We start from the raw sequence: 114121 nt of genomic DNA on the forward strand, positions 1-114121 counted from the left end.
CAGCGCATCCGCGTCGGTCTCCCGAACGACCCCGCCACCGAGGTCGGCGCGCTCGTGCACCCCGAGCACTACGACAAGGTCATGAGCTACGTCGAGATCGGAAAGAGCGAAGGACGCCTCGTCGCCGGCGGCGGGCGCCCGGAGGGCTTCGACGAGGGCAACTTCGTCGCCCCGACCGTCTTCGCCGACGTCTCCCCCGACGCCCGCATCTTCCAGGAGGAGATCTTCGGCCCGGTCGTCGCGATCACGCCCTTCGACACCGAGGAGGAGGCGCTCGCGCTCGCGAACAACACCGCCTACGGTCTCGCCGCCTACGTGTGGACGAACGACCTGCGCCGCGGGCACAACTTCGCAGGTGCCATCGAGGCGGGCATGGTGTGGCTGAACAGCAACAACGTGCGCGACCTCCGCACCCCGTTCGGCGGCGTCAAGGCCTCGGGCCTCGGCCACGAGGGCGGCTACCGCTCGATCGACTTCTACACCGACCAGCAGAGCGTGCACATCACGCTCGGCGCACCCCACAACCCGACCTTCGGCAAGAACTGAGCAAGGACGCTGTCATGACGAACATGAAGGATCGCACCCTCACCTCCTCCGGCTTCTGGGTGAGCCAGGAGGCTCCGATCGAGTGTGAGAACCCAACCCCCACCCCGAAGGCTCCGGCACCGGACATCCTGCGCTGCGCGTACATGGAGCTGATCGTCACCGATCTCGCCGCATCCCGGCAGTTCTATGTCGACGTCCTCGGCCTGTACGTCACGGAGGAGGACGACGAGGCGATCTACCTCCGTTCGACCGAGGAGTTCATCCACCACAACCTCATCCTGCGCAAGGGTGAGCTCGCCGCCGTGCGTGCGTTCTCGTACCGCGTGCGCACGCCGGAGGACCTCGACAAGGCCGTGGCGTTCTTCACGGAGCTCGGCTGCGAGGTCCGTCGTGAGAAGGATGGCTTCGTCAAGGGCATCGGCGACTCGGTGCGTGTGATAGACCCACTCGGCTTCCCGTACGAGTTCTTCTACCAGTCCGAGCACGTCGAGCGGATGTCGTGGCGCTACGACCTGCACATCCCCGGTGAGCTCGTGCGTCTGGACCACTTCAACCAGATCACCCCCGATGTCCCGCGTGCCGTGAAGTACATGCAGGACCTGGGCTTCCGCGTCACGGAGGACATCCAGGACGAGGAGGGCACGGTCTACGCCGCGTGGATGCGCCGCAAGCCCACCGTGCACGATACCGCCATGACCGGCGGCGACGGCCCGCGCATGCACCACGTGTGCTTCGCGACGCACGAGAAGCACAACATCCTGGCGATCTGCGACAAGCTCGGCGCGCTCCGCCGCTCGGATGCGATCGAGCGCGGCCCCGGCCGCCACGGTGTCTCCAACGCGTTCTACCTGTACCTGCGCGACCCTGACGGCCACCGCGTCGAGATCTACACGCAGGACTACTACACCGGCGACCCCGACAACCCCGTGGTCACCTGGGACGTGCACGACAACCAGCGCCGCGACTGGTGGGGCAACCCGGTCGTTCCCTCCTGGTACACCGACGGCAGCCTGGTGCTCGACCTCGACGGCAACCCGCAGCCCGTCGTCGCGCGCACCGACTCCTCCGAGATGGCGGTGACGATCGGCGCCGACGGCTTCTCGTACACGCGCGCCGCCGACGACGAGGCCATGCCCGAATGGAAGCAGGGCGAGTACAAGCTGGGCCACCAGCTCTAACCCCCACCCCATCGAGTGGTCAGTTTCGGCACCATTTCGCTCGAGAACCTGCCGAAACTGACCACTCGATTCACAGAAGGAGGACGGATGCTGTCACCAGAAGACATCTCGCAGATCGCAGCCGAGCTCGCTGAGGCCGACCGCACGCACGGCGTGATTCCGCGCATCACCGCGCGCTATCCGGAGGCCACGGTCGAGGACTCGTACGCGATCCAGGGCGTCTGGCGCGACCAGCAGGTCGCGGCCGGCCGCACCCTCGTGGGCCGCAAGATCGGCCTCACCTCGAAGGCCATGCAGCAGGCGACGGGAATCTCCGAGCCCGACTACGGCGTCATGTTCGACGACACGGTCTACCGCTCGGGAGATGAGATCCCCGTCGATCATTTCTCGAACGTGCGGATCGAGGTCGAGCTGGCGTTCGTGCTCAAGACGCCTCTCGAGGGTCCGGACTGCACGCTCGAGGACGCACTGGCTGCGATCGACTACGCGGTCCCGGCGCTGGAGGTCCTGAACTCGCACATCGAACTCGAAGGGCGCACGATCGTCGACACGATCAGCGACAACGCCGCCTACGGGGCGATGGTGCTCGGTGATGTGCACAAGCGCCCGGATGAGATCGACCTGCGCTGGGTTCCGGGGCTCCTGTTCAAGAACGGCGAGATCGAGGAGACCGGAGTGGCCGCGGGCGTGCTCAACCACCCCGCAACCGGTGTCGCCTGGCTCGCCAACAAGTTCCATCAGCACGGCTCCCGTCTCGAAGCAGGAGAGATCATCCTGGCGGGGTCCTTCACACGGCCCATGTGGGTGTCTCGTGGCGACCAGGTGCTGTGCGACTACGGACCGATGGGAACGATCGAATGCCACTTCATCTGAGCCCGTCCTTTCGTGAGGCCCTCGCGGCGTCCGAACGTGCGCTCATCGGCATGTGGGGGTGTGCGGGCAGCTCTGTCATGACCGAGATCGCCGCAGGCTCGGGTCTGGACTGGCTGCTGATCGACATGGAGCACTCGGCGAACACGCTCGACAGCGTGCAGTCTCAGTTGCAGGTCACCGCGGCCTACCCGATCACGCCGCTCGTTCGTGTGCCGTGGAACGACCAGGTGCTCATCAAGCAGGTGCTCGATCTGGGCGCGCAGAACCTGATCGTGCCGATGGTCTCCTCCGCTGCGGAAGCCGAAGCCGCCGTCCGCGCCATGCACTACCCGCCGAAGGGCGTCCGCGGCGTCGGCAGCGCTCTGGCCCGGAGCGCACGCTGGAACCGCGTCGAGAACTATCTCGCCGAGGCATCCGCGCACATCTCGCTCACGGTGCAGATCGAGACGACCGCGGGGGTCGAGGCTGCGGCCGAGATCGCCGCCGTCGACGGCGTCGATGCGGTGTTCGTCGGTCCGTCCGACCTTGCCGCGTCCATGGGGTATCTCGGTCAGCAGACGCACCCCGAGGTGCTCGCCGCTGTGGCCCGCACCTTCGCCGCGGTCGCAGCCGCAGGCACGCCGGTCGGCGTCAACGCCTTCGATCCGATCGCCGCCGAGTCGTACATCGCCGAAGGTGCGGATTTCGTCGCCGTCGGGGCGGATGTCGCACTGCTGGCCCGCGCCTCGGAGGCGCTGGCCGCACGGTTCATCCCCTCGTCCGACGACGCCGGTCGCGCGAGCTACTGACGCGCAGAGACTCGGGGTGAGGTGTCCAATCGACGCCTCACCCCGAGTACGCGCTCATTCCCCCGGCGAGGTTGCGCAGGGATGTGCCGCTCGGTGCGGACGCGGCGAGAGCATCGATCGCCCGCGCAGAGCGGATGCCTCCCTGACACGTGATCACGATGTCGCCTCCGTCGTGTGCCTCTGCACCCAGCACCGCAACCAGCGCAGACCAGCCCTGCGCGAGCACCCGGTCAAGAGGCACATGATGCGATCCCTCGATCGAACCGGCCTCCCGCTCGTCCGCCGTGCGCACATCCACGACGACCAGCCCCGGCTCTGCGCTGCGCAGTCGCGCGGCGACCTCCCCCGCCGAGATGTCATCGGGTCGTCCTGTCGATGGCACCGCGCAGCGCAGCGTCACCTCCTGGAGGTCGGCGACGGCGGGACGATCAGGATCGATCCCGAATCGCAGTTCGCTCCAGCGTCCGGCCAGTGCGTCGTAGCGCGCCAGGCGTCCGACGAGCGGCTCGCCCACTCCGCAGATCAGCTTGAGTGCTTCGACGGCCATGGCAGAGCCGACGACACCGCAGAGTGCGCCGAACACCCCACCCGTCGCGCAGTCGGCGATGGAGTCCTCGTCCGGGATGTCGGGATGCAGGTCGCGCAGCATCGGCCCGCGGCCGGGCCAGAAGACGCTCAGCTGCCCGGCGAACCGGAGGATGCTCCCCCAGACGACCGGCGTCCCGGTGAGCTCGGCGGCATCGTTCACGAGATAGCGGGTGGCGAAGTTGTCGGCGCCGTCCAGCACGAGATCATGCGCACGGAAGAGGGCGAGAGCGTTGTCCGGGCGGAGCCGCTCGGCATGGGCGGTGACGTGAACCTGCGGATCCAACGCCGCGATCGCGCGTCGCGCGGATTCTGCTTTGGGGGTTCCGAGATCGGCCTCTCCGTGCAGCACCTGCCGCTGCAGGTTCGTCCGTTCGACCCGGTCGTCATCCATCACCGTGATGTGCCCGACGCCGGCGGCGGCCAGGTACTGAAGCACGGGTGCACCGAGGCCTCCGGCGCCGATCACGAGCACACGGGCGTGCGCGATGCGGCGCTGCCCCTCGGCCCCGATACCCGGTAGCGGCAGGTGCCGGGCGAACCGCGCAGCACGTTCGGGGGGCAGCGCCGGACCGGGAGCGACGAGCGGAGGGAGCGTCACAGATCGGCCTCCGAGGGACGGGCGGCGATGAGTCCATCGGCGGCCGAGGAGGCGAGCGCGAGCGGACGCTTCGGGATGCGGCCGGCAGCACGTGCCAGGCGTCCCGCCTCAACCCCGGCCTTCATCGCACGCGCCATCGCGATCGGGTCCTGCGCGCGAGTGACGGCGCTGGCAAGAAGCACGGCGTCGACGCCGAGCTCCATGGCGAGCGCCGCATCCGATGCTGTTCCGACGCCCGCATCGAGCACGACCGGCACCGACGCACGCGCCACGATCGTCTCGATGTTGTGCGGGTTCAGGATGCCGAGCCCGCTGCCGATCGGCGATCCGGCGGGCATCACGGCGCTCGCGCCGACATCCTCCAAGCGCTTCGCCAAGGCGGGGTCGTCGTTCGTGTAAGCGAAGACGCGGAAGCCGTCCGCGACGAGCTCCTCCGTCGCACGGAACAGCTCGACGGGGTCGGGCAGCAGCGTGTCCTCGTCGGCGATGACCTCGAGCTTCACCCAGTCGGTCTCCAGCGCATCGCGCGCCAGTTGGGCAGTGAGCACCGCGTCTCGGGCCGTGTAGCACCCGGCGGTGTTCGGCAGCGCGCGCACGCCCAGCCGCTCCAGCATCGCGAAGACCGAATCGCGACCTTCGGGTGAGAACCGACGGATCGCGACTGTAGTGATCTCGGTGGCGGACGCCACGAGGGCCGCCTCCAGCAGGGCGAGGCTCGACGCGCCGCCCGTGCCCATGATGAGCCGGGAGTCGAAGCTCTCCCCGGCGACGGTGAAGATGTCTGCGGGTGCCAGAGTGGTCGTCATCTCAGCCTCCCTGCACAGCCGTGACGATCTCGACCTCGTCGCCCGCGGCGAGCGCCTGCGCGCCCCAACGGCCGCGGGGCACGACGGTGCCGCCGACCGCGGCCGCGACGCCCAGTCGTCCGCCGTCTGCACGGGAACCGTCGGCACGCAGTTCGTGACCGGTCATGGTGCGCACGAGGTCGAGCAGGGAGGCATCTGCGGCCACCGCCTGCTCCTCGCCGTTCACGCGCACGGTCTGGGTTGTCGTCATCGTCAGCCTTTCATTCCGGCGCCGTCGAGCACGGCGACCGCGGGTGGAGTGAGATCCGGGAGCACCTGGCGGACGTCCGCAGGATGGAAACGCGAGGGGTGCACAGCCGCGGCGACGGCCGGATCGACGGCGCGCCCCTCGACGAGGTCCGCGACGAGCCGGGCGCCGAGCGGCGCGAGCAGCACACCGTGACGGTCGAATCCGTTCGCGACGATGAGGCCGCGCTCGACGACGCCGATCAGCGGCGTCGCATCCGGGCTCCCCGGCCGTGGCCGCGCCATCATCTCGATGACCTCGCACTCTTCGATGCCGGGCACCACGGTCTGGGCGTCGCGCAGCAGGGCCAGCACGCTTCCCGCCTGCACGCCCGCGACGCCGCCCTCGCGAACCGAGGCGCCGACGACGAGGGTTCCGTCTTCACGGGGAACGAGATAGACCGAGCGCCCGCGGACGAGCGCGCGCACCGTGTGCGTCAACAGGGGGCGCAGCGCCTCGGGCACACGCAACCGGAGAATGTCTCCCCACACCGGGCGCACCGGCAGCGCGGGGACTCCTTCCACCTGGCCCAGGCCCGTCGCTGCGATCACGACGTCGGCGGGGACAGCATCACCGGAGGCGAGATGCACCCAGCGGTGCGCCGGCTCCCGTCCGATCGGGGTGTCCGTCGAGACGCGCACAGCCTGCTCGCGGCGCACGCCCGCGCCCAGCGCCCGCAGAAGCGACGCCGCCATCTGCCGGGGATCGACCTGATGATCCGCGGCGATTCCCATCGCGGCGGACACCGCCGGGCCGAGGGAGGGTTCACGCTCTCGAGCCCGCGATCCCGTCATCCGATCCACGACCGCACCGCCCTGCTGCTGCAGAACCGCCAGCCCCGTCAGGGTCTCGCGGTCGGCTGCGTCCACCGCCACCGCCAGGGTCGCCGTCTCCCGGTATCCCACGGCGTCGCCACCCGCTGCCGTCAGCCGCGCGAGGAAATCGGGGTAGGCGTGTGCAGCGTCCCGCATCAGCGGATGCAGCGCGTCCTGTGCCCACTCGGTCTCTGTGACCGCCGCGAGCATCCCCGCGGCCGCCCGGCTCGCACCGCCCGCAGGGTTCGGATCGAGGACGATCGCGTCGTGCCCTCGCTCCCGCAGCTCGAAGGCCGTCGCCAAGCCGACGACTCCGGCGCCGATCACAACGATGCGCATTGCGTGCCCTTTCCTACGACGGCATGATCCGTTTCAGGTTCAGCGGTCGGCACGTGGCCCTCTCAGCCCTCTCCTGGGCTCCCGCGGACCCCTCTACTCTAGGGCGTATGCCTGCTTCCTCCTTCGCACCCACGGCGTCCGGCGTCCGCGCACACCGCCGTGCGCTCCTTGACGACGCACGCCTCTACGTCTGCACGACTGCTCGCACCGAGACGGGCGATCTCGAGTCCTTCCTCGACGCGGCGTATGCGGGCGGCGTCGACATCATCCAACTGCGCGACAAGGGTCTGGAGGCCCGCGCCGAGATTGAAGCACTGCAGGTGCTCGCTCGCGTGGCACGACGGCACGGCAAGCTCTTCGCCGTCAACGACCGCGCCGATGTCGCCGCCCTCGTCGGTGCCGACGTCTTCCACGTCGGCCAGGGCGATCTGACCACCACGCAGGCGCGCACCCTGCTGGGTCCCGACGTGATCATCGGCCGTTCGACGCATTCGGCCGCACAGGCCGCCGAGGCGGACGCCGACGCCGATCTCGACTACTTCTGCACGGGTCCGGTCTGGGAGACCCCGACGAAGCCGGGTCGGTCAGCCGTCGGGCTCGATCCGCTTCGGACTGTCTCGAACTTGAAGACCACGAAGCCGTGGTTCGCGATCGGCGGCATCGCCCCAGGCCCCCGGCTCCGCGAGGTCACCGACGCCGGCGCCTCCCGAGTCGTCGTCGTCCGCGCTGTCACGGAAGCAGACGACCCCGCAGCCGCCGCACAGGCGCTGCGCACACAGCTCGACTGAGCACCGCGCCCGCTCCCCTTTCGCACCGTCGGAGGACCCGTGAAAGGATGAGCGGATGCCGCACGCAAGGAGCCCCCACTGATGCGCGGCCTCGCTGCGATGCAGGATCGCGGGTTCCGCTGGTTCTTCCTCGCTCGCACGATCACGATGGTCACCGGCTCGATGTCGTCCATCGCGCTCGCCTTCGCGGTCTTGCAGATCGACAATGAGGCGACGTCGCTGGCAGGAGTGCTGGCGGCATTCACGATCAGCAACATCGTCTTTCTGCTCATCGGCGGCGTCGTCGCCGACCGCCTCCCTCGGGCGCTGATCATCCAGACCTGCTACGTCTTCGACATCCTGTCCATCGGCACGGTCGCCGTGCTGCTTTTCACCGGCACAGCGACCGTTCCCCTCATCGCGCTCTTGGCCGCCGTCAACGGTGCGTCCTCCGCCTTCGTGCTCCCCGCGATGCAGGGCATCATCCCCCAGCTGACGACGCCCGCACACCTGCAGCAGGCCAATGCGATGCTCTCGTTCGTACGCTCTGCCGTCACGATCGGCGGGCCCGCGATCGCCGGAGTGCTCGTCGCGACCGCGGGTCCGGCGTGGGCGATGGTGGTGCAGGCGGCGGGATGGCTCGCCGCGATCCCCATCCTCGCCATGGTGAAGCTCCCGCCTCCCGCTCAGGCCGAGAAGGCGACCATGCTCGCCGACCTGCGCACCGGCTGGCGGGAGTTCTGGATGCGCCCCTGGCTGTGGACGGTCGTGCTCGCGTTCATGATCATGAACGCGATCCATGCCGGCGCGTGGGGTGTCGCAGGGCCGTTCATCGCCAACAACGACCCGCTCTTGGGCATCGCCGGATGGGGATGGGTCGTGAGCGCCGAAGGCGCAGGCGTTCTCGTCATGACGCTCCTGCTGATGTGGCTTCCGCTGCGACGCCCGCTGCGGTGGGGAATGATCGGCATGGCCGCGTTCGCGCTGCCGCTCACCATGCTCGGAGTGCATCCCGCCGTCGTTCTCGTCGCGATCGCGGCGTTCGTCGCTGGCGCGGGCATGGAGGTCTTCGGCACCGGCTGGAGCGTCGCGATGATGGAGAACGTGCCCGTCGAGAAGCTGTCGCGGGTGTCGAGCTACGACATGCTCGGCAGCTTCGTCGCCATCCCGATCGGCACTCTCGCGTTCGGCTGGCTCATCACGCATGTCGATGCCGGAACACTTCTCGTCGCCTCCGCCATCGTGTACGCGGTCGTCGCCCTCTCCACGCTGCTGGTGCCGAGCGTCTGGCGGATGGGTCGCGCAGACGGCGCTCTCGCCGCGCGGTGACCGGCGATCATCCCTGGCGTTTCATAGCTTCGCCGACGACACTGAGGTCATGAGCTTCGCAGATCTCGCACCCCTCGCCGACCGTGCCGCGCTGTACTCCGCACTGCGTCAGGAGGCGCTTCTCGATGCGATCGGAGGCAACGCGCACCGCTGGGACGCCGACCTCACCGCAGGAACGATCACCTTCACCCCGCACGCCACGCCGGAGCATCCGGTCGTCGTCGGCGCGCACCTCATCGCGACCATCGCCCCGGAGCCGCGCACCCTGCGCTGGGCCTGGGCGCAGCCGAACGGCGCGGATGCCACGGTCGCCACGCAGCTGCGCGACGCGGGCGCTGCGGTGCAGAACGTCACGCTGACAACCGCCGAGGTCCCGTTCCCCGAGAGCATCGAGGGTGAGCTGGACGACTGGATCGCGCAGGCCGCGCACACCGTCGCCGGCGCCGCGGTCGAGCTCACCGGTCGGGCCCCCTACTTCTCGGCGCCTGTCGAGGGCGGCACCCGTGCGGTGTTCCTGCTCGATGCGCCTCTCCCGAACCTTACTGTCGCCGACGCCCTCACGGCGCTGCCTCGCGTCATCGCCTCCGTGCCCCTGAGCGACCCGCGCACGGCACTGTGGAATCTGGCCCGCCTCGCCGGCTGGAACCTGCAGTGGACGGATGAGGCGTTCACCGGTGCGATCATCTCCGATGCCACGGCATCCGCGACCGTGCGTTTCGATGAGAACGCGCGCATCACGGGTATCGAGGCCACTGTCTGAGCTGCGCACCTACCCCTGCCATTCCACGGCGCACGTCAGTAGCATGTGCGCATGAGCGCCCTCGACCTGATTCCGGCAGGACACACCTTCACCGCCGAGGAGATCACGGCCTACGCCGATCCTGAACGGCGCTCTCTCGAGCAGGCGCTCACCGAGGCCGACGTCCTGATCAGCGCCCCGCACGCCGGTGCGGCGATCCCCGAAGAGCTGGCCCCCTTCCTCTCCCCTGCGCTGACGCGTCGTCTGCAGTACGACTTCACCGACGTCGCCACCGCGGCGATCGTCCGGCGTTGGGCGGCGATCGATCCCCGCGTCGTGGCGGTCGTCAACCCGCACCCGCGTCTCGTCCGCGACCCCAACAGGGCACGGCCCGCCGACATCGCCGGCGATCTGGCGACGGCCATCGAACGCACGCGTGCCGCGGGGGCATGGCAGAAGGTGGATCTGAGCGGTGTGGATGCCATCCGCCCCGTGACGTTCTCGTTCTTCCCGATCCTCGAGGTGCCGGAAGACGACGATGCCCTCCACCGATTGGTCTCCACATTCGTCGAGGTCGGAGAACGCGGTCTCGGCGTGTACGAGCGGGTGCGCGACGCACTCAGCGAGCGGATGCTGGAGCGCGCGCTGCGCACGGGCTCATCCTTCACACGGCTCTCCTTCCACGACACGATGAACACGACGACGACGCGGGAAGGCGCGGTGTCAGTGCCTCGCGCGGAGAAGGACCGTCTCCCCCGTGTCGTCGCACTCTCCAACCGCGGCGGATCTCGCGGCGAGAGCCGCGACCCCGCGGATCCGCCGACCATGGATGCTGCACGCCTGCGAGCGCTCGCGGAGGCCCATCGTGCGGGCTTCCGGGTGTCTCAGGCCGACGATGTCGCCCTCAACAAGCCCTACCTCGGCAGCCAGGAGATCCTCGCCGCGGGGGCGCGGTTCCGCGAGGTCGCGAAGGACGCGGCGCGCACGGGCGCGCAGCTCGACGCCGTGCAGGCCGAGTTCCTCCGCGAGTTCCTTCTGGGCGATGCCGCCACAGCCGTCCTGCATGAGCCCGGCACCGACTGGATCACGGAAGACCCGACGCACGTCGACGAGATCGCTCAGGCCTGCAAGCGCAGCTGGGATCTGTACCGCGCGAGCTGATCAGACCTGGCGGATCATCCACCCCAGAGCAGTCCGAAGAGTGCACCAGCAGCGATGGTCGCGACCGCCAGCACAAGCGTGGGGATGAAGAACGAGTGGTCGACGAGCTTCGTGCCGAGCTTCGTCGTTCCCGAGGTGTCGAAGTTCGCCGCGGCGATCTGCGAGCCGTTGGTCGGCAGCAGGTAGATGCCGGCGAACGCCCCGGCCCACATCCCGGAGAGCACCCCCAGCGGGATCCCTGCGGCAAGACCGATCGGCACGATCGTACGAGTCGCTGTCGACTGGCTCGTCGTGAGCACACAGACCAGGAAGACGCCGAGCGCGAAGATCCACGGCGCCGCGCTGACCCAGCTTCCGACGCTCGACGCGATGAGCTCGGTGTGCGCGCCGAGGAAGGTGTCGGTCAGCCAGGCGAGACCGAACAGTGCGATGGCTGAGACCATACCGGCCTTGAACACCGACATCGTCGGAATCTCGCCGACCTTGGGCCGCGAGACGAGCAGGATGATCGTGCCGACGACGAACATCACGATCTCGATGATGGGGGTCATCGATACGGGGTTGCCGTCGCCATCGAGCGGTCGCAGCCCCTTGAAGAGGCCGAAGATGACGATCGCGGCAACGCCGAGCAGGAAGATGATGGCGGCGTTGCGTCCCGCCGTCGTCACCGTCACCTCGGCACGGACTGCCGCGGCGCTGCCACTCGGCGCAGGAATCTCACCGCGGGCGATCTTTGCCTGCACCTCGGGGTCGTCGGCGAGCTCTTTGCCGAGCTTGTTCACGACAAAGCTCGCGATCACGATGCCGACGACGGCGGCCGGGATCGTCACCTTGAGGATGTCGATCAGCTCGAAGTCCCACGGGGCGGTGTCGGTGAGCGTGACCATCGCCGCCATCGCCGCAGACACCGGGCTGCACGCGAGTGCGACACCCGTCGCGACGACGGAGAGGGAGAGCGGACGCGAAGGGCGGATGCCGTTGCGATAGGCGAGGTCCTGGATCACGGGCAGGAGCGGGTACAGGATGTTCGAGGTGCCCGCGCCTACGGAGAACAGGAACGACACGAGCGGGGCGACGAGAGTGATCTGCTTGGGGCTCCGGGCGATGAGCTTGGCCGCAACCGAGACCATCCAGTCGATGCCTCCTGCCGACTGCATCATCGATGCGGCGAGCACAACGGAGAGCACGATGAGCAGAGCATCCACCGGGGGCGAGCCCGGAGTCAGCCCGAAAACGAAGACAAGCAGGGCGACGCCCGTGCCTCCCCAGAGCCCGAGCCCCACACCGCTGGACCGGGTGCCCATGACGATGCAGCCCAGCACGACCAGCAGCTGTACGACGAACAGTGCGATCTCCACAGCTCCCCCTGACCTTGACTGCGGTCAGCATATTGGCTCCAGCGCGTGCGCAGAACCCCCTCATCGTTCAGAGCCCTCTGACGGCGCCGCCCAGAACGCGTCAGCGCCCGAGCCGCTGGCGTGCGGTGTTGTTCCCCGCAGAGATCGGGACGTGGCGGGTCGCACCGGCGAGGCCGAAGGCGGGCATGTCGGCATAGATGGCTTCCAAGTCCGCGACGGGCACCTGATAGGTCTCGTGCCACACCCCGACATCGCCCGATCCCTGCGCGGTGCGTGCGAAGTCGCGCCACGCCGCGAGGTGTGGCGCATCACGGTCCGCTGCGAAGCGCTGCAGATGCTCGGGGCTCTCCCAGTACGACAGCAACAGCGTGGTCCGGCCGAACCAGCTCCGCGCGCCCAGCATCCCTGCCTCCGGATGGGCGTCGAGGTGATGCAGCATCGGGGTCATGCGCCGCGCCGTGCGCCAGACCGCGCCCAGCTTCCACCAGCGATTCGCCCGCATGCCGATCAGAAACACGGTGATGTCGGACCGATCCGGTGACGCCGTGTAGCGCCCGGGAAAGACCTGTTCAGCCATGGGTTGTCTCCTTCGCTTGCGTCGCCACCAAGTGGATAACGTTGTTACAAAACACTGTTTTGAAACGACGTTACGATACTGTGGACCGCATGGCAAGACCCCCGCTGTACGACGACGCCCTTCGCCGCCGGCTGCTCGACGTGACAGTCGAGATCGTCGACCGCGACGGACCGGCGCGCGTCTCACTCCGCGACGTGGCGCAGCGTGCCGAGACGTCGACGTCAGCCGTGTACAGCCTGTTCGGAGGCAAGGGCGAGCTGCTCACCGCCGTGATCGAAGAGGGATTCGCCTCCTTCAGTCGGGCGCAGAGCGACGCGGAACCCGAGGGTCTGCGGGCTCTGGGCATCGCCTATCGACGCTGGGCGCTCGCCAATCCCGCGCTGTACCGCCTGATGTTCGGCGGAGCGCAGCTGGTCCACGACATGCACTCCTCCGGAACCGCCATGGCGCCGAGCGCCCTGCTCCCCCTCGCACGCACCCTGGCCGCGACAGCGTCCATCGACGATGAGGGTCTTCGCAACGCCATCACCGTCTGGGCACAGGTGCACGGCGCAGTCAGCCTCGAACTCGCAGGCGTCGTTCCCGTGCAGATCGACGCCGACGCCGTCTACGAGACGGTTCTCGACACCATCGAGCGCGCCTTTCCCCCTCGGTGAAGCTGTGCCACGCTGAGTGCATGAAGAACCGCATCGTTCGCGCCGTCTCGCTCTACGCGTTCACGGTGGTCGTGCTGCTGGCGATCGGCCTGCTCATGCCTCAGGTGTCCGTCGGCTGGCACGCATTGTGGGCCGGCGTGGTGCTCACCGCCGCGGCACTGCTGATCAAGCCGCTGCTCACCAAGATCTTCCGCAACGCCGCCGCCAAGTCCGCGAGTGACCGCACGCGGGTCGGCGAGAAGGTCGTGCAGTACGTCCTGGTCTTCCTGGTCGAGCTCATCATCTGGGTTCTGACCGTCATCTTCAGCGGCGTGCACGTTCGCGGCTTCTTCTGGGGATACGTCCTGCCGCCGCTGGCACTGCTGATCGCCTGGATCATCTACGACGCCATCGATGATCGGATCGAGGCGAAAGCCGGCCAGCTCTACGATCGGGTCGGCACCTCGGTGCGCGGAACGTCTCGACCCGACGCCTCCCCGTCCACTCCAGGGGCGCCAACGACGAAGGCCGCCCGCGAGGAACTCGCGGACGGCCTCACACCAGAGCAGCGACGCCTGTTCGACGAGCTCTGACAATCACTGCTGCGCGGCGCGCTCCGCAGCCTCGACGACGTTCGTCATGAGCAGCGCCACCGTCATGGGCCCCACGCCGCCGGGGTTCGGCGAGACGAAACCTGCGACCTCTGCGACATCCGGGTGCACATCTCCGAAGACGAGCGACTTTCCGGTCTCGGGATCGGTCTCCCGCGTCACGCCGACGTCGAGCACGGCCGCACCGTGCTTCACGTCCTCCGCGCGGATCAGGTGCTTGACGCCCGCTCCCGCGACGATCACGTCGGCCTGGCGCAAGTAGGGCGACATGTCAGGCGTTCCTGTGTGCACCTGCGTGACGGTCGCGTTGATGTCACGGCGCGTGAGCAGCAGCCCCATCGGGCGGCCGATCGTCACGCCACGACCGACGACGACGACGTGCTTGCCGTTGAGGTCATAGCCGTTGCGCTGCAGCAGTTCGATGACGCCGCGCGGCGTGCACGGCAGTGGCGTCTCGATCGGGGTGTTGACGTTCAGCACGAGTCGACCGAGATTGGTCGGGTGCAGTCCATCGGCATCCTTCGCCGGATCGATCCGCTCCAGAATCGCGTCGGTGTCGATGTGCTTAGGCAGGGGCAGCTGCACGATGTAGCCGTGGCACGTCGGGTCGGCGTTGAGCTCGTCGATGACGCGCTCCACGTCTTCCTGCGTTGCATCCGCGGGCAGCTCGCGCTGGATCGAGTTCATCCCGATCGCTTCAGACTGCTTGTGCTTCATGCCCACGTAGAGCTGCGATGCCGGGTCGGCTCCGACCAGCACCGTCGCGATGCCCGGGATGATCCCCTGGGCGCGGAGCGCCGCAACGCGCTCGGTGAGCTCTTCCTTGATTGCCGCCGAAGCGGCCTTGCCGTCGAGGACCTTCGCCGTCATCTCATGTTCCTATTCGTCAAAAACCACCCTCTGCGCGAGAAACCACATCTGCCACGATGTCTCGTGCAGAGAGTGGCTTCTCGCGCAGAACGGCCGAGTTACTGCTGCAGGTCGGGGTACAGCGGGAAGGCCGCGGCGAGAGCGTCCACGCGAGCGCGCAGCGCCTCGATGTCGGCACCGGGGAGCAGCGCGAGGGCGATCACGTCACCGACCTCGATGAACTCGGCGTCGCCGAAGCCACGCGTCGCGAGGGCCGGGGTGCCGATGCGCAGACCCGAGGTGACCATCGGCGGACGCGGATCGTTCGGAACCGCGTTGCGGTTGACGGTGATGTGGATCTCGTGCAGCAGGTCTTCCGCCTGCTTGCCGTCGATCGCGGCGTCGCGCAGGTCGACGAGCACGAGGTGCACGTCCGTGCCGCCGGAGCGCACGGCGATGCCGGCGTCCTTGACATCCTGCTGCGAGAGGCGCTCGGCGATAATCGCCGCGCCACGCAGGACGCGCTCCTGGCGCTCCTTGAACTCGGGGGTGCCGGCGATCTTGAACGCGGTCGCCTTGGCGGCGATCACGTGCATGAGCGGGCCGCCCTGCTGCCCCGGGAACACGGCGGTGTTGATCTTCTTCGCCAGGTCTTCGTCGTTGGTCAGGATGAAGCCCGAGCGCGGACCGCCGATCGTCTTGTGCACAGTCGATGAGACGACGTGCGCATGCGGCACGGGGTTCGGGTGCAGGCCTGCGGCGACGAGACCGGCGAAGTGCGCCATGTCGACCCAGAGGAGGGCGCCGACCTCATCAGCGATCGCGCGGAACGCGGCGAAGTCGAGGGTGCGCGGGTATGCCGACCAGCCAGCGACGATGACCTTCGGCTTGTGCTCGATCGCGAGGCGACGGACCTCTTCCATGTCGATCGTCGACGTCTCGGGATTCACGCCGTAGGCGACGATGTTGTAGAGACGGCCGGAGAAGTTGATCTTCATGCCGTGCGTCAGGTGACCGCCCTGGTCGAGCGACAGGCCGAGCAGGGTGTCGCCGGGGCGGGCGATCGCGTGCAGGACGGCCGCGTTGGCCGTGGCACCCGAGTGGGGCTGGACGTTGGCGAACTCGGCACCGAACAGTGCCTTTGCGCGGGAGATCGCGAGCTCTTCAGCGACGTCGACCTCTTCGCAGCCACCGTAATAGCGACGCCCCGGGTAGCCCTCGGCGTACTTGTTCGTGAGCACCGAGCCCTGCGACTGCAGCACCGAGACGGGCACGAAGTTCTCGGAGGCGATCATCTCGAGGAACGTCTGCTGACGGGCCAGCTCGCGGTCGAGGACCTGTGCGATCTCGGGATCGACTTCGGAAAGCGGGGCGTTGAAGAACTTGTCGGTCATGCGTCCTCCTCGGACGGTTACGGGATATGGGTCTCGGTGCGCGTCCGTAGGGCGGACGTGTCTACAACAACTCATCGGCCCAGGCGCGCGGTCGAATCCGTAACGGTCGCTCCCCGGTGGTAGCCCACCCAGACGCCAGTCGCGACGCCTGAAAGCTTAGCGGATGCCTGGGCGGTTGCCCTCGCCTGTTTCCGGCGCAGCCTCCGCCGCGAATGAGAATCGAAACGATTCGACAAAACGCGAAGATCCTGTTGTAGGTTTTGTTCATGGCCTTTCCGGAATCCCTCCCGCTGATCCCTTTTCCGACCTCCGTGCGTCGCGCTGAGGGCGCGCTCGCGCTGACCTCCGCACGCGTGAACGGGCCGGATGACGCCGTCGCCGCGCTGCGTGAAGGGTTCGCCGCACGCACCTCGCTCCCCTTCGACAGCGCAGCGAGCGCGGATGACGCGCAGATCGTTCTCCAGGTCGGGTCGACCTCGGCGGGCACTCCCGAAAGCTACGAGCTGCGTGTCGGCGACCGTGTCGAGATCACCGGCGCCGATGAGGCCGGTCTCTTCTACGGCGTACAGACTCTCCGCCAGCTCGCGCACGAGGTCGACGGCGCATGGTCGGTCCCGCACATCGAGATCGACGACGCCCCGCGCTTCGCATACCGCGGCATCATGCTCGACGTCGCACGTCACTTCTTCGGTGTCGACGACGTCAAGCGCTACATTGACAACGCGAGCGCGCTGAAGTACAACCACCTGCACCTGCACCTCACCGATGACCAGGGCTGGCGCCTGCAGATCGACGCGTGGCCGCTGCTCACCGAGAAGGCCGCATCCTCTTCGGCACTCGGCGACGAGGGCGGCTTCTACACGAAGGACGACTACCGCGAGATCGTCCGCTACGCGGCGTCCAAGCACATGGTGCTCGTGCCCGAGGTCGATCTTCCGGGTCACACGCACGCGATCGGCGTCGCCTACCCCGAACTCGTCGAGGCTCCGGTGATCAGCGATCTCCTCATCTCTGAGGGCGAGCGTCTGAACCAGCCGCTTCCCGTGGCCGGTCAGGTCTACACGGGCTGGGGTGTCGGTCACTCCTCCGTGCGCATCGGGGAAGAGCGCACGTACGACTTCGTCCGCGACGTGCTCACCGAGGTCGCCGAGATCACGCCCGGCCCGTACCTGCACATCGGTGGTGACGAATCCCTCGGCACCACGGCAGAGGACTTCGCAACCTTCGTCACGCGCGCCACGCGCATCGCCGCCGAGACCGGCAAGACTCCCGTGGCCTGGCACGAGGTCGGCGCTGTCTCCGACATCGCCGAGGGCACGATCGGCCAGTACTGGGGCAAGGTCACTCCCGAGGGATCGCACGCCGAGGAAGCGGCGCACTTCGTCGCTCGCGGCGGCTCGCTGATCATGTCGGCATCGGATGCGACCTATCTCGACATGAAGTACGGCGCCGATTTCCCGCTCGGCCTCGTCTGGGCCGCCATCATCAACGTGCAGAAGGCCTACGAGTGGGAGCCGACCGCGGTCGTCCCCGGAGTCCCGGCCGAGGCGATCCTCGGCATCGAGGCTCCGCTGTGGTCCGAGACGACGCGCACGATGGCCGATGTCGAGCAGCTCGTCTTCCCGCGCGCTGCCGCCCACGCCGAGACCGCCTGGTCGGCGGCGACCGCACCCGAACGCACCTGGGACTCGTTCCGTGCCCGCGTCGCGGGCCTCGCTCCGGCATGGAAGGCTGAGGGGGTCAACTTCTACGCATCAGAGGAGATCCCATGGCAGAACTGACCCACAGCTCCGTGAGCGGCTCGCTCGTCATCCATTCGGCACGCATCGTCTCGGCGGGCACGATCGTGGATGACGGCTGGGCGCGCATCGAGGACGGGCGGTTCGTCGAGACCGGCACCGGCAGCGACTGGGCTCCGGCGGACACGGTGATCGATGCCAGGGAAGTTGCCGGCACCGGCGCCATCCTCACTGCGGGATTCGTCGACATCCACGGCCACGGGGGCGGCGGCGCGGCCTTCGACGACGGCATCGACGCGATCCGTCATGCCCGCGCGATGCACCGAGCGCATGGGACGACACGCGCGGTCGTCTCGCTCGTCACGGCATCCCTCGACGCCCTGGAGGCGCGCGTCGCCGCCGTCGCGGATCTGGTCGGCTCAGACGCGGACATCATCGGATCCCACTTGGAGGGTCCGTTCCTGGATCCTGCGCACAAGGGTGCGCACGACGCGGCACTGCTGCGCGATCCGGCTCCCGAGGAAGTCGCTCGACTGCTCGCTGCAGGCCGTGGAACCGTTCGTCAGGTGACGATCGCTCCCGAGCTCCCGGGTGGACTCGACGCGATCCGCGCGATCGTCGCCGCGGGCGCTGCGGCCGCCATCGGCCACACCAGCGCCGACGATGCCATGGCCCGTGCGGCCTTCGAGGCCGGGGCCACGATCCTCACGCATGCGTTCAACGCCATGCCCAGCATCCACCACCGCGCCCCTGGACCTGTCCTTGCCGCTGCGGCCGACCACCGCGTCATCCTCGAGGCGATCGCGGACAACGTGCACCTGCACCCGCACATCATCAAGCTCGTCTTCGATTCGGCTCCCGGACGGGTCGCACTCGTGACGGATGCGATGGCCGCCGCGGGTTCCGCAGACGGTCAGTACATCCTCGGCGCCCTTGAGGTCACGGTCGATCAGGGCGTGGCCAGGATCGCGAGCGGTTCTATCGCCGGGTCGACCCTGACACAGGATGTCGCGCTGCGCCGTGCTGTCGAGGCGGGCGCCTCCCTGGAGGCTGCCGTGGATGCCGTGACCACGACTCCGGCAGCAGCCGTCGGCCTCGGGGACCAGCTCGGTCGGGTGAGCGCCGGCTACCTCGGCGATGCCGTCCTGCTCACCTCCGACTTCACGGTCGCAGGCGTGTGGACCGGAGCCGCGCTCGCGCGTTGAGCCTGAGACTGCGGCCGCGCCACGCGGCCGGGCCAGTCAGGGAGGCCGCCGTCTCGGGGCGGACGGCGGCCTCTTCCCCCTCCTGGCAGAGTTCCCCACCTCTGCCGAGAGCGAGCGGGGCGAAGCTCCTCCCCCAGGACTTCACACTCACCGATGCACAGACGCTCATCGGGTCGCATCCGGCATCCCCCTCGGAGCCGAACACGACACTCTCTACAAGATGAGAGTGCGATCCCCCGAGTTCATTACGCGGATCCACAGAAGTTCTTTGAAAGCGAAGAAAATCTCGCGTTCCACTGGCCGCATGCATCAGAACGAGTAAGAATAGTGAGTCCGTGCGGGAGCTTCCCCACGGATCCTCGGCGCCACCCTGCCCCTGCGCCGATACCTGGGGAATCATCCATGACTACGCCTGACAACGCACACCAGCCCGACGGTTTCTCACGACCCCTCGAGGGCACCGGCGATGCGGATCTTGTCCTGCGTTCCCGCTCCGGGGATGCTGAGGCGTTCGGGGAACTCTGGCAGCGCCACTACCGTTCGGGCATCGTCGTCGCCCGCGCGACGACGTCGGTGCTCGACGCTGATGATCTCGTGCAAGAGGCCTACACCCGCATCTATCAGGCGATCCAGGCAGGAGGCGGACCCACAGGATCGTTCCGCGCGTACCTGTTCACAAGCATCCGGAACACGGCCGCGTCCTGGGGCCGCGCGCGCCGCGAAGATCCGATCGACGAGTTCGACGCGATTCCCGATCCCCAGACCACCGAGGCCGGAGTCGGCGAGGCTCTCGACCACAGCCTGACCGCCACCGCGTTCCGCAGCCTGCCCACTCGCTGGCAGGAGGTGCTCTGGTACACCGAGATCGAGCGCATGAAGCCCGCCGCGGTGGGTGCACTGCTCGGGATGTCCGCCGGCGCGACCTCGCAGCTCGCCTTCCGCGCCCGCGAAGGACTCCGTGAGGCCTGGATCCAGGCCCACCTGCACGCGGCGGGATCAGAGCCCGACTGCGCGTGGACGATCGAGCGGCTCGGCGCGTACTCACGCGGCAATCTGAGCGGCAGGGATCGCACCAAGCTCGACGCGCATCTCAAGGACTGCCAGCGCTGTGTGATCGTCGCGGCCGAGGCGAAGGATGTCTCACACCGTCTGGCGCTCGTCCTGGTTCCGCTCGTCCTCGGCGTCTCCGGCGGCTCGGCGTACCTGGCTGCCCTGCAGCACGGCACCGCGACCTCGATTCCGCTCGCGGCGATGCCGTCGTCAGTCATGGATGGTGCGGCGTACCTCGGTGCCGCCCCCGGCATCGACGCCACTGCGCACGCGACGTCCGGCGCCGGCGGGCAGACCGTCGGTGCAGGAGGCGCAGCATCCGGGGCCGGCGGCGCGGCCAGCTCCGGAGGCATCATCTCGGGGATCGGCGCCCTCGTCGGCGTGGGCTCCGCGGCGCTCGTCGTCGCCGGCGCAGTCGTCGCCGCGGCCGTCGTGCCGGGGCTGCTTCTCGCCCCCAGCGCGACATCGCTTCCGGTCGCGGGCGAACTCGGCGGCCCGGGGATCGTCGCCGAGGTGGCCCCTGATGCAGATGCGGGTGAGCGCCCGCTGGTGATCGTCCCGAACGCTTCCACGCCCCGGACGCGCAGCGGCCAGGACCCGCGTGCCGAGGCCCCGCTCGCCGATGCCCCGACGTCGACGACGCCTCCGGTGACGCCGCCCGAACAGACCGCTCCTCCTGTCGACCCCGATCCCACGGACCCGACCGATCCGACCGACCCGGGTGTCACGGATCCGGGAGTCACGGATCCTGGGGAGACCGAGCCGGGCGAGACGGATCCGACCGATCCCACGGAGCCGACCGATCCCACAGATCCCACGGACCCTGGGACCACCGATCCCGGCACCACGGATCCGGGCACCACAGATCCCACGGACCCCGGTACAACGGATCCCACCGATCCGACGGACCTTGGCACGACAGACCCCGGCACCACCGATCCCGGCACCACGGACCCAACAGAGCCCGGAATCCCCGTGGGTGCGCTTCCGACCGTGGGCACGCCGACCATCACCTGCGATGCTTCTCCCCGTCTCTTCCGATGGGCAGAATACGCGTTCCCCGTGTCTGGCATCCCGAGCACCGAAGTGGAGCTGCTCGTCGACGGGTTCGTCGGCCCGCGTACGGCCCTCGATGAGACGGGTACCGGCACGGTCGTGCTGCGCACCACGGCTCTGGACTGGCTCTTGGATGCGTTCGTCCAGTTCCGGTACGTCACCGCGTCCGACGACGCAGCGAAGACCCCCACCGTGGCGCTGAGCTCCTTCGGCAGCACCACGCACTGTCTGATCGACGGTGAACCTGCCACAGAGACCGACGAGAACGCGCCCACCGAGGCCACCGACCCGCCGCCGAGCGCACCTGCCGCGCCGACGGATGAGGCCCCGCCCGTCCCGGCTGCGCGTGTGGAATCCACGACGGACAGCAGCCGCGCTGACGAGTCCGCCAGCGCGGACACCCCCACGGGCGACCCGAACGCCGGCGAGACCGCCGTCGAGGATCCCGTCGCCGAGAGTCCCCTCGCTGAGCAGTCGGTGATGAACGAGCCGGCCGCAGACGTGGCACCCGACAGCACCGCCGCCGTCGCGGACTGACGCCCGCACATCGCTCTCCGCGGGCGGCCTTCTCCGAGGCGCCGCCTAGACTGGAAGCATGTCCTCGTCTTCGCCGTCCCAGGAAACTCCGGGCGTCAACCCGCCCGCCGTTCTCGACATCGTGCGCGTGATCGTTCTGATCGGCGCTCTCGCCTCGCTGGCGCTCTGGGGCGCTTTCTCCTGGCCTTTCCCGTGGAACATCGCGGTCGCCATCGGCGCCCCGCTGCTCGTGCTGCTGGCGTGGGCGCTGTTCCTGTCGCCCCGGCCGGTGCTGCGCGTGCACCCCTTCGTGCGCGCACTCGTCGAGCTTGTGATCTACGCGAGCGTCACGGTGGCCTGGTGGTCGATGGGTCAGGTGTGGGTCGGCATCGGCTTCGCCATCGTCGCGATCGCGACCGGACTCGTCGCAGGCCGCCGCGCGCTGGCATGACAGCACACGACACCCCCGTCGTTGCGCAGCTGCGCGCTGCACTCGGTGAGCGTGTCGACACCTCCTCCACCGCACTCGAAGGCGCTCGCGCCGACAAGTCCGGCCAGATCTCTCCCGGCGCACCCCTCGCAGTCGTGCACGCCGAGAGCGTCGCCGACGTCCAGACGACCCTGCGCATCGCGACAACCACCTCGACGCCCGTCGTCACCCGCGGAGCCGGAACGGGACTCGCGGGCGGCGCGAACGCGGGCCCCGGAGAGATCGTCCTCTCCACCCTGCGGATGAACCGCATCCTCGAGATCCGCGCTGACGATCTGCTCGCGGTCGTCGAGCCCGGCATCATCAACGACGACCTCGCGACGGCCCTCGCCGCACAAGGGCTCTGGTGGGCCCCTGATCCCGCGAGTCGCCAGATTTCGACCGTCGGTGGCAACATCGCCACGGGCGCGGGCGGACTGCTCTGCGCGAAGTACGGCGTCGTCCGTGATGCCGTGCTGGGCGTCGATCTCGTCCTCGCTGACGGGCGCCTGGTCCATCTCGGTCACCGCAGCGTGAAAGGCGTCACCGGGCTCGACCTGACGTCGCTGGTGATCGGGTCCGAGGGCACCCTGGGCGTCATCGTCGGCGCGACGCTGAAACTGCGCCGTGCGATCCCCGGCACCGTCTGCACCCTCACAGCGACCTTCCCGACAGTGCGCGCCGCTGCCGTGGCATCCGCGGCCGTCACCTCCGCCGGCATCCAGCCGGCGATCATGGAGCTCATGGATGCGACGAGCCTCGCAGCCGTCCATCGCCTCCTTCGCCTCCCCGAGGCCACGCCCGGTGCGGCGCAGCTCACGATCCAGACCGACGACCCCGCAGCGTCAGGCGAGGCCGACCAGATCGCCGCGGTTCTGCGTGCGTCTGGCGGAAGCGTCACCCTCACTCACGACCGTGAAGAGGGCGAACGGCTGCTCGCCGTGCGTCGCTCCATGCACGCCGCGATGGCCTCACTCGGCAACACGCTCATCGAAGACGTCTCCGTTCCCCGCAGCGCTCTCCCCGCGATGTTCGACGAGATCGCCCGGATCGAGACACAGCACGGCCTCACGATCCCGACGATCGCGCACGCCGGAGATGGCAATCTGCACCCCAACTTCATCTTCGACGGCGACAGCGTCCCCGATGCCATCTGGCGGGCCGCAGACGACCTGTTCCGCGCCGCGATCCGCCTCGGCGGAACGCTGACCGGGGAACATGGGATCGGGATGCTGAAGAGCCGCTGGCTGGCCGAAGAACTCGGTCAGGACCAGTGGGAGCTGCAGCGCCAGATCGTCCGCGTCTTCGACCCCGCAGGAATCCTCAACCCCGGGAAGGTTTTCGTGGGAGCATCACATGCCTGACATCCACGTCTCCGCAGCCATCATCCGTGATGCGACGGGCCGTGTGCTCGTGGTGCGCAAGAACGGGACGACGCGCTTCATGCAGCCGGGCGGCAAGCCCGAGGCCGGCGAGACCGCCGCTGAGACCCTGGTGCGTGAACTCCACGAGGAGCTCGGCCTCGTCTGTGCCGTCGAAGACCTCACCCCGCTGGGCGTCTTCATCTCCGCCGCCGCCAACGAGCCCGGGCACCGGGTGGTCGCGACGGCCTTCTCGATGACCGCCGAGGAGGACGACGTCCAGGTCCAGGCTGAGATCGCGGAGTTGCGATGGATCACGCCGACCGACGCGCGCACGCTGCCGCTGGCCCCGCTCAGCGAAGAGCACCTGCTGCCGATCGCCTGGGGCTGACCCGATACCGGTGTCGAAACGACGCTGGCCCCTCCGTGAAGGAGAGGCCAGCGGAAAGTCAGTAGTGGCGGATCAGATGCCCTGCCACGCAGGCTTGTTGTCGTAGGAGTAGCGGTAGTAGTCGGCCAGCTTGAGCTGCGATGCCGCCGCCTCGTCGACGACGACCGTCACGTGTGGGTGCAGCTGCACGGCGGAAGCCGGCATGAAGGCAGACATCGGGCCTTCGACGGCCTCGGCGACCGCACGGGCCTTCCCCTCACCGAAGGCGAGCAGCACCAGGTGGCGCGCCTCGAGAATCGTGCCGAGACCCTGCGTGATGCAGTGACGGGGCACGTCGTCGATCGAGTCGAAGAAGCGGGCGTTGTCTTCGCGGGTGCGCTCGGTGAGCGTCTTGACGCGGGTCTGCGACGCGAACGACGAGCCAGGCTCGTTGAAGCCGATGTGACCGTCGGTGCCGATGCCGAGAATCTGCAGGTCGATGCCGCCGGCGGCCTTGATCTTGGCCTCGTAGTCATCGCCCGCGTGCTCGATGCCGTCGACGGCTCCGTTGGGCACGTGAACCAGCTCGGGGGTCAGGCCGAGAGGCTCGACGACCTCGCGGCTGATGACAGAGCGGTAGCTCTCGGGGTGCGCCGGGTCGATGCCGACGTACTCGTCCAGCGCGAATGCGCGCACCTTCGAGACGTCCTGATCCGCGAGACGCGTGCGCAGTGCCGCATAGACCGGGAGCGGCGTCGAGCCCGTGGCGAGACCGAGCACCGTGTCCGGACGTGAGGCGATCAATCGTGCGATCTCATCCGCGACCAGCGCGCCAGCCTTCTCCGCGTTCTCGACGATGACGATCTCAGCCATTGATCATTGCTCCCTGTTCTCGATGTGCTGCGCCCACAAGAGCCGCACCCAGCGCTGCCGCCGGTGATCCGGCCGGCAGAAGTTCAATCCTCTCATCAAGACGCAGCGACCGCATGAACGCGGAGGTCTCGGCTTCCTGACGCAGCTCGGCGACGATGTCGTCACGCAGTCGGTCTCCCAGTGAGGTGAGACCACCGCCGAAGACGACCGTCTCGACGTCCGCGCTGAGGACGAGGATGCGCACCGCTGCTGCCGCACCACGGGCGATCCCCTGACGCAGAGCGACGGCCTCCACATCGCCCTGCTCTGCCGCATCGAAGATGTCGAGGATCGGAAGAGCGCCGGGGCGACCCCACGCACGGGCGACAGCGCCGCCGCCGCAGAACGTCTCCACACAGCCGCGCTGGCCGCATCCGCAGACACGCCCGTTCGGGTCGACCGAGATGTGTCCGACCTCGCCGGCGATGCCGCGCGAACCGCGCCACAGCTTGCCGTCGACGACGATGCCTGCCGCCACTCCGGTGCCGAGGTTCAGATATGCCATCGAGCGTGCGTCACCACGCAGCGCTCCCGCGCCCAGGGCCGCGGCCTTCACATCGTTCTCGACCGCGAAGGGCACGTCGATGACACGGCGTGCGGCGTCGACGAGGTCCAGAGATTCCACCCCGAGGTTGACCGCGTGGAGCACGCGCCCGGCGTGGGCGTCGACCAGGCCGGGGATGCCCACACCAACAGATTCGATCGCGCTCTCTTCGAACGACGCCTCCTGGCGCAGCGCGGTGATCGCGTCCAGAATCGTCGTGATGACAGCATCCGCGCCCCACCCCGTGGGAATGCGGATACGACCGGCAATCGTGCCGTCAGCGTCTACAGCAACGGCATCAGTCTTCGTGCCGCCGACATCCAGTCCAAGCTTCATTGACCGGGTGTCCTCCTCGTCGCCGGCCCCGGAGGGACGGCCATCAGTTCGTGCCCACGCAGAAAGAGCGGGCAATGTCAGATCGCACCCGTGCGGGTGCGATCCAGAAAAATCATGTGGCGTCACGCGGACGCAGAGATGTGTCACGCCCCCGGGGCGTCACGAAACCCCCAGTTCACCTGAGAGCACCATCACGGCGGCACCACGCAGCACGATGTCGTCTTGCGTGGTCATGCGAACGATCAGGTCATCGAAGACGCGTTCCAGCGTGCGCGCGAGCACCGTGGTTCCCGCGGCATCCAGCAGAACACCGTCGTAGAGATCGGGGGCTCCGGAAAGCACGATCTCGGAAAGATCGAGTGCGGCGACGATCGGCGCGACGGCGATCGCCAGACGCGTTCCCGCGTCGCGCAGGACATTCTCGCGGCTCTCGTCGTCTTCGCAGGCAGCGAGGCGCTCGCGCAACCGGGTCTCCCCCAGCCACGCCTCCAAGCAGCCTTCCTTTCCGCAGACGCAGAGCGGGCCGCCGTCGGTGCCGACCACGACGTGTCCGATCTCACCCGCGGCAAAACGGCTGCCGACCATCGGCTGGCTGCCGGAGATGAGTCCGGCACCGACACCGCGTGCGATCTTGATGAGCAGAAGATCAGACTTCGCCGCGCCGAACGTGTACTCCGCCAGCACCGCCGCATTGGCGTCGTTGCGCACGAGCACAGGAAGGTCGAGCTCAGCGCCGAGCAGTCTCTGGAGCGGGAAGTCGCTCCACCCGAGGTTCGGGGAGCTGACGACCATGCCGTCAGGGCGCACGATACCCGGAGCGCCGACGCCGACGCCGAGGATCGGGCGCTCAGCGGCCGCGACGAGCTGTGCGGCCAGCTCCCGGATCGCGTTGTAGACGGCCGTGCCGTCGACCGCGGCGGGGCGCGGAACGGTTCGTCGCTCCAGTACCTCGCCATCGAGGCTCAACACGGCGCCCTCGAACGTCTGATGCCCAGACAGGTCGATCCCGAGGATCTGGTGTCCTTGACGATCGATGTCGATGAGGATCGGCGGCTTGCCGGGACCTGTGGTCTCGCGCACGCCCTTCTCGATGACGATGCCGTCGACGATGAACTCGGCGATCAGATCGGAGATCGTCACGCGAGTGAGACTGGTCTCACGAGACAGGTCAGCGCGGCTCATCGCACCGGAGTGGTAGAGCGTCTGCAGGACGAGCGCACGGTTGTGTCCGCGTGCGTGTTCGGGAAGAACCTTGCCTCGCGTGCGCAGGTGTCGCGCTGGTCCGAAGGCATGCCGATCACCGCCGGCATACTCGGCCGGCGCGGTGCGACGGTGCTCATCCGATACGGACATGTTTGTTAGTAGACCTTACGAACAAAATTTGCGCAAGCCTGAACGGCCCGTTGCCGACCAGGTTTATCAAAACGTTACTTGATTGCAACGCTCCTGGCGACTACCGCCGAATATTGGCGACCAGGCCTTCCACGATCGCTTCACGCTGCGCGACGGTCATGGGCTTTCCGGGTACCCCCGGACGACGCTGTTCGGGCAGCGGACCGTCCATACGACGATACGCCACCCCCGCCGCCGCAAGGCGACGCAGGTACACCGGAAGACGGCGCTCGAAGTCGTCGATCGCACCCGGCACACCACCGGCCCAGAGGCGTTCCGCCGTCGCCGCGAGGCGCGGGAAGATCGCATAGTCGACACGGTCGCGCGTGGGCAGATGCTCGGTCCAGACATTCGCCTGGCCACCGTCGACCTCCGCCGGAAGCGTCAGCGTGTAGGCGTGCGCGATCGTGAGCGGCGGGCCCACCTGAGACGGCTCGTCCTCGATGTCCTCCTGGCGATAGTCGAAGTAGACCTCCAGATCGGGGCAGGCGATCACGGGGATGCCTCGGGCAATGGCCTCGGCGAGCGCGACAGGTCCGCGCCATGCCATGATCCGGGTTCCCTCGGGCACCTCCCCCTCCAGGACCTCGTCCCAGGCCAGCGGGATGCGTCCGCGGGAGCGCACGTGGGCGACGAAATGCCGCGTGAACCACGGTTGGATCTCGTGCACGTCCTGCATGCCGAGCTCATCCATGCGCATGGCAGCCTGCGCGCTCTGCGCCCAGTCGTCTGTCGGCACCTCGTCGCCGCCGATCCCGATCCACGGCGAGTCGAAGGCCTCGCAGAGCGCATCGATCGCCGCATATCCGAAAGCGAGGGACTGCTCTGTGGGGGCGAGCGTGCGGATGTTGACGCCGAAGCGCTCCCAGGCCCCCGTCGGCGGCTCCTGCGCGTCCAGATTGCCGAGCTCCGGGTAGGCCGCGAGCGCGGCCTGCACGTGACCGGGAAGCTCGACCTCGGGGACGAGAGTGATGTAGCGGGCGGAAGCGTATGCGACGAGTTCGCGCAGCTCGTCCTTCGTGTAGTACCCCTCGTGAAGGCCGGGCTCGACCGTCGAATGCACCCCGTGGCCGCGCTGGGTCGCCTCCCGTCGCGCGCCGATCTCGGTCAGGCGCGGGAAGCCGGGCACCTCGAAACGCCACCCCTGGTCATCGCTCAGGTGCAGGTGCAGCACGGTGAGGTGATGATCAGCCAACAGGTCGATGAGCCGGCGCACGTCGGCTGCCGGACGGAAGTGTCGCGCCACGTCGAGCATCAGCCCGCGCCAGGCGTACGCGGGCGCCCCGCTCCATTCGCCCACCGGCAGCACGCCGCGCAGGCCCGTCTCGGGGGCGGCGAGCTGGCGCAGCACCGTGAACGCCCGGAACACGCCGATCGGGGCTGCGCCCTCGAGCACGATGCCGTCCGGTGCGATCCGCACACGGAACGCTTCCTCCGCCACACGCCCGCCGTCAGCCGCATCGACTCCCAGCGCGGGATCGATCCTCAGGGTGATCGAGACGCCCTCTTCTTCGTCACCGTCGACGGCGGCAACCTCGAGCGCCTCCGTGAGGAGTTCGCGGATGCCGCCGAGTTCGTCGGGTGCGTGGACGGTCGTGCCGATTCGGAGGACGGCACCATCGGGGTCCACGGACGCCTGCATGAGCGGCAGTGTCGCGCGGTGCGCCGGCGGAGGCATCCGCAATGCACGTCCCGGCAATGCACGTCCCGGCGTTGCGCCCGTCGCCGCCCCGTCCCGAACGACGACCTCGCCCGAGACGAGAACCTCGACGACGCCCTCGGGCGCGCTGCGAGGCGCATCGAATGTGGCTCCCGCAGCGATCGTCTCAGGATCGAACAGGACGAGATCCGCCGTGGCTCCCACCCGGATCACACCGCGCGGAGCGTCTCCCCTGTGCAACCCGAGCCGCTCGGCGGGCGTGCCGGAGAGGTGCCGGATCGCCTCCTCCAGGCTCAGCACGCCGAGGTCGCGCACATAGTGACCGAGGTAGCGCGGAAAGGTGCCGAAACCGCGCGGGTGCGGCTTGGATCCGATCAGGATGCCGTCGCTGCCGCCGCAGTGGCGCGGATGCCGCATGATGGCGCGCACGTTGTTCTCATCTCCGATGTGCATGAGGATCCCGGTCGCCCCGCCATCCGCGAGGATCGTGTCGAGGACGACATCGATCGGCCGCGCGCCCCGCCCCTCAGCGATCTCGGAGATCCGTCGCCCGACCAGCGGCTCCAGCTCTGGCACCGAGACGCCCGAGATCTCGATCGTCGACCAGTCCGCGGGCTCGCCGTGGAAGCCATCGCAGCCGAGCTCGTCCACCTCGACGCGCACGCGCTCGCGCCCGTCCGCATCGAGCGCGGCGATCGCCTGCAGCAGGTCTCCGCCCTCCGCAAGATGGCTCGGCAGCAGAGCGGTCAGTGTCGTCGCGCCGGGTAGGTAGGGGTAGGTGTCAAGCGTCACGTCGACACCGCCCGCGATCGCCGCATCCACCAGCGCGAGCAGCTCATCCGCCCGCCCACGATTGGGCAGGAAGTTCATGGTCGCGTGTGTCAGGTGGATCGGGCAACCGGTGCGGCGGCCGATCTCGATCGCCTCCGCGTACGCATCGAGCGCCGCGCCGCCGTAGCTGCGGGTATGCGGCGCCCAGTAGCCCCCGCGCTCCGCGACGATGCGGCACAGGTACTCGAGCTCGGCCGTCTCTGCGTACATGCCTGGCGTGTAGGTGAGCCCGCTCGACATGCCGAAAGCGCCCTCGTCCAGGGCCGCACCGAGCATCTCGCCCATGCGACGCAGCTCTTCAGCGGTCGCCGGGCGGTTCTCGTGGCCGACGACGCTCATGCGCAGGTTGCCCTGCGGCACGAGGGCCGCGACGTTGCCCGCCGTGCGCTCGTCGATCGCGTCGAGGAACTCTCCCATCGTGCGCCATGCGAACGGCTCAGCGCGGCCGTTCCACCCTGCGATCTGGCCGGCGATCTGCACGGCGGTGACGTCGTCGACCGGTGCGTAGCCGAGGCCGTCCTGACCGATGACCTCGGTCGTGACGCCCTGCAGCAGCTTCGCCGTGTGCGCGGCGCCATCCATCACCGCAAGGTCGCTGTGCGCGTGCATGTCGATGAAGCCTGGCGCGAGCACGAGCCCGGTCGCGTCGATCTCGACGGTGCCCTCGGGCAGACTCTCCAACAGCGGATGCGGCGAGGTGGCAGCATCCGTCTCGGATTCCTCCTCGGCGCGGGCGACGAGCGCGGGATGCACGAGCACGATGCGCGAGCCCTCCACCGCGACGTCCGCGATGATGCGCTCCGCCCCTGTGCCATCGACCACCGTCACCCCGCGGTACACGCGCACGCGCCCTGCGGCGGCGTGCATCGCACTCAGCGCCAGGGTCACCGGCGGCTCGCCGTTCGCCGCGCCGCTGTGATCAGTGATCGGGGTGGTTGCAGACATTGTGGTTCTCCTCGAACGCGACGACGCGCGGCGCAGCAGGGATGTTTCGGTGTTCAGAAGCAGGTCGCGACGGCGCCGATGACGCGCGGGTCCTCGGCATCCGGGTCGTCGATCACGGGAACGACGCGCCACTTGTCGAAGGCCGTGCACGGGTGCGAGAGCCCGAGGCGCACGACATCACCGACGGCGACGCGGCTGTCGTCGGGCAGACGGAGGAACGCGTGCTGGTCGTTGAGGGCCGTGACCTCACCCTCGACAGACTGTGGGATCGGCAGGTCGATATCGAACGGCACGTCACGCCGTCCGGCGTCGAGAAGCGCCAGCCCGGGTTCGGGGTGTGACACGACCCGCGACCAGGCATGCATCGCCGAACGCAGCGGCGCCGTGTCGACGTCGCGCCCGAAAGGACCCATGCGCGTGTAGAAGCCATCGTCGTGGATCTGGAAGGCCCCGGAGCGCAGCACGACGTCGGCAGAGTCGGCGCTCGGCGCGAGCACGGCCGCCGCACGGTCGGGCCATGAGCTTCCGCCCGCGCTGAGGACCGGACGCGCGGTGTCGTCATAGAGCGGCAGAATGCGCGCGTGCAGTTCAACGAGTGTCTGCAGGTACGCGTCGACGGACGCCACGGAGGCATGCGAGCGATCAGGCCCGAAGGGGCCTTCGTAGCCGGTGACTCCCGCGAGGCGCAGACCGGGAGCACGCGTGACCGCGGCGGCGATCTCCTCGCCTTCGGCGACGGTGCGTGCGCCGGTGCGGCCATGCGCACCACCCAGTTCGACGAGCACACCGAGCGGACGCGCGGCACCGTCGAGCGCCGCGGCGAGGATGTCGACCGTCGCCACGGAATCAGCCCAGCAGAGCAGGGTGAGCTCGGGATTCGCGTCCAGGAGTGTGCCGAGATGACGGGCCGCAGCGGCATCGGTGACCGCGTTCGCGATCATGACGCGCGGCACTCCTGCCTCGATCGCGATCGCCGCCTGCCACGGGGTCGCGACGGTGATGCCCCACGCACCGGCATCCAGCAGTCGCTGCCAGAGCGCGGGCGCCATCGTCGTCTTTCCGTGGGGAGCAAGCAGGAGGCCCTGGGCGCGCGCCCAGTCGAAGACGGTGTTCTCGTTGTGCGCGAGCGCAGCCTCGTGCACCGTCAGGATGGGGGTGCTGAACTCGGAGAGGCGCACGTCGGCAGCCGCGACGGCGGAGAGCGGAAGACCGAAGAGGCGCGCAGGGAAGGATTTCGCCCAGGTTCCAAGCGTCGGGTCGGGAATCTGAAGGGTCACACCACCACGCTAGCCGAGCACGGATGCGCGTTCACGCAACCGCTGTTGCAATTGATGCATCACAGTTTCTCGGTCGGGAATCCTGAGTTCTAGGCTGAACGTCATGACCGCAAAGACCCGCGTTTCCACTGACGCCGCCCCCGCCCCCGCCCACACCTTCTCGCAGGGCGTCCGCAAGGGACCCTTCGTTCAGGTTTCCGGCCAGGGCCCCGTCGACCCCGTCACGAACGAGTACCTCTTCCCGGGCGACGTCGCCGCCCAGACCACTCGCACACTCGAGAACGTGAAGGCGATCGTCGAAGCATCCGGCGCCAGCTTCGATGACGTCGTGATGCTGCGTGTGTACCTCACCAAGCGCGAGGACTTCCCCATCATGAACGATGCGTACGGCGCATTCGTCGAGGCGAACATCTCGGCCGGTGGCGTCCTGCCGTCGCGCACGACGGTCTTCACGGGCCTGCCCCGCGAGGAGATGCTCGTCGAGATCGACGGCATCGCCATCGTCGACCCCGCCTGATCGCGATCAAAGGGAGGGCGCGGCGTCGTGACGCCGCGCCCTCCCTTTGTGGTTGTCGGGGTCGCGTCACCCTGTGGACATCGATCAGGCGCGCCCAGAGTGCTGTGCTTTACTGGGCCATCCTCCCTCCCCGATCCCGAGAAGGAATCGCCATGAACCGCCGCATCGCCACCATCGCCCTCGCCTCTGTGGCCCTGCTCGGACTCAGCGGATGCGCGACCCTTGCCCCCAGCGCATCGGGTTCGAACGATGCGGGTGCGGCGAGCGGACCCGATACGCAGACCGTCGCCGAGGCCTGCGCAACCGTCGCCGACAAGGTGTCCGGAGTCGCGAGCTCGTTCCAGACCTTCGACATCAGCACCGCGGCCGATGACCCGCAGGCGACCATCGCCGTCTTCACGGAGGCCGTCGATGCCCTGAAGGCCGCACAGGATGCCGTGGGCAACTCCGAGGTGCGCGAAGCGACGTTGTCGATCCGCGACAGCTTCCAGGCCACCGGAGACACGCTCAAGAAGCTGCTCGTCGACGGTGACGTCACCGCGGTTGCGAACATCGGCACTGTCAGCGGCGAGGTGCGTGCGTCGCTCGAGACCTTCGCGACGCTCTGCAACTCCTGAGTCGCACCCTTATTCCCAGGGATCACCTGCATTTCCGTTGCCCTTCTGTTACCAGGGGTCACGTAGCATGGAATCTGACGTCATATTGGATCCATGGGGGGTGAATCGTGACGGAGAAGGCACCTGTGCCAGACGCACCATCCGAGTCTTCCGGAGCAGCCGCGTCCACGACCGCCGCTTCTCCCGCTGAGGGCGCTCCCTCCGCGGACGAGCGCCCCGTGCAGTGGGCCGAGCGCGAGCCCGTGACCAAGAAGCGTCACATCGGCCTCTGGATCGGACTCGGGATCGGTGCCGCCGCGCTGGCGGCGGGCGCCGCTTCCCTCATCCTGATCGCTCCCGGCACGTCGATCGCCGGCGTCCCTGTGGGCGGGCTCACTCCCGGCGCTGCCGCTGATGCGCTCAGCAACCGCGTCAGCACGGTCGAAGTGACCCTCAATGGCGCCCCGCAGAGTCCCGTTGTCACAGCATCCGAACTCGGTGCATCGATCGACGCCAAGGCACTCGCAGACCAGGCGTTCGCCGAACGCCCCGCGTGGAACCTCGGCGCCTGGTTCGGTGCACCCATCGAGGGGAAGATCTCGGTCGATCCCGAGAAGGCAGAGCCCTTGCTGCGCGATCTTGCGAGCGCGGCCTACGACGACCCGATCGATGCCGGCGTCGAATTCGACGCCACGACGTCGACCTTCATCACGACGCCGGCAGAATCCGGTACCGGCATCGACCTCGACGACCTCACCGCGGCCATCGCGAGTGCCGTCGCAGGCGATTCCTCCGCGGTCTCCTTCGACGCCGTGGCGTCGCGCGTCGAAGCTCCGGTCAGCGATGACGACGCCACCGCGATGGCGAAGAGCATCAACGAGATGCTGGCCGGTCTCGGGTTCTACGTGGGACTGGAGCGCACCGTGCCGGTCGACGCTGCGACCGCCGCCACCTGGATCACCGTCGTCGACAACGACGGAGAACTCGAGATCGAAGCAGACCGCAAGGCCATCAAGGCCGTCGTCGATGCCCTCCCGACAGCCGTCAACCGGGCGCCGGTGAACGCGCAGGTCGTGGTGAACAGCTCCGGCGAGGTGCTGCGCGATGTCACCGCAGGGGTCGCGGGCCGCACGCTCGGTGACATCTCGAAGCTCACCGAGAAGACCGCCGCACAGCTCGAAAAGGGCAACGGCGTCATCGAGCTCCCCGTCACCGAGACACCCTTCACCTCGACCAATCTCGCCCGCGTCATCGACGTCAACCTGAGTGAGCAGCTCGTCTCCGTGATCGAGAACGGCACCGTCATCGACTCCTGGTACGTCTCTTCAGGACGAGGCGAGTTCGCGACCCGCACCGGCTCGTTCGAGGTCGGCTGGAAGACGCCGAGCCAGAACATGGGCGACCAGGATCTCACCAAGTCACCGTTCTACTACCAGCCCGACGTGAAGTGGGTCATGTACTTCAACGGCGATGAGGCTTTCCATGGCGTGTACTGGCACTCCAACTGGGGAACCCCGATGAGCCACGGCTGCGTCGGCATGCCCGAGTGGCGCGCACAGTGGCTGTACGACTGGGCGCCCGAGGGCGTCGACGTCAACGTCCACTACTGAGCCTGAGGCGACGCGCCGTCGAGCCCACCTCCCCGCGCTGACGTGCGTGTGGCCGGGCCCTTCTCTGCGAGCGGTCGCAGAAACTCCGCGGCGGCGCGCCTCGGGGTCAGAGTTTTCGGGACCGCGCTGAGGGGCGCGGGACTGCTCGAAGGGCGAAGGCGAAGGTCATCGGCGCACATGGTGCCGAACACGAAAGAGGGGGCGGATGCCGCAGCATCCGCCCCCTTCTCTTGAAGCGATCAGATCGCGTCGATGACCGCGTTCAGCGTGGACGACGGACGCATCGCGGCTGCGACGAGCGCGGTGTCGGGGCGGTAGTAGCCGCCGATCTCCACCGGCGATCCCTGTACGGCGATGAGTTCCGCGACGATCTCCGACTCCTTGGCCGCGAGCGCTTCGGCGATCGGCGCGAAAGCGGCAGCGAGCTCTGCGTCGGCCGTCTGCGCGGCCAGCTCCTTCGCCCAGTAGAGGGCGAGGTAGAAGTGGCTGCCACGGTTGTCGATCGTGCCGAGCTTGCGTCCGGGCGAACGGTCTTCTTCCAGGAAGGTGCCGGTTGCGGCATCCAGCGTGTCTGCCAGCACCTTGGCCTTGGCGTTGCCGGTGCGGTCGGCGACGTGCTCGAACGAAGCTGCCAGTGCGAAGAACTCACCCAGGGAGTCCCAGCGCAGGTAGTTCTCTTCGACGAGCTGCTGCACGTGCTTCGGGGCCGACCCTCCGGCACCGGTCTCGAACAGTCCACCGCCGGCGAGCAGCGGGACGATCGAAAGCATCTTCGCGGACGTTCCGACCTCGAGGATCGGGAACAGGTCGGTCAGGTAGTCGCGCAGCACGTTTCCGGTGACGGAGATCGTGTCGAGGCCCTGACGGATGCGCTCGAGCGAGTAGCGCGTTGCCTGCTCAGGCGCGAGGATCTCGATGGTGAGGCCATCGGTGTCGTGCTCGCCCAGGTACGTCTTGACCTTGCCGATGAGCGAGGCGTCGTGCGCGCGGTTCTCGTCAAGCCAGAACACCGCGGGAGCACCGGTGGCGCGCGCACGCGACACAGCGAGCTTCACCCAGTCACGCACGGCGATGTCCTTCGTCTGCGTGGCACGCCAGATGTCACCCGTGGCGACCTCGTGCTCGAGCACGACCTCGCCTGCGGCGGTGACGACCTGGATGCGGCCAGGAGCGGCGACCTCGAACGTCTTGTCGTGGCTGCCGTACTCCTCCGCCGCCTGCGCCATGAGGCCCACGTTCGGCACGGAGCCGATGGTTGCGGGGTCGAGCGGGCCGTTCTCGATCGTGTCTTCGATCGTGGCCTGGTAGACGCTCGCGTACGAGGAGTCCGGGATGACGGCGAGCGTGTCGGCTTCTCCGCCGTCGGCGCCCCACAGCTTGCCGCCGTTGCGGACGAGCGCAGGCATCGACGCGTCGACGATCACGTCAGAGGGCACGTGCAGGTTCGTGATGCCCTTGTCGGAGTTGACGTACGACAGTCGGGGGCCGTTCTGCATGGCGCGGAAGAACGCTTCGGCGATCGCCTCGCCCCCCTCGACGTCGGCAAGGCCCGAGAGGATCGAGCCGAGACCGTCATTGGCGGTGAGACCTGCGGCCGCGATTGCGGCACCGTGCTCGGCGAACACGTCGGCGAAGTAGGCCTTGACGACGTGGCCGAAGATGATCGGGTCAGAGACCTTCATCATCGTGGCCTTCAGGTGCACCGAGTAGAGCACGTCCTCCGCCTTGGCGACCGCGAGGGTCTCGGCGAGGAAGGCATCGAGCGCGGCGGCCGAGAGGAACGTGGCATCCACGATCTCGCCCGGAAGAACCTTGAGGTTCTCCTTCAGCACCGAGACGGTGCCGTCCGTGGCGACGTGCTGGATCGTCAGGACGTTGTCGCCCTCGGAGATCCAGGACTTCTCATTGGACTTGAAGTCGTCGTGGCCCATCGTCGCGACACGGGTCTTCGACCCCTCGCCGAACGCTTTGTTGCGGTGCGGGTGCTTCTTGGCGTAGTTCTTCACAGCCAGCGGCGCGCGGCGGTCGCTGTTTCCCTCGCGCAGGACCGGGTTCACGGCCGAGCCCTTGATGCGGTCGTAGCGCGCGCGAACATCCTTCTCTTCGAGCGTGGTCGGCTCGTCCGGGAAGTCGGGGATGTCGTAGCCCTGCCCCTGCAGCTCGGCGATCGCGCCCTTCAGCTGCGGAATCGAAGCCGAGATGTTCGGAAGCTTGATGATGTTGGCCTCGGGCAGCGTGGCAAGGCCTCCGAGCTCGGCGAGCGCGTCGCCGACCTGCTGGTCTGCCGTGAGGCGCTGCGGGAAGGCGGCGAGGATGCGACCGGCCAGCGAGATGTCGCGGGTCTCGACCTCGATGCCGGCCTTGCCGGCGTATGCCTGGATGATCGGCAGCAGCGAGGCGGTGGCGAGCGCCGGTGCCTCGTCGGTGTAGGTGTAGATGATGGCGTCGTCGGTCACCGGGAGGTACTCCGTTCACGGGGAAATTTGTCTCGATACCAAGATACCCGAGCCGGAGATTCCGCGCCTGTGCGGGTCGTCAGCCGCGTTTTCCCGCCACTTTTCCGCATCGGGGTTTCCACACACATTCCGTAATGCTGGGTTCGGGTGCCCGGATGGGGTTAGCCTGGGGACATGACAGAACTGCGCCTCGTCGAACTGTCCGCGAAGACCATCGTTGCGGTCAACAACCTGTCCCTGAAGCCAGGGCAGGAGCAGTTCCTCGCGCCCGTGTCGTACGGCATCGCCGCGACCGTGGCCAATCCGCTCACCGTGTGGCAGCGCGTTGTGCTCGACGGCGACGAGGTCGTCGGCTTCGTCAGCGCCAACTTCGATCCGGATGCTCCGGAAGAGCACTTCCGTTCGATCCTGTGGCGGATCAACGTCGACGCCGATGACCAAGGACGCGGTGTCGGCCGGTTCGCGGTCGAGAGCCTCGTCGAGGAAGCCCGCGCACGCGGCTTCCACCACGTCAACGTCATGTACGAGGCCGGCGAAGACGGCCCCGAGATCTTCTTCCATCGGGTCGGCTTCACGCCGATCGGTGAGACGGCATACGCAGAGGTCATCGCTGAGATTCGCGTGACCGACTAAGGCCGGCGGCGGGGCTTCGGATCCCCCCTCCCCCACCGAAGCCTCGTCGCCTTCTCACAGCAGCGCCTCGCGCCGCGTGAGGGGGCACAACAACGGCACTTCCATCGGATGCAGACTCGCATCCCGCGGAAGTGCCGTTGTTCTTGTCTCGTCGCCGACTACGCGAGCGTCTCGCGCCAGGCGGCGTGCAGCTGGGCGAACTTGCCAGTGCCGTTGATCAGCACATCAGGGGCGTCGTCTTCGATGACCCGACCGTGCTCCATCACGAGCACGCGATCGGCGATGGCGACGGTCGACAGGCGGTGCGCGATGATGATCGCGGTCCTGTCGGCGAGCAGCGTCTGCAGCGCATCCTGGATCAACCGCTCCGACGGGATGTCCAGCGAGGCTGTGGCCTCGTCGAGGATCAGCACCGCGGGGTCGGCGAGGAAGGCGCGGGCGAACGAGATCAGCTGACGCTGCCCCGCCGACACCCGGCCACCGCGCTTGTTGACGTCGCTGTTGTAGCCGTCCGGAAGCGCCTCGATGAAAGCATCCGCCCCGACCGCGCGCGCCGCAGCGCGGATCTCCTCCAACGTCGCGTCGGGCTTGCCGAGCGCGATGTTGTCGGCCACCGTGCCGCTGAAGAGGTACGCCTCCTGCGTGACCATGACGATCGCGCGACGCAGATCCTTCGGGTGCAGATCACGCAGGTCGACGCCGTCCAGCGTGACCTTGCCCTTGGAGGGGTCATAGAAGCGCGAGATGAGCTTCGCGAGCGTCGACTTTCCTGCGCCCGTGGTTCCGACGAGCGCGATCGTCTGCCCCGCAGGGATGTCGAGCGAGAAGCTCGGCAGGATCGTGCGCTCATCGGAGTAGCCGAAGGTCACCTCGTCGAAACGCACGTGCCCGCGGGATTCCCAGAGGTCGACGGGCTTCTCCGGGTCCGGAACGGTCGGAACCTCTTCGAGCACACCCGACACCTTCTCCAGCGCGGCGGTTGCCGACTGGTAGGAGTTCAGGAACATCGCGATCTCCTGCATGGGAGCGAAGAAGTTGCGTACGTACAGGACAGCCGCAAGCAGGATGCCGACCTCCAGCCCGTTCGTCATGCGGATGCCACCCCAGAGGACGACGATCGCGAGGGTCAGCGCGGCCACCGCCATGAGACCCGGCTCGAAGGTTCCGAAGAGCAGCATCGAGCGTCGGTTCACATCACGGTAGTCGCCGGCGACCTTCTGGAAGGCCTCGTCGTTGCGCGGCTCCTTGCGGAACGCCTTGACCGCGCGGATGCCCGTCATCGTCTCCACGAACTGCACGATCACCTTCGCGCTGATGACGCGGGACTCGCGGAACACCCGCTGCGACCGCTGGTAGAACCAGCGCATGAGGTACACGAGCGGGATGCCCGCCAGCAGCAGGATCACGCCCGACTGCCAGTCCACGAGGAGCAGCGCGCCCAGCGTGAAGATGCCGAAGAGCACTCCGGAGACGAGCTGGTTGAGACCCCCGTCCAAGAGCTCCCGGATCGAGTCCAGGTCGCTCGTCTGACGAGAGATGATGCGGCCAGAGGTGTAGCTCTCGTGGAACTCGAGGCTGAGGCGCTGCGTGTGCAGGAAGACGCGCTTGCGCAGGTCGATCAGCACGGCCTGCGTGATGCGCGCCGTGAGCACGGCGTACCAGCCGATCAGAGCAGAGCCGAGGAACGCCGCGATCAGGAAGACGACGCCGACGCCGATCGTCTGCGTCCAGTCACCCTCGTCGAGCACCGCAGGCAACGCCTTGTTCAACCCGTAGGCGATGAGGGCGGGGCCTGCGACCTGCATGGCCGTCGCGATGACGAGCACGAGTGCGGTGAGCACGATCTCGGCGCGCAACGGCGTGATGAGCGATCCCAGCAGTCGCAGGGAGCGCTGGCGGATCGAGCGACTCTCCTCCTTGGTGTAGTTGGAGCGGTCCTCACCCTGAGTTCCCGTCACTGTCGCGGTCATGCCTGCACCTCCTCGTCGATGACATCTGCTCTGTCGGTCGTATCCCCATCCATGATCGTGACGATCGGGATGCTGCCGGTGCGCGTGGCCTCTTCTGCTTCCAGACTCGAGATCACGTGCCGGTAGTGCGCGCTCGTGCGCAGCAGCTCGGAGTGCGTGCCCACGGCGGTGATGCGTCCGCGTTCCAGCAGCGCGACGCGGTCAGCGAGCGCCACCGTCGAGGGGCGGTGCGCGACGATCAGCGCCGTGGTCTCGGCGAGCACGTGACGCAGCGCCTCTTCGACGAGTGCCTCGGTGTCGACATCGAGGGCCGAGAGCGGGTCATCGAGCACGAGGACCTTGGGCTTCGCCGCGACAGCGCGCGCGAGCGCGAGGCGCTGACGCTGACCGCCCGAGAGGCTGAGGCCTTCTTCGCCGATCATCGTCTCGACGCCGTCGGGCAGCGTGTCGACGAAGCTCGCCTGCGCGACGTCGAGCGCTTCGCGCAGCACGGCCTCGCCTTCAGCGCTGTGGATGTCGAGGTCAGCACGGCCGAGGAGCACGTTCTCTCGCACGGTGGCAGAGAACAGTGTGGCATCCTCGAAGGCCATCGCAATGTGCCGTCGCAGCTCGGCGAGCGGCAGATCACGCACGTCGATGCCGTCGAGCGTCACGCGACCGCCGGTGACGTCGTACAGACGCGTGGGCAGCGTGGTGAGCGTCGTCTTGCCGGATCCGGTGAGACCGACCAGCGCCATGGTCTCTCCCGGACGCAGGACGAGGTCGATGCCGTCGAGCAGATCGCGCTCGGCGGAGCCCGCATCCTGATAGCGGAAGTGGGCGCCCTCGAAGGCGAGCTCGCCCCGCGGCGCCACGATGTGCGTGGGATTCTGGGGGTCGGTGATCGTGTTGATCGAATCGTAGATCTCGAAGACGCGATCGGTCGCCGTGCGCGCGTCGAGCATGAAGGAGAACAGGAAGCCGATCGACTCGATCGGCCATCGCAGGACCATCGCCATCGCGAAGAACGCGAACAGCTCGGCCGCGTTGATGGCCCCCTGGGAGATCAGCCAGATGCCCGCGACCAGGTTGACCGCAAAGGCGATGTCAGGCATCAGGACAAGCCAGAACCAGATCCAGCCGACCGACCGCGCCTTGTGCATCTCGGTCTCCCGCAGCGTCTCGGCCTGGCGGCTGAAACGACTGAGCGCGTGCTTGCCGCGACCGAATGCCTTCAGCACACGAATGCCGTGCACGCTCTCCTCGACGCTGGTGGCAAGGTCGCCCGCCTGATCCTGGCTCTGCCGCGTGAGCGCGCCGTAGCGCTTCTCGAAGAGGTATCCGGAGATCCACAGCGGCACGGCCGCCACCAGGAAGACCGCACCGAGCAGCCAGTGCCAGCGGAACAGCAGCACGGCGCCGATGATGATCGTCAAGACGTTGACGACGAGCAGGACGAGACCAAAGGCCAGCCAGCGGCGGATGAGACCGATGTCCTGCATCATGCGGCTGAGCAGCTGTCCGGACTGCCAGCGGTCATGGAACGCGACCGGCAGGTTCTGCAGCTGCGAGTAGAGGTGCGTCCGCATCGTGTACTCGACCTGTGTCGCCGGCTTGAGCACGAACTGGCGGCGGAGGTACACCATGAGGGCTTCGCCGAGGCCGAGGCCGAGCACAGCGACGGCTCCCCAGACGATGGCCGTGACCTCGCCGGTGGCGATGGGTCCCTCCAGCACCTCCTGGAGCACGAGCGGGATGCACAGGGCGATCACCGCAGCGGCGAGAGCGCTGAGACCACCGCCGACGAGGCGCCAGGCCGCGGGCCTGACGAAAGGCCCCAGCCGAGAGAGGGCAGCGAAAGTGGACAGCGAAGGAGCAGAGTTCTGAGAAGGAGAATTCATGAGATTTCAGATGCGAAAGCGGTGCATGGAATCATGCGGAAGAGAGCGGCAGGGAAAAGATACACCTGCTCACGGCCACAGAGGCGGGCCGGGGCGTCGAGGTCGGAGCGACCTGCTGCTAGTGGCGCGGAAGCGCAGAAGCCGAGGCGGGGACAGCACGGGTGATCGACGCGATGGTGATCGTGGGCATGGTGTCCTCCTATGACTCGGCGAGATCGGCCAGATGGCGCGACAGCTCACCAGCATATTGCGGCTGCGACCGCGGGCGCAAGCCCGAGTTTCTAGGGCTCGCCATCCGCTCGCGAGGGACAGATGGCGGGAGATCCGCCGGATGGCGGGCGGATACGCCCGGAACGGCGGGAATCCGAAGCATCCGCCCGCCATTCGTCCCGGTATGAGGCGGATGCCGCGGCTCCGTTCATCCGCTCCCTTCTCAGAGCGTGAGAAGGACTCCCGCGTCGACGGCTTCCCGATCAAGGAGTCGCTGCTTCACGTCCACTCCCCAGGCGAACCCGCCGAGCGTGCCGTCGGCGCGGAGCACGCGGTGGCACGGCACGAACAGGGCGGGTGCGTTGCGCGCGCAGATGGATGCGGCGGCGCGCACGGCGCTCGGGCTGCCGAGTTCGACGGCGAACTCGGAGTAGGTGAGCGGGCGCCCCGGGTCGATGCGACGCAGCGCGTCCCACCCCGCCTGCTGCAGCGTCGTGCCGAACTGGTGCACCGCGACGGAGTCGATCGCAGCGAGGTCACCGTCGTAGTACGCGGTCACGGCAGCGGCAGCCTCCGCTTCCCCCTCGCGAACCTCAGCGGGACGATTTGCGGCGGACAGGCGTCCGATGATCGCGGCGTGGTCGGAGGTCCAGCCCGAGGCGAGCACACGCTGGCGGTCGTCGACGAGCAGCGTGAAGAGGCCGTCGGCGGTGGGGATGGTCTGGATGAGCGCGGTCATGACTGCTCCTTTGAGAGACGGGCGGATGCGGCGCGCGGCGCGCGCGGTGGCACGGAGTTCCAGAAGTGGGCGGTGAGATAGCTGCGCCATGGCGCGGCACGGGTGCTCCATGCGGTGAGTCCACGAGGATCGCCGGGCAGGCCGAGGGCAGCCGCGCCGGATCGCACCGCGACGTCTCCGGGCAGAAAGACGTCGGGGTCGCCGATCACGCGCATGCGCACGTAATCGGCGGTCCAGGGTCCGATGCCCGGCATGGCAAGAAGCGCTTCGCGCTGCTGCGCGCCGTCGTCGCCCGTGGTGAGGGTGAGTGAGCCGTCAGCGAGGGCTGCGGCGGCACCCGTGATCGCGCGGATGCGGGCGGCGGGTCCGCGCAGCACCTCGTGGCCACGTTCGGCGATCGCCGCCATCGTCGGGAACAGCAGTCCGTGCTCCGTGCGCTCCCCCAGTTCTTCCGCGAGCCGGGTGAGCGCGGTACGGGCTGCGATCACGGTGATCTGCTGACCGACCATCGCTCTGATCAGCATCTCGTGTGGATCGGCGGAGCCGGGTACGCGGATGCCCGGAGTGCGCACCACCGCGGGAACCAGCTCGGGGTGCACCGAGAGAGCCGCATCGATGGCGGTCGGATCGGCGTCGAGGTCGAACAGACGGCGCGCACGGGCGACGACGCTCGCCAGATCGCCGAGGTCGGTGAGCGTGACGCGCAGGCGCAGTTGCTGGGACGCGTCCTGCGTCACCTCGAACCAGGCGGGACCGCCGGCGAGACGAAGATGGCGGCTGAACGAGCTCGCGGTCGCCTCCTCGACACCGGGCAGCGCACGAGCCTGCATCCAGGCGAAGATGCCGGCAGCGTCAAGTGGCGGACGGTATGGCAGCAGCAGGTCGATGCCGCCCGGGGCCGAACCGGATGCTGCCATGCGCCGCTTCGCGCGCAGCGCCCCGGGGGTCAGGTCGAAGACCTCGCGGACCGTGTCGTTGAACTGACGCACGCTCGCGAACCCTGCGGAGAAGGCGACGTCGGCGATCGGAAGATCGGTGCCGACGAGCAGCATGCGTGCCGTATGCGCCCGCTGTGCCCGCGACAGTGCGAGCGGGCCCGCACCGAGTTCTGCCGTGAGCAGACGCGTGAGATGGCGGGGTGAGTAGCCAAGCCGCGCGGCCAGAGCGGGAACGCCCTCGCGTTCGACCACGCCATCGGCGATGAGGCGCATGGCGCGACCTGCGACATCACCGCGCAGGTTCCAGTCCGGCGAACCGGGAGCCGCTTCAGGCAGGCAGCGCTTGCAGGCACGATAGCCCGCCTCATGCGCCGCCGCGCTCGTCGGGTAGAACGACACGTTCGACGGCTTCGGTGTGCGGGCCGGGCAACTCGGACGACAGTAGATGCCCGTCGAGCTGACGGCCGTGACGAACTGCCCGTCGAAGCGGGTATCGCGCGCGGAGATCGCGCGATACCGCTCATCGAAGGTCATTGCCAGAAGTGCCATGCGTCTAGCCTGACACGGGCCACCGACACTCGCTAGCGGAAAACGGACATGACGGTGAGACACCCAAGGACCGACCAGGCATCAGCCACGCCAGACGCCGAAGGGCCGGACACGCTTACGCATGCCCGGCCCTTCGTGGTCCACGTCTCAGTGGAAGAAGTGGCGCTCTCCCGTGAAGAACATCGTGACGCCGGCCTTGCGGGCGGCCTCGATGACCTCGTCGTCGCGGACGGATCCGCCGGGCTGCACGATCGCCGAGACACCGGCGTCGAGCAGCACCTGGGGGCCGTCAGCGAAGGGGAAGAAAGCGTCGGATGCGGCCACGGAGCCTGCCGCACGGGCTCCGGCGCGCTCGACGGCGAGCTTGCACGAGTCGACGCGGTTCACCTGACCCATACCGACACCGACCGTGGCGTTGCCCTTGGCGAGAACGATCGCGTTCGACTTGACCGCGCGGCACGCCTTCCACGCGAAGATCAGGTTCTCCATCTCTTCGTCGTTCGGACGCTCGCCCGAGACGAGCTCCCAGTTCTTCGCGACCGAGACGATGTCATCGGGGAAGCGATCGGCATCCTGCAGCAGCAGACCACCGGAGACCAGGCGGATGTCCATGCGCTCCTGCTGCCAGTCCTTCGGCAGCTGCAGCAGACGCAGGTTCTTCTTCGCCTTGAAGACCTCGAGAGCGGCGGGCTCGAAGTCGGGGGCGACGATGACCTCGGTGAAGATGTCCTTCAGGTTCTCTGCCATCTTGAGCGTGACGGTGCCGTTCGCGGCGATGACTCCGCCGTACGCCGAGACCGGGTCGCACTCGTGCGCGCGCAGGTGCGCGCTCGCGATCGGGTCGAGGGCGTTGGGCGCGGTCGTCGCGATGCCGCACGGGTTCGCGTGCTTCACGATGGCGACGGCCGGCAGCACCATGTCGTAGGCGGCGCGCAGCGCAGCATCCGCATCGACGTAGTTGTTGTACGACATCTCCTTGCCCTGCAGCTGCGTCGCCTGGGCGATGCCGTGACCGCCGACGTGCGTGTAGATCGCCCCGCGCTGGTGCGAGTTCTCGCCGTAGCGCAGGGTCGCGAGGCGCTCGGCCTTGATCGTCAGGTGCTCGGGCAGGTCGCCGGTCTCGGCGAGGGTGCCCTCCGAGAACCAGGTCGCGACCGCCGTGTCGTACGCGGCCGTGTGTGCGAAGGCGCGAGCGGCGAGCTCACGGCGCTGCACGAGGTTCGTGCCGCCCGCGGCGACGGCCTCGATGATCGACGAGTATGACTCGGGAGAGACGACGATCGCGACGTTCGCGTGGTTCTTCGCCGAGGCGCGCACCATCGCCGGACCGCCGATGTCGATCTGCTCGACGATGTCACCCGCTGCGGCACCGGATGCCACGGTCTCGACGAACGGGTAGAGGTTGACGACGACGAGCTCGAACGGCGCGATGCCGAGATCGGCGAGCTGCTGCTCGTGGCTCTCCAGACGGAGGTCAGCGAGCAGGCCTGCGTGCACGCCCGGGTGCAGCGTCTTGACGCGGCCGTCGAGCATCTCGGCGACACCGGTCACGGCGGCGACATCGGTGACCTCGTAGCCGGCGTCGCGCACGGTCTGCGCGGTCGAGCCGGTCGAGACGATCTCGACGCCGGCAGCAGAAAGCGCCGCGGCGAGCTCCAGCAGCCCGCTCTTGTCGCTCACGGAGATGAGCGCGCGGCGGATCGGGACGACGTCACGGTCACGGTAGAGCGAGGGGTCGAGGCGAGGGCCAGCCATCATGGGCTCCTTTTCACGGGTGAGACAGAGGTCAAGCAGAGGGTTCAGAGGGGCGTGCGCCAGAGCCGAGCACGAGCTCGCCCGTGGCGATCGCACGCACGACGTCGATCAGCAGCCGGCGCTCGACCGGCTTGATGCGCTCGTGCAGGGTGTGCTCGGTGTCATCCGCGAGAACGTCCACACGCTCCTGCGCGAGGATCGGGCCGGTGTCGACCCCATCGTCCACCACGATGACGCTGGCGCCCGTCTGCGCAGCCCCCGCGGCCAGCGCGTCGCGCACGCCATGCGCACCGGGGAACTCGGGAAGATACGCCGGGTGAGTGTTGATGATGCGCGGCGCCCAGGCGGCGACGACCGCGGCCGGAAGCAGACGCATGAGTCCACTCAGCACAATGAGATCGGGCCGCCAGACACGAAGCTGCGCATCGAGTTCCGCACCCCATGCCTCACGACTCTCGTGAGCAGACCATGGGACGGTGAAAGAGGGGATCCCGAAGTCCTCCGCATGCGCGAGGCCTTCGGCTTCACGATCCGCTCCGACGACGACGATGCGAGCGGGGAACCCGGGGTCGCTGGCGGCCTCGAGCAGGGCACGAAGGTTCGAGCCAGTGCCCGAGATGAGAACGGCGACCGTGAGCACGGGATCAGTCTACCGGCGCGGCACACCCGCCCTGATCCGCATGACAGCACTCCTTGCGCCGCATGGACGTCAGAAGAAGCGCGGCTCGGATGCTCCGCTTCCGTCGCCTCGCGAGTCGTCGGAGACGGTGTCGATCGGTCCTGTCTCGGCATCTTCCGGCACGTACCGGTCGGCGTAGCTCTGCAGGCGCAGGTCTTCGTCCTCTGCCCAGGTGCGGCGAGCTTCCGCGAGCTCATCCCGGTGTCGCGGGGCGAGGAGGAGAATCGCCGCGCCGACGAACACCTCTGCCCCGAGGGCGAGCGCGAGCATCCAGGGATCAGGGCCCGTCTGCGCAAGGCGTCCGGGCCCGATCGAGCCCGATGCAAGAGCCGCCATCAGCGCTGCCACACCCCCGGTCACGATGGCCGTTCCCACGGCGATCACGAAGCGCGGCGCGAGCGCGATGTCACCCATGGACGACACGAGCCGGGAGCGGACGATCCACCCCGCGAACGCGCCGGCAGCCACGGGGATCAGCACCACGATCAGCATCCAGATGGACCCGCTCTCGGGCAGCAGCCCGAATGCGGGAAGTCCGGGGATCACACCGACGTTGGCACCGACCGGCGACACCGTCGAGCCGACGCCCACGACGAAGCCCGGACCGGCCATCCACGCGATCGCCCACACGATCATCGTCGGCAGGAACGCGAAGTTCAGAAGCGTCACCATGAGCGCACCCAGCGGGTCGACGCGCAGCGACTCGTACAGGGCGACGACCTCTCCCCCACGCAACAGCGTCGACAGCGCCAGAAGCAGCCCTCCGGCGCCGATGAGCGCGACGAAGACGATCGCGACACCGCGCACGACGTACTCGATCACGAGCCCCCACGGCTCGGCCGCATCCCATCGATCGTGCAGCCGGTCGATGAGGCCACCGTCGCCCTCTTGCCAGGCAGAGGTGATCGCGGCAGCGCCGGCACCGACGAGGTACACGAGCGGAGGCGCGACGACAGCCGTCAGCATCGACGTGGATGCTGCGGGAATATGACCGGATGCCGCGACGAGGGCGCTGACGGCGGCGAACGCGACTGTTCCGGCGACGACGCCGGTGAGCCAGGATCCCGCCCGCGCGGCCCGCCTGCCCGAGCGCGCCGCCGAGACGAGCGTGATCACGAGAAGGCTGAGCGGCGCCAGCGAGACGACGAATTCCGCCCCATCGGGCGCGATACCCGTCGCACGCACCATGTCACTGTCGAGCGCGACGTTGACTGCCGCGCCGTGGCCTGCCTGCCATACCGTCGCCGTGGCGGGCCACAGCGCGCCCCAGTCGGCGCCGATTCCGAACGCGAGGGTCCACAGCAACGTCAGCGGCGCAAGAACGGCGGCAAGACCGATCGCAGCGGTGACGGCGGCATCGAGAGCGGCGAGGAGCACGACGAGAAGGCGTTGCATATCTCATCGAGCCTACGTCGCCGCACCGACATCCGGCACTCGAACACACACGAGAATCGGCCCCGCGGGCAACACACGATAACGTTTCCCTGGAGGTTTCCCGAATGCCAACTGCCCCTGCCCACACCCAGACATCTGCCGAACCGCAGAGCGCGCTCGACAAGTTCTTCGAGATCACCAAGCGCGGCTCCACGATCGGCACCGAGATCCGCGGTGGTCTCGTGACGTTCGTCACGATGGCCTACATCGTCATCCTCAACCCGATCATCCTCACCGGCGCCGCTGACGTCGCCGGCACCACCCTGGACTTCGGCGCCGTCGGCGCCGCCACCGCCCTCACCGCCGGTGTCATGACGATCCTCTTCGGTCTCGTGACGCGCCTGCCCTTCGGCTTCGCCGCAGGCCTCGGCATCAACGCCTTCGTGGCGTTCTCGGTCGTCGGTCAGGTCACCTGGGCCGAAGCCATGGCCCTGGTCATGATCAACGGTGTCATCATCGTGCTGCTCGCCGCGACCGGCCTGCGCAAGGCGATCTTCGACGCCGTGCCCTTCGAGCTCAAGATCGCGATCACCGTCGGTATCGGTCTGTTCATCGCCTTCATCGGCTTCGTCAACTCCGGCTTCGTGACCGCCACCGGCGCGAACTCGCCGCCCGTCGGCCTCGGCGTGGGCGGCTCGGTCGCCACCATCCCGACGCTGCTGTTCATCGTGACGCTGATCCTCACGGGCGTCCTGGTGGCGCGCAAGGTCAAGGGCGGCCTGCTCATCGGTCTCGTCAGCGGCACCGTGCTCGCCGTGATCTTCGAGGCGATCCTCAAGCTCGGCCCGCAGTTCGGCGACGACGGCGCCTTCAACCCCGGCGGCTGGGGCCTCACGGTTCCCGCTCTCACCGGTTCGCCGATCAGCGTTCCCGATCTCAGCCTCATCGGGCAGGTCGACTTCTCCTTCGACCTCAGCAAGGTCAGCCTCGTCGCGCTGGTGATGATCGTCTTCACGCTCGTGTTCTCGAACTTCTTCGACGCCATGGGCACGATGACCGGCCTCGCCAAGGAGGCGGGCCTCGCCGACGAGAAGGGTGACTTCCCGCGCATCAAGTCCGCGCTCGTCGTCGAGGGCATCGGCGCCATCGCCGGTGGTGGCACGTCGTCGTCCTCAAGCACCGTGTTCATCGAGTCCGGCGCAGGCATCGGCGAAGGCGCACGCACGGGCCTCGCCAACGTCGTCACGGGTGTCATGTTCCTGCTCGCGATGTTCCTGACGCCGCTCACCTCGATCGTCCCGACCGAGATTGCCGCGGCGGCGCTCGTGATCGTCGGCGCGATGATGATGGCCCAGATCAAGTACATCGACCTGACCGACTTCGCGGTTCTTGTTCCGGTGTTCCTGACCGTCACAGTCATGCCGCTGACCTACTCGATCGCCAACGGCATCGGCGCCGGTTTCGTCAGCTGGGTGCTCGTGCAGTCACTGTCGGGCAAGGCCAAGAAGATCAGCCCGCTGCTGTGGGCCGTCGCCGTCGGCTTCGTGCTGTTCTTCGCACGCGGTCCGATCGAGGCGCTCTTCGGCGTCGCCTGATCAGACCAGTCGCAAGGAGGGGGTGTGGATGCTGCGGCATCCACACCCCCTCCTTGCTTTCACCCTCAGCGGGCGAGCGTGCCGCCGTCGACGGGGAGCGTGACGCCGGTGATGAACGCCGCTTCGTCGGACAGCAGGAACGCCACCGCGTTCGCGATCTCCTCAGGCTTTCCGAGGCGCTTCATCGGCACATCGTTGGCGTACCCCTGGCGCGCTTCCTCGGGCAGCGACGCGAGGGCGGCGGTCTCGATCGGACCGGGGGCGACGGCGTTGATGCGGATGCCGGAGGCGGCGTTCTCCGCCGCTGCCGAGGTCGTGAGCGATACGACGCCGTGCTTGGCTGCACCGTAGGGAGTGAGATGCGGAGTCGACTGAATGCCCGCGACCGAGGCGATGTTGACGATCGCTCCCTGCCCGACGCTGTTCATGTGCAGGAGCTCGGCACGCAGGCACTGGAAGGTACCGGTGAGAGTCACGTCGATCGTGCGTGCCCATTCGGCGTCGCTGAGCTGCTGCAAGGGCTTCGGCTGCGCCCCGATGCCGGCGTTGTTGACGGCATAGTCCAGCCGTCCGTACACGCGCAGGGTCTCCTCGATGAGGGCACGCACCTCGGCGTCGTCGGCCACGTTCGTTCGCACATAGTGAGCGGCGCCGCCCGACGCGCCGATGAGGGACACGGTCTCCGCCCCGGCGTCGTCGTTGACATCGGAGACAACGACCTGTGCACCTTCGGCCGCGAGACGCAACGCGATGGCGCGTCCGATTCCGGCGCCGGCGGCGGTGACCAGGGCAACGCGATTGGCAAACTTCATGGTCCTGCTTTCTGAACGGTGTGAGTCGACGGTCGCGGCCGACGTTACGCCGATTCTGCGCAGATTGCAGAGTTGACGATTCGCCTCAGGAGTGCTCTTGGGGTGCAGAACCACCGGTGCGGCGTCGCCGCCGCGGCATCCGCTCCCCTCTCGCTTTTGGCCTACTCGGCATAGCCCTCGGCGAACTCCGGTGTCGGATCGATCTCCTCGATGACGTCGATCAAGACGCCACCCGGACCTTCGATGATGAAGTGGCGCTGTCCGAAGTCCTCGTCTCGCAGCGGCAGCCGCTCGGGGAGCCCGAGTTCGGTGACAAGACGCGCATACTCTGCCGTCGCGTCGTCAACCTCCACGTTCAGCAGCAGGCCCTGGGCCGGCACCCGGAACCCTTCCGGGATCGTCGGGTGCGTATGGTCGAGGAAAGCGAGCTCTCCCCCGTCCGCACGCAGGCTCACGTACCAGTCGGAGTCGAACGTGAACTCGAAGCCCAGCACCTCCCGGAAGAACGCGGAGGCCACCGAGACGTCCTCGACCATCACGACCGGGTAGAACCCTGTCATCTTCATTGCACCACTCCTTACATACAGCGTGTTTGTATCTTAGAAGCTAGAATACATACACATTGCACGTAAAGGAAGAGCATGCCCAGAGCCAGCGCCGCAGACGCCGCCGCCACCGCGCGTCGCATTCTCGACATCGCCACCGCCCACTTCGCCGAGCACGGCTTCGCCGCCGCGTCCGTCGATGAGATCGCCACCGCCGCCGGCATCACCCGCGGAGCCGTGTACCACCACTACGCATCGAAGCCAGGACTCTTCACCGCCGTCGCCCGCGCCCAGCAGCAGGCGCTGGCCGAAGCGATCGAGACGGCCACGGACGGTGCCGCCGACAGCGCGGCACTGCGCATCGGCAGCCACGCCTATCTCGACGCGATCACCCAGGGTGCCGCTGCTCGGCTCCTCCTCATCGAGGGGCCGGCGGTCCTGAGCTGGGAGGAATGGCGCCGCCTCGACGCAGAAGGTCCTGTCGCACAGCTGCGCGATGGCCTCAGACTCGTCGGCCTCGCGGACGAGGCCATCGAGCCGATGGCGACGGCACTCTCCGGCGCCATGAACGAGCTCGCGCTGTGGCTCGCTCAGAGCACGGACGCCACGGCGGGCCGCCGTGCGCATGCGGCACTCGATCGGCTGCTGGACGCGCTGTAGCACCGCATCCACGCGGACGCACTGCAGCGAAGCATCCGCCCGGACAAAAGCGAAGACCCCGGGGTGGAGCCCGGGGTCTTCGTGTTCAGCTTAGCTCAGGTCAGAGCGACTCGACGATCGCGCGCATGAGAGCAGCGGTCTCGCTCGGGGTCTTGCCGACCTTGACACCGGCAGCCTCGAGGGCTTCCTTCTTGGCCTGCGCGGTACCTGCCGAGCCCGAGACGATGGCGCCGGCGTGGCCCATGGTCTTGCCCTCGGGAGCCGTGAAGCCGGCCACGTAGCCGACGACCGGCTTGGTGACGTGCGCCTTGATGTAGTCGGCCGCGCGCTCTTCCGCGTCGCCACCGATCTCACCGATCATGACGATGGCCTTGGTCTCGGGGTCAGCCTCGAACGCCGCGAGGGCGTCGATGTGCGTCGTGCCGATGACCGGGTCGCCGCCGATGCCGATGGCGGTCGAGAAGCCCAGGTCGCGCAGCTCGAACATCATCTGGTAGGTCAGCGTGCCCGACTTCGAGACGAGACCGATCGGGCCCTTGCCCGTGATGTTCGCCGGCGTGATGCCCACGAGTGCCTCACCCGGCGTGATGATGCCGGGGCAGTTCGGGCCGATGATGCGGGTCTTGTTGCCCTTGCTCTTCGCGTACGCCCATGCCTCAGCCGAGTCGCCGACGGGGACGCCCTCGGTGATGACGACGAGGAGCGGGATCTCGGCGTCGATGGCCTCGATCATGGCGTCCTTCGTGAAGGCACCTGGAACGAAGGCGATCGACACGTCGGCGCCGGTCTCCTTCATCGCCTCGGCGACCGAGCCGAAGACGGGGATCTCGACCTCGCCCTCGTGCGGCTTCTCGTGGGTGACGGTGGTGCCGGCCTTGCGCGCGTTGACACCACCGACGATGTTCGTGCCCGCCTTGAGCATGAGCGCGGTGTGCTTGGTGCCCTCGCCGCCGGTGATGCCCTGGACGATGACCTTGGAGTCCTTGTTGAGGTAGATCGACATTTCTCTGGTTCCTTGTCTCAGGCGATCAGGCGTTCGCGAGCTCGGCGGCCTTGTCGGCGCCCTCGTCCATGGTGGCGGCGAGGGTGACGAGGGGGTGGTTCGCCTCTGCGAGGATCGCGCGCCCCTCCTCGACCTGGTTGCCGTCGAGGCGGACGACCAGCGGCTTGGTGGCCGCGTCGCCGAGGATCTCGAGCGCCTTCACGATGCCGTCGGCGACGGCGACGCACGAGGTGATGCCACCGAACACGTTGACGAAGACGCTCTTGACCTGCTCGTCGCCGAGGATGACATCGAGACCAGCGGCCATGATCTGCGCGTTCGCGCCGCCGCCGATGTCGAGGAAGTTCGCGGGCTTGACCCCACCGTGGTTCTCACCGGCGTAGGCGACGACGTCGAGAGTCGACATGACGAGGCCTGCGCCGTTGCCGATGATGCCGACCTGGCCGTCGAGCTTGACGTAGTTCAGGCCGCTTGCCTTGGCCTTCGCCTCGAGCGGGTCAGCGGCTTCCTTGTCTTCCAGAGCCTCGTGCTCGGGGTGACGGATCTCGGAGGCGTTCTCATCGAGCGTGACCTTGCCGTCGAGCGCGATGATGGAGCCGTCTTCGGTGCGGACGAGCGGGTTGACCTCGACGAGCGTCGCGTCCTCACCCTTGTAGACCTCGTAGAGCTTCACGAAGACATCGGAGACCTTCTCGATGAGGTCCTCCGGGAAGTTCGCCGCGCGAGCGATCTCGACGGCCTTCTCCTTGTCGATACCCGTCAGAGGGTTGACCTCGATGCGGGCCAGAGCTTCGGGCTTCTCGACAGCGAGCTGCTCGATCTCCATGCCGCCCTCGACAGAGCAGAGCGAGAGGTAGGAACGGTTGGCACGGTCGAGCAGCACCGAGAAGTAGAACTCCTCAGCGATCGCTGCGCCCTGTGCGACCATGACGCGCTTGACGATGTGGCCCTTGATGTCGAGTCCGAGGATCGCCTTCGCTGCCTCGTACGCCTCTTCAGGAGTCTTCGCGACCTTGACACCACCGGCCTTGCCGCGGCCTCCGGTCTTGACCTGGGCCTTCACGACCACCACACCGCCGATCTTCTCGGCGGCCGCCTTCACCTCCTCCGGAGTATCAGCGACGATGCCGGCAAGGACCGGCACTCCGTACGATTCGAAAAGGTCTCGTGCCTGGTACTCGTAGAGATCCACAGTGCAGTCCTTCGCTGGTTGCGGCGGGTGGGACGCGACAAAAAAATCTGTCGGTTGTCGATAAGATTCGACCCGATCCACCAGCTTACTACCGGAAACGGAGACCCCTTTCCGGAGCCGCCTTTCGCGCAGTGACCAAGAGGTACACATCCCGCGGGGTCACACACGCCACGCCCGAGCGCCAGGGGGAATAGGCTCAACTCCCATGAGCGAGATGGCTGAAGCATCCGCCGCGCGCACCAAAGTCGTCGCCGCGGCACTCGACCTGTTTGCCGAGCGGGGGTTCGATGCGACATCCGTCGAGCAGATCGCCCAGGCGGCCGGCATCTCCCGCTCGACCTTCTTCCGGCAGTTCGGCGGAAAGGACGATGTCGTCTTCGCCGATCATGAGGTCATGCTGGCGTCGCTGCGCGAGTACCTCGATCGCACGCATGAGAACCCCTGGGCCGCGGTGTGCGAAGCATCCGTCCTCGTCTTCCGCCGTTTCGCCGCGGATCCCGAGCTCTCCCGACGCCGCTACCAGGTAGTGCGCGAGGTCCCGACGCTGCGTGACCGCGAGATCGTCACCGTGTTCCGCTACGAGCGCCTCTTCGACGAGTACCTGCGACGGTCACTGCCGGGACTCGATCCGCTGGATGCCGTGAGCTTCGCGGCCGTCGTGACTGCCGCGCACAACCACGTGCTGCGGCGACTGCTGCGTGGCGCACGCACGCCTTCCACGGTGCTGCGCCGCGCACTCGATGACGCGATGCGACGGTTCGGCGTGCATCCGGATGCGACGCCGGAGCCGCGTGCGGATGATGTCGTCGTCGCGGTCTTCCCGCGCTCGATGCCGCTCGCGGAAGTGACCCGCCGCGTGCAGACCCAGATCACCGAAGGCATCTGACCGCACGCACGCGGATCAGCGACCTCTCAGCAGCCGCAGGTTCCTGAGGGTGTCTTCGTCATGAAGCAGACGTCGCAGACTCCGTAGTCACGCTCGATCGGCTTGGGCGCCGTGACGCGCTCGGTCGCGGCGGCGCGTGGCGTCGCCGCGGAGGTGCGGGATGCGGCACTGCGCGGTGCGCGCTGCGGCACCACGGGCGCGAACGTGGACGGGTGGTCGACATAGAAGTACGGTGCGCGACCTTCGCTGGGTCGCATCGGCAGCCGCGTGCCGCCGTAGACGATGACGTCACTCTCGGCGAAGCCGTTCGTGTAGGTCTTGCCAATGTGCAGGGCTGCGCCCTCCCCTCGTCGGATCGCCTCGATGTAGCGACCGCGGTCGATGTAGCTCGAAATGCCCACGGCGTCCGCGATCGCGGTGATGAAGTCGTGGTTGACGGGATCGATCCGGTGCGCGCGCAGCGCCTCCGGGAGGTTGCGATACGGACGGGAAGTGCCAGCGGGGGTGGGCCCCTGTAGTTCATTCATCACCTACCAGGATCGCACGGGCGGAGCGGGTGCGAGCACCGCCCTGTGCCAGAATGTCGGCATGGTGCGCGCGACGATCATCGGCAGTGGACCGAATGGCCTCACCGCCGCCGTCTCCCTCGCCCGCGCCGGCTATGAGGTTCGTGTGCTCGAAGCCGCGGAGACCATCGGAGGTGGAGTCCGCACCGAGGAATCCACGCTTCCCGGATTCCGGCACGACGTCTGCTCTGCGGTGCATCCCGCAACCGTCGCCTCCCCGTTCTTCCGCGCCTTCGGCATCCAGAAGCGGGTCGACTGGATCACCCCCGAGGTCTCATACGCCCACCCCCTCGACGGCGGACGCGCGGCGCTCGCCTGGCGCGACGTCGAGCGCACGGCCGAGGGACTCGGAGCGGATGCTCGCGCCTGGCGCGCACTCGCACGTCCGCTGAGTCGCCAGATCGACAACGTCGTGGAGTTCACCGGCGACGCGCTGCTGCGCGTGCCACGGCATCCGGTGACGACGGCGCGTTTCGGTCTGCGGATGCTGGAGCAGGGCACCGCGCTCGCCCGACGCGGATGGCACACGCCCGAGGCATCCGCTCTCCTGGCCGGCGTTCTCGCCCATGCCAACACACAGCTGCCCTCGCTCAGCGCGGCCGCGGCCGGGCTGCTGCTCGTCGCCCACGGGCACGCGGGCGGCTGGGTGTTCCCCCGCGGCGGGGCCCAGACCATCGCGACCGCCCTCGTCGACGACCTCACCGCGCACGGCGGTGTGGTCGAGACCGGCGCACGTGTGGATGACCTGCGCCGCGTGGACTGGGGCAACCCCACCCGCGGTGACCTGCTGCTCCTGAACTCCTCCCCGCGGCTCGCGCTGACGCATCCCGACATCCCCTCGCGCTATGCGAGGGCGATCACCCGGTACCGTTACGGTCCCGCAGCGGCGAAGGTCGACTTCGCCCTCGACGGCCCCGTGCCCTGGACGAACCCCGATTTGGCCTTGGCGCCGACAGTGCATCTCGGTGGCACACGAGAGGAGATCTGGGCGAGCGAGAACGCCGTCGCGTCAGGCCGCGTGAGCGACAGACCCTACGTGCTGCTGATGCAGCCATCCGTGCTGGACGATACCCGTGCGCCCGCCGGCAAAGCCGTGCTGTGGGCCTACATCCACGTGCCCGCGCACTCCGACGTGGACGCCACGGAGCTCATCATCCGTCAGGTCGAGCGTTTCGCGCCCGGCTTCCGCGACCGCATCCTCGCGACGCACTCGGTGCGCGCGAGCGAACGAGAAGCGATCAATGCCTCAGAGATCGGCGGCGACGTTCTGGGCGGGGCGTTCACGCTGCTGCAGGCGGTACGTCGGCCCGTGATCTCTCCGACCCCCTGGCGCACGCCGATGCACGGCGTCTATCTCGCCTCGGCCGCGACCGCCCCCGGGCCCGCGGTGAACGGGATGCCCGGATGGCACGCCGCCCGAACGGCTCTCGCCGACGCCGGCCGACCGTCCGACCTCGCCGACCTGTTCGGCTGACGCCTCTTCCTCAGATTCGAGTGGTCAGTTTCGGCGACTTTCGGGCCGAAAGGTTGCCGAAACTGACCACTCGAAGGGGATGTGGCGCGGGCGAACGAGGGGCAGGATGGGCGTATGCGCTACGAGATCCCCGCGCCGATGCTCGCGAAGGCCGCCGCGACCGTGCCCACCGCCACCGCGAAGACCGGGCCGCTGCTGTACGAACCGAAATGGGACGGCTTCCGCGGGCTGATCGCCTGGGATGGCGAAACTCTCGAGATCGGTTCGCGCGGTGCGAAGCCGCTCACCCGCTACTTCCCCGAACTCGTCGATGCACTCTCGGTGACCCTCCCCGGCCCGTGTCTGCTCGATGGCGAGATCGTCGTCGCGACCGGTGCCCCCGGTGCGCAGCGCCTGGACTGGGAAGCGCTCAGTCAGCGCATCCACCCCGCGGCCTCCCGCGTCGCGAAGCTCTCCGTCGAGACGCCCGCGATGTTCATCGCCTTCGACCTGCTCGCCGCAGGTGACGCGGATCTGCAGCAGAAGCCGTTCGCAGAGCGCAGGGAACGCCTCGAAGCGCTGCTGGCCGGCGCGCCGCATCCGCTTCACCTCACCCGCACGACCGACGACCCTGATCTTGCCCGTCGCTGGCTCGACGAGTTCGAGGGCGCCGGCCTCGACGGCGTCGTCGCGAAGCCGCTCGATGACGCCTACGCCCCCGGCAAACGCACCCTCATCAAGATCAAGCACGCGCGCACGGCCGATGTGGTCGCCCTCGGCTATCGCGTCCACAAATCAGGCAGCGGCGTCGGCTCCCTCCTCGTGGGTCTCTATGACGACGGCGTGCTCCGTCAGGTCGGCGGCGTCGCCGCCTGGAGCGATGCGATGCGCCAGCAGCTGGTCGAAGACCTCGCGCCGCTCGTCGAACGCGACGCCGATGGCGACATCGTCACAGGCGAGGGCGAACGCTCACGCTTCACGGGCAGCAAGGACGTCTCGTTCGTTCGACTGCGCCCCGAGCGCGTGCTCGAGGTGCGCTACGACCAGCTCGAAGGTTCGCGCTTCCGCCACACCGTGCAGTTCGCCCGCTGGCGCCCTGACCGTGACGCGAGCTCCTGCACCTACGACCAGCTCGACACCGTCGACGGATACGATCTCGCCCGCGTGCTGCACTAATCCTCGATGCGGTTGCCCTCCGCGTCCCAGTTCGCAGCGACGCGTTTGCTCGGCTGCACGCGCGGCGGCTCCCCTGGCATCTTCGGAAACTCGGGCGGGAACGGCAGCTCCCCGAGACCGTCGGCCACGTCGCGCTCCCACCACTCCAGCAGAGTGTCGATGCGTCCCGGATGCTGCGCGAAGTCGGCCCAGGGATCGCCGACGTCTGCCAGCCTGTCCGGGATCGTCCGCACCGTGAAACGCTGCGGGTCGAGATCGTCGAGCTCGTCCCAGTGCACAGGCGTGGACACCGTGGCGCTCGGCAACGCACGCGGACTGTAGGCGCCCGCCATCGTGCGGTCACGGTTGGCCTGATTGAAGTCGACGAAGATCCGCTCGCCGCGCTCTTCCTTCCACCAGTTCGTCGTCACCTGCGTGGGCATCCGCCGCTCCAGCTCGCGTCCGGCCGCGATCACCGCATGCCGCACGACGAGAAACTCCCACTCGGGCACGATCGGACAGAACACGTGCAGCCCCCGGTTGCCGCTCGTCTTGATGAAGGGCTCGAGCCCCGCCTCGCGCAGGACCGCACGCAGCTCATGAGCGGCGGCGATCGCCTCAGGGATCCCCGTGCCGGACTGTGGGTCGAGGTCGATGCGCAGCTCGACCGGGTTATCGGTGGCGCCTGAAAGCGACGCCCACGGGTGGAAGACCACCGTGTTCATCTGCACGGCCCACACGATCGCGGCGGCTTCGGTGAGCACGATCTGCGGATGCCTGCGGCCGGAGTTGTATGTCACCGTCACGCTCTCGACGAAGTCGGGCGTGCCCTTGGGTGGGTTCTTCGAGAAGAAGCTCTCACCGCCGATCCCGTCGCGGAAGCGCTCCAGCGAGACCGGACGGTCGCCGTTCGCAGCGAGAAACGGCGTCGCCACGGTCTGCACGTATGCGGCCAGTTCGGCCTTCGTGATGGGCCCGCCCGCGGCATCCGGCCACACCGCCCGATTCGGACTCGACAGATCGACGCGACGGTCGCCGTCGGGCCCGGGAATGGTCAGCGTCGTCCGCTCAGATGCCATGAGCCCAAACTACGGCGCGCCATCGACATCCGCCAGGCCCTCAGAGCGGAGCCAGCATCTTCCGCGCCTCCTCGCGCACGGCCGCGGCGATCGCGTCCAGTAGGGGCGAGCGCAGGTTCCACTGCTGCCAATACAGCGGCACGCGCACACGCGGTCCGCCCAGCGACACCGCCTGGGCGCCCGCCGTCTGCTGAATCGTCGGCAGCAGCCCCCACCCGAGCCCCATCCGCACCGCCAGCGCGAAATCATGCGAGGCGGGGACATAGTGGCGGGGCACCGCCCAGGGGTCGACCCCGTGTGCGCGCAGCCAGTCATGCTGCAGTTCGTCACGACGATCGAAGTTCACGAAAGGCGCGTGCCGCAGCGCTTCCGGATGGACGCCGTCGGGAAACCAGCGCGCCACGAACTCCGGCGTCGCCGCGGCCTCGTACTCGAGCACGCCGAGCGGTGTCGCCGAGCATCCGCCGACGGGCTCAGCCTGCGACGTCACGGCGGCCATCACGGCACCCGACGCAAGCAGCCCGGCAGTGAAGTTCTGATCATCGCGGTGCAGGTCGACATCGATCCGGTGCTCGGCGGCCAGCCGGGCGAGCGGCGCAAGGAACCAGGTCGCCATGGAATCCGCGTTCACCGCGAGCGGCACGCGGATACGCCCCGCCGAGGCATCCGCATCGGACTCCTCGGCGTTCGCATCCAGCCCGAACGCGCTGATCGTGTCGTGCTCCAGCAGCGCCACCTGGCGGGCCAGGCGCACAACCGCCTCCCCCGCCTCGGTCGGGCGCGCGGGCTTCGAACGGACAAGCAGCACCCGGCCGAGCTGCTGTTCGAGTGTCTTGACGCGCTGGCTGACCGCGGAGGGCGTGATCTGCAGGCGGCGCGCGGCGGCCTCGAGTGTGCCCTCATCGACGACCGCGGCGATGGTTCCGGCGAGCTCCGGATCGATCCTCATGTGGAGATTCTTACATAAGCACAACTACATATCCTTAAGGAATCCTCGCTGGAGCTAAAGACGATGGATGCCTACGCTGAGGACATGCTCTCGTTGCTCTCCGGCCTCGGCCTCGGCCTCTCCCTCATCATCGCGATCGGCGCGCAGAACGTCTTCGTGCTCCGCCAGGGCCTGCGTCGCGAGCATGTGCTGCCCGTCGTGGTGATCTGCGCCCTCTCCGACGCGATCCTGATCGCCGCGGGCGTCGCCGGCCTCGGCTACCTCGTCGAGAACGCTCCGTGGCTCGTACCGGTCGCGCGTCTGCTGGGCGGCGGCTTCCTCATCGTCTATGGCTTCCTCGCGGCGCGGCGGGCGTGGAATCCCTCCGGCGGGTCGCTTCTCGTCGACGACAGCACGCCGATCGCGCGCGACACGGCGGATGCCGGATCCCCCGCGGACCACGGGGAGGCACCCGGCGCGACCCGCACACGCGTGCGCTCCGGACGCACGGCGGTGCTGCTGACGGCCCTCGCACTCACCTGGCTCAACCCGAACGTCTATCTCGACACGGTCCTGCTGCTCGGCTCGATCGCCTCCACCCACGGCGATGCCCGTTGGATGTTCGCCGTCGGCGCGATGACCGCAAGTGTGCTGTGGTTCTTCGCGCTCGGCTTCGGTGCCCACTATCTCGGACGATGGCTGCGCACGCCGCGCGCATGGCGGGTGCTGGACGCCGGCATCGCCGCTCTGATGATCCTGCTCGGTGTGAACCTCATGCTGCCGGTGTTCTTCGGCTAGACCGCGGTTCTCCGCAGAAACGACGAAGGCCCCCACCTCGCGGTGGGGGCCTTCGTGCATGTCACACTCAGATGGCGTTGACGTCCAGCGGGATGCCGGGGCCGAACGTGGTCGACACCGCACCCTTCTGGATGTAACGGCCCTTCGAGCTCGACGGCTTCAGACGAACGATCTCGTCGAGCGCTGCGGCGAGGTTCTCGTCGAGCTGCTCAGCGGTGAACGATGCCTTGCCGACGACGAAGTGCACGTTGGCGTGCTTGTCGACGCGGAACTCGATCTTTCCGCCCTTGATGTCCTCAACGGCCTTTGCGACGTTGGGGGTCACGGTGCCGGTCTTCGGGTTCGGCATGAGGCCACGGGGACCCAGCACCTTACCGAGACGACCGACCTGGCCCATGAGCTCAGGGGTCGAGACAGCGGAGTCGAATGCGGTCCAGCCGCCGGCGACCTTCTCGATGAGCTCGGCGCCGCCGACCTCGTCTGCACCAGCGGCGATCGCTGCCTCGGCCGCGGGGCCGGTGGCGAACACGATGACGCGGGCGGTCTTTCCGGTGCCGTGCGGCAGGATGACCGTGCCGCGGACCATCTGGTCAGCCTTGCGGGGGTCGACCGAAAGCTTCAGCGCGACCTCAACGGTCGAGTTGAACTTCGACGAGCCGGTCTCCTTGGCGAGGGCGACTGCCTCGGACGGAGTGTAGAAACGGTCTGCCTCGATCTTTGCGGCGGCAGCCTGGTAAGCCTTGGACTTGGTAGCCATGATTCTCTTCCTTAGCCCTCGACCGTGATGCCCATGGAACGGGCGGTGCCGGCGATGATCTTCGACGCAGCGTCGATGTCGTTCGCGTTGAGGTCAGCCTGCTTCTGCTCGGCGATCTGGCGAACCTGCTCAGCCGTGATCTTGCCGACCTTGACCGTGTGCGGGGTGGCCGAAGCCTTCTGCACGCCAGCGGCCTTCTTGATCAGCTCTGCTGCCGGCGGGGTCTTCAGGATGAACGTGAAGCTGCGGTCCTCGTAGACGGTGATCTCGACGGGGATGACGTTGCCACGCTGCGACTCGGTCGCGGCGTTGTACGCCTTGCAGAACTCCATGATGTTGACGCCGTGCTGACCGAGCGCAGGGCCGATCGGGGGCGCCGGGTTGGCTGCACCGGCGTTGATCTGAAGCTTGATCAGGCCGGTCACCTTCTTCTTAGGTGCCATTTCCTTTTCCTTTCATCGAGCGGATGCTGTGCCGGCGGCTCGCGCCAGGGGCATCCGTTCTCCCGCAGATCCGGCATTTCCGGAGTGCGGTTGTCGTGCAGACACGCAGAACGTGCACACAAACCATAGAAGTCTACCCGATGTGACGTCGTCGCGCAGACCGCACCCGTTCTCGACCCCGCACATACCGGGAATGCGAAACGGCCGCCCCGGAGGGCGGCCGTTTCGTGAAACGTGTGTCAGATCATCTTGGTGACCTGGTCGAACGACAGCTCGACCGGGGTCTCACGCTCGAAGAGGGAGACGAGAACCGTGAGCTTACCGCTCTCGGGCTTGATCTCGCTGATCGATCCGGGAAGGCCAGCGAACGAGCCTTCCTTGATCGTGATGGTCTCGCCGATCTCGAAGTCGACCTCGGCCGCGACGGGGCGAGCCACAGCCGTGCCACCCTTCGCCGCGACAGCCTTCGCGGTCGGGACGTCGCGCACCTCGACGAGCGACTTCAGCATGTTGAATGCCTCTTCGAAACGCAGCGGCGTCGGGTTGTGAGCGTTGCCCACGAAGCCGGTCACACCCGGGGTGTGACGGACGACCGACCAAGTGTCTTCGGTCAGCTCCATGCGCACGAGCACGTAGCCCGGGATGCGCACGCGCGTGACCATCTTGCGCTGGCCATTCTTGATCTCGACGACGTCTTCCATCGGAACTTCGATCTGGTAGATGTCGTCCTCGACCTCGAGCGTCGACTTGCGCTGCTCGATGTTGGCCTTCACCTTGCGCTCGAACCCGGCGTAGGAGTGGATGACGTACCACTTGCCCGGGAGCATGCGCAGCTCGAGACGGAACGCCTCGTAGGGGTCTTCCTCTGCGTCGGCGTCGGTCTCGGCAGCGTCGTCACCGAGCTCGGGGCCGTCGTACGGAGCGACCTCGGCAGCCTCCGCCGCCTCGAGGTCGGCGACCTCTTCGGCCACGGAGTCGTTGAGAACCTCTGCGGCAGCCTCGGTCTCGGCTGCTTCGTCCAGGTTGAGGGCGTCGTTCACGATGGCGTCAGCCTCCGGGTCGTCGATGTCGATGTCTTCATCTGCGCCATCGAAGTCGTCGTCACCCTCGATGTGCAGAGCGGCCTGCTCTGCGGGCCGCGATGCGAGAACCTCTTCAGAGAGGACGTTGCCCTCCTGAGCTTCGTCCTCTTCGCTCGACTGTTCTGCGGCAGTCGCCCAGTCGGCGTCGTCAGAAATTCGTTCAGACACTTGGTTATCTTTCCTTCAGGAGCGGCTTCGTGCCGCAAAACTCACGGGGTCGGACGCCCCGGAACCCCGAACACTTGCGATGTGAGCCACGAGAAGACGAGGTCAAGCCCGTACACGATGCCCATCATCAGCAGGACGAAAACCAGGACGACCGAGGTGAACTTGATCAGTTCCTTGCGCGTCGGTGCGACGACCTTGCGCAGTTCGGCGATCACCTGGCGGAAGAACAGCGCGATCCGGCCGAAGAAGCCCAGCTTCTTCTCGCGGCCTGCGCCGCCGTTCCCGGCAGGGACCACAGCGCCCGATGCGTCCTGAACCATCCTGAATGTACCTTTCGTGTGCCAGCTGTGCGCTGACGCGCAGGGCGGACAGGAATCGAACCTGCAACCTGCGGTTTTGGAGACCGCTGCTCTGCCAATTGAGCTACCGCCCTAGAGATCCGGAGATCTCGGTACCGCATCCTTCTGCTGTGCTTTCAGCCTGTGAGCCTCGGGCATAGCGGAAGTATGCAGTTTGGAACTGCTGTCCCAGCATACGGCATTTGCACCATCCAGCCGAACCGCTGTGGAATCTCACGCACGCCCGGGCGCGTCACATCCCTCTCGGCCGACCTCGGCGCATGCCAGGGGAGGGGCACCTCGATGGCACCCCTCCCCTGCGTGCTCAGGAGACCGGGATGAGTCCGTAGATCAGCCAGGTGAGCAGGAAGCCCGCGACGCCGAGAACGGTCGTCAGAGGCGTCCAGGTGCGCAGACCATCCTTGACCGAGAGGCCGAGGTAGCGCGTCACGACCCAGAATCCGGAGTCGTTGACGTGGCTGAGTCCGAGACCGCCGTAGCCGATCGCGAGAGCAACGAGCGAGACGTGGATCGGGTCCAGACCGAGGACGGCCACGGCAGGCAGCATCAGGCCCGCCGTCGTCGTGATCGCGACCGTCGCCGATCCCTGGGCTGCACGCATGATGAGCGAGATGAGGAACGCGGCCAGCATGAGCGGCATGCCGCTGCCGGCGAGCAGCTCGGCGACAGCGCCACCGATGCCCGTCTCGGTCAGGATGCGACCGAAGGCGCCACCGGCACCGGTCACGAGGATGATCACGGCTGCCGCAGGGAGAGCCGACTCCATGACCTCGCCGAGCTTCGCGGCCGACCAGCCGCGACGGACGCCGAGGAAGAACATCGCCGCGGCGATCGCGACCATGAGCGCGAAGATCGGCTGGCCGACCATCGACAGGAAGCTGTTCCAGAAGGTGCCCTTCTCGAAGATCGGCGCCACCGCCGTGCCCATCATGATCAGGGCCAACGGCAGGAGGATCAGACCCAGCACGGTGAACGCGCTCGGAGCCTTCTCGCCGTCACGCAGTCCCGCGTTGGCCGAGGGCGTGTCGGTGCCGAAGTTGTCGAACATCTCCTTGGTCGCCTCGATCATCGCGTACTCGCGGCGGTTGAGCGCCTTCGCGGTGACGTAGGCCAGCGCTCCGAGAGGAATCGAGACGAGCAGCGAGAAGATAGTGACCCAGCCGATGTCGGCGCCGAGGATCGTCGATCCGCCGACGATGCCCGGGTGCGGCGGGACAGCGACGTGCACGGCGAGCATGATGCCCGCGACGGGGAGGCCGAACTTGATCGGGTTGAGGCCCGCGACCTTCGCGAAAGCGAAGATGATGGGCACGAGGATGATGAATCCGGCGTCGAAGAACACCGGGATCGCCAGGATGCCCGCGGCGATGACGAGCGCGATCCCGACGCGCTTCGGCCCCAGCCACGAGGTGAACCGGCCGGCGAGAGACTCGGCACCACCGGACAGCTCGATGATCTTGCCGAGCATCGAACCGAGCGCGACGAGCACGGCGACGGAGCCGAGCGTGCCCCCGACCCCGGCGATGATCGCCTGGATGATTCCCAGCTGCTCCGGAGAGCCGTCGGTGGCGGGGATCGTCGTCATCGGCAGGCCGGCGGCGAGGCCGACCACGATCGAGACGAGGATGAGGGCGTAGAACGCCTGCATCTTGAAGCGGATGATCAGCAGGAGCAGCAGAGCAAGGCCTGCGACTCCGATCGCGATCAGCGCGGGAAGAGGAAGCATCAGTGGATCTCTTCTTTCAGGGGCTCGGGCACGAGTCTGACACGTGCCGCGTGGATGTGGTGGGTGTTACGACAGACGCTCGGGAGCGATGACGCGGATGACGGCGGAGTCGTCGAGCCCGCCGAGGCCCTGCGCCTCCCCGAGGAGGAAGAGCTGCTCAGCGGCTGCGGCAACCGGCACCGAGAGGTGCGCGCGACGTGCGGCGTCGCCGACGATGCCGAGGTCCTTGACGAAGATGTCGAGGCGGCTGAGCACCTCGGCGCCGTCCTCGTCATACGCCTGCAGCGTGCGCGGGCCGCGGTTGCCGAGCATGAACGAGTTCGCAGCCCCGGCGGTGAGCGCCTCAAGGGTCTTCTCGCGGTCGAGGCCGAGCGCGTCGGCGAGCGCGAGGGCCTCGGCGGCGGCGGCGATGTGCACACCGCACAGCAGCTGGTTCACGGTCTTCAGCGCCTGACCGTCACCGGGCTTGTCTCCCACGATCGAGAGCGTCGAGGCGAGCTGGTCGAGCACGGGGCGCGCGATCGTGAGAGCGGCAGGAGTGGCACCGACGACGATGAGGAGGTCGCCCTCACCGGCACGCACCGGCCCACCCGAGAGCGGAGCGTCAACGAGCTCAGCACCGTGCGCGGCGAGGCGCGTGGCGATGTCGGAGATCCCGTCGGTGCCGACCGTGCTGGTCAGGATGACGACCGCACCGTCGGCGAGATGTTCGGCAAGACCGGTCGCACCGAAAAGCAGGTCATCGAGCTGCGCCCCCGTGCGCACGGCGACGAGCACAGCGTCCGCGTCCTGAACCGCGGCAGCGGCCGACTCTGCAGCCGCGACGCCCTGCTCGGCGGCGAGAGCCAGACGCTCCGGGGCGATGTCGAAGCCGCGCACGGTGAAGCGCTGGGCGAGGCGGGTCGCCATGGGAAGCCCCATGGCGCCAAGGCCGATGACGGCAACGGTGGTGGTCATGTCAGTCAGTTCCTTTCCAGTGCGGGACGAGCGCTGTCGCTCGCGTCGGCGAGGGTCGCGACGACCCGCGCGAGCGAGTCGGCGACGCCGACATTCCCTGCGAAGACGATGTACGGGATGCCCACGGCGGGCCCGGTCTCGGGCTGCCACAGCGAGACGATGCCGGGCAGCATCGGGCCGAGCACGGTGGCGCGGCGGATCTCCAGCGCCTCGCTGGCGACGTCGCTCGAGGTGATGCCGCCCTTGGCGATGACGAAGCGCGGAGGGGCGATCGCCAGCACACGGCGCACGAGCTCGACGACGCCGCTGGAGACCTTTCGGGCGATCTCGAGGCTCGCATCGCCATCGGCTCCGGTGATGAGCTCGCGCGTCGTGTGCACGATCACGGTTCCGGTCCGGAGAGCGGATGCCGCCGCCTGCGCCTGCGCGTCGAGGTGCGCCTCGCGGCGGCCATCGATCAGCTGCCGCACGTCGAGTTCGATCGTGACGGTGTCGGGACGCGCACGGTGCAGTTCTTCCAGCTGCAGGGTCGTGAGGGGCACGTGGCTGCCGACGACGACGAGTCCTCCCCCGCTGTGCGCGAAGGCGATGTCCTCTGCGCGCACGGGCGGGGCGATCTCCTGCCCGATGTGGGCGCGCACGTACGGCGGGCCGACGCGCAACAGCGCGGTGCGGTCCGGCATCCGGTGCAGCGCGAGGGCGACGACCCGCATGTCGGACTCTTCGACCACGTCGACCGCGATGACCGCGCCCGCGGGGAGCGCGCGCAGGAAGGCGATGACGCTGTCGACGCCTGCGCGGATGATGTCGATCGTGAGCGCGGCGACGTCTTCCGCAGGCACCTGGCCTGCGGTCTTCTCCGCCACCCATTCGCGGAGGTTCGAGGCGGCGAAGCCGAAGGTCGCGTCCTGCGCGAAGGGTGTCTCGCCCACTGGCGTCGCCTTGCCGTCGACGACCCAGTAGTGCACCGAGTCGACCGTGATGCGACCGGCGTCAGGGAAGGCGGGGACGAGCAGCGTGAAGTCCGGTGCCGTGCCGCCGTGGGTGACGATCTCGGCAGCGAGCGTGTCGGTCTCCAGCGGGAAGTGTCCGCGCAGCGTCGAATCTCCGCGCGAGACGAAGGTCACGTGGCGCCCCGCATCCGCGGCCGCGGCCAGTGCGACCGCGACGACCTCGCGGTTGCGCGCGATCGTCGTCTGCTCATCGAGCGAGCGCGTGTTGGTGAGCACGTACACGGCGGGAGCGCCGGTTGCGAAGGCACCATCGAGGTCGTCGCGCTCCCAGCGGGTGAGAACGGGAAGTCCCGCGACCGACTGCGTGCCCGTGGGGTCGTCATCGAGGACGACGAGAACGCCGCGCGGGTCGAGAGCGGACCACACCTGCTCGGCGTCGATCGTGACGGGGGCCGGAAGTGGCGCGAGAAGCGCGTCGATCTGCACAGAAGCTCCTTTGATTCTCGGGTTATCCGATATCAGATAACGATGGTACGCCAGGAGTTCGAGCACGGCAAGCGACGCCCACGCTGAGAGAATCAGCCGCCCAGCACGAAGTGCAGCAGATCATCCCGGGTCTGGCGCATGTGACTCGCCATCGCCTCACGGGCGTCCTCGCCCGAGCCGGAGCGCATCGCTGCGAGCACTGCCTCATGCTCCGCCAGCGCATGCTCACGGATCTCGAGCACCGCACTCGTCTCGCTGCGGGTCTCCTGCAGCATCGTGGTGAGCGGACGCATCGAGGCGATGAGGATCCGATTGTCGGCGGCCGCGATGATCACATCGTGGAACTCCAGGTCCGCATCCACGAACCCCGGGACGTCCCCCGCCTCGTGCGCCCGGCGCATCCGATCCAGCGTGTCTTCGAGTGCCGCGAGATCGTCTGCATCGCACCGCGGCGCGGCCAGCTCGGCGGCACCCGTCTCGAACATGACGCGCATCTCCAGCAGCTCGAGCGACGAACGACGACGTGCTCCCCCGCTGCGCGCGTAGCGCACGACCGCTTCCAGCCCGGTCCACTCGTCGACGGGGGCGATGCGATGACGGCTGCCGGGGACGGGCGCGATGACCCCTTGCGCCTGCAGCAGCCGCACGGCTTCACGCAGCGTGAGCCGGGAGACGCCGAACTCCCCCGCCAGATCCCCCTCGGGCGGAAGCGGCTCTCCCGCCACCAGACGCCCCTCGATGATCGCGTCGAGGATGCCCTCGACCACAGCCTGCGTGCGGGTGACCCGTTCGGTCACCACCGGGCGTTGCGTCATGCCTCCACGGTAGCGCGCTCGCGTCAGTACTCTGCGACGCCCGTGCGTTCCGGCTCGGGGTCACGATGGAAGGCGCGCCCCGTGATCGTCGTCGGCGTGATCCGTACGAACACCCGCTTCAGCGTGGGGATCCATGGACGAAGGCCCGCGCGCTCCGCGCGATCCACCTCGGCGTCCGTCTCCAGCGCCTCCGCACGACCGCGCACGATGACGCTCCACGCATCGGCATCCGTGTGGTCGTCGACCTGGAACAGCACGTCCGCGTTCACGGTGAGCTCGAACAGCTTGCTCCCCGGCGCCGTGCGGAACAGGATGCCATCGCCGTCGACCACATAGTTCACCGGGAAGATGTCGATCGTCTCGCCGATGTGTGTGACGATGCGGCCCAGGTCCTGCGCGCGCAACCGCGCCATGCTCTGCACCGAATCAAGGACGATCACAGGGTCGATGTTCTCGTTCATGTCCCCATTCTGCGCTTTTCGCACGGTGGGCGACAGGGGCCGCAGCTCTGACGAAGAGACCCCTGCATCCCTCGGAAGAGGAACGCAGGGGTCTTCAGGAGGAATGTCAGCCGACGCGGATGAGCTTCTTGTTGACGAACTCCTCAGCGGCAAGGTGACCCAGCTCACGTGACGTGCCACTGCGCTTGATGCCGCCGAAGGGCAGCTCGGGGCTGTCAGCGAGCACGAGGTTCACGTAGACCATGCCGGCCTCGATCTTGTCGGCCACGCGCTCCGCCTGGGCGGCATCCGTCGTGAAGACGTACGAGCCGAGACCGAAGGTCGTGTCGTTCGCGAGCGCGACGGCGGCGTCCTCGTCGGCCACACGGTAGACGACGGCGGCGGGGCCGAAGAGCTCCTGCGCGTAGACGTCCATCTCCGGAGTCACGTCCGCGAGCACGGTCGGCTCGAAGAAGGCGCCGTCGTGGTCACCGCCGGTCAACAGCGTCGCCCCCTGCGCGACCGCCGTGTCGATCTGCTTCTTGAGATTCTCCGCCGCCGCGAGGGAGGAGACCGGGCCGAGCACCGTGTCCTCCTGCATCGGATCGGTCGGAGCCACCGCCGCCATCCCGGCGACGAACTTCTCGACGAACGCGTCGTAGAGTCCGTCGACGATGATGAAGCGCTTCGCGCCGTTGCAGGCCTGACCGTTGTTGTCGAGGCGCGCATCGATGCCGGCCTGCACCGTGGCATCCAGGTCATCCGTCGACAGCACGATGAAGGGATCCGAGCCACCGAGCTCCAACGCCACCTTCTTGAGGTTGCGGCCCGCGACCTCGGCGACGGCGGCACCCGCGCGCTCCGAGCCGGTGAGCGAGACCCCCTGGACGCGCGGGTCAGCGATCATCGCGGCGATCTGCTCGTTCGTCGCGAGCACGTTCTGGTAGGCCCCCTCCGGGAAACCGGCGTCGCGGTAGATCGCCGCGATCGCCGACGACGACTCGGGGCACTGGGGTGCGGGCTTCAGCAGGATCGTGTTGCCCACGATGAGGTTCGGCGCCGCGAAACGGACGATCTGGTACGCCGGGAAGTTCCACGGCATGATGCCGACGAGCGGGCCGAGCGACGAGCGACGGATGATCGCCGTGCCATCGCCGAGGATGTCGAGCGGCTGGTCCTTCATGATCGCCTCTGCCTGGTCGGCGTAGTACTCCGCGATGTCGGCGGCGAAATCGACCTCGCCGAGGGCCGCCTCACGCGGCTTGCCCATCTCGCGCACGAAGACGTCCGCGAGCTCCTCCCGGCGCTCGCGGTGCAGCTCGGCCATCCGGCGCACGAGCGCGGCGCGCTCCGCGACAGTAGAGGACCGCGACCATCCGCGGTGCGCAGCATCCGCCGCGGCCACCGCGGTCTCGATCTCGGCGTCGGTCGCTGTGGCGTAGGTGGCCTCGGTCTTGCCCGTGGCCGGATTGATGACGGCGTAGTCGCTCATGTCTGGTCCTCTCGTTCTCGATTGGTCTGTGCGGGGTGGGGATGCGGCATCCCCACCCCGAGCCGGCTGGTGTCAGCTGGCGGGAATCAGCGTGTACTTGGTCGACAGGTACTCGTGGATGCCTTCGAAGCCGCCCTCGCGGCCGACACCCGACTGCTTGACACCGCCGAAGGGCGCCGCGGCGTTCGAGACGACGCCCACGTTGAGCCCCATCATGCCCGTCTCCAGCGCGTCGATCATGCGGTGACCACGTGCGAGGTCCTCGGTGAAGACGTAGGAGACGAGTCCGTACTCGGTGTCGTTGGCGAGGCGGACGGCCTCGGCCTCGTCGGCGAAGGTGGCGATCGCCAGCACCGGGCCGAAGATCTCCTCGCGCAGAATCGCGCTGCCGGCGACGACGTCGGTCAGGACGGTCGGCTCGTAGAACGACCCCGCACCGTCGAGAGCCTTGCCGCCCGCGAGCAGGCGCGCACCGCGTCCGACAGCCTCATCGACGAGCTCGCCCGCCTTGGCGACCGCGTCATCGTCGATGAGCGGGCCGATCGAGACGCCCTCCTCGGTGCCGCGACCGATCTTCATCGCCTGCACACGCTCCGCGACACGGCGTGCGAACTCCTCAGCGACGTCCTGGTGCACGATGAAGCGGTTCGCCGCCGTGCACGCCTGGCCGATGTTGCGGAACTTGGCCGCGAGCGCGCCTTCGACCGCCTTGTCGAGGTCTGCGTCTTCGAAGACGACGAACGGCGCGTTGCCGCCGAGCTCCATCGACACGCGCAGCACACCCTCGGCGGCCTGTGCGATGAGTTTGCGGCCCACCTCGGTCGAGCCCGTGAACGACAGCTTGCGCAGGCGCGGGTCGGCGATGATCGGCGCCGACAGCGCGGAAGAGCGCGAGGTCTGCACGACGTTGACCACACCGGCGGGCAGGCCCGCCTTCTCGAGCAGCGACACGAAGAACATCGTGGTCAGCGGCGTGAGCGCCGGGGGCTTGATCACGACGGTGCATCCGGCCGCAAGAGCCGGAGCGATCTTGCGGGTCGCCATCGCGAACGGGAAGTTCCACGGCGTCACGAAGAACGACGGCCCGACCGGACGCTGCGAGACGACCATGTGCCCCGTGCCCTCGGGGTTCAGGCCGTAGCGCCCGGCGATGCGCACCGCCTCCTCGCTGAACCAACGCAGGAACTCGCCGCCGTAGACGACCTCGCCGCGCGCTTCGGCAATGGGCTTGCCCATCTCGAGAGTCATCAGCAGTGCGAGATCCTCCTTGTGCTCCTGCACGAGGTCGAACGCACGCCGCAGGATGTCGCTGCGCGTGCGCGGCGCGGTGGCCGCCCAGGCATCCTGAGCGGCCACCGCGGCGTCGAGCGCACGCATGCCGTCGGCGGGAGTCGCGTCCGCGATCGACGAGATCACATCACCCGTCGCCGGGTCGCGCACATCGAACGTGCGCCCTTCTTCCGCGGCGATCCACTCTCCGTTGATGAACAGTCCGGTCGGGACTGCGTCGAGGAGTGCCTGCTCGTGTGCTGCGATCTGCGTGCTCATGGTGCTCTTTCTGTGGGGTGTTGCGAAGGGAGGAAACTGTCGGGCTCAGGCTCCGCGTGCGGGGGCGTCGGTTCCGAGGGTCTGGCCGCGGAAGAACGCCGGACGACGGATCGCCTGCCAGATCATCACGATGATGCCGAGGACGATGATCACCATGCCGAGGATGAACACGATGCCGAGTCCGCCGATCTGCGCACCGCTGCCGTAGGCCGGGTCCATCGAGTCGATCAGCGTCGTGACGAAGAGGATCGCCAGGATGATGCCGCCGACGAGCGGGAACAGGAACGTGAAGAAGACGTTGCGCGCCGAGTCGAACCACTGCTTGCGGAAGTACCAGACGCAGGCGAAGGCCGTGATGCCGTAGTAGAAGCAGATCATCATGCCGAGCGTGAGGATCGTGTCCCACAGCGTGTTCTCGCTGACCACGCGCATCACCGCGTAGAAGGCGGATGCCACGATAGCCGAGACGATCGTCGCGTAACCGGGCGTGAAGAAGCGCGGATTGACCTTGCCGTAGGCCGGCGGGAGTGCGCCGTAGTGCCCCATCGCGAGGAGCGTGCGCGCAGGCCCCACGAAGGTCGACTGCAGCGACGACGCGGAGCTCGTGAGCACCGCGAGCGACACGAGGAACGCGAGCGGGCCGAGGATCGGGCCGGAGAGGTGGAAGAACACGTTCTCCTGGATGTCCTCGTTGCCGAGACCCAGCTCCCCTGTTCCCGTGCCGGCGAACATGATCATCGCGATCGCGAGCAGCAGGTACAGCGAGACGATCGTGAGTACCGTGACGGTCGCAGCGCGGCCGGGCGTGCGCTCGGGATCCTTCGTCTCCTCATTCATCGTGAGGGTGACGTCCCAGCCCCAGAAGATGAAGATCGACAGCGAGAGCCCTGCCGCGAAAGCGCTGAAGGTCGGCACGGCGAAGGGGTTGAACCAGTTCAGGTCGAACGGCTGCGGATCGAAGCCACCGCCCGAGACCGCCTGTGCGATCGCAGCGATCGAGAAGCCGATCAGCACGAGCACCTGGAAGCCGACCAGCCAGTACTGCAGCTTCTGCGTCGTCTTCATGTCGCGGTACGAGATCCACGTCGCCGCCAGCATGAACAGCAGGCACACGACGATGTTGATGCCCGTGTTGGCCGCGAGGTCGGCGATCTCGGTGTTGCCTGTCACCTGCGAGATCAACAGGAACAGGAAGTCGACGGCGACGCCGGCGAGATTGGACAGCACAAGGATCGTCGCGACGACGAGACCCCATCCGGCCATCCAGCCGATCCACGGGCCGAAGGCGCGGGTCGCCCAGGTGAAGGACGTGCCGGAGTCCGGCATCCGGTTGTTGAGTTCGCGGTAGCCGAAGGCGACCAGCAGCATCGGCAGGAAGCCGACGAGGATGATCGCGGGGATCTGCGATCCGACGACGGATGCCACGGGCCCGACGGCCGCGGTGAACGTGTACGCCGGTGCGATGCAGGAGATGCCGATGACGACGGCGCCGAGGAGTCCGACGGTGCCGGCACTCAGTCCCTTGCGCGAGATGCCGCCGGTGACGGGCGCGTCGGGTGTGTTCGCCCCGCCGGAATCGGGCGCCGTTGCCCGAGGTGTGGTGCTCATGCCTGGTCTCCTCCAGTGGAGATGTCGGTGGCGCGGGTGCGCGGCACGACGATCATGGGAACGGGGAGCTCGTGCAGCATCTTCGCCGCTGTCGAGCCCAGGAACAGCCGACGTGGCTGTGCGAGACGGCTGGATCCGACGAGAACGATCTCGCCGTCCTGCCAGGGAAGGTGGGCGACGGCGTCTTCGACGCTGTCACCGGCAGCACGTTCGACATCCGCCGAGACGCCCTCGGGAAGAGATGCCCGCGCCTGGGCCAGGACGTCGTCGCCGTGCACATTGCGCACCAGCGTGATCGCGCCGGTGTCGAGTCCGGGCGGGACGTCGAACGGCACGAGCGAGATGAGTCGCAGTGAGCCTCCGCTCGCGCTGGCGAGGCTCACTGCTTCTTCCAGAAGCACGTCGGCACCGGGTCGGGTGCCGATGGCTGCTGTCACGCGCGTGATCGGGGTGTCGATTCGCGTGCGAGTTGCGGACCCGGCGGGCGCGAGCGCCACCGGGATGGTCGAGGAGTGCAGAAGCTCGGATGCCACGGAGCCGAGGCGGTGCCGGCCGAAGGTCGAGCCGTTCGCGGCGCCGACGACGATGAGGCGTGCCCCGAACTCCTCGCCCGCGGCGATGAGGCCCGCGGCGAAGGACTCCTCGAAGCGCACGTGCCCGCTGCGCGTGATGTCCTGCGGGACCTGAGCGAGCGCATCGCGCAGCCACTCCTGCGCCTGTGCGCGGATGTGGGCCTCGTAGGCGCGCTCCGGCGGCACGGCGGCGCTGCGTGTGCCCTCAGAGGGCAGCACGATCACGAGGTGCAGACGCATCCCGAGCCCGCGGGCCAGGCGCGCGCCGAGCGCGAGAGCATCCGCTCCCGACTCCGTCGCGGTGTAGCCGACGACGATCGCGCCGCTCATGCCCGGCTCGCTTCAACGATCGAGGAGGCTGCGAGGCGCCCCATCCGGATCGCACCGTCGACGTGCTGGTAGCCGGCGCCCGCCATGTCGCTGCAGGCGAAGTGGATCGGGCCGACGGCCTCACGAAGGTCCGGACCGTAGCGGTGCAGGCCACCCATGTCGAAGCTCGCAGCATAGGCGCCGCGGGTCCACTCCTCGCTCCCCCAGTCGCTCTCGTAGTAGACGACGGGGTTCTTCGCCTCTTCGCCGTAGTAGTGCGAGAGGGACTCGAGGATGCGCTCCTTGCGCTCCTCTGCGCTGAGGGTGAACAGGTCGTCGGCGTTTTGATCGCTGACGAAGCCGACCAGTGTGCCGCGCTCGTCGCCGTGGTTGCTGTTGTCGTACGCCTCGTGCGACAGCTCGTAAGGGCTGAAGGCGGTTCCCGACAGACCCTTCTCCCGCCAGAACGGGGTCTCGTAGACCGCGTGCACCTTGATGACGAAGCCCATCGACAGGTGCTGGTGCAGCTGGTGCTGACGACGCGGCAACGCGGGCACGAAGCTGATCCGGTTGTAGAGCACAGGAGCGTGCGCGAGGATCGCGAAGCGGCCGCGGACCGTCAGGTCATCGGTCGTCACCGTGACGCCCCCGTCGCCCCATTCGAGTGTGCGCACGGGCTGGTTCAGGTGCACGTCGTCGCCCAGACGCTCGGCAAGCAGCAGCGGAACCTGCTGCAGACCACCGACGACGCGCTTGTCGAGGATGAAGTCGGCATCGACGAGGTTCGAGTACGACCCGGCGGATGCGGCCATCAGCAGCGACTGCAGCAGAGAGAACGCGTGTGTGGGCTTCGTGAGCATGGCTGAGCCCGTCGCGAACGCCAGGTTGCGCACGGCCTCGTCATCGTCGGTCTGCTCGCGCAGCCAGGCATCCCAGGTGATGGCGTCCCACTCAGCGGCCTTTGGATGCTCCCAGGGGCGGTCCGGATCGATCTCGGACACCATCTGATCGAGCAGCGACGTGACCTCGGCGATCACGCGCTCCGTCTCGGGTGCGACCGGGAACATCTCACCGGTGAAGCGGTGCACCGCGCCATCGGGTCCGACGTACACGCTGTCGCCCTCGCGGTATCGGCTGAAGGTCTCCAGGCCGAGCTCGGCGACGGTCTCGATGAGCGCGTCCTGGTCGGGCGACACCCACTGGCCGCCGATCTCCAGCATCGCGCCGTCGATGACGTCGGTCCACAGGCGTCCGCCGACACGGTCGCGGGCCTCGAGCACCGCCACCGAGAGTCCGGCTTTTCGCAATTCGTTGGCGGCGGTGAGTCCGGCAGCGCCTGCGCCGACGATCACTACGTCGCGGGTGATCTCAACCATTCACACAACTCCTTTGTTCATGAACCATGAGGGTGTTCGGTGAAGTACCGGTCGCGCCTCGACATCCCCCGACACGAGGCGCGACCGGACGTCTCAGGCGGACGCCAGGGCCGCGGCGACGACGTCGAGGCCCTCGTTCAGCAGCTCGTCGCCGATCGACAGCGGCGGCAGGAAGCGGATGACGTTGCCGTAGGTGCCGCAGGTGAGAACGATCACGCCCTCCGCGATGCAGGCCTTGGCGACGGCAGCGGTGAGCGCCGCATCCGGAGCATTCGTCTCCGGATCCACGAACTCAGCCGCGATCATCGCACCGTGTCCGCGGATGTCGCCGATACGAGCGTCCGAGGCCTGGATCGCGGTGAGACGCGCCTTCAGGCTCTCGCCGATCTGCTGCGCGCGCTCGATGAGGCCCTCGTTCTCGAACACGTCGATCGCCGCGAGAGCCGCAGCGCAGGCGACGGGGTTGCCCCCATAGGTGCCGCCGAGACCGCCGGCGTGCGAGGCATCCATAATCTCTGCGCGCCCTGTGACGGCGGCGAGCGGAAGACCTGCCGCGATGCCCTTGGCGGTCGTGATGAGGTCGGGCTCGATGCCGAAGATCTCACTCGCGAACATCGCTCCCGTGCGGGCGAAGCCCGTCTGCACCTCGTCGGCGATGAAGACGACGCCGTTCGCACGGCACCAGTCGACGATCGCGTTGAGGAATCCGTCTGCGGGGACGATGAAGCCGCCCTCGCCCTGGATGGGCTCGATGATGATCGCCGCGAGGTTGTCGGCGCCGATCTGCTTCTCCAGCTGCAGAATGGCTCGGGCTGCGGCATCCGCTCCGCTCAGTCCGTCGCGGAACGGGTACGACATCGGCGCGCGGTAGACCTCGGGGGCGAACGGCCCGAAGCCGCTCTTGTAGGGCATCGACTTCGCGGTGAGCGCCATCGTGAGGTTCGTGCGGCCATGGTATCCGTGGTCGAAGGCGACGACGGCCTGACGGCCCGTGTGCTTGCGGGCGATCTTGATCGCGTTCTCGACGGCCTCGGCACCCGAGTTGAACAGCGCGGTCTTCTTCGCGAAGGAACCGGGCGTGACGCGGTTGAGCGCCTCGGCGACCTCGATGTACGACTCGTAGGGCGAGATCATGAAACAGGTGTGCGTGAACTGCGCCGCCTGCGCGGCGACCGCCGCGACGACCTTCGGGTGCGCGTTGCCGACGCTCGTGACCGCGATCCCCGAACCGAGGTCGATCAGGGAGTTGCCGTCGGCATCGACGACCACGCCACCGCCCGCGGCAACAGCGGCCACGGGAACCGTGTGCCCGACGCCCGCCGGAACCGCGTTGGCCTTGCGCGCGAGGATCTCGGCCGAGCGCGGCCCGGGAAGGGCGGTGACCAGGCGGCGCTCCTGCGGGAGCGAGGGTCCGCCGAGGGGGGCTGCGTCGGTTGCGGCGTCGAGGAGAGTCATGGTGGCGAGCGTACGAGGGCGCGGGAACAGATGCACTCGCCGGAGCGTACAATTCCAGGGAGACTTTCGCCGGAACGTATAAAGGATGCTGCGCCATGACGGACGCTCCCACGCTGCGCACATTGCTGCGGCGCTCGGATCTCGCACTCGAGCTCGTCTCGCCCGTCGACACCGCGCTCCTGGATCGCCCCCTGCGGTGGGTGCACAGCTCCGACCTCGCCGACCCCACGCCGTTCCTCACAGAAGACCTGGTGCTGCTGACGACCGGCACCCAGTTCCGCGATGAGGACTCCGTCGCCGCGCACGCCTACGTCCGGCGGCTCGCGGAACGCGGCGTCGCCGGACTCGGCTTCGGCACAGAGGTGCATCGCGCGGGCATCCCCGCCGAGCTCATCGCCGCCTGCGCAGAGGTGGGGATGCCGCTCTTCGAGGTGCCCTACCGCACGCCCTTCATCGCCATCGCCCGCGCGCACGCCGAGGCGATCGCCGCACAGGCCTACGCACGACGCACCTGGGCGCTCGACACCCAGCGCGCGCTCGCGATCGCCGCACTCCGCCCTCGGGGTCTCGAGTCCACCCTGAGTGAACTCGCCCGCAGGCTCGACGTCTGGGTCGGGCTCTTCGATGCGACGGGATCGCTCGCCCATCAGCATCCGCAGACCGCCCTTGACGCCGAGACACGGCAGGATCTCGCCGCTCACGCCGGCGATCTCATCGCGCGCGGCGCTCAGGCGACACAGTCCTTCACCGTGGGAGCGCAGCCGTTCCTGCTGTTCACGCTCGGCCGCGGCGGCAGCCTGCGGGGCGTCATCGCCCTCGCCACCGGTGCGCTCGATCCGGAAGCGCGCACCGTCGTGACCTCGGTCATCGCGATGGCGGGGCTCGCCCGCGAGCAGAGCGAGCAGCTCGGCCGACGCACGGCACGCCTCAACCGCCAGGTGCTCGAATCGCTCCTGCTCGACGATCCGACGCTCGCCCGTCGCGTGCTGGGTGCCGTGCCGCCGGCGCCGATCGTAGTCGCCGTCGCGGAGGCGAATGCTCCTGCCGAGGCGATCATCGAATGGTGCGAGCGACGCCGCGCGAACGATGCAATCCCGTTCTTCGCCGCCGAAGGCCGCGAAGGACTCACGCTGTGCGTCTCGGCGAGGCACGAAGACCTGATCACAGAGGCAGCGGAGCGGTTCACCGCACGCTGGGGCGTGTCCGAGGCCGACGGCTACTCGGCCTTCGCGCGGCTGCACGAGCAGGCGCACCTCGCACTTGCACGCGGAACAGGTCCGGTGTCGCGGTACAGCGATGCGGCGAGCGCGAGCATGATCGGCGCGCTCGCGACCGACGAGGCGCGCATGGTCGCCGAGTCACGCCTGGCTCCGGTGCGACGACACGACGAGGCGTCCGGAACCGACCTCGAACGCACCCTGCGTGTGTGGCTGGAGCACGATGCGAAACTCGACGCGGCGGCTGCCGCGCTGGGCGTGCACCGCCACACGGTGCGCAGTCGCGTGGCGCAGGCATCCGCTCTGCTCGGCCTCGACCTCTCGACCTTCCCGGCGCGCGCCGAACTCTGGGTCGCACTGTCGACGCTGAGCGACTGAGTCACTCCGCGTCCCGACACTTCCCTCGGCCGAGAGCCCTCGGCCATGATGGGGCCATGACGACTTCACCCGTGCTGCCTGCCCTCCCCGACTCCGTCACGATCTCGGAGGTCCCCGTCGCCGATGGCGTCTCGCTGCGCGTGCTGCGCGCGGGATCGGGCACTCCCCTGGTGATGCTGCCCGGCTGGACGTGCTCCGCCGACTTCTTCGTGCACCAGCTCACCGGCCTCTCCGACGGGTTCGATGTGATCGCGATCGACCCGCGCGGACACGGCGGATCATCCAAGCCCCTGACGGGCAACACCTTCGCGCAGCGTGGGAACGACCTCGCCGCTCTCGTCGATGCGCTCGGGCTCGACCGGTTCGTGCTGCTCGGCTGGTCGTTCGGCGTTCTGGACGCGCTCAGCTACATCCGCTCCCACGGCACGGATCGCATCGAGAAGCTCGTGATCGTGGATGAGACCCCGAAGGTTCCCGCCGACCCGGCGGATGCGTCGGAGTGGGGCGAGGCGCCGCTCACGCACGACGGCATCGTCGGACTGCAGCGCGCGGTCCTGGATGACCGCGTCGGATTCTGGACCGCCTACGCGAGCTACATGATCGGTTCGGAGAACGCCGACGACGTCGCTCGCATCGTCGAACTCGGCCTGCAGACCCCCGAGCACATCGCGGTCGCCTCCGTCATGGACGGCGCGACGAGCGACTACTCGGCCGAAGCCGCCTCCGCGAGCGTCGCCGTGCCGACGCTGTTCCTCGCGCGCGAGGACTGGGCCGATGACGCACGCACCTGGGTCACGGCGCACATGCCTCAGGCTCAGTTCGACACGATCCCGCTGCACATGGGATTCGCAACGCACGCCGAGGACTTCAACGCGAAGGTGCGGGAGTTCGCCGCGGCGAACGCTTAGCTCGCGCTCTCGCCGAGGTTGTTCGACACCACCTCGAGCGCGTGTGCCCGTGCCTCACGGGCATCCGCGCCGCGCTCGGCGGCGACCGCATCGGCGAAGACCTCTGCGAACACGAGGTAGGCGACGCGCGAGGTGTGCTCGAGCTCATCGCGAAAACTCACCCCGGACGGTGCGATCACGAGCGACCTGCTCGCCAGCTCGGTCAGAGCGGAGGACGCGAACGAGGTCATCGCGATGAGTTCGGCGCCTCCCTGCGCGGCCGCCGACGCGACGCGCAGGCTCGCCTCGTTCGCGCCCGATCCGCTCACGATGATGCAGGCGTCATCCGCCGTGAGGTGACGTGCGGCGATCTGCTGCGCGATGGCGTCGGCGATGAACTCGGCCGGGCGCCCTGCGGCCGTGAGGCGCATGGCGAGATCGCTCGCGATGGGCGACGAGAGCCCGTTCGCGAGGATCAAGAGTCTCCGTGACTGCGCGGCGATGCGCACGGCATCCGCCACGGCCTCCGCGTCGAGCACGCTCGCGAGCGCAGGAAGCGACGCGGCGAGACGATCGATCTCGCCGCGCATGCGTCCGAGCACGCTCGGCCCGTGATCGATGTGCCCCTCGTTCCCCCGCGCGAGCTCGGCGGCGAGTGCGACCCGCAGCTGCGGGTAGCCGCGATAGCCGAAGCTCTGGCAGGTGCGCACGACCGTGGCCCGGCCGACGCCCGCCCGTTCCGCGACCTCTTGCGCCGTCCATTCGACGACGTCCGCGGGGTGTGCGGCGACCAGGTCGGCGACGCGGCGCTCGGCGGGCTGGAGGGTGTTGCGCACAGTGGCGATGCGGGCGAGGGGCGGGGCGCTAGCGGAGAACTCGGGCACGGGATCCCTCCATGATGCGTCGGCGAATGGCGCCGGAGGCTCCATCGATCAGCATCGTGACGATGACGACGACGATCAGCAGCACACCGACCGTCGACCACTCACGGTACTGCGTGTACGAGGTGAGCATGTCGCCGATTCCGCCCACTCCGATGAGGCCCAGCACGGCGGACGAGCGGACGTTGATCTCGAAGCGATACAGCCAGAACGACCAGAACACGGGCTCGGCCTGCGGCCAGACGCCCCAGCGCAGCACCTGCGCCGTCGATCCTCCTGCGGCCCGCGCTGCTTCGATCGGCCCGGGCGGCACAGCCTCGACCGCCTCATACCCCCATTTGCCGAGGGTGCCGATGCCGTTGATCGCGAGTGCGAGTGCCCCTGTGAACGGGGTCAGGCCGGTCACCGAGAGGATGACGATCGCGATGATGATCTCAGGCACAGCACGGATGAGCGAGAAAAGGCCGCGCAGCAGCGCGCGCAGCCAGGCCGGGCCGAAGCCGCGAGCGGCGAGCAGGCTCAGCGGCGTCGCGAGCAGAATGCCGAGGATCGTCCCCACCCAGGCCATCTCGACGCTGCGCCAGGTCTGCCACAGTGCCTCGGGCAGCTTCTCCCAGTTGGGCGCAGCGAACATGAGGCCGAAGTAGCGCACGATCTCGGCAGGGAGATCGGCGAGTCGCTCCCAGGCGATGTCGACCGACCAGAACGCGAGCACGGCGGCGGCGGTGATGACGAGCCATCCGACGACAGCCCATGGCCGCCGTGGTCTCTGCGGGAGTTGCAGCGTTGGCGCGGTCATACGAGCCGCCGCCGGATCGCGTCGCTGACAATGTCGATGACGATCACCACGATGAGGATCTCCAGGATGATGAGTGAGAGCTGGTCGTAGCGGTAGAAGGTGCGCACGGCGTCGATGAGAAGTCCGAGACCGCCAGCCCCGACCAGGCCGAGCACGGTCGAGGCCCGCACGTTGAGCTCGAAGGCATAGAGCGCCTGGTTCGCGAACGCCGGCCACGCGTCGGGCAGCGCGAGCGTGCGGTTGATCTGCGTCTGCGTCGCCCCCACGGCGCGCCCCGCTTCGAGCGGGCCGGTGTCGTTGGTGTCGATGGCTTCCGAGACGAGTTTGACGACGATGCCGATGTTGAACAGCAGCAGCGCCAGGATGCCGGGCAGCGCTCCGACGCCGACCATCGCCACCAGGATGGCCGCGTACAGCAGGTCGGGAACCGCACGGACGACATTCAGCACACCGCGCACCACCATGCGCGTCGCGGTGGTCGGGTTCGTGTTCCGCGCCGCCCAGAAGCTCACCGGCAGCGCGACGGCGGCGCCCAGCACGGAGGCGATGACGGCCATCTGCAGGGTCTCGATGAGCGGCGGGATCGTGCGCGGGAAGAAACTCCAGTCGGGCACGAGCAGCTTCACGATCTTGTCGGCGCCGTTCTGCCAGTTGCGAGTGATCGCGCCCAGATCGACGCCGATCCCGATGCCGGGTAGGCACATGACGACCGTGATCGCCACGATCACCAGGGCGATCACGGGAGCCTTCCACGCACCCTTCGGCTTCGGCGGGAGCGCAAGTCGGTCGATTGTGCTCACGCGCGCAGCCGATCTTCCGGACTGATCGAGCGCCCGTAGATGCTCTCGAAGTCGGCGTCGCTCGCGCTCGCCGCAGGGCCGTCGTAGACGACCTCGCCCGCGCGCATGCCGATCATCCGCACGCCGTACTCCCGGGCGAGGTCGAGCAGGTGCAGGTTCACGAGCACCGTGATGCCGAGGTCGTGGTTGATTCGGCGGAGGTCCGCCATGACCCCGTGCGCGGTCGGTGGATCGAGGCTTGCGACGGGCTCGTCGGCGAGCACGATCGCCGGCTGCTGCGTGAGGGCACGAGCGATCGCGACGCGCTGCTGCTGGCCACCGGAGAGTTCGGATGCCCGCGCGTAGAGCTTCGGCAGGATGCCCACGCTCTCGAGCGCCCGATATGCGAGCTGCCTGTCGCTTTCGCTGTACGCGCCGAGCAGGGTGCGCCACAGCGATGTATGGGCGAGACGCCCGACGAGCACGTTCTGCAGCACGCTGGCACGGCCAGCAAGGTTGAACCCCTGGAACACCATGCCGATGTCGCCGCGGAGACGCCGCAGTTGCCGGGTGGATGCCCCGCTCACACGGTGCTCACCTACGTCGAGCGTGCCCGAGGTCACCGGCACCAAGCCGTTGATCGTGCGAATCAGGGTGGACTTGCCCGAGCCCGAGAGCCCGACGACCGCGACCATGGAGCCTGACGGAATGTCGAGCGAGACGTTCTTGAGCCCAACGGTGCCGTTCGGATAGCGCACGGTCACGTCGTCGAGAGTGATCGACCACGGCGTGGGCGCCGCCGCCGAAGCGGAGGCGCCCACGGTGTCTGCTGCGTGTGGCACTACTGCAGTCCCAGAGCCTGGGCGGCGCGTGCGACGACGTCGAGCGAGTCGGGGTTCGCGGGGGCGAGCTTGGTGATCGAGTAGATGCTCTGCAGGATCTCCGAGCCCTCCTTCGTGTTCGAGAACTCCTCGAGCGCGTCCGTGATGCGCTGCTGCAGCTCGGGCGAGAGGTCGGCCGACAGTGCGACGCCGTCGTTCGGGATCTCCTCGGTCATCGCGAACACGACGACCTTCTGCCCCACATCGGGGGTGTCCTTCTGCACGATCGTCCGAGCGTCCCAGAAGCTGAAGCCCACCTCGGCGTCGCCGTTGTAGACGGCGAGGACCGAGGCGTCGTTCGCGGTCACCGGGATCTGCTGAATGTCGGTGTCGGTGTCGAGTCCGGCCTCCTGCAGCGCGAGGATCGGATAGATGTAGCCGGCGGGCGATCCGGGGCCGAGCACGGCGGTCTTCGCGCCCTTGACCTTCTCGATCGCGTCGAGTCCGGCCGGGCCCTTCATCGCGTCGGCGCCGTTGCAGAACAGCATCCCATCGCGCTCGACCGGGGCGTCTTCGCAGTACTTGTCGGGGTTGTTCGTCATGAACTGCGCGGGATAGGTGATGTTGCCGTTGCGCTCGGTCTGCAGCACGGTCTTCGCGTCGTACATGTCGTTCGCCTGCCAGAGCTGCAGCGAGGGCAGGAAACCGATCTGCGCCTGACCTGCGCCCATCGCCTCGACGGCGGCCTGGTAGTCCTTCGAGACGACGCCCGTGACCTCGATGCCGAGTTCCTCGGTGAGGTAGTCGGTGAGGGTGCAGCGGTCTCGACGAGGCCGTCCTGGTCCTGTGAGGGCACCAGGGCGAGGACGAGCGAGGTGGGGTCGGCTACGGGTGCGTCGGTGGCGGCAGATTCCTCTGCGGCCGGTGCGGCGCAGCCAGCAAGGGTGACGGTGAGGAGCGTGCCGAGGGCGGCGAAGCCCATCGTCGAGCGGCGGGTGAGCTTAGGCATTCTGTTCCTTTGCGAGGGGTGTGTGGGAGGCGGGTGTTGCGGGAGAGAAGGCGTGTGGATCGCGCAGCCATGCGGACAGCTGCGGCAGCAGCGCGGTCAGGGTCTCGGCGCGGAAGAGCGGATGCGCGCCGTCATCGACGAAACCGCCGACCAGCGCGGTCGCGTGGCCCCGGCGCTGCGCCGGTTCCAGGTCGTTGCGCCAGATGTCGCCGATGCTCAGCACCGGAGCATCCGCGGGAAACGAGTCGAGCACCTCTTCAAGCCCCGCGGGCTTTCCGGCGTTCGAGATCACCCGGTCGAACAGGGCGTGAAGGCCCAGCGAGACGAGAGCCTCGTTCAGGCGGATCGACGGGGCATTGGTGACGAGAATGCGCTCGGCATCGGCGTTCGCCAGAAAGTCGGCAAGCCCGTCGGGCGCCTCGATCGCGGCGTGCGGCGTCGCCAGCTGACGGCGGCTGGTGAGGTACGCAGCGCTGAGCAGTGAAGCATCCGCCCCCGCACGCTCCGCGGCGATGCGCACGGCGTCGTAGCCGTCGAGCCCCTGGGTGCGGGCCGCGAGCGTCGCGAGCACGTCCGACAGAAAGCCCTCGGGACCACCGAGCGCTCGCGACACCTCTCGGGCGTACGCGATGACCGGGCCATCGCCGAGGGCGACGGTGCCGTCGAAGTCGAACAGCAGGATGGGACGAGGGCGCACAGCGTTCTTTCTGATCGGGTGAGCGGATGCTGCCGAGCGACGCTCCGGCATCCGGTGGACACGCCGTCCACTATTGCCAGCATTCATGGACAGTTCGCCCACGCGGCGTGAACGCCCGATGAACACTTGCGGGCGCCCCGATCACAGCAGTGACGTAGGGTGAGGCCATGGCCGAACTCGACGACCTGATCGCCGTCGCGCACGAGGTCTCACAGACCGAGGCTGACGCCGCGACGACCGCACTGTACGCACTGCCCTGGCTCACACAGAGCATCGAAGACGACCGCACGGCCGGCCGCTTCACCCGGTGGGGTCGCTCCACCGTCATCGACGAGAACGTCGGCTCGGCGGTGCTCAGCAGAGCCGCCTTCGAGGCGCTGCACACCCTCGCTGGCCTTCCGTCCGCGTGGCCCGTCGGCAACGCGGGGCTCCTGCATAGCTACGGGTATCTCCTGTCACTCACACCCACTCCGTACGGCATGAAACGGGATCGCTGGCTTGACGGGCAGTTCGCTCGCACACTCACGCTTGCGGCCGATCACTTCATTCCCTGGGCCGGAGACGAGACGCTCCTCGCGCGCGCGGACGCCGCGGCATCCGGCATCCTGAGCACCGCCGAATGGGCGTGGCTGTCCGCGATCGACGGACGCATGACGCAGGTCGCGCTCGGAGAAGAACGCGAGGGCGTGAGGCCCCTCGCCTATGCCGTCGCACCGCAGAGCGGCATGCAGCCGCTGCTCGTGACCCTGTTCCCGATCGCGGGAGACGACCGCACGCGCCGCCTCATCGAGGGACAGACGCGTCTGCGCTGGAACGCGGTCTAGATCACCGCGGCGCGTGCGCCTCCAGGAATTCGTAGACGTCGGTCGTGTCGACGCCGGGGAACGACCCGGTCGGCAGGGTCGCGAGCAGCGTGCGCGGGGTGCGCACATTCGGCCAGGAGTTCTGCCGCCAGCGCTCCTCCAGCGCGGCGGGCGCCCGCCGACAGCAGGCCTCGACGGAGTGCTTCGACACCGAGCGCTCGGTCGTGTCCCGGCCGATGAACCAGCGGGTGTCGTCGAAGCGCACGCCCACGCTCACCGAGTGCAAACCCTCGCTCGACGCCTCGACGCGGGCGGTGCACCAGTACGTGCCGTTGCCGGTGTCGGTGTACTGGTAGTAGGGGTTGAAGCGGTCCTCAACATCGAAGACGACGCGACTCGTCCAGCGCCGACAGCACATCTGGCCCTCGATCGACCCGAGTCGGTCGGTCGGGAAGTTCACGTCGTCGTTCTCGTAGGCCTTGGTGATGGTGCCGGATTCGTGCACCTTGAGGAAGTGCACCGGGATGCCCAGATGCTGCGTCGCCAGGTTCGTGAAGCGATGCGCGGCGGTCTCGTAGGAGACGGAGTACGCGTCGCGCAGGTCTTCGATCGAGATCGCCCGCCGCGCCTTCGCGTCCTGCAGGAACGGCACGACGTGCTCTTCCGGGACGAGAAGTGCGCCGGTGAGGTAGTTCGTCTCCACGCGCTGGCGCAGGAACTCGGCATAGCTGCGCGGCTCAGCATGCCCCAGGATGCGGCTGGCGAGTGCCTGCAGCACCGCGGTGCGCGCATCCCCCTTCGCGGGCACGCTGGAGGAGAGGTAGAGACGCCCGTTCTCGAGGTCGGCGACACTGCGCGTGGTCTGCGGCAGATCCGAGGCGTAGTGCAGGGTGAACCCGAGATGAGCGGCGACCTCTGAGGCGGATCTCTGGGTGAGCGGTCCGCCAGGATGCTGGATGGCTTCGAGGATCGCGGATGCCTCGCGTTCGAGGTCTGCGAAGTAGTTGTCCTGCCTGCGCATCAGGTCGCGCAGCTCCACGTTGGCGCGACGCGCCTCCTCCGGGGTTGCCGCGCGCTCATCGCGCAGGCGCTCGATCTCGCCGTGCATCGCCAGCAGGGCGCGCAGCATCTCGGTCGGAACGGTCTTCGCGATGCGGAACGGTTCGATCCCGAGGGCCTGGAACGTCTGGCCCTTCATCGCCCGCTCGAGGGAGATCTCCGCGGTGCTGCGCTCATCCAGGGGCTCTCCCTCCAGCAGCGCGTCGACGGTGACGCCGAGCGCACGGGCGATGGCCTGCAGCAGGGTGAGCTTCGGCTCACGCTTGCCCGTCTCGATCATCGAGAGCTGACTGGGCGCGCGGTCGACCGTCGATGCGAGCTCTTCGAGCGTGATCCCGCGCGCGGTGCGCAGTTGCCGGATGCGCCGGCCGATCGTGAGGGCGTCCGCTTCTTCTGTCTCATCGATGAGCGTCATGGCGGCGATTCTGTCACAAGAGCAGAAATTTGGGCAATCTTCACGCCGAAATTGGTCAGGTGGGGCCGGAATCTTCACACACAGTGGATGCAAGCCACCGCGGCACCCCGCACACAACTCCACCGGCATCGCTTCACCGGCACCGCCGCCGCCACACGAACAGCCCCTTCCGAGGAGAACACCATGAGCATCCAGCCCACCCCCACCGGCCTCCGCCACGGCGACCAGACGCAGACCGCCGCCGAACTGCAGGAGATCTGGGACACCGACCCGCGCTGGAGCGGCGTCGAGCGCACCTTCACCGCCGAAGACGTCATCCGGATCCGCGGCTCGGTGCGCGAGGCATCCACCCTCGCCGCCCGCGGTGCCGAGAACCTCTGGAACCTCCTGCACACCGAGGACTACATCCGGGCGCTCGGCGCGTACACGGGCGGACAGGCCGTGCAGCAGGTCCGCGCTGGCCTCAAGGCCATCTACCTCTCGGGCTGGCAGGTCGCCGCCGACGGCAACCTCGCCGGTCAGACCTACCCCGACCAGTCGCTGTACCCGGCGAACTCGGTGCCCGCGGTCGTGCGCCGCATCAACAACGCACTCATCCGCCAGGACCAGCTCGAGCATGCTGAGGGCGAGGTCACGCAGGACTGGCTCGCACCGATCGTCGCTGATGCCGAGGCCGGTTTCGGCGGACCGCTCAACGCCTATGAGCTCGCACAGTCGCTCATCCAGTCGGGTGCTGCCGGCATCCACTGGGAGGACCAGCTCGCGAGCGAGAAGAAGTGCGGCCACCTCGGCGGCAAGGTCCTCGTTCCGACGCAGCAGCACATCCGCACGCTGAACGCCGCGCGTCTCGCCGCCGATGTGGCGGGTGTGCCGACCGTCATCATCGCCCGCACGGATGCGCTCGCGGCCGACCTGCTCACGAGCGACGTCGATGAGCGCGACCAGGCGTTCACGACCGGCGAGCGCACGAGCGAGGGCTTCTACCGCATCCGCCCGGGACTGGACTCGGTCATCAGCCGCGGCCTCGCCTTCGCCCCCTACGCTGACCTGCTCTGGGTCGAGACGGGAGAGCCGGACATCGAGCTCGCGCGCGCGTTCGCCGAGGCCATCCACGCGCAATACCCGGGCAAGCTCCTCGCGTACAACTGCTCGCCGAGCTTCAATTGGAAGCGACACCTCTCGGATGCCGAGATCGCGACGTTCCAGCAGGAGCTGGCCGACCTGGGCTACAAGTTCCAGTTCATCACGCTGGCAGGCTTCCACGCCCTGAACTACTCGATGTTCGACCTCGCCCGCGGCTACGCCGAACGTGCCATGAGCGCGTACGTCGAGCTGCAGGAAGCGGAGTTCGCCGCCGAGGCATCCGGATACACCGCCACCAAGCACCAGCGCGAGGCGGGCACCGGCTACTTCGACGTCATCTCCACCGCGCTCAACCCTGAGAGCGCAACCCTCGCCCTGGCCGGCTCCACCGAAGCCGCGCAGTTCCACTAAGACGACTTCTCCGCAAAGGACACCGATCATGACCACACCCACGGCACCGCCGACGACTCCGACCACCCTGACCCAGCAGGGTCCCGCGATCGAGATCACGGGCCCCCTGCGCGAGCGCTACGACGAGATCCTCACCGCCGAGGCCATCGCGTTCCTCACCGAGCTGCACCACCGCTTCGGGCACCGCCGGCATGACCGGCTCGCCGATCGCATGCGCCGCCGCTTCGAGATCGGCAACGGACACGACCCGCAGTTCCGCGACGACACGGCCCACATCCGCGCGGACGAGAACTGGCGAGTCGCCGGAGCCGGCCCTGGACTCGAAGACCGACGCGTCGAGATCACGGGCCCGACCGACCCGAAGATGACGATCAACGCACTCAACTCGGGCGCCCGCGTCTGGCTCGCCGACCAGGAGGACGCGACGAGCCCCACCTGGAAGAACGTCATCGAGGGTCAGCTCTCGCTGCGCGACGCGATCCGCGGCGAACTTTCCTTCACCTCACCCCAGGGCAAGGAGTACCGGGTGACCGCCGAGCGCACACCGACGATCGTGATGCGCCCCCGCGGATGGCACCTGACCGAGAAGCACATCCGCTTCATCGACCGCACCGGGCGTCCCATGGCGGCATCCGGCTCACTCGTCGACTTCGGCCTGTACTTCTTCCACAACGCGCAGGCCCTCATCGATGCCGGCCGCGGCCCGTACTTCTACATCGCGAAGCTGGAGTCTGCCGACGAGGCGAAGCTGTGGGATGACATCTTCACCTTCGCCGAGGAGTACGCGGGCATCCCGCACGGCACGATCCGCGCGACGGTGCTGATCGAGACGCTGCCCGCCGCATTCGAGATGGAGGAGATCCTCTACGAGCTGCGCGATCACTGCGCGGGGCTCAACGCCGGACGCTGGGACTACATCTTCTCGATCATCAAGACCTACCGCGGCCGCGGCGCACGCTTCGTGCTCCCTGACCGCAGCGAGGTCACGATGACGGTGCCGTTCATGCGGGCCTACACAGAGCTGCTCGTGAAGACGTGCCACAAGCGCGGCGCCTTCGCGATCGGCGGCATGAGCGCCTTCATCCCGAACCGTCGCGACCCCGAGGTGACGCAGCGTGCGCTGGAGAAGGTCGCCGCCGACAAGAAGCGCGAGGCCGGCGACGGCTTCGACGGCACCTGGGTGGCGCACCCCGACCTGATCCCTGCCGCCCAGGCCGAGTTCGATGCCGTGCTCGGCGAGCGCCCGAACCAGGTTGACCGCCAGCGCGATGACGTGCAGGTGCGCGCCGAGGATCTGCTGGACCTGCAGATCGGCCGCCCGATCACCGCGCGCGGTGTGCGCGACAACGTCTCGGTGGCCATCCGCTACCTCGAGGCGTGGCTGCAGGGACTGGGCGCCGTGGCGATCGACAACCTCATGGAGGACGCCGCGACCGCCGAGATCAGCCGCTCGCAGGTGTGGCAGTGGATCCACCAGGACCGCTTGACCGAGGAGGGCGACCGCATCACCGTCGAGTACGTCGAAGGGCTGATCGCCGAGGTGCTCGCCGAGGCTCCGCGCCGGGAGGGCGACCGCTTCGACGACGCAGCGGCCATCTTCCGCGAAGTGGCGCTGCAGGAGGAGTTCCCGGCGTTCCTGACGCTCGGCGCGTACAACCGCTACCTCGACGCCTGAGGTGCACATCGAGTGGTCAGTTTCGGCACCCCTTCTCGCGAATTGTTGCCGAAACTGACCACTCGCGTGCGTGCGGGCTATGCGTCAACGGGCTCGGCGTCCAGGCGGGCACGCACCTCGGCATCCAGCACGAGATCTGCGGCCCCCAGCGCCTCATCCAACTGCGCCACGCTCGACACCCCGACCACCGGAATCACAGGTACTTCCGCACCCAGCAGCCATGCGAGCGCGACCTGGTTCGGGGTCACGCCGAGGTCGGATGCCACCTCGTGCAGCAGCGCCCGGCGCATCCGGCTCGTCGGATGGTCGACGCCGCCCCACAGCGGCTTGCCGAGACGCGCGATCGCCCCCTGGTGCAGCGGTGAGTACACGGTCACCGTGAGCGGCGGGCGATCATCCGTACCCGTGGATGCCGCATAGTCGAGCAGCCCCGGTGTGACGAAGTTGTTGCGTCCGACCATGGGCGCCGGGTGCAGGTAGCTGTACTGCTGCTGCACGACGCCGTACGGAGCGATGCCCTGTCGACGCGCTTCCTCCCGCGCCTCGACCACACGCCAGGTCGCCACGTTCGAGATGCCCGCGATGCCGATGAGTCCTTCACGCTGGAGTTCACCGAATGCGGCGACGGTCTCGGCGAGCGCGACGTCACGATCATCGACATGTCCGTAGAGGACGTCGATGTGTTCGATGCCGAGGTGGCGCGCGCTCTCCGGTGCCTGCCTGCGAATGACCTCAGCGGAGAGCCCCTCGAAGTTCGTCGGCGGGGTGCTGGAGATGGGCTTCGTCGGATCCTGCTGTGCGGCGCCCAGCTTGGTCGCGATCCGCAGCGAATCACGGATGCCACGGTCGGCCATCCACGCGCCGAGGAGGTCCTCGCTGTCGCGACCGGTTCCTCCGTTGCCGAGGCTGTAGTTGTTGGCCGTGTCGATAAAGGTGCCCCCTGCGTCGACGAAGCGGTCGAGGATCGCACGGGCGACATCGGGCGCTGTCGTGGTGCCGAAGTTCATGGTGCCGAGGCACAGGGTGGAGACGTCGAAAGCGGTCTGCCCGTTGGAGAGGGTGCGGTACTGCATCGGTGGTCCTTTCAGGATGTTCGCTCACACGCTAGAAGGATTTCGGTACGGGACTACACTCCAATCAGGATGCAGAAGACCAGACCAATTCTGGCGTGGGAGACGCTGCTCGACATCGCGCGCACGGACGCTCCCGCGCCGCTCCGCGAACGCGTCGAGCACGCGCTGCGCCGCGCGATCGATGACGGTCACCTCGTACCCGGCTCGGCGCTGCCCCCCAGTCGCACGCTCGCCGAGAATCTGGGCGTCTCCCGATGGGTGATCACCGAGGCCTATGGGCAGCTCGTCGCAGAGGGCGTGCTCGATGCCAGGGCAGGCTCCGTCACGCGCGTCGCCGCGCCCACGCTCAGCGAGCGGATGCCGCCGCCGCATCCGCCGTCGGATCACCCGGCTCCGACGGCGACTCCCGTGGACGCGCGATTCGACCTCCGTCCCGGTCTCCCCGATCTGCGGGCGACTCCGCGTGCACGCTGGGGTTCCGCGGTGAAAGCAGCACTCTCGTCGATCGCCGACCGCGACCTCGCCGCCGCGCACCCCGGTGGCTACGCGCCCGCGCGCCAGGCGGTCTCCGACTATCTCGGGCGCTCTCGCCACGTCGCCACGACGGCCGATCGTGTCGTGATCACGCACGGCGCATCCGACGGCATGAGCATCTTGGCGCGGGAACTACGACGCCAGGGACACCGCGCGATCCTCGTCGAAGACCCCAGCTGGCCTCGCCTTCGCGACATCGCGCAGACCCACGGTTTGCGCACGATCCCGATCCCCGTGGACGACGACGGCATCGACGTCGAGGCGCTCGCCGCCGCATCCGTTCGCACCGGCGCGCGAGTGGCGCTGCTCACCCCGGCGCACCAGTTCCCCGTCGGGGCGGCGCTGTCTCCCGCGCGGCGTGAGCAGGTGATCGCGTGGGCGCACGCGGTGGACGGACTGATCATCGAAGACGACTACGACGCAGAGTTCCGCTACGACCGGAGGCCCATCGCCGCGCTGCAGCGACTCGCACCAGACCGCGTCGCGCTCATCGGATCGCTGTCGAAGTCGGTGTCTCCCGCACTGGGCCTGGGATGGATGGTGCTCCCCCACGGGCTGAATCCCGAGCACTCTCCGGCGATGCCGTCGCTCATCGACCAGGCGGCGCTGGCGCACTTCCTCGTGCGGGGCGACCTCGAACGCCACCTGCGTGCCGCGCGGTCCCGCTTCCGTCGACGTCGCGCGGCACTGCTGGACGCCCTTCGAGCCGAGCTTCCCGACGCGTCGATCTCAGGCATCGCGGCAGGGATGCACCTGCTGCTGGAGCTGCCCGCGGGCGCCGATGCCGCAGAGCTCGCGCGGCGCGGGCGCGATCACGGCCTCGCGCTCACCCCGCTGCGACGGTACGAGGATGTCAGCCGACGCCCCGAAGCGCTCGTCCTCGGATACGGCAACCTCGACGACACTCTGGTGTCCGCCGCGACCGCAGCGCTCGCCACGCTCCTACGCGCCAGGTCGGAAACACCGGTCGCCTCGGTGAGGAGCGAGCGTACGCTGACGGGATGACCGAAGAAACCCTGACGCTCTACGACGACCTCGTGCGTGAGTTCACTCACAACTACCCGCGCGGGGCGCGGTTGCTCGCGGTCGCGAGCATCGATGCGGATCGCTCCCGCGTCTTCGCATCGCATCTCGCCGAAGCCATGGAACGCCAGGGCATCGACACGCGTCAGGTCACCGCGGAAGGGCGCGACGAAGCCGCCCTCCGCACCGAGGTCGTCGAACCTTTCCGCGCCGAGCGGCCCGACGCGGCCATCCTCATCTCCGGCGACACCGAACTGCTGACGCCCGAGATCCGCGGCCTGTGGCATCACACGCTGTGGCTGGTCGCCGGCGACGAGCGGCCCTACACCGCGGCATCCGCCATCGTCGACGTGACGGACCCTGCGCATCCGACCCGGCGCTTTGCCGACTTCTGCGCCGTCCCGCCGTCGGTGAAGCCCTAGGCGATCTCCCCCGCCGCGACCGTCTCCGCCAGCGCATGCACGCGCGGCAGATGGTGAGCGCCATAGAAGTCCGCGGACGTCAGGCGCGCCGCATCCGCGTCCGCAGAGCCCAGCGTCGCGACGACCGCGAAGCCATGCATCCAACCGCCGGCAAGCGTGCCCAGCAGCATGAGGTACGGCACGCTGACGGCATACGCGTCACGGGGTGACCCGGCGAAGCCGATCAGGTCGGCGGTCGCGCGACGGGAGGCAGCCACGGCGCGCTCCAGCCGGTCAGCCGTGCGCTGCGCCACGTCATGCGAGAGCGCGCGCAGATGCGCGATCGTCTCGTCGATCTGCACGAACAGCGTCTCGGCCGTCGCACCCTGGTCGCGGATCACCTTGCGACCGACGAGATCGTTCGACTGGATCGCCGTGGTGCCCTCGTAGATCGGCATGATGCGCGCATCGCGGTAGTGCTGCGCGACACCGGTCTCTTCGATGAAGCCCATGCCGCCGTGCACCTGGATCGCGTCCGAGGTGACAAGCAATGCGTCCTCCGTCGCCCAGCCCTTCAGGATCGGCACGAAGAACTCTGCCAGCGCACCGGTGCCGTCGGTCTCGGCCCGATCGAAGAGGTCGCCGGTGAAGACGCCGAGCGCGCGCATCGCGAAGATGCGGCTCGACATCGACAGCAGCATCCGCTGCACATCCGGATGCTGGGCGATCGGCGTTCCTGCAGGGCGTCCGATGACCGGGCCCTGCAGACGCGACTCCGCGTACGCGAGCGCCTGCTGGTAGGCGCGGTCTGAGATGCCGGTCGCCTGGAACCCCATGCCTGCGCGCGCAGAGTTCATCATGACGAACATGCCGGCGAGGCCTCCGTGCAGCTCACCCGCGAGGTACCCGGTGGCACCTTCGTAGGCGAGCACACAGGTGGGGCTCGCGTGGATGCCGAGCTTGTGCTCCAGAGCCACGGTCGTCACGCCGTTGCGTTCTCCCACGGTGCCGTCGTCGGCGACGTGGTTGCGCGGCACGACGAAGAGCGACAGACCCTTCGCCCCCTCCGGCGCTCCCGGCGTGCGAGCGAGCACGAGGTGCAGGATGTTCTCTGCGATGTCGTGGTCACCCCAGGTGATGAAGATCTTCTGGCCGCTGATCGCCCAGCTGCCGTCGTCGTTCGGCGTCGCCATCGTGCGGATCGCACCGAGGTCGGTGCCGGCGTCCGGCTCGGTGAGGTTCATGGTGCCGGTCCACTCGCCGCTCACGAGCTTGGTGAGGAACTTCTCACGCATCTCGGGTGATGCGACGGCATCGAGCGCGTGGATCTGACCGGCCGTGAGCAGCCAGCACAGCGCGAACGCCGCGTTCGAGGCGTTCCAGATCTCGCCCAGTCCGGCGCGCACCGACTCCGGCAGGCCGTCACCACCCGCGGATGCGGGAGCCTCTGCCGTGATCCATCCGGATTCCACGAGCGCCAGGTAGGCCTCGGCGAATCCTTCCGGAAGACGCACCGTGCCGTCGACGAGCTGCGCGCCGACCTGATCGCCGACAGCTTCGAGAGGAGCGAGGACGGATGCGGCGAACTCCCCGGCACCGGCGACGATCTCCGCCGCATCCTCCGCCGTGATCTCTCCTCCGCTGGAACGCGCCACCAGGTCGAGCCCGAATGCTTCGCCATAGAGGAAGGCGTAGTCGGATACGGGCGGGACATAGGGGGTGTCGGCGGCCATGAGAAGCTCCTCGCACATCATCGGATGAAACTGAGGATCAGCATACGCGACACTGAGTCCCAGCGTCTGAGAAATTGTGCGGATGCTTCGCCCTGAGCAATTCCGGACTCGGAGCGTTGCCACACAGGGTGCGCGTCCCCGAGGCATCCGAGTACGCTCAGAAGCGTGACCGAACGCGCTCCTCTCTCCCGCAAACTCTCCGCCATCGCCGAGTCGGCGACGCTCAAGGTTGACGCCAAGGCCAAGGCTCTGAAGGCCGAGGGCAAGGCGATCATCTCCTACGCCGCCGGCGAGCCTGACTTCTCGACGCCGCAGTTCATCGTGGACGCCGCGGCCGAGGCTCTCGCCGACCCGGCCAGCTACCGTTACACCCCCGCAGCCGGGCTTCCCGCACTCCGCGAGGCGATCGCCGCGAAGACGCTGCGCGACTCCGGGCTCGAGGTCTCCCCGAACCAGGTCATCGTCACCAACGGTGGCAAGCAGGCTGTCTACCAGGCGTTCCAGGCTGTCGTGAACCCGGGCGACGAGGTCCTCCTTCCCGCCCCGTACTGGACCACGTACCCCGAGGCGATCCGCCTTGCCGACGGTATCCCGGTCGAGGTCTTCGCCGGCGCCGACCAGGAGTACAAGGTCACCGTCGCGCAGCTCGAGGCCGCCCGCACCGAGCGCACCACGGTGCTCGTCTTCGTCTCGCCCTCCAACCCGACCGGCTCCGTCTACACGGCAGAGGAGACCGCGGCGATCGGCCAGTGGGCTCTGGAGCACGGCATCTGGGTCATCTCGGACGAGATCTACCAGAACCTCACCTACGAGGGCGTCAAGGCCACGTCGATCGTCGAGGCCGTTCCTGAGCTCGCCGGCCAGACCCTTCTCGTCAACGGCGTCGCCAAGACGTACGCGATGACCGGATGGCGCGTGGGCTGGATGGTCGGGCCCGCCGATGCGATCAAGGTCGCCGGCAACCTGCAGTCGCACCTGTCCAGCAACGTCAACAACGTCGCCCAGAAGGCGGCGATCGCCGCGCTCAACGGCCCGCAGACCGAGGCCGAGCAGATGCGCGAGGCTTTCGACCGCCGACGCCGCCTCATCGTCTCGGAGCTGTCGAAGATCGATGGCATGGTCGTCCCGAACCCGCTCGGCGCCTTCTACGTCTACCCCGACGTGCAGGGCCTCCTGAACCGCACCTGGGGCGGCGTGACGCCGACGACGTCACTCGAACTGGCAGACCTCATCCTGGAGCAGGCCGAGGTCGCCGTCGTTCCCGGTGAGGCCTTCGGCCCGTCCGGCTACATCCGCATGTCGTACGCGCTCGGTGACGACCAGCTGCTCGAGGGCGTGCAGCGCCTGCAGCGCCTCTTCTCCTGAGCGCGACGACGAAGGCCCCGGCATCCTGGATGCCGGGGCCTTCGTCGTCGTTCAGCGTTCGTAGCCGATGAGCCAGCGCACGCCGTAGCGGTCGCGCACCTGTCCATCGTGCGCACCCCAGGGGCGCTTCTGCAGCGGGTCGATGACCGTGCCGTCTTCGGCGAGCTGGTCGAACCACTCCGTGAGAATCTGCGGTTCTGCCGTGCCGAGCAGCGCGAAGCTCATGCCGAGCATGTGCACGGCGTCGTCGTCCGGCCCGGCATCCGATCCGCAGAGCCGCACCGGACCTGCCAGCTCGCCGTGCGCGATCATGTCGGGCGGTCCGTCCGTGCGTTGGAACTGCTCGTAGGTGAACAGCGACAGCTGCCCGCCGAAGACATCCTGGTAGAACTCGAGCGCTTCCCCCGCGTTGCCGGGAAACGACAGGTACGGCATGAGACCGGTCATCGCGTCATCGTATCCGGACGGCGATGGTGAAACTAGAGGGCGACGCCGACGAGCACCGGCTCCGGCTGCAGGACGAGTCCGAACTCCGCCTGCACACGCCCCTGCACGAAACGTGCGAGCTCAGCGACCTCTTCAGCCGTCGCGCCCCCACGGTTCGTGAGCGCCAGCGCATGCTTCGTCGAGATGCTCGCGCGAGAGCGCGGAAGCGCGAATCCCTTGCGGATCCCGGCCTGCTCGATCAGCCACGCGGCACTGACCTTCACGTCCTTCTGCACGGGCACCGGCGCCGGCACGTACCCGTCGAAGCGCTCCAGCGGAATCACGGTCACGGCGTCGAGGTCAGGCGTCACCGGCCAGCGCGGGCACTCTGGCGGAAGCGTGCGGGCAAAGGCCTCGGAGACGATCGCGTTCTGGAAGAACGACCCGGCACTGTGCGTATCCGCATCCGCCGGGTTCAGCAGCATCCCCTTTGCGGCACGAGTCGCGAGGATCTGATCGCGCACCCAGGCCAACGGAACGGGGTCGTCGCCCTCCAACTGCAGCGCGCGGCGCAGCTGTGCACCCTGCACCTTGCGTCCGGCGTCGCCTACTTCAGCCAGATCGAGCGTGACCGAGAGAATCACGGCGCGCCGCTGTGGCACGTCGCCGTAGTGGTGCTTGAGCACGGAGGTGCGAAAGCCCAGACCCAGCTCGGATGCTGCAGCGACCGTGACGTCACCCGTGGCCTCGTCGATCCACTCGACCTCGACCAGCGTCTCCTGGATCTCCTGCCCGTATGCGCCGACGTTCTGCACCGGCGCAGCTCCCACCGTGCCGGGGATGCCCGACATCGCCTCGACGCCCGCGAGCCCCTCCGCGACCGTGAAGGCGACGAGATCATCCCAGTTGTGTCCGGCCTGCACACGCAGTCGCGTTCGGCCCTCGTGCGGAGACGGCAGCTTCTCGATACCCGACGTCAGCACGCGGATGACCGTGCCCTCGAACGGCTCATCTCCGACGAAGAGGTTGGACCCGCCGCCGAGCACGAGCCACTCGTCACCGTCCGCCCACACCTCGCGCAGCGCATCGACGAGCTCGGCCGTCGTGTGCGCGTCGATCATGCGGGTCGGCGCAGCACCGGTCTGCAGCGTGGTCAGCGACGCGAGCGGAAGCGGCTCGATCTCAGGCATGGTGGTCTCCGGCCCGCCGTCAGGCGAGCGAGTCGGCGGCGACGCGCAGCTGCGCCTTGACGAGCACCGTCGCCTCGGCGTACTTCACGGTCAGGTCGATGCGCACCGCGTCGTCATCCGCGGCAGCGACCTTGGCGCTGATCGTCACGTCGGCACCCGTCTCCGGGTCGACGACGACCGGACGCGTGAAGCGCACACCGTAGTCGAGCACACGTGCCGTACCCGGCAGTGCGGACACGACGACCGACGAGGCGATGCCCATCGTCAGCATGCCGTGGGCCAGCACGCCCGGAAGTCCCACGGCTGCGGCGACATCGTCGCGGTAGTGGATCGGGTTGAAGTCTCCGGATGCTCCTGCATAGCGCACGAGAGATTCGCGGGTCAGGTGCACGGTGCGCTCGGCGATCACGTCGCCCACGACGAGGGTCATTCGGAGTCCTCCCCCACGAGCAGCACGGAGGTCGCGGTGACGACATGCGCACCGGTGGCGTCCGTGATCTCGGCTTCGCTGGTGATCATGGCGTTGCCCGCCATCGTGCGGATGCCCGTGACGCGCAGCTGCGCGCTCAGTTCGTCGCCCGCGACGATCGGCCGCGTGTACGCGAACTTCTGCTCGGCGTGGATCGTGCGTGCGAGCACGATGCCGGAGTCCGCTTCGCCCAGAAGCTGCTGCAGCGTGAGGTCTTGGATGACCATCGCAAAAGTCGGCGGGGCGACGACATCGGCGTGACCGAGCGACTGCGCCGCGGCGACGTCGAAGTGCTGAGGGGCGTCGGCGAAGACGGCGCGCGCGAACTCGCGCACCTTCTCTCGTCCGACGAGGTAGGACGGGGTCGGCGGGAACGTCCGGCCGACGAGTTCGCTGTTCACAGGCACCCCTCGATCCTACCGAGGGGTCCCTGTGTCGCTCCTCCGCGCGCCGGGTAATTTCCCCGGTGCGCGGAGGACTCACGCCGCAGGGCGGGCGGACATCGCCGCACCCAACAGGACGAGCCGCATGCTGCGCTCTGCCGCGTCGCGCAGCAGCTCCTCGCCCTGCTCGACCGCGTGTTCGAGTTGCATGGGCACGGTCAGGATCGATGCGATCGCGGCGATTCCGATGTCGTGGACGGCAGGCGCGCCCTCCCCCAGGGAGCCGGCGATACCCAGTACCGGGACGCCGGCGATGCGAGCGCGCAGGGCGACCTCCGCCGGCACCTTGCCTCGCGGCGTCTGGAAATCGATCGCGCCCTCAGCGGTGATCACGAGATCCGCGGCCGCCATCAGGTCGTCGAGGGATGCGGGCAGCAGATCGCCATCGAGAAGCACCTCGAAGCGCGGTGCCAGTCGGGCGCCCAGAACCGCGGCGAGTCCGGCGCCCAGCCCACCGGATGCCCCGGTTCCCGCACCGGTCCGCACATCCATGAGCCCACCGTGCGGGGTCTGCCGCTCGAGCAGATCCGCCCAGACGTCGAGCGCGTCCGAGAGCTCTTCGACGTCAGCCGGACTCGCTCCCTTCTGCGGCCCGAAGACGCGCGCGACGCCGCGCGGTCCGCACAGCACGTTGTGCACGTTGCACGCGAGGATGATCTCCACCTCGCCGATGCGGGGATGCAGCCCCGCGAGGTCGAGGTGAACGGCATCGCGCAGGTGACGTCCGCCGTGCGGGATCTCCGCACCGTCGCGGTCGAGGATCCGTGCGCCGAGGGCCTGGAGCGCCCCTGCACCTCCGTCGCTGGTTCCTGAATCACCGCAGCCGACGATGATGCGCGTGGCGCCGTCGTCGAGCGCCGCGTCGATCAGCTGTCCGACGCCGTACGTCGTCGTGGCACCGGGATCACGACGATCGCGGGGCACGAGACGCAGCCCTCCCGCGGTGGCCATCTCCACGACAGCAGTTCCGACGGCGGCGCCGCCCAGTCGCGCCCAATGCGCCAGCACCTCATCCCCGACGGGCCCCGTGACGCGAGCCGGAACGAGCGTGCCACCCGTCGCCGTGGCGAGGGCCTCGGCCGTGCCCTCGCCGCCGTCCGGGACGGGGAACTCGTCGACCTGCACACCGGGGATGACGCGGCGCACGCCGGCGGCGATCGCGCGGGCGACACCGGCCGCGTCGAGGCTCTCCTTGAAGCCGCTCGGGGCGACGACGATGCGCTGAGGGATCTGCATGGACATGGTTCCTCCTTTTGTGCCCTTCTTGCGGGCACGACAAGTACCGGGCACAACCCGGATGGTGAAGTTATGAAGGGGTACGTTGCGAGACGTCGCGCGTCAGCGCAGCAGGGGCATCCCCATCGACGGCCAGATGAAGAAGGCGAACGTGCACACGAGCACGAACATCGTCGGAGCCAACAGCGCCGAGAGGCGTCGCAGGTCGGCCGGGCGGAATCCGCCTGGTGCGATCTGGGGATCAGCGAACATCGCCACCGGCTTCGCAGAGCTCGTCAGGGTGTGACAGAAACCTGCCGCGGCCGTCGAGGCGAAGGCGGCGGCCATCGGGTCTACGCCGACGCTCGGCGCGAGGGCGACGACGAGAGGAATGAGGGCTGCGGAGCGGGCCGAACGCGAGGGGATCAGCAGGTGCGCACCGAGCGAGACGGCGACGACGGCGAGCACGAACACGATCGCTCCTGCTTCGCCGAGCCCGGTGAGAGGCGCGAGCGCTGCCTGACCGATCCAGGTCGCCGCCCCGGACGAGGTGAGCGCCGCGGCGAGCGCGAGCGTTGCCGCGAGGAACAGCAGGAGGTTCCAGGGCACCGTCTTCACGGACGCGGCCATGGAGGTGCATCCGATTCCGGGTGTGACCGCCGCAACGGCACCGATCAGCGCGACGAGCGCAGGCGAGATCCCGTGCCACGGTTCCGTGCACCAGAGCGCGATCGCGCCGACGAGCAGGAGGAGCGCGCGCCTCTCGACGGCGGTGAGCGGACCTTGCACCGGCGTGGGCGCGGTGGCGGCGATGTCACCGAGCGAGATCGACAGCGTGGAGCGACGTTCGGCGCGCGACGTGAACCGCAGGAGCACGATCTCGCAGGCGATGTGTGACGAGACGATCGCGAGCGGAAGCCCGAACCACAGCCAGCTGAGGAAGGTGAACTCCTGGCCGGTGGCAGTGCCGACGATCTGACCCGTGATGATGTGGGCACCGGCGCCGAGGAGCGAACCGACGGCGGAGAGCAGGATCACGGTTGGGAAAAGCAGGGCGAGCGCGCGGATGAGGCCTGCGCGTCCGGCGAGCGCCGCGGCGAGCGCCGCGTAGACGGGAACGGCGAGGGCGGCGCGCCCCGACGTGGCCGGCACGGCGAACGTGGTGAGCGTGAGCGCGACGGTCGTGAGATGGAACAGCGCCCGTGGGGTCCGCGCGTGGCGCACGAGCTGTGCGGCGCCGCGGAGTGCGAGTCCCGAGGCGTTGACCGCCGCGGCGATGATGAACGCACCGATGAGCAGCCAGATCGTCTCGTCTCCGAGGGCGGCGAAGAATGTCGTCGACGGCAGCGCGCCGACCGCGATGAGTGCGAGCGCGGCGAGAAGCGCCACAAGGGTGTCGTCGAGCGGTGTGGCGATCCACGCCCACACGGCGAGGAGGAAGACGCCGATCGTGAGGGCGCCGGTGGTCGACAGGGGCGCCCCGGTCATCGCGGACGCGCTGCCCTGTGCCGCGAACAGCACGAGCACGACCGCCGACGCGAGCACGAGGGCGAGCGAGACGATCCGTCCTGAACCCGGGTGGCGGCGCGAGGCACGCGGCGCGGAGGCTGCGACACCCGGCGGTGTCGTCGCGAAACGTGTGCGAGTGACGGTGCTCATCGCAGCCTGTACCCTGCTCCGCGCACGGTCTCGATGCGTTCGGATCCGATCTTCGCGCGCAGCGCCCGCACGTACACGTCGACGACGTTGGACGCGGGATCGAAGTCCATCCCCCACACATGCCCGATGAGCTGATCGCGCGACAGCACCTGCGTCGCGTTCTCGACGAAGACCTCCAGCAGCGCGAACTCGCGGCTCGTGAGGTCGGCAGCGACTCCGCCGACGGTGACGCGGCGCGAGCGGATGTCGACGGTGAGGTCGCCGTGCGAGAGCACGGGTCCGGTGCTGCGCTGTTCGCCATCGCCGATGCGCAGACGCACCCGCGCCAGCAGCTCGGCGAACTGGAAGGGCTTGGTCACGTAGTCGTTCGCACCGCTCTCGAGGCCGCGCACGGTGTCGATCACCGAGTCGCGAGCGGTGAGGATGATCACGGGAGTGCCGACGCCCTCACCGCGCAGGTGGGAGAGCACGGAGAAGCCGTCCATCCCCTGCAGTCCGATGTCGAGCAGGACGAGATCGAACATGCCGCTGCGCGCGAGCAGCAGCGCCGTCTCGCCGTCGGCGGCCTCCGAGGTCTCGTAGCCGGCGGTGTGCAGACCGCGACGCACGAAGGAGGTGATGTGCGGGTCGTCTTCCGCGATGAGGATGTGTCGCATCTCAGAGTCCCTTCTCGGTCGTGACATCAGTTTCCGGAGCGGGCAGGTCGATGCCGAAGGTGGCGCCCTCACCGAAGACGCTGTCGACCCATGCGGCGCCGCCGTGACCGTCCGTGATCGCACGAACGATGGCGAGGCCCAGCCCCGAGCCGGAGCGCGGTGTCGGACCGTTCGTGTCGGCACGTGCGCCGCCGCGCACGAAGCGCTCGAAGATGCGCTCCGCGTCGTCCGGGGCGACGCCGGGACCGGTGTCCTGCACCCAGAGCTGCAGACGGCGATCCATACCAGCGCCCTCGAAGCGCGATCCGATGCGGATGCGGTCGCCGTCGTTCGTGACCTGCACCGCATTCGCCGCGAGTTGGAGGACAGCCTGGGTGACGCGCTGCGGGTCCAGACGCACGGTGCCTTCCGCGACTTCCATGAGCTGCCAGCGACGATCACCCAACGCCTGCGCCTTCGCCTCGATGTCGAGCGTGAGCGTCGCGACATCGCACCCGGCGATGCGCACGAAGTCCGGCTGCTGTGCGCGTGCGAGCACCAGAAGATCGGTGACGATCCGACTCATCCTGCTCAGCTCGTCATTCACGAGGCGCAGCGTCTCGGCGCGCTCCTCCGGGTCATCACTGAGCAGTTCGAGCTGTCCGCGCACCACGGTGATCGGTGTGCGCAGCTCGTGCCCCGCGTCGTCCACGAACTGCTGCTGCGTCGCGTGCAGGCGCTCCAAGCGATCCAGCATCTGATTGAAGGTCGTCGCGACCGCGGCGATGTCGTCGGTGCCCTCGACGGGCACGCGGGTCGTCAAGTCGTGTTCGCTGATGCTCTGCGCGACGCGGTGCACGGCGCGTACCGGGGCGAGGATCTGCCCCGCCACGAGCCACGCGACGCCCGAGCTCAGCAGAATTCCTGCGAAGGCGATGCCGGCGAACGCCGCGACGCCCTCCTCCACTGCGGCCCGGTCGTCGCCGGTCAGCTGCACGATCAGGAGTGCGCCGCTGCGCTCGCCCAGGGTGAAGTCCACGCGCCCCCAGCGCAGGGGGCCGGCAGGCGAGTCCTCTGATGCCCCGGCACGCACGGTCGGCGCGAGCATCTCGGCCGGGATGCTCCTGCCGGGCGTCATGTCCAGCGGATGCTTCTCCTCAGGAGCGACGCCGTCGGCGACCGTGAGCACCTCACCGTCGACGACGCCGACGAGGATCTCGTTCTCGTGCACCGACTGGCGACCCACGAAATCCGCGAGCAGCTTCTCGACCGAGGCGAACGGCTCATCGGTGCCCGCATCGATCCCGGTGTCGATGAAGCGCACGAACTCGGCGGCTTCCTGTTCGATCTCGGTGTTCGCCGCGGTCTCAACACCCGAGAGAAAGAGGCTTCGGCCGATCAGCCCCACGGCGAGCATCGTGAAGACCGTGCTCAGGATGATCCACGCGGTGATCCGCCAGCGGGCGGGCAGCGTGCGGGTGCGCAGGGTCCGCAGCCGCTCGGGCGCGGGAGCTGGAGCGACCGGTGCGGTGACCGGGAGGGGCGCGGTGAGAGGCACGGTGGGCGCGTCAGTCGTCATCGCCTGCTCCGCTGTCGTCGTCATCGTCGTCTCCCGCCGGCGGCGCCGGTGCAGGCGCAGGGGCTGGGGGCGCGGGAGGCGCGGGGGCCGGCACGACGGGCGCAGGAGCCGCCGGAGCGGAAGGAGTGCGCGTGGGCGTCGGGCTCGGCGCCACGACCGGAACCTCGATCACTCGGGTCGGCAGATCCGGAGCATCCGGGATCTGCGCCAGCGCGATCACACCGGCAGCGCACACCACCGGAACGGCGATGAGTGCGCCGGGAAGAAGAAAACGTCGTGCGGAGGACATGTTCTTATCGTGCCCGGCGTTCGTGAGGCTCAGATGAGGAGGAGATGAAGATTCCTTCATCTCCGGATGCGATCAGGGGCGACGGTCGCGGATCGCGCGAAGTGCCAGCTGCGTTCCGATGACGACCAGATATGCCGCGAACAGCATGTTCGCGACGGCCGGGTTGATCAGCGTGGCGATCCAGGCGCCGAGCGCGGTCGTCGCACACGCCGAGAGACCGACGACACCCGCAGCGACCAGGTCGATGTTGCGATGACGCAGGTTGCCGATCGTCCCCGACACCGCGGCCGGAATCATCATGAGCAGCGACGTGCCCTTGGCGACCAGATCGCTCGTTCCGAAGGCGAGCATGAGCACCGGAACCACCACGATGCCCCCGCCGACGCCGATCAGACCGGAGAGAATGCCGGTGAGGACGCCGACGACAACGAGCGCGAGGCCCGAGATCCAGTCGAGCGTGAGCACGGCATCCCGCGACGGAATCACCAGGAACAGACTCACGATAACCAGGACCAGGAAGCCGACGAAGATCCAGCGCAGCACGGTCTGCGACACCCGCGGCAGCAGCCGCGTGCCGATCTGCGCGCCCACGACGGCCCCGACGGCGAGCAGAAGCGCAGGAATCCAGGCGACGGAATCCGAGGCCGCATACGAGAGCACGCCGATGCTCGCGGTGGGCACGATCGCACCCAACGAGGTTCCGGCGGCGAGACGCTGGTTGAATCCCAGCATCAGCACGAGAAGCGGCACGATCACGGTGCCCCCGCCAACGCCGAACAGTCCGGAGAGGAGTCCCGCCGTGAGGCCGATGCCGATCAGGATCGCGTAGCCGCGCACACCCCGCTGCTCGGTCTCTGCGGAATTCACGCGTTCGCCCTCCTCCGGAGTCCGCACCTCGTGTCCGGAGTCCGCCTTCCAGCCTATGCCCGCGCAGGGAACGCAGAAGACCACGAACCCGGGGCACAGGGGTCCGTGGTCTTCTGCGGGTCATCAGGAGTTCTCAGATCTCCGAATCCGCCTTGATCGGCACCGCGATCGATTCCGTGAGTGCCTGCTCGTATCGACGCTGGCGACGCTTCAGCCACAGACCGCCCGCGATCAGCAGGATCAACACGCCGTAGGCGCTCGCGGCGAAGGGCTGCGTCACCAGCGTCGTCAGGTCTCCCTGACTGATCTGCAGGGCACGGCGCAGCTGCGCTTCACCCATCGGACCGAGGATCATGCCGACCACGAGAGGTGCGATCGGGTACCCGTAACGCCGCATGAAGTAGCCGAGGACACCGATGATCAGGAGGATCAGGATGTCGATCGTCGAGAAGTTCAGCGCGTAGGCGCCGAACACGGCAAACACCAGGATGCCCGCATACAGGTACGGTCGCGGGATCTGCAGCAGCTTGACCCACATGCCGACGAGCGGCAGGTTCAGCACGAGCAAGATGACGTTGCCGATGTAGAGGCTTGCCACGAGTGCCCACACGAGGGCCGGCTGGTTGGTGAACAGCTGCGGCCCGGGCTGGATGCCATACGACTGGAATGCCGTGATGATGATCGCGGCGGTTGCCGTCGTGGGAAGACCCAGCGTCAGCAGGGGCACGAGCACACCGGCGGCCGCGGCGTTGTTCGCCGCTTCCGGACCGGCCACTCCCTCGATCGCGCCGCGACCGAACTCGTCCTTCCGCGTGGAGAGCTTGCGCTCCGCCGCGTAGGAGAGGAACGTCGCGACGTCCGCGCCGCCGGCGGGGATCGTGCCGATCGGGAATCCGATCGCCGATCCGCGCAGCCACGGCTTCCAGGACCGCCTCCAGTCCTCACGGGTCATCCAGCTGCGCCACCCACGGGTCACCGGGATGAGCGCGATCGGACCGCGTCGCAAGCGGGCGGCGATGTAGAGGCTCTCACCGACGGCGAAGAGACCGACGGCGACCAGGACGACATCGATGCCGTCGGCAAGCGCGGGGACGCCGAGCGTGTAGCGCTGCTGGCCGGAGAGGATCTCGGTGCCCACGAGCCCGAGGAACAGACCGACACCGAGCGACACCATGCCGCGCGACACCGAGGAGCCCAGCAGGGCTCCGACCGTGATGAAGGCGATGACGATCAGCGCGACGTAGTCCGCGGGGCCCAGATTCACGGCGAATCGCGCGAGCACCGGGGCGAGCAGCGTCAGGCCGATGGTCGCGATCGTGCCCGCGATGAACGAGCCGATCGCGGCGGTCGCGAGAGCGGCGGCACCGCGTCCGAGCTTGGCCATCTTGTTTCCCTCGATCGCTGTCACGATCGAGGCGGATTCGCCGGGGGTGTTGAGCAGGATCGATGTGGTCGAGCCGCCGTACATGCCGCCGTAGTAGATGCCGGCGAACGTGATGAGCGCGGCCGCGGGCTCCAGCGTGTAGGTGAGCGGCAGCAGCAGCGCGACCGTCATCGCGGGCCCGATCCCGGGGAGCACACCCACGGCGGTGCCGAGAAGCACACCCAGGAACGCGAACACGAGGTACTGCGGCTGCAACGCCGTCGCGAAGCCCTCGAGCAGAAGAGTCCAGCTATCCATCAGAACATCCCTCCCAGCCAGCCGAAGAGCGGGCCCCACGGCAGCGACAGACCCAGCAGTCCGCCGAACACGATCTGCACGCTGAGCGCGACGAGGAGGCCAACGAGGAAGGCCATCCACCAGCGCTTGGCACCGAGCGACCAGGCCACGCCGCCGAACAGGATCGCCGCAGAAGGCGCCCAGCCGATGGGTTCGAGCAGGAGCAGATGCGCGACGATCAGGGCGACGATCTTCGCGAGCGTGAGCCAGTCGGTGGACATCGACTCGTCGATGTCCTCACCCTCTTCGAGCTCCACACGCTGGCCGCGGAAGATTCCTACGATCACCGCCGCCGACGCGGCGAGGAGGAGGATCGAGACGACCAGCGGGAAGACGGTCGGTCCCACCTGCGCGCCCACGGGCACGCGAATACCGAAGACTCCGACCAGGGCGAAGACCCCGAGTGTGAGCATGAGAACGGCGAACACCAGCTCGCCGATGGGGAGGGAAGCACGAGACCGTGCGGGCCGACTTTCCTCGGCCCGCACGGTGTCAGGTCCCGTCCCCGGAGACCCAGCAATCATTTCAACCAACCAGACCGATGTTCTTCAGGGTCGCCGAGACATCCATGATGTTCGTCTTCAGGAACGAGTCGAACTCCGAGCCGATCAGGAACGCATCGTTCCATCCGCGCGTCTCGAGCTCCGACGTCCATGCGTCGGTCTCGTGCAGCTCCGTCACAACCCGCTCGAGTTCCGCACGCGTCGCGTCGTCGATGCCACCCGGTGCGATCACGCCGCGCCAGTTGGTGAGGACGACATCGATGCCCTCGTCCGTGATCGTCGGGGTGTCGGGCAGCTGCTCGACCGGGTTCTCCGACGAGACGGCGAGCGCGCGCATGTCGCCCGACTCGATGTGCTGGACGAACTCGCCGACGCCGGAGATGCCTGCGGAGACCTGGTTGCCGATGATGAGGGCTGTTGCCTCGCCCCCACCCGAGTTCGGGATGTAGTTCAGCTTCGTCGGGATCTCCTCGGCCTTGAGACCGGATGCCTCGAGCACCAGGCCCGCAAGGATGTGGTCGGCGCCACCGGCCGAGCCGCCCGTGATCGACACGGCCTGCCCGTTGGCGACGATGTCGTCGACGAGGTCGTCGAGCGTCTTGTACGGCGACGCCGCGGGAACGACGATGACCAGCGGCTCGTCGGTCAGACGGGCGATCGGGGTCGTGTCCTCCAGGCGCACCTTCGACGCGTTGGTCTCCACAGCGCCCACCATGACGAGGCCGGTCACCATGAGAGTGTTCTGCTTCTTCTCGTTCGCGAGCGATGCGAGACCGACGGTGCCACCGGCACCGCCGATGTTCGTGACGGGCGCGCTCGACACGATGCCGTCACCGGTCAGAACCTGGGCGATCGCACGCCCGGTCTGGTCCCAGCCGCCGCCCGGGTCGGCCGGAACGACGATGTTGACGTCCGTGATCGCTTCGGCTTCGGGCGCGTCGCCCTTCTCCGGGGCGGCGGGTGTCGTGCCTCCGGCGCAGGCCGTCAATGCCAGCGCTCCGGCCGCGATGATGGCGGCCAGGCTGACCGTCCGCTTCGTTGCAGTTCTCATGCACTCCTCCTCGAGTGGCTCGTGATGCTGAGCTACAACGTAGAAGGAGAAATCCGCGCTCCTGAGTATCCGAAACTATTGCTCGGCCTTTCGGAACTATTGATCACGGAAGGGCTCTTCGGGCGCTTGGGGCCCGCTCCCCGACCGGTCAGAATAGAGCCGTGGCCTCAAAGATGACGCTACGAGCACAGTTTCTCGTACTTCAAGCACTGATTGTGTGTGTGGTGACCCTCGCGGCCGGAATCATCACCGGCGTCCTGCATGAGCAGGCGATCCGCGACGCGTACAAAGACCGGATGCAGGCGGTGGCGCAGTCCATCGCAGGCCTCCCCACGGTGATCAATGCCTTCGATGACGCGGACCCTTCGCGCGTGATCCAGCCGATCGCCGAGGTCATCCGCGAAGCATCCGATCTCGCGTACGTGGTGATCGCCAATGAAGAGGGCATCCGCTACTCGCACCCGAACCCCGACCGCATCGGTGAGCGGGTCTCCACCGACCCGTCCATTCCGCTCGCGGGTGAGATCTATGTCGGTACCCAGACCGGAACCCTCGGCACCACGTGGCGGGTGAAAGTCCCGGTGTTCGACAGCGGCGAGGTGATCGGCACGGCATCGGTGGGCATCCTCGAGAGCGAGCTGAACGAGGAGTTCGTCAACAACCTCTTCTGGCTCACCGGCGCGATGGTGACGGCCGCGATCATCGGCGTATTCGGCTCCACCTGGGTCACCTCGATCATCCGCCGTCGCATCTACCGCCTGGAACCTCACGAGATCGCCGCCCTCGTGAAGAACCGGGAGACGACCATGCACCGGCTGAGCGAGGGCGTGATCGTCGTCGAGCACGACGGAATGATCAGCCTCGTCAACGACGCCGCCGCCGATCTGCTCGACTCCACCGCAGACCAGCTCACCGGAGCGCACGTCGACGATGCGCTGCCCGCCGAGCTCGTCCGGATCCTCAACGAGGGTGAGTCCGCGGGAAGCCCTGTCATCATCGGGCCCCGTGTGATCGTCGCGCGCAGCACGGGCGCACGCGTGGATGGCGAAGCATCCGAGGCGACGATCCTGCTGCGCGACCACACCGAGCTCCACGATGTCGTGCGCCGCGTCGATGCGGCCGACGCGATCATCGCTTTCCGTGAGCGCCAGGGACTGCCGAAGGGCCTCAGCGCAGAGACGCTGGACCGCGTTGCAGCCGCGCTCGCCCAGCATCCGGATGCCTCGGCATCGGAGGTGGGCGACGCTCTCGGAATCTCCCGGGTGAGCGCGCGCCGCTACCTGGAGCATCTCGCGAGCATCGGCCGCGCGACACGCGCCCTGGACTACGGCACGAAGGGACGCCCCAGCACGCGCTACCGGATGCTGGATGCGACCACCGGTCCGACGGTCGTCCCTCGCTAACACCTTCCCACTGTCGCTTCAACCCCCGTGGCCACGCGACGGCGCGGGGTTAGTGTCAGATCTCCACAGAGAGAAGGTGACGACATGAGCACACGACCCGACTCGCCAGCCCCCTCCGACCCCGAGGACTCCGGTGCGCCGACGACCGACGACGAGGCGCCCCTGGGCGGCAGCGAGGTGACCGAGGAAGAGCTGGAAGCCGATATCGCCGTCGAGGAGGACACCCTCAAGACGCTCGAGGGTGAGGCCCCGACGGGCTGAGGTCAGCCCGCGGTCTGCGGCAGGCCGACTTTCGCCTTCGCCCAGGACCGTCCGCGGGTGTCTTTGAGGATGTCGTACTCGACGTCGACGTGCGGCTCGATCGCGCTGTACTTGTCATTCGGCGCGCCGATGATGAGCTGGAAGCCCAGACCCCTCCAGGCGCCGATCGCGCGCTTGGTGAAGTGCGCGTCGGCCTTGATGAGGGCCTCGTCCATGAACACCGGAGCGTAGCGCGGGCGCTCTGCGCCGGCGTCGCCGAGCTGGTAGCGCAGGGCCGCCCCGACGATGAAGGCGACGAGCTCCTGCGATTCGCCACCCGACTTCTCACCGATGTGGTCGTAGAGAGCCACATGCTGCTTCGTCTGGGCGTCGATCCGCTCCGCACTCACGCGCACGTGGTTGCGCACGTCGATCAGCTCGGCGAAGTCGGGGGCGGTCCGGCGCATGCGCCCGATCAGTCGCGACATCCGCGCGTAGGCGTGCTCACGCTCAGCATCCGTCGTCGCATCTTCGATCAGTGCGCGCACCTCGCGAAGGTCGCGGCGGAAGCGCTTGCGGGGCTCGGAGGTGTTCTCCCGCGGCGAGATCTGCAGGCGATGCGCATCGTCGTAGAACGGCAGAGCCTCCATGATGCGGTTGATGGGGTCGATCCGCTCCTTGATCTCCCGCAGCGACCGGCTCAGCGTGGAGTCCAGGCTCGTCAGGTCATTGCCCGAGAGCTTGAGCAGGCTGTCGCGCCACTCGTTCTCCAGCTCGTGCAGGCCACTCGTCTTCAGGGTCTCGAGGATGCGCTCGAACTCCCCCACCGAGGCATCCGGATCCGGGAGCAGCGCCAGGCTCGGCCAGCGTTCCAAGAAGCCACGCATCAGACGCTGCATGCTGTCGCGCTGCTCGGCGTGTGTATCCGCCGCGGTGCGCCTGTCGTCGCTGAGGCGCTGCGCGGCGGACCCGACGGCGAGATCGAGGCGGGCGAGCCGCGCGGATGCGCTCTCCTGCGCCTCCTCCTCGGCGAGCATGAAACGGTCATCGAGGAAGCGCGACTGGACGGCGTCGAGGGCGATCTCGGCGGCCTCTGCCGCGTCGATCACGCTCTGGCATGCGTCCACATCGTCGGTGACATCGCCCCAGCGCTTCTCGACCTGGTCGCGCTCGACGCTCGTCGCACCGATCTCACCGTTGAGTCGCGCTGAGCGGGCCTTGAGCTCTTCGGTCTCTGCGCGCAGACGTGCGATCTCAGGGTTGGCGTCGGTGACTTCGGTCTCCACGGCGATCCAGCGATCCCGTTCAGCTTCGACGGCCGCGACGTCCACCTGGTCCCAGGTGAGGTCCTTGATGCGCTGGAAGATCGCGGCACGGCGCTCGATGCCGTCGAGCGCCGCCTCGGCGTTGCGCACGGCGCCCGCGGCGGCGTCGACCTTGCCACGCAGGCGTTCGAGCTGCCCGTCGAGGTCGCGAAGGCGTCGCTCGTTCGAGAAGCCGAGCACGTTCTCTCGCCCGTGTCCTCCGTGCGCGCCGCGGCTCCCCTGCGACATCTGACCGGCGATCGTCAGAGCCATACGGTGCTCGCCCAGCTGCGCGGACGAATCGACGCACACGAAGGCGAACCGCTCGTCGAGGCGCTGCTGCAGCCAGCCCGTGAACGTGGAGTCGCGATACTCCAGACGTCCGGGCATCGTGGTGACATCGCCGGATCTCGTCTGCGCGAGTCCGGACTGGATCCCCTCGTATCGCAGACGCACAGGCGTGCGCACGGTGTCGATCGCCGCGCGGAACGCGGGCAGGTGGGCCTCGTCGATGAGCAGTGTGGTGGCGAAGCCGCCGAGTGCGAGGTTGAACGCTTCGCGCCACGGCTCGAACTCCGTGCGCACCTCGATCAGCTCGCCGACGAACGGCAGATCCGAGGGTTCCAGGCCTGCGGCGCGGGCGAGCAGCGCACGTGAGTCGTCGAGGGCGGAGGGGATGCTGCCGCGAACACGGCTCCCCTTGTCGCGTTCGTCCTCGATCGCGGCGAGTTCTCGGGCCAGACGGGCACGGGTCGATTCCGCCTCAGCGAACTCCGCGCGAGCCGCGCGCCGACCGGCTGCGTCGCTCGTGGCTTCTGCGGCACGTCCGAGCAGCGCATCGAACTGCTCGCGGGTCGTGATCTCCTCGTCCAGTTCGTTCAGATCGGCGTCGAAGCGCTCCCGCTCTCGCCTGACCTCGCTGAGACGACGTTCGACCCCGCGCAGCTCGCGCTGCGCGGTCTCCAGGCGGTCACCGCCGGACTGCCGCAGGACATCCAGGCGTCCCTCCCGCTCGGCGTCGGCCGCGGCGGCAAGCGCGCGCTTCTCCCGCAGTTCCAGGTCGAGGGCCCGGGTGCGGTCGCGCAGCTCCGTCTCGACCTCGCGCAGCAGATCCAGTCGCCGCTGTGCACGCCAGAGCGACGCGCGAGAAGCGGGCTGCGAGAAATCGCCGACCTCGTCGATCAGACGGACGCGCTCGGCGGCGGTCTCGATCCGCTCCTGGATGCCGCGGATCGGCTCCAGCGCACTCACCTGCTGGCGTGCTGTGAGCATGCTCGTGCGGGTGCTCTCCAGTTCGTCGAAGTGCGCGACGACCGCGTCGGCGGTGGCCATCGTCTCGGGCTCTTCGAGCACGAGCTTCTTGTACAGGTCGTCGACGGTGGTGATCTGCTGACCGGCCTGGATGCGTGAGAGCAGGCTCACCGCCTTCGCGCCCGAGCCTGCGGCTCCGATGCCCAGCACCGCGTGCAGTCGCGCGGAGAACTCTCGGTCGGTGCCGAGCGTCTCCAGGCCCAGCGCGCGCAGCGCGGGCTCCGCGAGGCGCTGCGCCGCAGCACCATCGAGCAGGGAGAGGTCGAACGCCGCGGCGGTCGTCGCACGCACGCGCACGGTGTCTTCGAGCGTGCGCGCGCCGGCCGGGATGTACCATGCGCGAAGGGCGGTGAAGCGTGCGTCGTCATGGTCACGCCAGGTCATGGCGATGGCGGTCCAGGTGTCTTCGCCGTCGCCCCGGAGCACGCGCAGCTTCGTGCCCTCGTCGGTGCGCGATTCGTCGAGCTTGCCGCGACCGTAGGAGAGGATGTTGCGCTGCTCCTCGCCGCGCGGGCGCCCGGTGACGCCGCCGTTCGAGGCACCGTTGAAGGGCGTCGTGTGCGGCATCATGAGCGCGATATAGGCGTCCATGAGCGTGGACTTGCCGGAGCCGGAGCCGCCGCAGAGCAGCGTCGCGTTGGGCGAGAAGCGCACAAGGTGCGGACCACCGTCGTAGCCGCCCCAGTTCACGAGCTGCAGATCTTCTGCGACCCACTGCTGTCCGCGCGACTCGGCGGGAATCAGCCCGAAGAGGGTGTCGATCATCGTCACAGCGCGCCCGCTTCCACGAGGTCATCGGCATCGTTCGATGCGTGTTCTTCGGCGCCCTCAGGCGCAGCATCCGCGGTGTCCTTCTCGGCCTGCCGTGCGCGCAGCCAGTCCCGGAGCTCGGCGAGCTTCTCGGCGCTCAGCACGACCTCGACGAGCGAGCTGATCCGGTAGCGTCCGGTCGTCTCCTCGTCGATGATCCCCTCACGGTCGAGGCGCTCCATGGCATTGCGGATGGCCTTCTGCTGGCGGGCCGTGCTGCCGTCGACCTCGGCGAAGTAGCTGAGCACCGTCTGCTCGACGTCTTCGATGTCGATGCGCGGTGAGGATTCGCCCGCAGCGGATTCGCGCTGATAGACGGTGCGCAGGTGCACGAGCACGAGCGTCTCGGCACGCGTGTACGGCGCGTCCTTGAGCAGGATCGGCACATCGAGCTCGTCGGACCGCACCTGCTGCTTGTATGCGAGACCGCGGGTATGGTCGACGACGAGACGCAGGAAGAGGTCGTTCAGCCGTGACTCGACGATCTGGTGGTGGTCGCGCAGCAGCGCCCACTCCCGGCGGTTGCGCTCGGCAGAGAGGAAGCGACGCTGCAGGATCAGGACGAGCACGCGGCGCACCTCGGCGTCGAGGGTTCCGCGGTCACCGGCGAAGAGGTCGTCAGGGTCGTCCTCCATCGCCACGGGGGCGATGAAGGCGTCGTCCGTCGAGGTTCCGACGGCGGATGCCTCGTCCCGCCCAGACTCGACGGTGGCGGTCTCCTCGGGACGCTGCTCCTCGGTTTCCGGCTCAGTCATGCTGTTCCTCCTTGTGCGTGCGGGCAGTCACGGCGCCGAACGCGAAACGTCGGGTGGTGCCGTCAGGACGCAGGGCTTCCACGATCGAGACGCCCTCCCCCTCGGCTAGGCCGTTGCGATGGGCGATCTCGAGCATTCCGAGAAGGTCCACGGGACGGCGGGTGTCGTCATCGACGCCGGCGAAC

At 68.2% G+C, this 114121-nt stretch carries 104 protein-coding genes, 1 tRNA gene and 2 riboswitches (2 of these 107 running past the window's edge); of the genes, 36 read left to right on the top strand and 69 right to left on the bottom strand.

Features of this window, described 5'->3' with window-relative positions; all coding sequences use genetic code 11:
- The 4 genes from hpaE to JOD62_RS03320 all read left to right on the top strand — a co-directional run.
- Positions 1–546, top strand: the 3' portion of a protein-coding gene (gene hpaE, locus JOD62_RS03305; RefSeq protein ID WP_204937897.1) for a 5-carboxymethyl-2-hydroxymuconate semialdehyde dehydrogenase. It extends 951 nt beyond the left edge of the window; the window shows 546 of its 1497 coding nt (coding positions 952–1497); its start codon lies beyond the left edge, outside the window; it ends in the stop codon at positions 544–546.
- Positions 547–560: 14 nt separating this feature from the next.
- Positions 561–1724: a 3,4-dihydroxyphenylacetate 2,3-dioxygenase gene (hpaD, locus tag JOD62_RS03310; protein ID WP_204937898.1), complete on the top strand. Its 1164-nt coding sequence runs from the start codon at positions 561–563 to the stop codon at positions 1722–1724.
- Positions 1725–1811: 87 nt separating this feature from the next.
- A complete protein-coding gene (locus tag JOD62_RS03315; protein WP_204937899.1) occupies positions 1812–2597 on the top strand; it encodes a 2-keto-4-pentenoate hydratase in 786 nt (261 codons plus the stop codon).
- On the top strand, positions 2582–3385 hold the full coding sequence (locus JOD62_RS03320) for an aldolase/citrate lyase family protein (RefSeq protein WP_204937900.1): 804 nt from the start codon (positions 2582–2584) through the stop codon (positions 3383–3385). Before JOD62_RS03315 ends, JOD62_RS03320 begins: the two co-directional genes overlap by 16 nt.
- Before the next feature lie 37 nt (positions 3386–3422).
- Here the strand turns inward: JOD62_RS03320 and JOD62_RS03325 are convergent, their stop codons facing one another.
- The 4 genes from JOD62_RS03325 to thiO all read right to left on the bottom strand — a co-directional run bounded on the left by JOD62_RS03325 (position 3423) and on the right by thiO (position 6817).
- Positions 3423–4571: a ThiF family adenylyltransferase gene (locus tag JOD62_RS03325; RefSeq protein ID WP_204937901.1), complete on the bottom strand. Its 1149-nt coding sequence runs from the start codon at positions 4569–4571 to the stop codon at positions 3423–3425.
- A complete protein-coding gene (locus JOD62_RS03330) occupies positions 4568–5377 on the bottom strand; it encodes a thiazole synthase (RefSeq protein WP_204937902.1) in 810 nt (269 codons plus the stop codon). Before JOD62_RS03330 ends, JOD62_RS03325 begins: the two co-directional genes overlap by 4 nt.
- A 1-nt stretch (position 5378) precedes the next feature.
- The gene (thiS, locus tag JOD62_RS03335; protein WP_204937903.1) at positions 5379–5627 is read right to left on the bottom strand and encodes a sulfur carrier protein ThiS; all 249 of its coding nucleotides are present in this window, start codon (positions 5625–5627) and stop codon (positions 5379–5381) included.
- Positions 5628–5629: 2 nt separating this feature from the next.
- A complete protein-coding gene (thiO, locus tag JOD62_RS03340; RefSeq protein ID WP_204937904.1) occupies positions 5630–6817 on the bottom strand; it encodes a glycine oxidase ThiO in 1188 nt (395 codons plus the stop codon).
- Positions 6810–6912: riboswitch (TPP riboswitch) on the bottom strand. (Overlaps the previous gene by 8 nt.)
- 12 nt (positions 6913–6924) lie before the next feature.
- On the opposite strand from thiO, the gene thiE reads away from it, so the two are divergent.
- The 4 genes from thiE (at position 6925) to JOD62_RS03360 (ending at position 10813) form a co-directional block, all read left to right on the top strand.
- Complete coding sequence (thiE, locus tag JOD62_RS03345) at positions 6925–7605, top strand: thiamine phosphate synthase (protein ID WP_204937905.1); 681 nt, start codon at positions 6925–6927, stop codon at positions 7603–7605.
- 81 nt (positions 7606–7686) lie between these two features.
- On the top strand, positions 7687–8913 hold the full coding sequence (locus JOD62_RS03350) for an MFS transporter (protein WP_204937906.1): 1227 nt from the start codon (positions 7687–7689) through the stop codon (positions 8911–8913).
- Between the two features lie 49 nt (positions 8914–8962).
- Entirely contained in the window at positions 8963–9673 is a 711-nt protein-coding gene (locus JOD62_RS03355; RefSeq protein ID WP_204937907.1) for a DUF6882 domain-containing protein, read from the top strand.
- 51 nt (positions 9674–9724) lie between these two features.
- A complete protein-coding gene (locus JOD62_RS03360; protein ID WP_239526531.1) occupies positions 9725–10813 on the top strand; it encodes an N-formylglutamate amidohydrolase in 1089 nt (362 codons plus the stop codon).
- Between the two features lie 14 nt (positions 10814–10827).
- On the opposite strand, the gene JOD62_RS03365 is transcribed toward JOD62_RS03360, so the two are convergent.
- Together JOD62_RS03365 and JOD62_RS03370 are read right to left on the bottom strand one after the other, a co-directional pair.
- The gene (locus JOD62_RS03365) at positions 10828–12171 is read right to left on the bottom strand and encodes an anaerobic C4-dicarboxylate transporter (protein WP_204937909.1); all 1344 of its coding nucleotides are present in this window, start codon (positions 12169–12171) and stop codon (positions 10828–10830) included.
- Positions 12172–12271: 100 nt separating this feature from the next.
- On the bottom strand, positions 12272–12748 hold the full coding sequence (locus JOD62_RS03370; RefSeq protein WP_204937910.1) for a DUF4188 domain-containing protein: 477 nt from the start codon (positions 12746–12748) through the stop codon (positions 12272–12274).
- Positions 12749–12837: 89 nt separating this feature from the next.
- Here JOD62_RS03370 and JOD62_RS03375 point away from each other — a divergent pair, with 89 nt between their 5' ends.
- A complete protein-coding gene (locus tag JOD62_RS03375) occupies positions 12838–13404 on the top strand; it encodes a TetR/AcrR family transcriptional regulator (RefSeq protein WP_239526532.1) in 567 nt (188 codons plus the stop codon).
- 20 nt (positions 13405–13424) lie between these two features.
- Complete coding sequence (locus JOD62_RS03380) at positions 13425–13976, top strand: hypothetical protein (protein ID WP_204937911.1); 552 nt, start codon at positions 13425–13427, stop codon at positions 13974–13976.
- Between the two features lie 3 nt (positions 13977–13979).
- On the opposite strand, the gene JOD62_RS03385 is transcribed toward JOD62_RS03380, so the two are convergent.
- Complete coding sequence (locus tag JOD62_RS03385; RefSeq protein ID WP_204937912.1) at positions 13980–14864, bottom strand: bifunctional methylenetetrahydrofolate dehydrogenase/methenyltetrahydrofolate cyclohydrolase; 885 nt, start codon at positions 14862–14864, stop codon at positions 13980–13982.
- Between the two features lie 98 nt (positions 14865–14962).
- Positions 14963–16237 (bottom strand): serine hydroxymethyltransferase, encoded by a 1275-nt coding sequence (glyA, locus tag JOD62_RS03390; protein WP_204937913.1) that lies wholly within the window; start codon positions 16235–16237, stop codon positions 14963–14965.
- 70 nt (positions 16238–16307) lie between these two features.
- Positions 16308–16390, bottom strand: a riboswitch (ZMP/ZTP riboswitch).
- Positions 16391–16503: 113 nt separating this feature from the next.
- On the opposite strand from glyA, the gene JOD62_RS03395 reads away from it, so the two are divergent.
- The 6 genes from JOD62_RS03395 (at position 16504) to JOD62_RS03420 (ending at position 24024) form a co-directional block, all read left to right on the top strand.
- The gene (locus JOD62_RS03395) at positions 16504–18018 is read left to right on the top strand and encodes a family 20 glycosylhydrolase (RefSeq protein ID WP_204937914.1); all 1515 of its coding nucleotides are present in this window, start codon (positions 16504–16506) and stop codon (positions 18016–18018) included.
- A complete protein-coding gene (nagA, locus tag JOD62_RS03400) occupies positions 18006–19181 on the top strand; it encodes an N-acetylglucosamine-6-phosphate deacetylase (protein WP_204937915.1) in 1176 nt (391 codons plus the stop codon). The genes JOD62_RS03395 and nagA overlap by 13 nt, the downstream gene beginning before the upstream one ends.
- A gap of 402 nt (positions 19182–19583) precedes the next feature.
- Positions 19584–21824 carry an RNA polymerase sigma factor gene (locus JOD62_RS03405; RefSeq protein ID WP_204937916.1) on the top strand — a complete coding sequence of 747 codons (2241 nt, stop codon included), beginning with the start codon at positions 19584–19586 and terminating at the stop codon, positions 21822–21824.
- 58 nt (positions 21825–21882) lie between these two features.
- The gene (locus tag JOD62_RS03410; protein ID WP_204937917.1) at positions 21883–22254 is read left to right on the top strand and encodes a YrdB family protein; all 372 of its coding nucleotides are present in this window, start codon (positions 21883–21885) and stop codon (positions 22252–22254) included.
- Positions 22251–23636: an FAD-binding oxidoreductase gene (locus JOD62_RS03415; protein WP_204937918.1), complete on the top strand. Its 1386-nt coding sequence runs from the start codon at positions 22251–22253 to the stop codon at positions 23634–23636. Before JOD62_RS03410 ends, JOD62_RS03415 begins: the two co-directional genes overlap by 4 nt.
- Positions 23629–24024 carry an NUDIX hydrolase gene (locus JOD62_RS03420; protein WP_204937919.1) on the top strand — a complete coding sequence of 132 codons (396 nt, stop codon included), beginning with the start codon at positions 23629–23631 and terminating at the stop codon, positions 24022–24024. The genes JOD62_RS03415 and JOD62_RS03420 overlap by 8 nt, the downstream gene beginning before the upstream one ends.
- Before the next feature lie 72 nt (positions 24025–24096).
- Here the strand turns inward: JOD62_RS03420 and nagB are convergent, their stop codons facing one another.
- The 5 genes from nagB to JOD62_RS03445 form a co-directional block, all read right to left on the bottom strand.
- Positions 24097–24876 (bottom strand): glucosamine-6-phosphate deaminase, encoded by a 780-nt coding sequence (gene nagB, locus JOD62_RS03425; RefSeq protein ID WP_204937920.1) that lies wholly within the window; start codon positions 24874–24876, stop codon positions 24097–24099.
- On the bottom strand, positions 24869–25795 hold the full coding sequence (locus JOD62_RS03430) for an ROK family protein (protein WP_204937921.1): 927 nt from the start codon (positions 25793–25795) through the stop codon (positions 24869–24871). The genes nagB and JOD62_RS03430 overlap by 8 nt, the downstream gene beginning before the upstream one ends.
- A gap of 159 nt (positions 25796–25954) precedes the next feature.
- Positions 25955–27148: an ROK family protein gene (locus JOD62_RS03435; RefSeq protein WP_204937922.1), complete on the bottom strand. Its 1194-nt coding sequence runs from the start codon at positions 27146–27148 to the stop codon at positions 25955–25957.
- A gap of 100 nt (positions 27149–27248) precedes the next feature.
- Positions 27249–30545, bottom strand: a complete 3297-nt coding sequence (locus JOD62_RS03440; RefSeq protein ID WP_204940042.1) for a family 20 glycosylhydrolase — start codon at positions 30543–30545, stop codon at positions 27249–27251.
- Between the two features lie 131 nt (positions 30546–30676).
- Entirely contained in the window at positions 30677–31900 is a 1224-nt protein-coding gene (locus JOD62_RS03445; RefSeq protein WP_271171604.1) for a type III PLP-dependent enzyme domain-containing protein, read from the bottom strand.
- Between the two features lie 103 nt (positions 31901–32003).
- On the opposite strand from JOD62_RS03445, the gene JOD62_RS03450 reads away from it, so the two are divergent.
- The 3 genes from JOD62_RS03450 to JOD62_RS03460 all read left to right on the top strand — a co-directional run bounded on the left by JOD62_RS03450 (position 32004) and on the right by JOD62_RS03460 (position 34623).
- Positions 32004–32417: a RidA family protein gene (locus tag JOD62_RS03450; protein ID WP_204937923.1), complete on the top strand. Its 414-nt coding sequence runs from the start codon at positions 32004–32006 to the stop codon at positions 32415–32417.
- Positions 32418–32569: 152 nt separating this feature from the next.
- Positions 32570–33034 (top strand): hypothetical protein, encoded by a 465-nt coding sequence (locus JOD62_RS03455; protein ID WP_204937924.1) that lies wholly within the window; start codon positions 32570–32572, stop codon positions 33032–33034.
- 125 nt (positions 33035–33159) lie between these two features.
- Complete coding sequence (locus JOD62_RS03460) at positions 33160–34623, top strand: L,D-transpeptidase family protein (RefSeq protein WP_204937925.1); 1464 nt, start codon at positions 33160–33162, stop codon at positions 34621–34623.
- 239 nt (positions 34624–34862) lie between these two features.
- On the opposite strand, the gene JOD62_RS03465 is transcribed toward JOD62_RS03460, so the two are convergent.
- Positions 34863–37079 carry an NADP-dependent isocitrate dehydrogenase gene (locus JOD62_RS03465; protein WP_204937926.1) on the bottom strand — a complete coding sequence of 739 codons (2217 nt, stop codon included), beginning with the start codon at positions 37077–37079 and terminating at the stop codon, positions 34863–34865.
- A gap of 174 nt (positions 37080–37253) precedes the next feature.
- Here JOD62_RS03465 and JOD62_RS03470 point away from each other — a divergent pair, with 174 nt between their 5' ends.
- Entirely contained in the window at positions 37254–37712 is a 459-nt protein-coding gene (locus JOD62_RS03470) for a GNAT family N-acetyltransferase (protein ID WP_204937927.1), read from the top strand.
- Positions 37713–37870: 158 nt separating this feature from the next.
- On the opposite strand, the gene JOD62_RS03475 is transcribed toward JOD62_RS03470, so the two are convergent.
- The 7 genes from JOD62_RS03475 to JOD62_RS03505 all read right to left on the bottom strand — a co-directional run bounded on the left by JOD62_RS03475 (position 37871) and on the right by JOD62_RS03505 (position 47827).
- Entirely contained in the window at positions 37871–39682 is a 1812-nt protein-coding gene (locus tag JOD62_RS03475; RefSeq protein WP_204937928.1) for an ABC transporter ATP-binding protein, read from the bottom strand.
- Entirely contained in the window at positions 39679–41562 is a 1884-nt protein-coding gene (locus JOD62_RS03480) for an ABC transporter ATP-binding protein (protein WP_204937929.1), read from the bottom strand. The genes JOD62_RS03475 and JOD62_RS03480 overlap by 4 nt, the downstream gene beginning before the upstream one ends.
- Before the next feature lie 433 nt (positions 41563–41995).
- Positions 41996–42511, bottom strand: coding sequence for a methylated-DNA--[protein]-cysteine S-methyltransferase (locus JOD62_RS03485; RefSeq protein ID WP_204937930.1), 516 nt, complete (start codon positions 42509–42511; stop codon positions 41996–41998).
- Entirely contained in the window at positions 42508–43998 is a 1491-nt protein-coding gene (locus JOD62_RS03490) for a DNA-3-methyladenine glycosylase 2 family protein (protein ID WP_271171605.1), read from the bottom strand. The genes JOD62_RS03485 and JOD62_RS03490 overlap by 4 nt, the downstream gene beginning before the upstream one ends.
- A 147-nt stretch (positions 43999–44145) precedes the next feature.
- Positions 44146–45753 carry a bifunctional phosphoribosylaminoimidazolecarboxamide formyltransferase/IMP cyclohydrolase gene (gene purH, locus JOD62_RS03495; RefSeq protein WP_204937931.1) on the bottom strand — a complete coding sequence of 536 codons (1608 nt, stop codon included), beginning with the start codon at positions 45751–45753 and terminating at the stop codon, positions 44146–44148.
- A gap of 31 nt (positions 45754–45784) precedes the next feature.
- On the bottom strand, positions 45785–46393 hold the full coding sequence (gene purN / locus JOD62_RS03500; protein ID WP_204937932.1) for a phosphoribosylglycinamide formyltransferase: 609 nt from the start codon (positions 46391–46393) through the stop codon (positions 45785–45787).
- A gap of 69 nt (positions 46394–46462) precedes the next feature.
- The gene (locus JOD62_RS03505; protein ID WP_204937933.1) at positions 46463–47827 is read right to left on the bottom strand and encodes a cell division protein PerM; all 1365 of its coding nucleotides are present in this window, start codon (positions 47825–47827) and stop codon (positions 46463–46465) included.
- A 104-nt stretch (positions 47828–47931) separates the two neighbouring features.
- Between JOD62_RS03505 and JOD62_RS03510 the strand changes: the two genes are divergently transcribed.
- A complete protein-coding gene (locus JOD62_RS03510; RefSeq protein ID WP_204937934.1) occupies positions 47932–49401 on the top strand; it encodes an NCS2 family permease in 1470 nt (489 codons plus the stop codon).
- Between the two features lie 65 nt (positions 49402–49466).
- On the opposite strand, the gene JOD62_RS03515 is transcribed toward JOD62_RS03510, so the two are convergent.
- Both JOD62_RS03515 and JOD62_RS03520 read right to left on the bottom strand, forming a co-directional pair.
- Positions 49467–50213 carry an SDR family NAD(P)-dependent oxidoreductase gene (locus tag JOD62_RS03515; RefSeq protein WP_204937935.1) on the bottom strand — a complete coding sequence of 249 codons (747 nt, stop codon included), beginning with the start codon at positions 50211–50213 and terminating at the stop codon, positions 49467–49469.
- Positions 50214–50374: 161 nt separating this feature from the next.
- Entirely contained in the window at positions 50375–50779 is a 405-nt protein-coding gene (locus JOD62_RS03520; protein WP_204937936.1) for a VOC family protein, read from the bottom strand.
- Between the two features lie 75 nt (positions 50780–50854).
- Here JOD62_RS03520 and JOD62_RS03525 point away from each other — a divergent pair, with 75 nt between their 5' ends.
- Complete coding sequence (locus tag JOD62_RS03525; RefSeq protein WP_204937937.1) at positions 50855–51418, top strand: TetR/AcrR family transcriptional regulator; 564 nt, start codon at positions 50855–50857, stop codon at positions 51416–51418.
- Between the two features lie 100 nt (positions 51419–51518).
- On the opposite strand, the gene sucD is transcribed toward JOD62_RS03525, so the two are convergent.
- Together sucD and sucC are read right to left on the bottom strand one after the other, a co-directional pair.
- On the bottom strand, positions 51519–52421 hold the full coding sequence (gene sucD, locus JOD62_RS03530) for a succinate--CoA ligase subunit alpha (protein WP_204937938.1): 903 nt from the start codon (positions 52419–52421) through the stop codon (positions 51519–51521).
- Positions 52422–52446: 25 nt separating this feature from the next.
- Positions 52447–53613 carry an ADP-forming succinate--CoA ligase subunit beta gene (sucC, locus tag JOD62_RS03535; RefSeq protein WP_204937939.1) on the bottom strand — a complete coding sequence of 389 codons (1167 nt, stop codon included), beginning with the start codon at positions 53611–53613 and terminating at the stop codon, positions 52447–52449.
- 214 nt (positions 53614–53827) lie between these two features.
- Here sucC and JOD62_RS03540 point away from each other — a divergent pair, with 214 nt between their 5' ends.
- The gene (locus JOD62_RS03540; protein ID WP_204940045.1) at positions 53828–54499 is read left to right on the top strand and encodes a TetR family transcriptional regulator; all 672 of its coding nucleotides are present in this window, start codon (positions 53828–53830) and stop codon (positions 54497–54499) included.
- A gap of 26 nt (positions 54500–54525) precedes the next feature.
- Here the strand turns inward: JOD62_RS03540 and JOD62_RS03545 are convergent, their stop codons facing one another.
- Positions 54526–55026 (bottom strand): hypothetical protein, encoded by a 501-nt coding sequence (locus JOD62_RS03545; RefSeq protein ID WP_204937940.1) that lies wholly within the window; start codon positions 55024–55026, stop codon positions 54526–54528.
- Between the two features lie 61 nt (positions 55027–55087).
- Here JOD62_RS03545 and JOD62_RS03550 point away from each other — a divergent pair, with 61 nt between their 5' ends.
- Together JOD62_RS03550 and JOD62_RS03555 are read left to right on the top strand one after the other, a co-directional pair.
- Positions 55088–56539, top strand: coding sequence for a phytoene desaturase family protein (locus tag JOD62_RS03550; RefSeq protein ID WP_204937941.1), 1452 nt, complete (start codon positions 55088–55090; stop codon positions 56537–56539).
- Between the two features lie 114 nt (positions 56540–56653).
- Positions 56654–57694 carry an ATP-dependent DNA ligase gene (locus JOD62_RS03555; protein ID WP_204937942.1) on the top strand — a complete coding sequence of 347 codons (1041 nt, stop codon included), beginning with the start codon at positions 56654–56656 and terminating at the stop codon, positions 57692–57694.
- On the opposite strand, the gene ligD is transcribed toward JOD62_RS03555, so the two are convergent.
- A complete protein-coding gene (gene ligD, locus JOD62_RS03560) occupies positions 57691–58752 on the bottom strand; it encodes a non-homologous end-joining DNA ligase (RefSeq protein WP_204937943.1) in 1062 nt (353 codons plus the stop codon). The genes JOD62_RS03555 and ligD overlap by 4 nt on opposite strands.
- Positions 58753–58792: 40 nt before the next feature.
- The gene (locus JOD62_RS03565; RefSeq protein ID WP_204937944.1) at positions 58793–59701 is read right to left on the bottom strand and encodes a LysR family transcriptional regulator ArgP; all 909 of its coding nucleotides are present in this window, start codon (positions 59699–59701) and stop codon (positions 58793–58795) included.
- Between the two features lie 84 nt (positions 59702–59785).
- On the opposite strand from JOD62_RS03565, the gene JOD62_RS03570 reads away from it, so the two are divergent.
- On the top strand, positions 59786–60478 hold the full coding sequence (locus JOD62_RS03570) for a LysE/ArgO family amino acid transporter (RefSeq protein ID WP_204937945.1): 693 nt from the start codon (positions 59786–59788) through the stop codon (positions 60476–60478).
- 67 nt (positions 60479–60545) lie between these two features.
- Here the strand turns inward: JOD62_RS03570 and rplA are convergent, their stop codons facing one another.
- The 16 genes from rplA to gabT all read right to left on the bottom strand — a co-directional run bounded on the left by rplA (position 60546) and on the right by gabT (position 77024).
- Positions 60546–61235, bottom strand: coding sequence for a 50S ribosomal protein L1 (rplA, locus tag JOD62_RS03575; RefSeq protein ID WP_204937946.1), 690 nt, complete (start codon positions 61233–61235; stop codon positions 60546–60548).
- A gap of 11 nt (positions 61236–61246) precedes the next feature.
- Positions 61247–61678 carry a 50S ribosomal protein L11 gene (gene rplK, locus JOD62_RS03580; protein WP_204937947.1) on the bottom strand — a complete coding sequence of 144 codons (432 nt, stop codon included), beginning with the start codon at positions 61676–61678 and terminating at the stop codon, positions 61247–61249.
- A 239-nt stretch (positions 61679–61917) separates the two neighbouring features.
- Entirely contained in the window at positions 61918–62928 is a 1011-nt protein-coding gene (gene nusG / locus JOD62_RS03585) for a transcription termination/antitermination protein NusG (RefSeq protein WP_204937948.1), read from the bottom strand.
- 41 nt (positions 62929–62969) lie between these two features.
- Positions 62970–63248 (bottom strand): preprotein translocase subunit SecE, encoded by a 279-nt coding sequence (gene secE / locus JOD62_RS03590; protein ID WP_204937949.1) that lies wholly within the window; start codon positions 63246–63248, stop codon positions 62970–62972.
- A gap of 40 nt (positions 63249–63288) precedes the next feature.
- Positions 63289–63361, bottom strand: a tRNA-Trp gene (locus JOD62_RS03595).
- Between the two features lie 230 nt (positions 63362–63591).
- A complete protein-coding gene (locus tag JOD62_RS03600) occupies positions 63592–65013 on the bottom strand; it encodes a GntP family transporter (protein WP_204937950.1) in 1422 nt (473 codons plus the stop codon).
- A gap of 66 nt (positions 65014–65079) precedes the next feature.
- On the bottom strand, positions 65080–65970 hold the full coding sequence (locus tag JOD62_RS03605; RefSeq protein WP_204937951.1) for an NAD(P)-dependent oxidoreductase: 891 nt from the start codon (positions 65968–65970) through the stop codon (positions 65080–65082).
- Between the two features lie 5 nt (positions 65971–65975).
- The gene (locus JOD62_RS03610; RefSeq protein WP_204937952.1) at positions 65976–67409 is read right to left on the bottom strand and encodes a four-carbon acid sugar kinase family protein; all 1434 of its coding nucleotides are present in this window, start codon (positions 67407–67409) and stop codon (positions 65976–65978) included.
- 92 nt (positions 67410–67501) lie between these two features.
- On the bottom strand, positions 67502–68224 hold the full coding sequence (locus tag JOD62_RS03615; RefSeq protein WP_204937953.1) for a FadR/GntR family transcriptional regulator: 723 nt from the start codon (positions 68222–68224) through the stop codon (positions 67502–67504).
- A gap of 23 nt (positions 68225–68247) precedes the next feature.
- Positions 68248–68685 carry a pyridoxamine 5'-phosphate oxidase family protein gene (locus JOD62_RS03620; protein ID WP_204937954.1) on the bottom strand — a complete coding sequence of 146 codons (438 nt, stop codon included), beginning with the start codon at positions 68683–68685 and terminating at the stop codon, positions 68248–68250.
- 106 nt (positions 68686–68791) lie between these two features.
- A complete protein-coding gene (locus JOD62_RS03625; protein WP_204937955.1) occupies positions 68792–70156 on the bottom strand; it encodes an NAD-dependent succinate-semialdehyde dehydrogenase in 1365 nt (454 codons plus the stop codon).
- A 72-nt stretch (positions 70157–70228) separates the two neighbouring features.
- Positions 70229–71704, bottom strand: a complete 1476-nt coding sequence (locus tag JOD62_RS03630; RefSeq protein WP_204937956.1) for an NAD-dependent succinate-semialdehyde dehydrogenase — start codon at positions 71702–71704, stop codon at positions 70229–70231.
- A gap of 45 nt (positions 71705–71749) precedes the next feature.
- The gene (locus JOD62_RS03635; RefSeq protein WP_204937957.1) at positions 71750–73312 is read right to left on the bottom strand and encodes an APC family permease; all 1563 of its coding nucleotides are present in this window, start codon (positions 73310–73312) and stop codon (positions 71750–71752) included.
- A complete protein-coding gene (locus JOD62_RS03640; RefSeq protein ID WP_204937958.1) occupies positions 73309–74214 on the bottom strand; it encodes a universal stress protein in 906 nt (301 codons plus the stop codon). The genes JOD62_RS03635 and JOD62_RS03640 overlap by 4 nt, the downstream gene beginning before the upstream one ends.
- The gene (locus tag JOD62_RS03645; protein ID WP_204937959.1) at positions 74211–75569 is read right to left on the bottom strand and encodes a flavin monoamine oxidase family protein; all 1359 of its coding nucleotides are present in this window, start codon (positions 75567–75569) and stop codon (positions 74211–74213) included. The genes JOD62_RS03640 and JOD62_RS03645 overlap by 4 nt, the downstream gene beginning before the upstream one ends.
- A gap of 93 nt (positions 75570–75662) precedes the next feature.
- Complete coding sequence (gene gabT / locus JOD62_RS03650; RefSeq protein WP_204937960.1) at positions 75663–77024, bottom strand: 4-aminobutyrate--2-oxoglutarate transaminase; 1362 nt, start codon at positions 77022–77024, stop codon at positions 75663–75665.
- Positions 77025–77119: 95 nt separating this feature from the next.
- Here gabT and JOD62_RS03655 point away from each other — a divergent pair, with 95 nt between their 5' ends.
- Positions 77120–78619 (top strand): PucR family transcriptional regulator, encoded by a 1500-nt coding sequence (locus JOD62_RS03655; RefSeq protein WP_204937961.1) that lies wholly within the window; start codon positions 77120–77122, stop codon positions 78617–78619.
- 56 nt (positions 78620–78675) lie between these two features.
- The gene (locus JOD62_RS03660; RefSeq protein ID WP_204937962.1) at positions 78676–79527 is read left to right on the top strand and encodes an alpha/beta fold hydrolase; all 852 of its coding nucleotides are present in this window, start codon (positions 78676–78678) and stop codon (positions 79525–79527) included.
- On the opposite strand, the gene JOD62_RS03665 is transcribed toward JOD62_RS03660, so the two are convergent.
- The 6 genes from JOD62_RS03665 to JOD62_RS03690 form a co-directional block, all read right to left on the bottom strand.
- Positions 79524–80390 (bottom strand): MurR/RpiR family transcriptional regulator, encoded by an 867-nt coding sequence (locus JOD62_RS03665; protein ID WP_271171606.1) that lies wholly within the window; start codon positions 80388–80390, stop codon positions 79524–79526. The genes JOD62_RS03660 and JOD62_RS03665 overlap by 4 nt on opposite strands.
- A complete protein-coding gene (phnE, locus tag JOD62_RS03670; protein WP_204937964.1) occupies positions 80371–81186 on the bottom strand; it encodes a phosphonate ABC transporter, permease protein PhnE in 816 nt (271 codons plus the stop codon). The genes JOD62_RS03665 and phnE (JOD62_RS03670) overlap by 20 nt, the downstream gene beginning before the upstream one ends.
- On the bottom strand, positions 81183–81977 hold the full coding sequence (gene phnE, locus JOD62_RS03675) for a phosphonate ABC transporter, permease protein PhnE (protein WP_204940046.1): 795 nt from the start codon (positions 81975–81977) through the stop codon (positions 81183–81185). Before phnE (JOD62_RS03675) ends, phnE (JOD62_RS03670) begins: the two co-directional genes overlap by 4 nt.
- 5 nt (positions 81978–81982) lie before the next feature.
- Positions 81983–82807, bottom strand: coding sequence for a phosphonate ABC transporter ATP-binding protein (gene phnC / locus JOD62_RS03680; protein WP_204937965.1), 825 nt, complete (start codon positions 82805–82807; stop codon positions 81983–81985).
- Positions 82807–83721: a phosphate/phosphite/phosphonate ABC transporter substrate-binding protein gene (locus JOD62_RS03685; RefSeq protein WP_239526926.1), complete on the bottom strand. Its 915-nt coding sequence runs from the start codon at positions 83719–83721 to the stop codon at positions 82807–82809. The genes phnC and JOD62_RS03685 overlap by 1 nt, the downstream gene beginning before the upstream one ends.
- Before the next feature lie 66 nt (positions 83722–83787).
- Positions 83788–84492, bottom strand: coding sequence for an HAD family hydrolase (locus JOD62_RS03690; RefSeq protein WP_204937966.1), 705 nt, complete (start codon positions 84490–84492; stop codon positions 83788–83790).
- 167 nt (positions 84493–84659) lie between these two features.
- Between JOD62_RS03690 and JOD62_RS03695 the strand changes: the two genes are divergently transcribed.
- On the top strand, positions 84660–85316 hold the full coding sequence (locus JOD62_RS03695) for an amino acid deaminase (RefSeq protein WP_204937967.1): 657 nt from the start codon (positions 84660–84662) through the stop codon (positions 85314–85316).
- Between the two features lies 1 nt (position 85317).
- Here the strand turns inward: JOD62_RS03695 and JOD62_RS03700 are convergent, their stop codons facing one another.
- A complete protein-coding gene (locus JOD62_RS03700; RefSeq protein WP_204937968.1) occupies positions 85318–86769 on the bottom strand; it encodes a helix-turn-helix domain-containing protein in 1452 nt (483 codons plus the stop codon).
- A gap of 183 nt (positions 86770–86952) precedes the next feature.
- On the opposite strand from JOD62_RS03700, the gene aceA reads away from it, so the two are divergent.
- A complete protein-coding gene (gene aceA / locus JOD62_RS03705) occupies positions 86953–88263 on the top strand; it encodes an isocitrate lyase (protein ID WP_204937969.1) in 1311 nt (436 codons plus the stop codon).
- Positions 88264–88291: 28 nt separating this feature from the next.
- Positions 88292–89938, top strand: a complete 1647-nt coding sequence (gene aceB, locus JOD62_RS03710; protein ID WP_204937970.1) for a malate synthase A — start codon at positions 88292–88294, stop codon at positions 89936–89938.
- Positions 89939–90015: 77 nt separating this feature from the next.
- Here the strand turns inward: aceB and JOD62_RS03715 are convergent, their stop codons facing one another.
- On the bottom strand, positions 90016–91011 hold the full coding sequence (locus JOD62_RS03715; RefSeq protein ID WP_204937971.1) for an aldo/keto reductase: 996 nt from the start codon (positions 91009–91011) through the stop codon (positions 90016–90018).
- Positions 91012–91080: 69 nt separating this feature from the next.
- Between JOD62_RS03715 and pdxR the strand changes: the two genes are divergently transcribed.
- Together pdxR and JOD62_RS03725 are read left to right on the top strand one after the other, a co-directional pair.
- A complete protein-coding gene (gene pdxR / locus JOD62_RS03720; RefSeq protein WP_204937972.1) occupies positions 91081–92550 on the top strand; it encodes a MocR-like pyridoxine biosynthesis transcription factor PdxR in 1470 nt (489 codons plus the stop codon).
- The gene (locus JOD62_RS03725) at positions 92547–92990 is read left to right on the top strand and encodes a hypothetical protein (RefSeq protein ID WP_204937973.1); all 444 of its coding nucleotides are present in this window, start codon (positions 92547–92549) and stop codon (positions 92988–92990) included. The genes pdxR and JOD62_RS03725 overlap by 4 nt, the downstream gene beginning before the upstream one ends.
- On the opposite strand, the gene JOD62_RS03730 is transcribed toward JOD62_RS03725, so the two are convergent.
- Positions 92987–94702 carry an acyl-CoA dehydrogenase gene (locus tag JOD62_RS03730; protein WP_204937974.1) on the bottom strand — a complete coding sequence of 572 codons (1716 nt, stop codon included), beginning with the start codon at positions 94700–94702 and terminating at the stop codon, positions 92987–92989. The genes JOD62_RS03725 and JOD62_RS03730 overlap by 4 nt on opposite strands.
- 165 nt (positions 94703–94867) lie before the next feature.
- Here JOD62_RS03730 and JOD62_RS03735 point away from each other — a divergent pair, with 165 nt between their 5' ends.
- Complete coding sequence (locus tag JOD62_RS03735) at positions 94868–96067, top strand: pyridoxal phosphate-dependent aminotransferase (protein ID WP_204937975.1); 1200 nt, start codon at positions 94868–94870, stop codon at positions 96065–96067.
- A gap of 51 nt (positions 96068–96118) precedes the next feature.
- Here the strand turns inward: JOD62_RS03735 and JOD62_RS03740 are convergent, their stop codons facing one another.
- From JOD62_RS03740 to JOD62_RS03800, 13 genes are all read right to left on the bottom strand, one after another.
- On the bottom strand, positions 96119–96514 hold the full coding sequence (locus JOD62_RS03740) for a VOC family protein (protein WP_204937976.1): 396 nt from the start codon (positions 96512–96514) through the stop codon (positions 96119–96121).
- 32 nt (positions 96515–96546) lie between these two features.
- Positions 96547–97683 (bottom strand): UDP-N-acetylmuramate dehydrogenase, encoded by a 1137-nt coding sequence (locus tag JOD62_RS03745; RefSeq protein WP_204937977.1) that lies wholly within the window; start codon positions 97681–97683, stop codon positions 96547–96549.
- Positions 97684–97702: 19 nt separating this feature from the next.
- Positions 97703–98113, bottom strand: coding sequence for a MaoC/PaaZ C-terminal domain-containing protein (locus JOD62_RS03750; RefSeq protein WP_204937978.1), 411 nt, complete (start codon positions 98111–98113; stop codon positions 97703–97705).
- Complete coding sequence (locus tag JOD62_RS03755; RefSeq protein WP_204937979.1) at positions 98110–98559, bottom strand: FAS1-like dehydratase domain-containing protein; 450 nt, start codon at positions 98557–98559, stop codon at positions 98110–98112. Before JOD62_RS03755 ends, JOD62_RS03750 begins: the two co-directional genes overlap by 4 nt.
- A gap of 72 nt (positions 98560–98631) precedes the next feature.
- Positions 98632–99837 carry a glycerate kinase family protein gene (locus JOD62_RS03760; protein WP_204937980.1) on the bottom strand — a complete coding sequence of 402 codons (1206 nt, stop codon included), beginning with the start codon at positions 99835–99837 and terminating at the stop codon, positions 98632–98634.
- Between the two features lie 96 nt (positions 99838–99933).
- On the bottom strand, positions 99934–101469 hold the full coding sequence (locus tag JOD62_RS03765) for an SLC13 family permease (protein WP_204937981.1): 1536 nt from the start codon (positions 101467–101469) through the stop codon (positions 99934–99936).
- Positions 101466–102125, bottom strand: coding sequence for a response regulator transcription factor (locus JOD62_RS03770; RefSeq protein ID WP_204937982.1), 660 nt, complete (start codon positions 102123–102125; stop codon positions 101466–101468). Before JOD62_RS03770 ends, JOD62_RS03765 begins: the two co-directional genes overlap by 4 nt.
- Before the next feature lies 1 nt (position 102126).
- Positions 102127–103707 carry a sensor histidine kinase gene (locus tag JOD62_RS03775; RefSeq protein ID WP_204937983.1) on the bottom strand — a complete coding sequence of 527 codons (1581 nt, stop codon included), beginning with the start codon at positions 103705–103707 and terminating at the stop codon, positions 102127–102129.
- Positions 103673–103972 carry a hypothetical protein gene (locus JOD62_RS03780; RefSeq protein WP_204937984.1) on the bottom strand — a complete coding sequence of 100 codons (300 nt, stop codon included), beginning with the start codon at positions 103970–103972 and terminating at the stop codon, positions 103673–103675. The genes JOD62_RS03775 and JOD62_RS03780 overlap by 35 nt, the downstream gene beginning before the upstream one ends.
- Positions 103973–104044: 72 nt before the next feature.
- A complete protein-coding gene (locus tag JOD62_RS03785) occupies positions 104045–104839 on the bottom strand; it encodes a sulfite exporter TauE/SafE family protein (protein ID WP_204937985.1) in 795 nt (264 codons plus the stop codon).
- Between the two features lie 133 nt (positions 104840–104972).
- The gene (locus tag JOD62_RS03790; RefSeq protein WP_204937986.1) at positions 104973–106520 is read right to left on the bottom strand and encodes a tripartite tricarboxylate transporter permease; all 1548 of its coding nucleotides are present in this window, start codon (positions 106518–106520) and stop codon (positions 104973–104975) included.
- Complete coding sequence (locus JOD62_RS03795) at positions 106520–106987, bottom strand: tripartite tricarboxylate transporter TctB family protein (protein ID WP_271171607.1); 468 nt, start codon at positions 106985–106987, stop codon at positions 106520–106522. Before JOD62_RS03795 ends, JOD62_RS03790 begins: the two co-directional genes overlap by 1 nt.
- Before the next feature lie 97 nt (positions 106988–107084).
- Positions 107085–108113 carry a Bug family tripartite tricarboxylate transporter substrate binding protein gene (locus tag JOD62_RS03800; protein WP_204937988.1) on the bottom strand — a complete coding sequence of 343 codons (1029 nt, stop codon included), beginning with the start codon at positions 108111–108113 and terminating at the stop codon, positions 107085–107087.
- A gap of 224 nt (positions 108114–108337) precedes the next feature.
- On the opposite strand from JOD62_RS03800, the gene JOD62_RS03805 reads away from it, so the two are divergent.
- Together JOD62_RS03805 and JOD62_RS03810 are read left to right on the top strand one after the other, a co-directional pair.
- Complete coding sequence (locus tag JOD62_RS03805; protein ID WP_271171608.1) at positions 108338–109516, top strand: PAS domain-containing protein; 1179 nt, start codon at positions 108338–108340, stop codon at positions 109514–109516.
- 84 nt (positions 109517–109600) lie between these two features.
- The gene (locus JOD62_RS03810) at positions 109601–109777 is read left to right on the top strand and encodes a hypothetical protein (protein WP_204937990.1); all 177 of its coding nucleotides are present in this window, start codon (positions 109601–109603) and stop codon (positions 109775–109777) included.
- A gap of 2 nt (positions 109778–109779) precedes the next feature.
- Here JOD62_RS03810 and JOD62_RS03815 read toward each other — a convergent pair whose 3' ends face one another.
- The 3 genes in view from JOD62_RS03815 to JOD62_RS03825 are tightly spaced (each overlapping or abutting the next) and all read right to left on the bottom strand, a layout consistent with a single transcriptional unit that may run on beyond the window.
- Entirely contained in the window at positions 109780–113142 is a 3363-nt protein-coding gene (locus JOD62_RS03815; RefSeq protein WP_204937991.1) for an ATP-binding protein, read from the bottom strand.
- Positions 113139–113936 carry a DUF4194 domain-containing protein gene (locus tag JOD62_RS03820; protein ID WP_204937992.1) on the bottom strand — a complete coding sequence of 266 codons (798 nt, stop codon included), beginning with the start codon at positions 113934–113936 and terminating at the stop codon, positions 113139–113141. The genes JOD62_RS03815 and JOD62_RS03820 overlap by 4 nt, the downstream gene beginning before the upstream one ends.
- A protein-coding gene (locus JOD62_RS03825; protein WP_204937993.1) for a DUF3375 domain-containing protein crosses the window boundary here: on the bottom strand, positions 113929–114121 show its final stretch. Its footprint extends 1277 nt past the window's final position; only the last 193 of its 1470 coding nucleotides appear in the window; its start codon lies off the right edge, out of view; its stop codon occupies positions 113929–113931. The genes JOD62_RS03820 and JOD62_RS03825 overlap by 8 nt, the downstream gene beginning before the upstream one ends.

Origin of the sequence: Microbacterium keratanolyticum (assembly GCF_016907255.1) — a bacterium.
Taxonomy (GTDB): domain Bacteria; phylum Actinomycetota; class Actinomycetes; order Actinomycetales; family Microbacteriaceae; genus Microbacterium; species Microbacterium keratanolyticum.

What these genes read in the sequence shown, in the direction of transcription:
- JOD62_RS03540 (WP_204940045.1), top strand. Translation starts at nt 53,828, where the DNA reads ATGGCTGAAGCATCCGCCGCGCGCACCAAAGTCGTCGCCGCGGCACTC.
- secE (WP_204937949.1), bottom strand. Translation starts at nt 63,248, where the DNA reads ATGGTTCAGGACGCATCGGGCGCTGTGGTCCCTGCCGGGAACGGCGGC.
- JOD62_RS03725 (WP_204937973.1), top strand. Translation starts at nt 92,547, where the DNA reads ATGACCGAAGAAACCCTGACGCTCTACGACGACCTCGTGCGTGAGTTC.
- JOD62_RS03515 (WP_204937935.1), bottom strand. Translation starts at nt 50,213, where the DNA reads ATGAAGTTTGCCAATCGCGTTGCCCTGGTCACCGCCGCCGGCGCCGGA.
- pdxR (WP_204937972.1), top strand. Translation starts at nt 91,081, where the DNA reads ATGCAGAAGACCAGACCAATTCTGGCGTGGGAGACGCTGCTCGACATC.
- sucD (WP_204937938.1), bottom strand. Translation starts at nt 52,421, where the DNA reads ATGTCGATCTACCTCAACAAGGACTCCAAGGTCATCGTCCAGGGCATC.
- rplA (WP_204937946.1), bottom strand. Translation starts at nt 61,235, where the DNA reads ATGGCTACCAAGTCCAAGGCTTACCAGGCTGCCGCCGCAAAGATCGAG.
- JOD62_RS03420 (WP_204937919.1), top strand. Translation starts at nt 23,629, where the DNA reads ATGCCTGACATCCACGTCTCCGCAGCCATCATCCGTGATGCGACGGGC.
- JOD62_RS03660 (WP_204937962.1), top strand. Translation starts at nt 78,676, where the DNA reads ATGACGACTTCACCCGTGCTGCCTGCCCTCCCCGACTCCGTCACGATC.
- JOD62_RS03810 (WP_204937990.1), top strand. Translation starts at nt 109,601, where the DNA reads ATGAGCACACGACCCGACTCGCCAGCCCCCTCCGACCCCGAGGACTCC.
- JOD62_RS03455 (WP_204937924.1), top strand. Translation starts at nt 32,570, where the DNA reads ATGAACCGCCGCATCGCCACCATCGCCCTCGCCTCTGTGGCCCTGCTC.
- JOD62_RS03630 (WP_204937956.1), bottom strand. Translation starts at nt 71,704, where the DNA reads ATGAGCACGCAGATCGCAGCACACGAGCAGGCACTCCTCGACGCAGTC.
- JOD62_RS03620 (WP_204937954.1), bottom strand. Translation starts at nt 68,685, where the DNA reads ATGAACGAGAACATCGACCCTGTGATCGTCCTTGATTCGGTGCAGAGC.
- JOD62_RS03475 (WP_204937928.1), bottom strand. Translation starts at nt 39,682, where the DNA reads ATGACCGCGACAGTGACGGGAACTCAGGGTGAGGACCGCTCCAACTAC.
- JOD62_RS03440 (WP_204940042.1), bottom strand. Translation starts at nt 30,545, where the DNA reads ATGCACGCCGCCGCAGGGCGCGTGCGCGTGTACCGCGGGGTGACGGTG.
- JOD62_RS03430 (WP_204937921.1), bottom strand. Translation starts at nt 25,795, where the DNA reads ATGAAGCTTGGACTGGATGTCGGCGGCACGAAGACTGATGCCGTTGCT.
- JOD62_RS03565 (WP_204937944.1), bottom strand. Translation starts at nt 59,701, where the DNA reads ATGAGGATCGATCCGGAGCTCGCCGGAACCATCGCCGCGGTCGTCGAT.
- JOD62_RS03775 (WP_204937983.1), bottom strand. Translation starts at nt 103,707, where the DNA reads ATGACGACGACAGCGGAGCAGGCGATGACGACTGACGCGCCCACCGTG.
- JOD62_RS03800 (WP_204937988.1), bottom strand. Translation starts at nt 108,113, where the DNA reads ATGAGAACTGCAACGAAGCGGACGGTCAGCCTGGCCGCCATCATCGCG.
- JOD62_RS03525 (WP_204937937.1), top strand. Translation starts at nt 50,855, where the DNA reads ATGCCCAGAGCCAGCGCCGCAGACGCCGCCGCCACCGCGCGTCGCATT.
- JOD62_RS03435 (WP_204937922.1), bottom strand. Translation starts at nt 27,148, where the DNA reads ATGTCCGTATCGGATGAGCACCGTCGCACCGCGCCGGCCGAGTATGCC.
- JOD62_RS03380 (WP_204937911.1), top strand. Translation starts at nt 13,425, where the DNA reads ATGAAGAACCGCATCGTTCGCGCCGTCTCGCTCTACGCGTTCACGGTG.
- JOD62_RS03555 (WP_204937942.1), top strand. Translation starts at nt 56,654, where the DNA reads ATGCGCTACGAGATCCCCGCGCCGATGCTCGCGAAGGCCGCCGCGACC.
- glyA (WP_204937913.1), bottom strand. Translation starts at nt 16,237, where the DNA reads ATGACCGACAAGTTCTTCAACGCCCCGCTTTCCGAAGTCGATCCCGAG.
- thiE (WP_204937905.1), top strand. Translation starts at nt 6,925, where the DNA reads ATGCCTGCTTCCTCCTTCGCACCCACGGCGTCCGGCGTCCGCGCACAC.
- JOD62_RS03485 (WP_204937930.1), bottom strand. Translation starts at nt 42,511, where the DNA reads ATGACCGCGCTCATCCAGACCATCCCCACCGCCGACGGCCTCTTCACG.
- JOD62_RS03750 (WP_204937978.1), bottom strand. Translation starts at nt 98,113, where the DNA reads ATGACCCTCGTCGTGGGCGACGTGATCGCCGAGCGCACCGTGCACCTG.
- JOD62_RS03780 (WP_204937984.1), bottom strand. Translation starts at nt 103,972, where the DNA reads ATGTCCTCCGCACGACGTTTTCTTCTTCCCGGCGCACTCATCGCCGTT.
- JOD62_RS03715 (WP_204937971.1), bottom strand. Translation starts at nt 91,011, where the DNA reads ATGCAGTACCGCACCCTCTCCAACGGGCAGACCGCTTTCGACGTCTCC.
- JOD62_RS03450 (WP_204937923.1), top strand. Translation starts at nt 32,004, where the DNA reads ATGACCGCAAAGACCCGCGTTTCCACTGACGCCGCCCCCGCCCCCGCC.
- JOD62_RS03700 (WP_204937968.1), bottom strand. Translation starts at nt 86,769, where the DNA reads ATGACGCTCATCGATGAGACAGAAGAAGCGGACGCCCTCACGATCGGC.
- hpaD (WP_204937898.1), top strand. Translation starts at nt 561, where the DNA reads ATGACGAACATGAAGGATCGCACCCTCACCTCCTCCGGCTTCTGGGTG.
- JOD62_RS03355 (WP_204937907.1), top strand. Translation starts at nt 8,963, where the DNA reads ATGAGCTTCGCAGATCTCGCACCCCTCGCCGACCGTGCCGCGCTGTAC.
- phnE (WP_204937964.1), bottom strand. Translation starts at nt 81,186, where the DNA reads ATGACCGCGCCAACGCTGCAACTCCCGCAGAGACCACGGCGGCCATGG.
- JOD62_RS03570 (WP_204937945.1), top strand. Translation starts at nt 59,786, where the DNA reads ATGCTCTCGTTGCTCTCCGGCCTCGGCCTCGGCCTCTCCCTCATCATC.
- thiO (WP_204937904.1), bottom strand. Translation starts at nt 6,817, where the DNA reads ATGCGCATCGTTGTGATCGGCGCCGGAGTCGTCGGCTTGGCGACGGCC.
- JOD62_RS03600 (WP_204937950.1), bottom strand. Translation starts at nt 65,013, where the DNA reads ATGCTTCCTCTTCCCGCGCTGATCGCGATCGGAGTCGCAGGCCTTGCT.
- JOD62_RS03640 (WP_204937958.1), bottom strand. Translation starts at nt 74,214, where the DNA reads ATGAGCGGCGCGATCGTCGTCGGCTACACCGCGACGGAGTCGGGAGCG.
- JOD62_RS03510 (WP_204937934.1), top strand. Translation starts at nt 47,932, where the DNA reads ATGCCAACTGCCCCTGCCCACACCCAGACATCTGCCGAACCGCAGAGC.
- JOD62_RS03405 (WP_204937916.1), top strand. Translation starts at nt 19,584, where the DNA reads ATGACTACGCCTGACAACGCACACCAGCCCGACGGTTTCTCACGACCC.
- JOD62_RS03765 (WP_204937981.1), bottom strand. Translation starts at nt 101,469, where the DNA reads ATGAGCACCGTCACTCGCACACGTTTCGCGACGACACCGCCGGGTGTC.
- JOD62_RS03490 (WP_271171605.1), bottom strand. Translation starts at nt 43,998, where the DNA reads ATGGCACTTCTGGCAATGACCTTCGATGAGCGGTATCGCGCGATCTCC.
- purH (WP_204937931.1), bottom strand. Translation starts at nt 45,753, where the DNA reads ATGGCTGGCCCTCGCCTCGACCCCTCGCTCTACCGTGACCGTGACGTC.
- JOD62_RS03730 (WP_204937974.1), bottom strand. Translation starts at nt 94,702, where the DNA reads ATGGCCGCCGACACCCCCTATGTCCCGCCCGTATCCGACTACGCCTTC.
- JOD62_RS03520 (WP_204937936.1), bottom strand. Translation starts at nt 50,779, where the DNA reads ATGAAGATGACAGGGTTCTACCCGGTCGTGATGGTCGAGGACGTCTCG.
- JOD62_RS03385 (WP_204937912.1), bottom strand. Translation starts at nt 14,864, where the DNA reads ATGACGGCGAAGGTCCTCGACGGCAAGGCCGCTTCGGCGGCAATCAAG.
- gabT (WP_204937960.1), bottom strand. Translation starts at nt 77,024, where the DNA reads ATGACTCTCCTCGACGCCGCAACCGACGCAGCCCCCCTCGGCGGACCC.
- ligD (WP_204937943.1), bottom strand. Translation starts at nt 58,752, where the DNA reads ATGGCATCTGAGCGGACGACGCTGACCATTCCCGGGCCCGACGGCGAC.
- JOD62_RS03415 (WP_204937918.1), top strand. Translation starts at nt 22,251, where the DNA reads ATGACAGCACACGACACCCCCGTCGTTGCGCAGCTGCGCGCTGCACTC.
- JOD62_RS03315 (WP_204937899.1), top strand. Translation starts at nt 1,812, where the DNA reads ATGCTGTCACCAGAAGACATCTCGCAGATCGCAGCCGAGCTCGCTGAG.
- aceB (WP_204937970.1), top strand. Translation starts at nt 88,292, where the DNA reads ATGACCACACCCACGGCACCGCCGACGACTCCGACCACCCTGACCCAG.
- JOD62_RS03470 (WP_204937927.1), top strand. Translation starts at nt 37,254, where the DNA reads ATGACAGAACTGCGCCTCGTCGAACTGTCCGCGAAGACCATCGTTGCG.
- JOD62_RS03330 (WP_204937902.1), bottom strand. Translation starts at nt 5,377, where the DNA reads ATGACGACCACTCTGGCACCCGCAGACATCTTCACCGTCGCCGGGGAG.
- JOD62_RS03790 (WP_204937986.1), bottom strand. Translation starts at nt 106,520, where the DNA reads ATGGATAGCTGGACTCTTCTGCTCGAGGGCTTCGCGACGGCGTTGCAG.
- JOD62_RS03760 (WP_204937980.1), bottom strand. Translation starts at nt 99,837, where the DNA reads ATGTCCATGCAGATCCCTCAGCGCATCGTCGTCGCCCCGAGCGGCTTC.
- JOD62_RS03655 (WP_204937961.1), top strand. Translation starts at nt 77,120, where the DNA reads ATGACGGACGCTCCCACGCTGCGCACATTGCTGCGGCGCTCGGATCTC.
- JOD62_RS03770 (WP_204937982.1), bottom strand. Translation starts at nt 102,125, where the DNA reads ATGCGACACATCCTCATCGCGGAAGACGACCCGCACATCACCTCCTTC.
- nagA (WP_204937915.1), top strand. Translation starts at nt 18,006, where the DNA reads ATGGCAGAACTGACCCACAGCTCCGTGAGCGGCTCGCTCGTCATCCAT.
- JOD62_RS03410 (WP_204937917.1), top strand. Translation starts at nt 21,883, where the DNA reads ATGTCCTCGTCTTCGCCGTCCCAGGAAACTCCGGGCGTCAACCCGCCC.
- JOD62_RS03635 (WP_204937957.1), bottom strand. Translation starts at nt 73,312, where the DNA reads ATGAGCACCACACCTCGGGCAACGGCGCCCGATTCCGGCGGGGCGAAC.
- JOD62_RS03360 (WP_239526531.1), top strand. Translation starts at nt 9,725, where the DNA reads ATGAGCGCCCTCGACCTGATTCCGGCAGGACACACCTTCACCGCCGAG.
- JOD62_RS03505 (WP_204937933.1), bottom strand. Translation starts at nt 47,827, where the DNA reads ATGCAACGCCTTCTCGTCGTGCTCCTCGCCGCTCTCGATGCCGCCGTC.
- JOD62_RS03625 (WP_204937955.1), bottom strand. Translation starts at nt 70,156, where the DNA reads ATGAGCGACTACGCCGTCATCAATCCGGCCACGGGCAAGACCGAGGCC.
- JOD62_RS03375 (WP_239526532.1), top strand. Translation starts at nt 12,838, where the DNA reads ATGGCAAGACCCCCGCTGTACGACGACGCCCTTCGCCGCCGGCTGCTC.
- JOD62_RS03320 (WP_204937900.1), top strand. Translation starts at nt 2,582, where the DNA reads ATGCCACTTCATCTGAGCCCGTCCTTTCGTGAGGCCCTCGCGGCGTCC.
- JOD62_RS03645 (WP_204937959.1), bottom strand. Translation starts at nt 75,569, where the DNA reads ATGGTTGAGATCACCCGCGACGTAGTGATCGTCGGCGCAGGCGCTGCC.
- JOD62_RS03480 (WP_204937929.1), bottom strand. Translation starts at nt 41,562, where the DNA reads ATGAATTCTCCTTCTCAGAACTCTGCTCCTTCGCTGTCCACTTTCGCT.
- JOD62_RS03740 (WP_204937976.1), bottom strand. Translation starts at nt 96,514, where the DNA reads ATGACCGGTCTCATGCCGTACCTGTCGTTTCCCGGCAACGCGGGGGAA.
- thiS (WP_204937903.1), bottom strand. Translation starts at nt 5,627, where the DNA reads ATGACGACAACCCAGACCGTGCGCGTGAACGGCGAGGAGCAGGCGGTG.
- rplK (WP_204937947.1), bottom strand. Translation starts at nt 61,678, where the DNA reads ATGGCACCTAAGAAGAAGGTGACCGGCCTGATCAAGCTTCAGATCAAC.
- JOD62_RS03350 (WP_204937906.1), top strand. Translation starts at nt 7,687, where the DNA reads ATGCGCGGCCTCGCTGCGATGCAGGATCGCGGGTTCCGCTGGTTCTTC.
- JOD62_RS03820 (WP_204937992.1), bottom strand. Translation starts at nt 113,936, where the DNA reads ATGACTGAGCCGGAAACCGAGGAGCAGCGTCCCGAGGAGACCGCCACC.
- JOD62_RS03370 (WP_204937910.1), bottom strand. Translation starts at nt 12,748, where the DNA reads ATGGCTGAACAGGTCTTTCCCGGGCGCTACACGGCGTCACCGGATCGG.
- JOD62_RS03745 (WP_204937977.1), bottom strand. Translation starts at nt 97,683, where the DNA reads ATGCCTGAGATCGAGCCGCTTCCGCTCGCGTCGCTGACCACGCTGCAG.
- JOD62_RS03615 (WP_204937953.1), bottom strand. Translation starts at nt 68,224, where the DNA reads ATGACGCAACGCCCGGTGGTGACCGAACGGGTCACCCGCACGCAGGCT.
- JOD62_RS03695 (WP_204937967.1), top strand. Translation starts at nt 84,660, where the DNA reads ATGGCCGAACTCGACGACCTGATCGCCGTCGCGCACGAGGTCTCACAG.
- JOD62_RS03545 (WP_204937940.1), bottom strand. Translation starts at nt 55,026, where the DNA reads ATGAATGAACTACAGGGGCCCACCCCCGCTGGCACTTCCCGTCCGTAT.
- nagB (WP_204937920.1), bottom strand. Translation starts at nt 24,876, where the DNA reads ATGGCTGAGATCGTCATCGTCGAGAACGCGGAGAAGGCTGGCGCGCTG.
- JOD62_RS03605 (WP_204937951.1), bottom strand. Translation starts at nt 65,970, where the DNA reads ATGACCACCACCGTTGCCGTCATCGGCCTTGGCGCCATGGGGCTTCCC.
- JOD62_RS03395 (WP_204937914.1), top strand. Translation starts at nt 16,504, where the DNA reads ATGGCCTTTCCGGAATCCCTCCCGCTGATCCCTTTTCCGACCTCCGTG.
- aceA (WP_204937969.1), top strand. Translation starts at nt 86,953, where the DNA reads ATGAGCATCCAGCCCACCCCCACCGGCCTCCGCCACGGCGACCAGACG.
- JOD62_RS03550 (WP_204937941.1), top strand. Translation starts at nt 55,088, where the DNA reads ATGGTGCGCGCGACGATCATCGGCAGTGGACCGAATGGCCTCACCGCC.